Below are 115,343 nucleotides of genomic sequence, written 5' to 3' on the forward strand. Positions count from 1 at the left end.
CCATCGGCAGCAAGGCCGACAGCTTCGCCACGCCCACCACCACAACACCGCTCAGAATTCAGCGACGCTGCTCACTCAAGGCGGACCGGTGGATCGAGGTTTAGTCACGGGACCCCCATCTTGCGCCCGTTTCCTTTGATGGCGTTATGGATCGACCCGAGCCCTCTTCTTCATCGGCAGCAATTCGTGAGATGCGCGAGAAGCCGACCTCACTTCAAAGCGCTCGTCCCGTAGGGCGTTCGGCCTTCGGGCCGCCCCGCAACGGATTCGCCAAACGGCGACGGCCCCGATCGATCAGCAGGCAAGGTAGCCAAGTTGGCAAATCTGGCGCATCTGGCGCATCTGGCGCATCTGGCGCATAATGAGGGTATGAGTACAGATACCGAACTTTCTGTGAGCCAGGCGCGAGATCACTTTTCCGATGCTGTGAATCGGGCCGCGTTCGGTGGGGAGATCACCTACGTGACGCGTGGGAGGGGTCAGAAGCGGGCTGCCGCGATTGTGCCGGTCGAGCTCGTCGAGCGCTACGAGGCGATGATTGACATCGAGGATGGTCGGATCGCGTTGGAGCGACTGGCCGATCTCGACGCCGGTCGTACCATTGCCGTCCCGGCGGATGAGGTGGCTCGGACGCTCGGGCTGTGAGCGCTGCTGGACCGTTCGCCATCGAATATGATCCGAAGGCGCTCAAGGAGTTGATCAAGCTCGACAAACCAGTCGCTCGCCGCGTCATCAAAGCCGTCGACGCGTTGAGCACCGAACCGCGACCGAGCGGCACCCGGCCCCTCGTCGGTTATCCAAATCTGTGGCGGATCCGGGTCGGCGAGTACCGCGTCGTCTACACGATCAAGGACGCCGAACTCGTGGTTCTAGCATTGCGGGTAGCCCACCGAAGCAGCGTCTATCGCAGTCTCTGACGGTGACCGAGTGCAGGCACACATCGTTCATGCGAACTCCGCCTCGACGATCCCAAGTGAGGCGCCGCTCAATCCTTCTGGGGACGACGACCAGGCATCGCATCCGCCCGTTAGCGGTTCCGCTTACAGCCTTTCGGTTGGAAGGATGGATGAAGAGGTGTTAGCCGGGGGAAACTCGAGCACGATCGTGCGCGTAGGCGACACGGTTCACCGCCCAGCAGGACCATGGACTCCCGCGGTGCATCAACTCCTGACCACACTCCGCGCGGCGGGAGTGACGGAAGTACCCGAGCCCTTCGGCCTGGACGAGCAGGGCCGCGAAGTGCTCTCCTACATCCCTGGAATCGTCGGCAACTACCCAATGCCAAGCTGGATCTGGTCGCCGACGATCCTGCACGAGGCTGGATCTTTGCTCCGACGGGTACATGACGCAGACGCGCCACTCGCACACCGGTCCGCAGCGTGGCAGCTGCCGGCGCACGAGCCAATCGAGGTGGTGCGCCTGAACGACGTCGCTCCCTACAACATGGTCTTCCAAGACGGGCACAGCACGGGACTTATCGACGTCGAGATGGTTTCTCCGGGTCCTCGGATTTGGGATCTTGCTCGACGAGTGCGACCCTGAACCGGCAGCTCTTGGCCCTGCTCGGCACCTGCCCTTCGTGGGCCGGCAGCAGAACGTCGTCTTCCAATGGTTCACCGGGTCGGGGAAGTCGTATCTGGGTGGCGCGCTGCCCAGGGCGGATAGGACGGCGAGGCTGGGCTCGGGCATCGCGTGGAGGCGCGGCAGGAAGTAGAGGGCGGTGCCACTGACCCCCGAAGCTGAACATTGGGCTATACCACAGCAGCCCGCGAAGCGCAGTCCCCTCATGAGCCGACGTGTGATCATCTGCGGCAAGTCGTACCTTTCAATTGCACCTGTGTTGAACGCTCAATATGGGCAAAGTCATTGGTGACTACTTGGCAATCCACTACCCACAAGGAAAAGGATTTTTCATGCTTAAAAGATTTTCGGAACAGATGCGTCTCAAGCTCTTCACCGCAGCGGCTGCCTCGTCGGCGATCCTGATCGGCATGACCGGACTGGCCCTTAGCACGCCCGCTTCGGCCGCTCCCGCCCCACAAGCCAACGGTACCGCTGCTGCCGAAGTCCCCGGCGAGCTCGTCGTCGGCTACGTGGCCGGCGCCTCCGCCGACCAGCGCGAGCGTGCTCGCGGGCACGCCTCGGCACGGTTCGCCGAGCGCATCGTCGCCGCGGCCGCCGACCGCACCGAGGTCGAGCTCGTCCGTCTGCCGCAGGGCAAGAACCTGGACGAGGCGATCGCGCAGCTGAAGAGTGACCCCGCCGTCGCCTACGCCGAGCCGAACTACGTCCTGACCCACCAGGCCACCGCCACAGACCCCATCTTCACCAGCACCAATACCTCCCAAGACCTCTGGGGCATGTACGGCGACGCCTCGACCCCCGCCAACGCCTACGGCAGCCAGGCCGCCGAGGCCTGGACCGCCGGCCACACGGGGTCGAAGAGCGTCTACGTCGGCATCATCGACGAGGGCATCCAGTACACCCACCCCGAGCTCAACGGGCAGGTCTGGACCAACCCCTACGAGATCGCGGGGGACGGCATCGACAACGACGGCAACGGCTACGTCGACGACGTCAACGGCTGGGACTTCGCCAACAGCGACAACACCATCTATGACGGTGGCTCCAGAGGCTCGCTCGACAACCACGGCACGCACGTGTCCGGGACCATCGGCGCCAAGGCCAACAACGGGCAAGGCGTAGCCGGCATGAACTGGGACGTGACCCTGATCAGCGGCAAGTTCCTCGGCCGCCAGGGCGGATCCCTGGCCGACGCGGTCAAGTCGGTCGACTACTTCACCGACCTCAAGACCCGCCACGGCATGAACATCGTGGCGACCAACAACAGCTGGGGCGGCGGCGCCTTCTCCCAGACCCTGCTCGACGCCATCACGCGCGCCAACGCCGCGAACATCCTGTTCGTCGCGGCCGCCGGTAACAGCGGCACGAACAACGACACGACGGCGTCCTACCCGTCCAACTACGACGTCGCCAACGTCATCGCAGTCGCCGCCATCGACCGCAATGGGGCGCTGGCGTCCTTCAGCCAGTACGGCGCCACGACCGTCGACCTCGGCGCCCCCGGAGTCGGTGTCTGGTCGACGACCGCCTTCAACACCTACTCGTCCTACAACGGCACCTCAATGGCCACGCCACACGTCACGGGCGCGGCCGCCCTCTACGCCTCCACGCACCCCGGTGCGACAGCGGCGCAGATCAAGAGCGCGATCCTGGGCTCGGTCGTCCCGACGGCCTCCCTCAGCGGCAAGACGGTCACCGGCGGACGGCTCAACGTCAGCGGCTTCTGACCTAGAAGACGGTCAGCGGGTGTGGTCGGGGCGAGAGCCCGGACCACACCCGCTTCTCGTTGCCGAGCGCCGTCTCCAAGACTGACTGACAGTTCACGACGCCACGCTCAACAACGGGCTCGTCGTACACCACGTCCGTGGACTCAACTAGCCGTCATTGCGGCTCTTCTCAGTTTGGTGTTCGGCGCCACAGCGGCGAGTGATCTGGACAGTGCGATCCTCATCCTCGGCGAAAACGTCGGCCGAGTGCTTGCTTAGGGCTGATGATCACCGAGTCGTGGTGCGAAGGTCATTGATCAGTGTCATGTGATCATCGTGGTCGGAATGCATTCGGAAGTACAGACACTACCGGCGCTGCGCATCAGTCATGATCGCTCTGGACCAGCCGCAGTCATCCAGCGACAGTAACTGCTGATAGGACATGGATACCCATGACGAAGTATTGAGCGGAATCTCTGATCGAGGTCCGACCATGGTCATTTGCGGCACTTGCCCACTGCTTCCCCACAATCGTGGGGCAATCATGATCGCTATTGTGAGTGAAAACGACTCTTGATCGGCTATTCGCCGTCGGGAGGACGACTGGAAAAGGTCCGTGGTTCGCCCTCCGGAGGCAGGGGCGGCAGTTCGAATCTGCCTGGGGCACACTCTGAAAGCCCCGGTCACGCCAGTTGCAGCAATTGTTCGTTGCGTTCAGGCCGCAACTATCTGGGCCGATACACATCGGCGCGGCGATCCACCTGCACGACGATGATCACCAGCCGTTCCTCGACGATGTCGTAAATAATGCGATAGGGGCCCCGGCGCGCGCTCCACAGACCTTCGAGTTCGCGTTGCAAAGGGTTACCAACTCGCCGCGGGTATCAGGCGAGGTCTCCGTAGACGAACTCAATTATCGCTGGCACAATCCGGGGCGGTACTCCTTGTAATTCTCGGCGGGCCGAACCAGCGAATTCGACCGCGTCGCTCTTCTCGTCGTCCGAGCTCACTTCGACGATCGACGGGGAACGTTGAACTCGGCGCGTATCTCGTCCTCGCCAATCGTGCGACCGTCGACCAGCTCCTGGCGCGCTTCGGCGACGGCAGCGAGAGTCCCGGGCCGAGAAAGCCAAAAGAGCGTCTCCTGCAACGAATCCCATTCATCGGCTCCGATCAAAACCGCCACCGGAAATCCATTTTTCGTGATCGTCACCTGCTCGTGAGTGAGCGACACCGCATCGACGAACTCACTCAGCCAGTCCTTGACCTTAGAAATCGGTAGCGTCTGCATGCCACCACCGTAGGCCCGAATCCTGGCCATGAAGAGGCCCATATAGTGGCTCTTCTTGGCGATCGTTGTCTTGCGGTGAGCGAACGGATCAGTCTGCCGCGCTCTGTCGCGTGTCGTCGCGACCTTTGCGCCCCGGTCATCGGCCGGCCCACAACTCAGCGATTGGGATCTCCCGGTTCAGCACGTTCGATGCGGCGCGGTGGCCGGAGCAGAGCGCCGCGGTGACCGTGGCAGGGTCATCCGTCCAGGTCGCCTCTCCGGCGATGTGGAGCACCCCGCCGACGGGTGTCGCGAGGTCGTCGTGGTCGGCCGTGGTAGCGCCGCGCGTCATGTACGCGTAGGAACCACGAGCAAAGGGATCGTCCTGCCACGCGGTAATGTCAACCCGGGTTGGAAACTCCACCTTGTCGCCGTACAGCCTCCGCAGCTGCGCCAGAACCGAGTCAACAACCTGCAGGTCAGACCAGTTACGGATCTCGCGGGCCGCAGGCCCGGCGGCGAAAGTCAGCAGGGTAGGCGTTCCGTGCAGGGCCGTCAGGTCGTACCAGGAGTGCCACGCGCGACCCTCGGGTCCTTGTTGCCGGATTGCATAGACTCCGTCGTCCCAAAATTTCGTCGGAAACCGCAGGAAAATCTTCTCGAATGCGTTCATGCTCAGGCGCCCCAGGGCGCCCACGTTTGGTTCCGGGAGCGGCGGTTCGATGGTGAAGTCCGGTGACTGGAGAACCCCGACGGGCACCGTCACGACGGCCGTGTCCGCCGTCAAAGCGCCATGGTCTGTCGTGACCGTGACGTCCGTTGAGGACCATCGCACGTGGGTGACGACGTGCTCCAGGCGGATGTCGAGTCCGGTCGCGAGGTGCGTGGCCAGTCGATCATAGCCGTCGGGAAAAACCACCTCGTCACCCTCTATGACATCGTCGTCGAGTCCGTGGGCGGCAAGATCATCGATCCAAACCCCGTACTGCTCTTCGCTGCGGTGCTGCAAAAACTCCCGCACACGTTCGGCCCGAGCCGGGTACCAGCCCTGGCCAGCGAGCGCTGTCTCGGTCACGTCGCGGTAGGAGGCATCCGCTTCTGACGCAGCGACCGCCTTGACGAGCGCGGCATCAACCGAGCGGATGTCGTCGGTGAAGGCCCGCGCGGCATCATCGGGCAGTCGCTCGCCGCTCGGACCGTAGTACGCGATCGGGCGGCTGTCCGGTTGGTATCCGCCGACCGTGAACTCCACGGTTGGCATCCCAAATGCCGCGGCCGCTGCTGCGACGGGGTTGTCGGTGATGCCGTGGATCCAGGATGCGCCGCGGTCGGTGACGAACCCGTCAGTGCGATCCGTGCAGACCCGGCCGCCCACACGGTCGCGGGCCTCGAGCACCACGACGCTGCGGCCGGCGTTCGCCAGCAGTCGAGCAGCGGCCAGCCCCGCCACCCCGGCGCCAACCACGATCGCATCGAAATGTTCCATGCCTAACCTTCTCCTACGGGGGCGAGCAGCGCTGCCAAAGTCGGCTGACATTCAGCTGTGAGCCCACTCTCCCATGCTCGTCCTCGATGACGGCGGCAGGGGTCGCTGAGCGTTTGATCTTGACCGTACGGGGATGCGCATGTCTGGTTGATACCGCAAACGCTGGCCGATTCCCACGGCCACCGACATTGCATTCGCTCTCGGAATCCTCGCGGTGTTCGGCAAGGGCATTCCCTCCCCGTCGGGCGGCACACCACCGCCACCTGCGCACCCGCGAACAGACGGAGCTCCAGACCAGTAGCTAGACTGATTTACCTGATCGGGGAGGTTGTGGATGGCTGGAAAGAACAGCGTCAGGCCGGCCAAGCCGCAGCCGTGATCGAGGCGCTGTGAATCGGCATCGCCTCGCCGGAATCGGCGCGATCACCGTCACGTCCATTCTGTGGGGCACCACCGGAACCGCCGCGACTCTCGCGCCCGGCGTTGGGCCGCTCGCGATCGGCTCAGCGGCTCTCGGCATTGGGGGAATTCTGCAGGCCGTCATCGCCATCCCCGCGCTTCGGGCCGCCCTGCCCGCCGTGCGCGGCAATTTGCGGCTGATCGTTCTCGGCGCGGTGGCGGTCATGATCTACCCCCTCGCCTTCTACGGTTCCATGCACTTCGCGGGCGTCGCGATCGGATCGGTCGTGTCACTCGCCTCCGCGCCCCTCGCCTCCGGCCTCCTCGAATTCCTGCTCGAACACAAACGACTCAGCCGGTGGTGGGCCCTGGCGGCGGGCCTGGGAATCATCGGCAGCACGCTGCTGTGCCTGTCCAAGATGACGGATGCCGCAGAGTCGGCCGGTCAGACCGTGGCCGGCATCTCCCTCGGACTCCTCGCCGGGGCAACCTATGCCACCTATTCCTGGGCAGCACACCGCCTCATGAACCGAGGCATCAGCCGCGCAGCATCGATGGGCTTCGTGTTCGGGCTCGGCGGCACGCTCCTGCTGCCCGTGCTCATTGTCACCGGCGCCCCGCTGCTCGCATCCACCCAGGCCTTCAGCGTTGCCGCGTACATGGCGATCATTCCGATGTTCCTCGGCTACCTTCTGTTCGGCTACGGCCTGACCCGCGTCTCGGCCAGCACCGCCACAACGATCACGCTCACCGAACCGGCAATAGCGGCCATCCTCGCTGTGCTCATCGTCGGCGAACGCCTCACGACGCTCGGCTGGGTCGGCCTCGCGGTCATCGCCGGCGTCCTGGCCATCCTGGCGATTGCCCCGACCAACGAAGTCGAGCGCAAGACCGCGACCTCAACGCAGAGAATACCCGCCGCGACCCGGTGACCGGGTCGGCGCATCCGCTCGTCAGAGGCTGTCTCGTCAACGGCTGTTCGGGCACACGAAGAGGCCTCAGTCTTTCGACTGAGGCCTCTTCGTTACTCCAATTTGACTTAGTGGCTACTCAACGCCGGTTCCTCGAACTGGTTGCTCGTGTTGTTCACGCCGCCAGCCTTCAGCGCGGCTTCGCCGGCGAAGTACTCCTTGTGGTTGTCACCCAGGTCGGAGCCCGACATGTTCTGGTGCTTGACCGTGGCGATTCCCTCACGGATTTCGCGACGCTGCACGCCCTTGACGTAGGCGAGCATGCCCTGGTCGGCGAAGTAGCCCTTGGCCAGGTCATCCGTCGAGAGTGCGGCCGTGTGGTAGGTCGGCAGGGTGATGAGGTGGTGGAAGATGCCAGCCTCTTTCGAGCTGTCGCGCTGGAAGGTGCGGATCTTCTCGTCGGCGTTCACGGCCAGTTCGGTCTCGTCGTAGTCGACGCTCATGAGCTTGGCACGGTCGTAAGCGAAGACGTCCTTACCCTCGGCGAGGAGTGCGTCGTAGGCCTGCTGACGGAAGTTCAAGGTCCAGTTGAACGACGGGCTGTTGTTGTAGACCAGCTTGGCGTTCGGAATGACCTTGCGCACCTCGTTCATCATGCCCGCGATCTGGCCGATGTGCGGCTTCTCGGTTTCGATCCAGAGCAGGTCGGCACCGTTCTGCAGCGACGTGATGCTGTCGAGCACGCAACGCGCCTCGCCGGTTCCGGCGCGGAACTGGAACAGGTTGCTGGCCAGGCGCTTCGGGCGAAGCAGCTTGCCATCGCGCTTGATGACGACGTCGCCGTTGCCGAGGTCGGCTTCGGTGATCTCGTCAACGTCGAGGAAGGAGTTGTACTGGTCGCCCAGGTCGCCGGGCGTGTACGTCACGGCGAGCTTCTGCGTGAGGCCGGCACCGAGCGAGTCGGTGCGCGAGACGATGATGCCGTTCTCGATACCGAGCTCGAGGAACGCATAGCGAACCGCGTTCAGCTTGGCGATGAAGTCTTCGTGAGGAACGGTGACCTTGCCGTCCTGGTGGCCACACTGCTTCTCGTCCGACACCTGGTTCTCGATCTGAATGGCGCAGGCGCCAGCCTCGATCATTTTCTTGGCCAGAAGGTAGGTGGCTTCGGGGTTACCGAAGCCGGCATCGATGTCGGCGATGATCGGCACAACATGGGTCTCGAAGTTGTCAATCTGCACCTGGATCGCAGCTGCCTTGGCGTCGTCGCCAACGATGCGGGCGTTGTCGAGGCCGGTGAAGAGCAGGTCGAGCTCGCGGGCATCGGCCTGGCGGAGGAAGGTGTAGATCTCCTCGACGAGAGCGGGAACCGTCGTCTTCTCGTGCATGGACTGGTCGGGGAGCGGACCGAATTCGCTGCGCAGCGCCGCAACCATCCAGCCGGACAGGTACAGGTAGCGCTTGTTGGTGGTCTTGAGGTGCTTCTTGATCGAGATCATCTTCTGCTGGCCGATGAAGCCGTGCCACACACCGAGCGACTGGGTGTAGATGGAGGAATCTCCGTCGTACTCCCCCATGTCCTTACGCATGATGTCGGCCGTGTACTGCGCGATCTCCAGGCCGGTCTTGAAACGGTTCTGGGCACGCATGCGGGCGACAGACTCCGGGTTGATGGCGTCCCAGCTGCTTCCAACCTGCTGTTTGAGGGCTTCGATGGCCGCGATGTCTTTCCGGTAGACAGTCATGTTAATTCCTTCGACGTGTGAGTTGGGCTGAGCCGGAACTTCTGACTCAACGAGCCGCTATCGGCTGATAAACCCAGATTGGCGCAAGAACAGTGAGTCTTTCCCAAGAAAGTCGAGAGAATAAATGCGATTCTTCTGCAATTGAAAAGTTATTCGCGGAGTTGGGTGTTCTCGGGGGCATCTCCGGGCACGACGATGACCAGCCGGCACCTGGGGCACCGATGGCACTCTTCCAGACCATCAGCGGTGTCGACGCCGTCCGGGATCATCTCGGTGCCGCAGGCCGGGCAAGCGGGACCGTCGTCGTCAAAGTCCTTCATCACACGGGCGATTTCAGGCCGGCGCCGCACAGCGGCACGACCACGGACTCGGCCGTGAGCAGGCTCGCGGCCACCGCCCAGGTGGGGCTGGCTTTGTCGAACGTCGAGTCAACGGCGGCGCGCACGGCAGCGAAGCAGACAGCCGAGGTCGGCTCGACGAAGAGTCCCTCGTCGGCCAGTTCCTGGCGCGCGCCCGCGGTTTGCCGGTCACTGACGGAAACGATCGTGCCACCGGTGGCACGCACAGCGGACAGAATCTGCCGGCCCCGGGGAGGCGCCGCGATGGCGATACCCTCGGCGATCGTGGTGCCGCCGTCAACCGCCGCGGGCATCGCGAAGCCCTGCGCCATGGCCTGTTCCAGCGGCGAACAAGCGGATGCCTGCACCGCGACAATCCGCGGCATCCGCTCGGCGAGACCAGCGGCGACCAGCTCGCTGAAAGCGAGGTAACAGCCGAGCACCAGCGTGCCGTTGCCGACCGGAACCACCACCGTCTCGGGCAACGAGCGCCCGCGCTGCTCCCAGATCTCATAACCGTAGGTCTTCACGCCGTGCAGAAAGTACGGGTGATAGACGTGGCTCGCGTACATGACGCCGGGTCGGCCCGCTGCCCGCAGAGCGGCCGCCGAGGTATCCGCGCGCGAGCCGGGTACCAGCTCGACCGTGGCGCCGTGCGCCCGCATCTGCGCGAGCTTGCCGGGCGAGGTGGACTCGGGAACGTAGACCGTGCAGCCGATGCCGGCCCGCCCGAAATAGGCGGCCATCGCCGTGCCGGCGTTTCCGCTGCTGTCGACCATGGCGTTGGTGACACCGAGCCGTTGGGCGAGGGTCGCGAGCAAGACCGCGCCGCGGTCTTTGAACGAGAGCGTCGGCAGCAGAAAGTCGAGTTTGAGCTGTACGTGGGCCAGAGCGCGGGACGGCACGAGGGGCGAAAAGCCCTCTCCCAGGGTGATCGACGGGTCGACGGCGATCGGCAGCGCCTCGGCATAGCGCCAGAGCGAGGGGGCGCGACCGGGCAGCGCCTGGGCATCCACTTTAATGTCGAATTCGGCGACGTCGAGTAGGCCGCCGCAGGTGCAGCGCCAGACCAGGCTCTCGACCGGATAGACGGCGGCGCACTCGGAGCAGACAAGGTCAGGCATCCCTCGATGCTAGCTGCCCCGCCGTCAGCTGCCGGTGGTGAACCTCCAGATGCTCGTCGAGACGGGGTTGCCGGCCAGATCACGCACGGCACTGCTGCCGCCGGTGACCGTGACGGTGAAGTTGGTGGTGGCTGCCAAGGTGCTGCTCGGGTTCAGAATCCACTGATTCGTTGTGCCGCTGCGGGAGACGACGGCGGCGATCGCAGCGCCGGTCGCGGTGTTCTTCAGCCTGAAAGTGGATGCCGCCACACCCGCCATTCCCTCGCTGAACGTCACCGAGACACTCGCGGTGCGGCTGGCACCCGTCGCCCCGCTGGCGGGAGTGCGCGTGGTGATCGTCGGCGCCGGGCCGGTCGTGAAGCTCCAGCCGGTTGACACCAGCGGCGTGCCCGTCGCGTCACGGATTGCTGCGGCTCCGCCGGTGAGGCTGACGCTGTATTTGGTGTCCGGCGCGAGGGTCGCGGTCGGATTGAGCGTCGCGACCCGGGTGGTCGCGTTGTAGCTGACCGCAGCGGAGAGAACCGTGCCGGCCGGATTCTTCACCCGCATCGTTGTCGTCGATACCCCTTGTACGGCTTCGCTGAAGGTTGCGGTCGCGTTGGCGGACTGCGCGACCCGGGTGGCCAGGCTGACCGGTGATTTCGCCGTGACGGTCGGCGGAACTGCTGCCGCCACGATCGGGCTCAGAAAACCGCTCCTGGCGGTGTTCCAGTGGGTGGCCAGGTAGTTCGACGCGGGCGGCGTGCCCGGGAAATAGTAGTCCTCGTCGTGACAGTCGATGGCCCAGTCGGTGCCCGGGCAGGTGAAAGTCAGGGTGCCGCCCGCGGCGAAGTGCGGCCCGCCGTCGTCGTAACACATGAGGTCGGCCTCGTCGTAGCAGTGGCCGGCCTGGCTGGAATGCGGCGCCGAGTACTGCACCGCCCCGATATTGTGGCCGATTTCGTGGGCGATCACGAGCAGGTCCAGGTAGGCCGACATCGAATAGCGCGGCCGAGTGTCGTTGTTGGCGTTCAGCGCGGGATTCGGCTGGTCGTCGATCGAGAGCTCACCCTGACCCCCGTAGGGATAGACATCCTGAATCTGATCGATATAGGTGATGTACAGACGATCATTGGCGATGAAGTCGACCGGTCCCAGCCCGAATGCGACCTGATTTTGCAGGCTCCAGATGTAATCGTTGAAGTCGTAGGTGGCGTCGGATCCGACCGGCAGCAGGGTCACGTTGCGCACCGTGACGTCGACGCCGTTGGTGCACAGAAAGCGGTAGTTCTGACTGGTGGCGGCATCCGCTGCCTCGAGATTGTTGTTCACTTGCCGCATCACGTCACGCAGGGGGGCCAACATTGTTGCGTACCGGTTGGTGCGATCCTGCGGAACCCCGTAGATCACCTCGATGCGCTTGCCACTCACACCGCCGGCGCTGCACAGCGCGGTCAGCTCAGAGGCCGGTACGGCGGAAACGCTCTCTTCTGCCGCTGCGGATGTCTGTTTCAGCCTGGCCGCGCCGCCGAACGCCTCGACCGGGTCGGGTCCGTGGCTGCACAGTCTGGTTCTGGCGAGCGTCAGCTTCAACCGGTCACACAGCTTGGACAGGTCGGGGGCGGTCTGCGCTGTGGTCGGCGCTGCTATCGGCGCTGTGACGGCGTCGGCGGCATTGGCTGGCAGCGGTGCAACCGCGGTGACGAAAATGGCACTCAACGCGAGCACGGCGAGGCTACGGCGAATAATGCGGGACGGCTTCGGAGCGCGAACAAATGTCATTTTCGTGTCCTTCCGGTGCTGGCCACGATTCGACCCCAACGATAATGCGGTTCGCCCACCCCTTCAAGGGCCGGCGCGCCATAGTGTGGGAGCCATGATGGTTTACCGCTACTGGCGCATCGCGCTGGTTGCGCCCGTGATCGGGTTCCTCCTCGGTGCCGCCGTGGTGGGAGTGATGTCCTTGGGCAGTAACCCCCAGGCGCGAGCCGGCCAGACGATCGAAGGCGTCGTGCGGGCGATTCTGGGCTTCGGTGCCGTCGGCCTGGTCGTCAGCATCGCCGCGCTGGTCGGCGGCGTCGTTCTGGTTGGCTGCCTCGACCGGCACCTCGCAAAATCGTCGGGTGTGCGCACCGCCCTGGCCGCCCTCGGTGCGGCCGGTGGCGTGCTGGTTCTCGGAATCGTGTTCGCCACCGTGCAGGGAATAATCGGAGCGGGCTGGGCGTACCTCATCATCACCTTCACGGTGGCGCTCGCTACCGCGGCGGGGATCGCGGCAGCGTTTCTGGTGCACCGGGCCGAGCGACGAAGCGAGCGCACCCGGCCAAAGCGGGTGGAGCATCCGCTGCCCAGCGCCTGGGTCGATTTCTAGAATGCCGGTGCGACCCGTCGCAACGTAGGGTGGGCACATGATAGTTCGGCGCTACTGGCGCATCGCGGTGTTCGCACCGATCGTGGGGTTTCTGATCGCGGCCTGCGTCGCAGTCGTCATGACCGACGCCGGCAGCGGTGAAACCGAGTTTCGGTTCTGGTTTGTCGTGCGTTCCATGGCGAATTATGGCGTGATCGGCCTCGTTATCGGCGCGGTCGCTTTGCTGGGCGGTCTCGTGGCGGTGGCGATTGCTGATCGAAAGCTCACTAAATCGCGGCGCCTGCGCACGACAGCGGCCGCATTGGGCGCAATGGGCGGTGTGGTGTTGCTGTCCCTGACGATCGCCGCAGTCTTGACGATGCTGGACGACGGCCTGTATGCGGGCATCACCATCGCCTTCGGCCTGGCCTTCGGCGCGGCGGCAAGCGTGGTGGCGGCCGTGATGGTGCTCTACGCGGAACGTCACACCCGCTAAGCCGCAGCAAACCGCTTCTGCGAGCGCGCTTTGGCTTTCTCGGCCTCGATTTCCCGGTTTTTCGGCGGTGCGGAGCTCACCAGATCTTCGAGCAGGTGCCGAGAGATGCGCGCTATCTCGTGCACGGCGAGCTCAAAGGCTTCTTCGTTCGCCTTAGACGGATGCGTGCGCTGGGCCGAGTTCTGCAGCCGGCACATTCTGGTCGACGCGGGCGTGTTCGTGCCGCGTCGCCGAACCGAGTGCCTGGTCGAGCAGACCCTGGCGTTGTGCCCACCCGAGGCAGTCATCGTCGATCTCTGCTGCGGATGCGGCAGCGAACGGGTGGAGAGCTGATCGCGTTCCCCGGGCAGGTCGACGACCCTCTCTCGCTGCACGATGGTGGGCGTCGACGACAGCACAATGACGCGCTCGGCCAGGTACACGGCCTCGTCGATGTCGTGCGTGACGAACAGGGTCGTGATCTTCACGTCGCGCAGTGCTTCGAAGCTGGTGCCGCGACAGTCCAACCGCGGCGGCAAACTCAGGGCCGAGCGAAGCGTAGTTCTGGATGATCTCCCGAACAGCGTCTTCATGAGCGGATGCATACGCAAACGATTCCGCGAGCGCCGCCCGGAAACTCGTGACGAGGTGAGGGTTGGTCGGGGTGCAACAAACGCTGAGCTCCTCCGACATGGTCGGGGAGGTTACTGAATCAGGTAGTGGCTGACAACGACGCATAGGCGTTCAAAATGAAACTTTATTGTCAATCTATGAAAAGTAACGACCAAAGCCAAACAATGTCAAGGTCTCGTCAGATGGCAATGATCACGTTACGTGAGCGAAACATCCGCTCCACCGGGTGATTGTGCACCCATTGCGAGCACCGGACCGGCGTTCAACCGCCAGTGATGACTGAATTCTCTTGTCATCTAATGAAATAGGTGTTTTACTAAATGCAATTGTGAGCGGCATGGAAACACGAGGACCTTGACATGAGCGCAGTACCCGGCAAACCAGACACGACCACGCGAACGGCCGAGCGTGCCCTCGCTCTGCTCAGCGTTGTCTGCGAGCAAGGCTCACTCACCCTCGGTGAAGCCGCGAAAGCGGTCGACCTCTCCGCCAGCACAGCACTTCGCCTCTTGCGCACCCTCGAGGCAGCCACCTTTATTCGCCGTGACGACGAGGGCTCCTACCGCCCAGGAGTGGCGATCGTGCAGCTCGGCGTACTCGCCCTGAGTCAGGAATCACTCGTGGCGCTCTGTCGCGATCCGATGACGCGAATTGTCGAACAAACCGGAGAATCCGCGTATCTGAGCATCCCGGCCCCGGGACGACAGGGCCTCTACGTGGCCATTGTCGAGGGAACCCACTCCGTTCGGCACTCGAATTGGGTGGGCCGCAAGTTTCCCCTGGATTCGAGCGCCTCGGGGAAAGCCCTGCAGGGCGGCACCGGTGACACCGGCTACTGCGTCGTGAGTGACGGTGTGGAGCGTGACGTCACGGCAATAGCGGTACCGATCAGCGTCGGCGACCGCATCGCGGGCGCCCTCAGTGTGGTCGTTCCGAGCTACCGCATCACCACGTCAAGCATCGAACGTATCGGCCAGCTCTTGCTCGGCGAAGCGCGCCAGCTCTACGCCCGCTGATCACCCTGAAACATTCCCGCACCATCCACTGCCCCGCCGGAACAAGGGAACCCCACCTATGACTCACACCTCGTCGCACCCGACCACCCACACCGCACGCCCCGTTCGCGCCGCCCGCGGCACCGAACTGACCGCGAAGAGCTGGCAGACCGAGGGCCCGCTGCGCATGCTCATGAACAACCTCGACCCCGAGGTTGCCGAGCGCCCCGACGACCTCGTCGTCTACGGCGGAACCGGCAAGGCCGCGCGCAACTGGGAGTGCTACGACGCGATCGTGCGCACCCTCGAAACGCTGGAAAAGGACGAAACCCTGCTGGTGCAGTCGGGCAAGCCGGTCGGCGTGTTTCGCACCCACGAGTGGGCGCCACGGGTGCTCATCGCCAACTCCAACCTCGTCGGAGACTGGGCGACCTGGCCCGAGTTTCGTCGCCTCGAGCACCTCGGGCTCACAATGTACGGGCAGATGACCGCCGGATCGTGGATCTACATCGGTACCCAGGGCATCCTGCAGGGCACCTACGAGACCTTCGGCGCCGTGGCCACCAAGAAGTTCAACGGCACCCTGGCGGGCACGCTGACCCTCACCGGCGGGGCCGGCGGCATGGGCGGCGCGCAGCCGCTCGCCGTCACCATGAACGACGGCGTCGTGCTGATCGTCGACGTCGACCCGGCGCGGTTGCAGCGCCGCGTCGATCACGGTTACCTCGACGAAATGACCGCCGATCTCGACGACGCCATCGCCCGGGTGCTCGCGGCCAAGGCGCAACTCCGCGCTCTGTCGGTGGGTCTGGTCGGCAATGCCGCGACCGTGTTCGCCGAATTGCTCGCTCGCAAAGTGCCGATCGATATCGTGACCGACCAGACCAGCGCGCACGACCCGCTCTCCTACCTGCCCGAGGGCGTGACGGTTGAAGAATGGCACGCCTACGCGGCCGAGAGCCCCGAAGAGTTCACAGTGCGCGCCCGAGCTGCAATGGCCAAGCAGGTCAAAGCGATGGTCGAATTTCAGGATGCCGGTGCCGAGGTCTTCGATTACGGCAACTCGATTCGGGCCGAGGCGAAGCTCGGCGGCTACGAGCGGGCGTTCGAGTTTCCGGGGTTCGTGCCCGCCTACATTCGACCGCTGTTCGCCGAGGGCAAAGGCCCGTTCCGCTGGGTGGCGCTCTCCGGCGACCCGGCCGACATCGCCGCCACCGACAAGGCCATTCTGGAGCTGTTTCCGAACGACGCCGGGCTGCACCGCTGGATCACCAAGGCCGAAGAAAAGGTGGAGTTTGAGGGCCTACCGGCCCGCATCTGCTGGCTCGGCTATCAGGAACGCCACCTGGCCGGGCTCAAATTCAACGAGATGGTCGCCTCCGGCGAGCTGCGCGCCCCGATCGTGATCGGCCGCGACCACCTCGACTCCGGCTCGGTCGCCTCGCCCTACCGTGAGACCGAGGGTATGTTGGACGGCTCCGACGCGATCGCCGACTGGCCGCTGCTGAACGCGCTGCTGAACACCGCCTCCGGCGCGACCTGGGTCTCCATCCACCACGGCGGCGGGGTCGGAATCGGCCGCAGCATCCACGCCGGGCAGGTCATCGTCGCCGACGGCACCCCGCTGGCCGCGGAGAAGATCGCGCGCGTGCTCACCAACGACCCCGGCACCGGAGTGATGCGGCACGTCGACGCCGGCTACGAACGGGCCGAGGAAGTAGCCCACGACCGCGGCCTGCGCGTACCCATGTGGGAGGACTGAGCATGCTCGCCGGTCTCGCCGAAATCGCCGAGGTCGGCCGCGACCACCGGCGCGGCGGGTACTCCCGCCATCTCTGGCAGGCGGCCGACCTCGAGCTGCGCACCTGGTTCGTCGAGCGCGCCGAACGGCTCGGCCTGCAGGTCGAAACGGACCGCAACGGCAACCTCTGGGCCTGGTGGGGTCAGCCGGGACCGGATGCGGTCGTCACCGGCAGCCACCTCGACTCCGTTCCCGGCGGCGGCGCCTACGACGGGCCGCTCGGCGTGGTCTCCTCGCTCGAGGCCATCGGCCGGCTACAGGCGAGCGGGTTCGTGCCGACCCGGCCGTGCGCGGTGCTGATGTTCGCCGAGGAAGAGGGCTCCCGTTTCGGCATCGCCTGCCTCGGCTCGAGGCTGCTCAGCGGCGCGATCGACGCCGATCAGGCCCGTTCCCTTACCGACAGCGATGGTGTGACGCTGGCCGAGGCCGCGCACCAGTTCGGCCTGAACCCGGCGCACCTCGGCGCCGACCTCGTTGCACTAGAACGCATCGGACTGTTCATCGAGCTGCACGTCGAGCAGGGCCGCGGCCTGATCGACCTCGACCAGCCGGTGGCCGTAGCATCATCGATTCTGGCCCACGGTCGCTGGCGCCTCACCGTCACCGGCCAGGGTAATCATGCCGGCGCGACCACCATGATCGAGCGCCGCGACCCGATGGTCGCCACTGCCCAGGCCATCGTGGGTGTGCAGGCCGCCGCTCTGGGTCGCCCGGGAAGCCGGGCGACGATCGGCCGCATCGAAGCGATCCCCGGCGGAACCAACGTTATCGCCAGTTCGGTGCACGCCTGGCTCGACGCCCGCGCCGAGACCGACGAAGAAACCCGTCTGCTCGTGGCCGACATTGCAGCCCGCGCCCAGCAGGCCGCCCAGCAGAACGGATGCTCCGCCACCCTCACCGAGGAATCCTGGGCCGGCGCCGTGCAGTTCACCCCCGGCTTGCGCGAGCGGTTCGCGCAAGCGCTCGGCCAGGTGCCGCAACTGTCGACCGGAGCCGGCCACGATGCCGGCGTGCTCGCCGCCCACGTGCCGAGCGCAATGCTGTTCGTGCGTAACCCGACCGGAATCTCCCACGCGCCGGAGGAATTCGCCGAAGCCGCGGACTGCGTGGCCGGCATCGACGCGCTAGAACTGCTGCTGAGGGATCTGCTATGAGCAACTTTTGGTGCGAAACCCTGCTGATCGACGGGGTCGCCGTGACCGGGGTGAGGGTCGAGGTCGACGACCACGGTCGCATCTCTCGGGTTCAGATTCACGGGGCGGAGGCCGCGGACATCCGTTTGGGAACGGTGTTGCCGGGGTTCGGTAATGCGCACTCGCACGCGTTTCACCGGGCCTTGCGCGGTCAGACCCACACCGAGGGTGGCGATTTTTGGATTTGGCGCGAGCGGATGTACCGGGTCGCCGCGCAGCTCGACCCCCTGAAGTACCAGGCGCTGGCGACGGCGGTGTTCGCCGAGATGCTCGTGAGCGGCTACACCGTCGTCGGTGAGTTTCACTACGTGCATCACCGCGCGAATGGCGAACCGTATGAGACGGAGCACGCCATGGAACTGGCGCTTGCGGCGGCGGCGCGGGCCGTCGGCATCCGTTTGGTGCTGCTCGACACGGTGTATCTGCAGGGCGGAATCGGGCAGGAGTTGGCACCCGAACAGCGGGCGTTCGGCGACTTTGACGCCGCGGGCTGGCTGGCCCGATGGCACTCGCTGCGCGCAGCACTGGGGAACGACGACCTCGTGACGCTCGGCGCCGCGCTGCACTCGGTGCGTGCCGTCACGCCCGAGGCGATGCGTGAAGTGCTCGCCGGATTACCGGCGGACGTTCCGCTGCACGTGCACCTGTCGGAGCAGTCGCAGGAGAACGCGGATTGCCTCGCGGCGTATGGCCTGACCCCGACCGGTGTGCTCGATTCGCTCGGTGCCCTCGCACCGCGACTGAGTGTGGTGCACGCGACGCATCTGAGCGACGCGGACCGCGCGCTGCTCGGCGACGCCGGCGTGACCGTCGTAATGTGCCCGACCACCGAGGCCGATCTCGGCGACGGAATCGGTCCGGCGCTGGCCCTGGCCGAGGCGGGCTGCCCGATTGCCCTCGGCTCCGATCAGAACGCCGTCATCGACCCGTTTTTGGAGATGCGCGGATTGGAAATGGGCGAGCGGCTGGCCTCGCGACAGCGCGGACGCTTTGCCCCGACCGCCCTGCTCACCGCGGCCACGAGCGCCGGCTATGCCTCGCTCGGGCTCGGCCGTCTCACGATGCGCGAGGGCGACCCGTGCGATCTAGTCGAGATCAGCACCGCCGGCATGCGCACGGTCGGATCGTCTGTCGAGCAGCTTCCGCTGACCGCGACCGCCTCCGATGTGCTGCGGGTCATCGTGGGCGGGCAGGTCGTGGCCGATGGCGGTCGACTGGTCGGCGGCGCGCGGCCGTCGGAGCTGATGGCCGACGCGCTTGGAAGGCTCGGCGAATGAGCGGCACCGAGCTCATCACCGGAATCGGCGAACTGACCACGCACGATGAGTCCGGCGAGCGCCGGCACGACGCGGCACTCGTCATCGGCGACGGCCGCATCCTCTGGATCGGTGCGGCCGCCTCGGCCCCCGCTGCCGATCATCGAACGGATGTCGATGGCCGCGCCGTTCTGCCCGGCTGGGTCGACTCGCACACCCACCTCGTATTCGGCGGCGACCGTTCGGCAGAGTTCGAAGCCCGCATGGCCGGCCAGAAGTATGCCGCCGGCGGCATCAACACCACCGTCGCCGCAACCCGCGCGGCGTCCGAGGAGCAGCTTGTAGCCACAGCGCTGGGCCTGCGCCACGAAGCCGAAACGCAGGGCACCACCTTTCTCGAGACCAAAACCGGGTATGGGCTCGACGTGGACAGTGAAGCGCGGTCGGCCCAGGCCGCCGCCCGCGTCGCCGACGTCGTCAGCTATCTCGGCGCCCACATCGTGCCGAATGGGCTGGATCGTCGCGACTACCTCGACCTCGTCACCGGGCCGATGCTCGCCGCGGTGCTGCCCTACGTGCAGTTCATCGACGCGTTCTGTGAGGTGGGCGCGTTCGACGTGGAGGAGACCCGGGAGGTACTGTTGGCCGGCCGGGCCGCCGGCCTCGGGCTGCGCGTGCACGGCAACCAGCTCGGCTTCAGTGGCGGCGTGCGGCTGGCCGCTGAACTCGGCGCGCACAGCGTTGACCACTGCAACTACCTGGAGCCATTCGATATCGACGCGTTGGCGGCGTCGGCCACGGTCGCCACGCTGCTGCCGGCCTGCGATCTGTCCACCCGGCAACCGTTTCCGCCGGCCCGCCAGCTGCTCGACGCCGGTGTGACCATCGCCCTGGCGACCAATTGCAATCCGGGCACCTCGTACACCACGTCGATGCCGTTCTGCGTGGCGACCGCCGTGCTGCAGATGGGGCTGACCGTGACCGAGGCGGTCTGGGCGGCGACCCGTGGTGCAGCGGCGTCGCTCGGCCGCGATCAGGGAACGGATGCCGTCGGCTCGCTGTGGGTCGGCGGCCTGGCCGACCTGCAGGTTCTGAACGCCCCGTCGATCTCGCACCTGGCCTACCGCCCCGGCGTGCCGCTGACCGCAAGCGTCTGGAGACGGGGAGTGCGGGTGGCCTGAACCGCGAAAGCGAGAAAATAGCTGCTTCAGCACACCCGAAGCAACCTTTTTCCCGCTCTGGCGAGACGCGGCAAACTACGCTGGGGGGATGACCTCTGGCCCGATCACCCCTCCCCTGGCAACCAAGAAGCCGCAACGCCGCGAGCACCACAACGACGTCTACGTCGACGATTACGAGTGGTTGCGCGACAAGGACAGCCGCGAGGTCATCGCCCACCTCGAGGCCGAGAACAGCTACACCGAGGCCCGCACCGCCACCCAGGAACCACTCCGGCAGCAGATTTTCACCGAGATCAAGAACCGCACCCAGGAGACCGACCTGAGCGTTCCGGTGCGTCGCGGCGCCTTCTGGTACTACACCCGCACGGTCGAGGGCCAGGAATACGGCATCCACTGTCGTGCACCGATCAGCGGCCCGGATGACTGGGCGGCGCCCGTGCTCGGCACCAACCAGAGCGTGCCCGGCGAGCAGATCCTGCTCGACGACAACGTCGAAGCGGCCGGCCACGAGTTCTTCTCGCTCGGCAGCTTCGACCTCAGCGACGACGGCACGCAGCTGCTTTACGCCGTCGACGTGGAGGGCGACGAACGCTACACGATTCGGGTGCGCACCATCGCGACCGGCGAGAACCTGCCAGACACGATCGAAAACACGAGCGCCGGCGCCCTGTTCGACCCGAGCGGACGCTACCTCTTCTACACCACCGTCGACGACGCCTGGCGCCCGGACACCGTGTGGCGGCACGAAATCGGCGCCGCTGAAGTCGCTGACGCCAGCATCTTTCACGAGCCCGACGAACGATTCTGGGTGGGCGTCGGCATCACCCGCAGCCGCAAATTCCTCATGATCGAGGCCGGGTCCAGCGTCACGACCGAATCGTGGGTGCTCGACGCCAGCAACCCCACCGGCGACTTCGCCGTGGTCTGGCCGCGCCAGGACAACGTGGAATACGATGTCGAGCACGCCGTGATCGCCGGGGAAGACCGCCTGCTGATCGTGCACAACGGCGGCGCGGCCGTCAATTTCGAACTGGTCAGCGTCGCAGCCGCAGACCCGCAAGGCGAGAAGCGGATGCTGCTGCCGCACGACCCGCAGATCCGGCTGGAAAGCGTCGATGCCTTCGCCGACTTTCTCGTCGTGGAGTACCGCCGCGACGGCCTCACCCGCCTCGCCATCGACCGACACGACGCGAGCGGCCTGACCGAGCTCGACTTCGACGAACCGTTGTTTGCCGTCGGTTCAGCTGGCAACCCGGAGTGGACCCAGCCGACCCTGCGGTTCGGCTTCACGAGCTTCATCACCCCGTCAACGGTCTACGACCTCGTCGTCGCGACCGGCGAACGACGTCTGCTCAAGCAGCAGCCCGTGCTCGGCGGCTACGATCCGGCGCTCTATGAGCAGCGCCGCGAGTGGGCGACCGCCGAGGACGGTACCCGGGTGCCGATCTCGCTGGTCTACCGCCGCGACCTCGTCACGCCCGGAACCCCGGCGCCGACCCTGCTCTACGGCTACGGATCCTACGAGCACAGCATCGACCCCGGCTTCGGCATCGCCCGGCTCAGCCTGCTCGACCGCGGCATGATCTTCGCCATCGCGCACGTGCGCGGCGGCGGCGAACTCGGCCGCACCTGGTATGAAACCGGTAAAACCACGACCAAGCGCAATACCTTCACCGACTTCGTGAGCTGCGCCCGGCACCTCATCGACGCAGGCTTCACCACCCCGGCCCGGCTGGTCGCCGAGGGCGGCAGCGCCGGCGGACTGCTCATGGGCGCCGTCGCCAACCTCGCGCCCGAGCTGTTCGCCGGCATCCTCGCCGAGGTGCCGTTCGTCGATGCGTTGACCTCGATTCTCGACCCGTCCCTGCCGCTGACCGTGATCGAGTGGGATGAATGGGGTGACCCGTTGCACGACGCCGCGGTGTACGCCTACATGAAGTCCTACTCCCCCGTCGAGAATGTGCGGAACGTCGCCTATCCGGCGATTCTCGCCGTGACCAGCCTGAACGATACCCGGGTGCTCTATGTGGAGCCGGCCAAATGGGTGGCCAAGCTGCGCGAGGTGGGAGCGGATGCCCTGCTCAAGACCGAAATGTCGGCCGGCCATGGAGGAGTCTCCGGTCGGTACAGTGCCTGGCACGAACGCGCGTTCAACTACGCCTGGGTGCTCGACACCGCCGGCCTGAACGTGCCCGAGAGCTAGAAATGTCAGAGGGCACCCCAGCCTGGAAGCGGCTGGTGCTGCCGGGGGAACCGCCGGCATCTGCTGGCCCGCGGATCGGTAATTTTGGGCAGCCGAGACCGCTGGCCACGGGACCGAAAGTGCCGATGGGGCTGCAGTTCGAGCTGCGCGAGCAGACTCCGCGCACCAACGACCGCTGGCGCGGGCCGACCGCTAAACCGGTGAAGGCGCTCGTGGCCGGGCACGGCGACTATCGGCTCGGCGTTCGCCCGGTCATCCACAATGCGCAGGGCAACTGGGTGCGCAGCAACGTCACCTGGAGCCACCTCACTTTTCAGCTCAACCGGTTCAACCTCGACCCCGAACACCACCGCTGGATCTCCCAGTTCGCGGCCCTGTACAAGGCCGTGCGCGAGGTTTACACGAGCCAGGAAACCGACTGGATCTACCTCGACAACTTCACCAGCCCGCTGCTGTGGCCGCTGCTGCGCGAGGCCGAGCAGCTCGGCATCGGCTTCGTCGGCAACAAAAAAGACGTCGTCGTGCGCATCGGTTCGCTCGCCGAGATCAGTCTCGACGCCTCGCAAACGGATGCTGCCGGCCCGCTGCTCCTGCAGTCCCGCCTGCAGATCGACGGCGTCGACCATCCGCTCGAGGCCGCCGGAGTCATCGCCGGCCACGGTATCTACAGCGTGCGCTTCGGCACGCCGACCGTGTTCACGCTCGCTCCGGCCGCCGGCCCGCTGAGCGGCGAACAGCGTCACCTGGTCGGGCAGGTCGAGGCGGCGAGCGTTCCCGCCGAAGACACGGTCGAGTTCCTCGGCGAAATCTACCCCGCTCTGCAGCGCACGGTCGCGGTCACCAGCTTGGATTCCTCGGTGCGCTTTCCCGAGGTGCTGCCCGACGACTTTGAGCGCACCGAAACGCCCCACCTCGTGATCACGACGGTCGAGACCGACCAGCGCGACTGGTTCGACCTCGGCGTGATCGTCACGGTCGGCGCGATCACGGTGCCGTTCGGCCCACTGTTCAAAGCCCTCGCGAAGGGGCAGACCCGCCTGAAACTGGTCGACAACAGCTATCTCTCGCTGCAGAGCCCCGAGTTCGAGCAGCTGCACGAGCTCATCAACGAGGCCCGCGCGCTGCACGAATGGGAGACCGGCCTGCGCATCAGCCGCTATCAGGCCAGCCTGTGGAGCGATTTTGAGGATCTCGCCGATGAGACCGTTCCGGCCGTGTCGTGGCGAGCGGCCGCCGCCGGTCTGAAAGATCTGACCGGGATCGACCCGGTCGACCTCCCCGCTGGCGTGCACGCGACCCTCCGCCCCTACCAGCAGGAGGGGTTCACCTGGCTCGCCTTCCTCTGGAAGCACCAGCTCGGCGGGGTGCTCGCCGACGACATGGGGCTCGGCAAGACCCTGCAGACCCTCGCGCTGCTGGTGCACGCGCGCGACTCGAGGCCGTTTCTGGTGGTGGCGCCGACATCCGTTGTCATGAACTGGCTGAACGAAGCCACCCGGTTCGCTCCCGGGCTGCGGATACGCACGGTGACGGCGACCGAGGCCAAAAGCCGCACGCAGCTAGCGGATGCCGCCGCCGACGTCGACGTGCTCGTCACCTCCTACGCTCTGTTCCGTCTCGACTTCGACGCCTACCAAGCCCTGAATTGGGCTGGCCTCATCCTCGACGAGGCGCAGTTCGTGAAGAACCGCACCAGCCGCGCTTACGCCTGCGCGAAAGAGCTGAACACACCGTTCAAACTGGCGATCACGGGTACTCCGCTGGAGAATAACCTGATGGACCTGTGGTCGCTGTTCAGCATCGTCGCACCCGGACTGTTCGCGTCCGCGCGCAAATTCACCGAGGACTACGTGCGACCGGTGACCCGTGGATCGAGCCCGGAGCGCCTCGCCAAGCTGCGCCGGCGCATCCGCCCGCTGATTTTGCGCCGCACCAAAGAGGTCGTCGCCCGCGATTTGCCGCCGAAACAGGAACAGGAACTGCAGATCGCGCTGAACCCGGCGCACCAGAAGCTCTACGACACGTTCCTGCAGCGCGAACGGCAGAAACTGTATGGGCTGATCGAGGACCTCGACAAGAACCGCTTCATTATTTTTCGCTCACTCACCCTGCTGCGACTGCTGAGCCTCGACGCCTCGCTGGTCGATAAGAAATATGCCGGCGTGCGCTCCAGCAAGCTCGACGCCTTGTTCGAGCAGCTCGATGACGTCATCGCCGAGGGGCACAAGGCTCTGATTTTCAGCCAGTTCACGTCGTTTCTGAAGCTCGCCGCCGCCCGGCTGGACGCTCTGGGCGTTCCGTACTGCTACCTCGACGGGTCGACGCTACGGCGCAGCGAGGTGATCGACCGGTTCAAGAGCGGCGCGGCCCCGGTGTTTCTGATCAGCCTGAAAGCCGGTGGATTCGGCCTCAACCTCACCGAAGCCGACTATGTTTTTCTGCTCGACCCCTGGTGGAATCCGGCGACCGAGGCGCAGGCCGTTGACCGCACCCACCGCATCGGCCAGACCCGCAACGTCATGGTCTACCGGATGGTTGCGACCGGCACGATCGAGGAGAAGGTGATGGCGCTCAAGGCCCAGAAGGCGCAGCTGTTCAGCGCGGTGCTCGACGACGACGCCCTGTTCAGCACCGCGCTGACCGCCGACGACATTCGCGGCCTGCTCGAGCCCTGACCGCCGCCCCTGGTCAGACACTTCCAGTGGGTAATTCAGGAACTCACCCGATGAACTAGCCAGCCAGACCCGCAAATACGGGCCGGGCTGGCGCGATCCCGCGGATTTCCTGAATTAGCCACGTGGCCGGCCCGGAACAGAGCCGGCGGGAGGGGCTAGACGTCGCTTGAGGCTGCCCACAGGTTGATGCCGTTGTCGACGGCGTGCACGTCGATCGCGGTCAACTCCGCAGCGCTGAACTCGAGGTTCTGCAGAGCGCCCACGTTCGTTTCGAGCTGGGCGACCGATGATGCGCCGACGAGCGCGCTGGTCACTTCGGAATTGCGCAGGACCCAGGCCAGGGCCATCTGGGCGAGCGACTGACCGCGCTCGACGGCGATCTCGGTCAACGCCCGGATGTGCACGAGCGCCTCGGTGCTCACCATGGACTTCTTGGCCGAACCCTCCCGCGCGACGCGGGAGTCCGAAGGGATTCCCCCGAGGTAGCGGTCGGTGAGCAGGCCCTGCGCCAGCGGCGAGAACGCAATGCAACCGGCTCCGATGTCTTCGAGGGTATCGAGCAGATCGCCCTCAACCCACCGGTTGAACATGGAGTACGAGGGCTGGTGAATCAGCAACGGTGTGCCGAGGTCGGCCAAAATCGCCGCGGCCTGGCGGGTGCGCTCCGGCGAGTACGAGGAGATCCCGGCATACAGGGCGCGGCCACTCGTGACGGCGGTGTGCAGCGCGCCCATCGTCTCTTCGAGCGGGGTGTCTGGATCGGCGCGGTGGGAGTAGAAGATGTCAACGTAGTCGACGCCCATGCGGCCGAGCGACTGGTCGAGGCTCGACAGCAGGTACTTGCGGCTGCCGAAGTTTCCGTAGGGGCCCGGCCACATGTCGTAGCCGGCCTTGGTCGAGAGCACGACCTCGTCACGGTGGGCGGCGAAGTCTTCGCGGAACAACTGACCGAAGTTCGTTTCGGCTGAGCCGTACGGGGGGCCATAGTTGTTGGCGAGGTCGAAGTGGGTGATGCCGAGGTCGAAGGCCCGGCGCAAAATGGCCCGCTGCGTTGCGAGCGGCTTGTCATCGCCGAAATTCTGCCACAGTCCGAGGGAGATGGCGGGAAGTTTGAGGCCGCTGCGTCCGACGCGACGGTAGGGCATGGACTCATATCGAGAGTCATTGGGAAGATAAGTCATTCGATTATTCTTCCACTTTCAGGCCACGCCACGCCAGAGGCTTGTACGAAAGCTGGCCTGCGAATCAGTGCGCCGCTTCGGTGTCAGCCCAATCGGGGTTGATGTGTTCGCGCAGGTACTCGGCGAATCCCGCCGGGGCTCGGCCGACGCGTCGCCCCGAGGTCAGCACCGGAATCAACGCCGTGCGTGCCTCGGCGACCCCCAGTTCACGCAGGGCTGCCACGAGAAGCCTGTCTTCATCGCGATCGACCGGAGCAAATTCGCCGGCGGCCAGGTATCGATCAGCCCGCACGCCCAGATTGGCGCCGTGAACGTGCGGATGCCCCTCACCGATCGTGTGCAGGGATTCCCAGTTCACCAGCTCGTGGGCGGCCAGGTCGTTGTCGGGATGCACCGTTCCGAGCACCAGATCGACACCGTTGCGGGCAAACGCCAACTGGGTGATCAGCCAGTTCGGCGGCACGGCCGAGTCCGCGTCGGTGCTGGCGATCCAGATTCGCTCGGCTTGGCCATCACCCACAGCGGATGCCGCCGCACCCGACGCCGAGACCGCTTCCAGCCGGCGCAGCGCGCGCTGCACACCGAACCGACGCGCCACGCCGACGGCGCCGGCCTCAATTTCAACTCGGTCGAAGTCGGGCCAGAGTGCGGCGACTCGGGCCGACAAATCGGTGCACTGGTCCAGGACCAGCAGCACCGACACCGCTGGGCGGTCCGGCTGAGGCAGCACGGTGAGCGCGTCGATCGCCACGGCGAGTGCTGTCAGGGCGCGCGGCAGCAGGACCTCCTCGTTGCGCACCGGCACCACGATGGTGACGAATTCGGGGCTCGACCGACTTGGTTGTACGCTCACGGCACGAGGCCGTCGCGCTGCGCGACCGAGAGTGCAGGCCGGGGTTCATACACCTCGAGCACGAAGTCGCGTTCGAGGTGATGCACGGTGCGCTGCAGCCCGACCACGTGGGTGAGCTGCGTGTGCACAGCATCGCCGGTGAGGGGACACTCCGCTACCGGGTGTCGCCAATGGCAGGCCACCAGAACCCCGTCGGGGGCGAGGCTAGCCCGGCAGCGTTCGAGCAGTCGCCGCAGGTCGGCACTGGAACAGTAATATCCGACCTCGGACAGCACAATCAGGTCGAACTCCCCCTCCGGCCAGTCCGCCGGAACCGTTCGCCGCTCAAAGCTCACGCCGGGCTGGCCGGCGAGTCGCGCTCGTGCAATGCTGAGCGGCTGTTCGATCAGATCAATGCCGAGCACGGTGTCACACCGTTCGGCGAGCTCGGCCGTGAGCACACCGTTCGAGCAGCCGAGTTCGAGGGCTGCGCCGAAGCGCTGCCGGGGCAGCGCCGCGATCAGGACGGCTCGTTTGCGCTTCTCATACCAGCGGGTCTCGAACCCCCACGGATCCGGACCCGAGGAATAGATCGAGTCAAAGTACCCGGTCGTGAGCGTGTGATTCGGGTCGGCGGGTGCGGGGGCATCCGTTTGCGGGCGCGCTGGCGCACCTCCGGATTTTTTCACGGTCACCTCGATGAGGGTCTCGAAGGTGCGCATGAAATGTTCCTGAAAACCGGCCGGTAGGATCGCTTCGTCGCCGAACGAATCCGACAACGGGCCGACCTGACTGCGATGCAGCGCCAGAGCGCGCGCCTTGGCCTTGCGCTCGGTCGGCAGCAGATCAAAGATGCGCACGGTGGAGTCCGACCAGACGGGGGCATCCGGGTTTGACCAGTGCCAGGCCCAAATCGGGTACTCGAACAGGCGGGCGCTGCGTTCTCGTGCGGCTCGGTCGGCGGCCGCGCTGGCTGCCGCATGATCCGGATGCCCATCGGCTCGCCACGGTGCCACCACCCAGGTCGACGCGTCCACGTCGCCGATCGCCTCGATGATCGCCCCGGCGGCCAGGTCGATGTGCTCGGCGAGTTTGCCGTCGGGGAGCTCGAGCAGGTGCACCTGCGCGTTCGGTGCCAGGTGTGCGAGAGCATCCGTCACTTCGATGCGGCGGATCTGGGCGAGTCTGGCCTGGTCGTGGGTCGGGGAGTTCGGGTGAGACGCCTCGCCGTTGCTGAGTACGATGACCACGATCGGCACGTCGAGCCCCGCAACGTGCGCGATCAATCCGCCAACGCCGAGGCTTTCGTCGTCCGGATGCGCTGCGATCACGACGAGACGGCCGAGCCCGTCCGTGCTCAGCGTGGCGAACCGGTCTGGCCAGTTCGCTGCCTCCCAGATCTTCTCGGGTGTTCCGCCACCGAGGTTGCTGAATGTCACCACGGTGCACTCCCCTTCGTTACGAGCATGCGTCCCAACGCAGCGTCATCGTGCTCGGCATGGTGCTGGCGTACGTACAGCTGCAGATCGGCGACCCGCTGCGCGTGCCGATCGTTCAGGGCCAGCGGCGCCGGTCCGAGGGCATGCCCGATATGGAATATGACGTCTTCGGCCGCGCGGGCGACGATCCCGCGCACCCGGGCGGCCAGGAGGGAACCGGCCGGTCCGTCGGCCTCGCCGGCATCGATCGCGGCAGCGGCCGCGGCCAGCGCCGTCGCCGCAGTGGTCACGGCCACGTCGACAGCGCCGAGATGGGCGAGCGCAATCTGGTCGGGGGCGCGCCCCTGGGTCGAGTCGTAGAGGGTGCGCGCCAAGCCGACGGCACCGCCGCACCACACGGCGGCGACTCCGATACCGCCCCACGCGAACCCAGGCCGGCGCAGGTACCAGCCCTCATCACCAACGGCATCGGCCCCAACACCGTCGAAATCGACCGGGCCGCTCTTCACCTGCGGCAGGCCGCGGGCGATCCACAGCTCGTCATGTACCGTAATGCCGGCCTGCCGCAGGTCGACGGCGAACAAGCGTCTGCCGTGGTCGCCGACGTGGGCGGTGACCAGCGCGTGAGTCAGCAGTCCCGCGAGGGAGCACCACGGCTTGGTGCCGTCGAGCCGCCAGCGGTCGCCCTCTCGCGTCGCTGTGAGCACGGTGCCGGCGGTCTCCGCGGCGAACACGCCCCAGGTGTGATCGGGCTGGGCGTCCTGGCCGGCCTGGGCGAGAATCGCCCGCGCATCAAGGTGCGCCTCGGCCACTCGTGCTGCCGTGAGGTCGGCCGACGCGAGCGTGCACAGTGTGTCGAACAGAACGGCCGTTTTTCCCTCCCCCGGGCGGGGAACGGATGCGAGACTGCTCGCCAGTGCAATCGCCCGCTGCGCGTCACCGTTGACCTCCATTGCAGCGGCGCTGAGCGGGGCCGGTGGAAGCTGCGATTCAAGCCTCATTACTCCCCCTCGACCCACGCGGCATCAACCGATGTGTTACGACGCCCGCGAGGCGGATTTCAGTGCTGCGCGCTTGCGCGGTTTACGGTTCTCCGCGCTGACCATCCAGGAATACTGCTCGAGCTTCTCGATGAACGCGTGCAGAATATCCGCGCTCGTGGGGTCTTCCTCATCGACCTCATCGTGCACCTTGCGAATATTGTCGACGGTGGCATCGAGTCGTTCGGTGATGAGCGTCACCGTCTCCGCCGTGTCGACTTCGCCATCGGGAAACTTGGGCAGATGGGTGGTTTTGGTGACCGTCTCGCTGCGGCCATCGGGCATGGCGTCAAGGGCGCGCATCCGCTCGGCTACTTCGTCGGAGAATTCGCGCGCATCGAGAATGATCTCGTCGAGTTGCAGGTGCAGGTCGCGAAAGTTCTTTCCAACGACGCTCCAGTGCGCCTGTTTTCCCTGCACGTGCAGCTCGATCAGGTCGACCAGAACGGACTGCAGGTTATTACTGAGTGTTTCTGAGGCTTTCATGGTGTCCTCTCAATTGGGGGGAATTTGACTCGAGACTATATCAACGGAGGCGAATCTGGTCCAGAATTCCACCACCCCCATTGGGCGACCGCTGACGCGACGTGTGGCCCCCGGTTTTCGGGCGTGCTGATGGCTGCCTGCCCCTCAGTCGCCTCGCGGCGGGCGCGGCTTGCTGTACTTCTTGTGTGCGGTCTGCGGAGCGGTGCCGAGAATTCGTGCAATGTCGGCCCAGGAGCATCCACCGTCGCGCATGGCGTTGACCGCCGCGGTCACCCGGAGGTTGACCTCCACCCGATCGCGTACCGCCCGTTCCAGTTCGCGTTCGAGAGCTCGGTACGGACGCGCAATGTGCGGCGCGACGTCTTCCGCGCGCGGAAAAACGGACGCGGATTCGTTGGGCTGGTCGTTATTGGCGGGCGCAACACTGGTCATTGAGAAACCTTTCCATTGATGCAATGTAGGCCTCGGGCGGTGCCGCGTCAACGGGTTTACACAGACACGGTGACGTATCCGGTTACAGGGCTGCTGGCATGCCTTCGAACGCGCGTGCGCCTGTGGCAGAATCGTCTGCATGAGACACGACAAGCGCCCCGGCACGGTCGTTTCGGTCAGCCGAGACGACCTGCACCGGTTCAGCAAGCCGGCGGTGGGCAGCATCCGTTTGCTGGCTGGAATCGGAGTCGAGGGCGATTCCCACGCCGGAGTCACCGTGCAGCACCGCTACGCGAAGAAGCGCAACCCCTTGGCACCGAACCTCTGCCAGGTGCACTTTATGGCCGCCGAGCTGTTCGACGACCTCGTGCCGACCGGGTATACCGTGACACCGGGCGAGCTCGGCGAGAACGTGACCACCGCCGGAATCGACCTGATGACCCTACCGCTCGGCACCCGGCTGCATCTCGGCGCCGAGGCCGTGGTCTCGATCACCGGCATGCGCAGCCCGTGCTCGCTCATCAACGGCTACCAAAAAGGCCTGATGAAGCAACTCATCACAACGGATGCCGTCGGCACAGTGCACCGCCGCGGCGGCATCATGGGCGTCGTCGTCACCGGCGGGGTCGTGAACCCGGGCGACGGCATTCGGGTGGAGCTACCCGCCGGCGAACACGTGCCCCTCGGGGTCGTGTAGCAGAACCCATAGCCGGGCCATCCCGCGACCGGGCCCACGCCCACATCCGGGCCCGGGCCCACCTTAGGGAACGGGGCCCACGATAGAGCATGGGCCCCGTTTCCGGGCCCGGGCCCGGGCAGAATTGGAGCCACGATTGCGTTCCTGACCGTCCGCGAACCTAGCGAAGCACACCGGATCACAATCACGGTCGGACCCACGCACGCATCCGCCCCCGCATCCGCATCCGCATCCGCATCCGCATCCGGGCCCACCTTAGGGAACGGGGCCCACGATAGAACATGGGCCCCGTTTCCGGGCCCGGGCCCGGGACAGAAAAGGGTCGGACTACTCGGCGTCGGCCGAGCTGTGGAACCACGGCGGGTAGACCGCGACCTTGGGCTTGAACGCGCTCGCCTTCAGGATGCCCCGAACCGTCTCGCGCACATTGTCGTTGCAGACGCCGATGAGCGTCACCAGCTCCATCGGGACAGCATCGGGCACGAGCAGCTCGGCTTCGAGAATCATCGCGCCGTCGACTTCGGCGCGGAGCGTCTGCAGCATGCGCTCGGCCGTGGCCGGTGTGGCACCGAATCGGGTGAGCGATCCGGCCGCATCACCGTTGGTGACGGCGACCAGGCTGGGAACGAGGGGGGTCTCGTCGTCGGTGGTGGAAGCAGCCGTTACAGCGGCGAGCCCGTCGTTGATCTTCTTCACGGTGCTCACGAGCATGACGAAGGCGAAGGCTTCGGAGCCGTGGGCGTCGAGGGCCAGGCGCGGGTCGGTGGACTCGGCACGAATGCTCTCCCACACGGTGGCATTCGGCGACAGGAAGAACGGCACGTACTCGGCGACACTACGGTCAGTTCCAGCGACGAGGGCGTCGCGACGCGATTCGCGCGTGGCGGGCGCCGAGATGTCTACGGCAGGTCGGGTGGTGAGCGCAGCGTTGGCGAACAGGCATCCGTCGCGCAGAATGGCGGCGAGGTTGCTGATGTGGGTGAGGTGGTACACGCGCTGCTCGTCGACGTTGTCGGTCGAGACCTTCTCGGCGCGCACCGGGCGGGGAGCGCCGGCCACGCGAACCGGGCGAGCCGCGCGGGCGGGCGGTGTAGCCGCCGTGGGCAGCGGGTCGCGCAGGGACGACAACTTGGGAGCGCGGGTCTTCTTCACCGGCACCAAGGGCTCAGTAACGACTTTGGGATAACACAGGGCGCACAATTTGCCCTCAAGTCCGTGGATGCATTCGTCGTCCAAGTGCCAAAACCTTTCTCTTCGCGTACTCGCGCCACCCGGAAAAGCCGAACGTGCATACCGCCTATCAACGTTACGTTCATTTGGGCCCGGGCGGTGACCGTTCTTAGCTTTTCGGTGACTCCACGTGAACGATCAAACCGTCAGGCGTGACCTCAATGCGCAGAGAGTCGAGCCCGGGCACGACCAGATCGGCGTCGAGCTCGGCGGCTGGGTAGGTTCCGGCGACGGCGATCGTGGTGCAGCCGGCGGCGCGACCGGCCCGTAAACCGGCGGGTGCGTCCTCGATCACCAGGCAGCGGCTCGGGTCTACGCCAAGCCGCGCCGCCCCCTCCAAAAACGGGTCGGGCTCGGGCTTGCCGTTCGGAGTGTCATCGATGGTCACGATCACCGCGGGTGCCGGAAAAGCGGATGCTGCCAGCCTCGCTTCGGCCAACGGCCGGGCGCAGGACGTGACGATCGCGCGCCGGGCTTCGGGCAGGCTCGTCATGAGCGCGGCGGCGCCGGGCAGCACGGTGATATCGTTCGTGTCGGCTGTTTCGAGCGCGAGGACGCGGGCAATGGCTTCGTCTACCCGGTCGGCCGGTACCAGTTCCTCGATAATGTCGCGCGCCGGACGGCCGTGGGCGGTGTCGTCCTTCGCCACGCCCCATTCCCGCGCCCAGGCAGCCCAGGAGCGGTCGACCGCCGGCGTGGAGTCGATGAGGGTGCCATCCATATCGAACAGCACGGCATCGAAGGTGCGCCCCTGCAGAACGTTCTCGGTGGGCAAGCTCGCGTGGGGCATCCACTGTCCTTTCGTCGATTTGTCGGGTGACTGCCGTGCGGCGGCCCCGCATTAACGGTAGCCCACGCGTCCGCGACGTCGGTTGGTGTGGTCTGGGCCGGTATCGTTGGGTGCAACAACCGAGCTGGGAGACCGTACCGTGTGGACGACCGTTCTGGTGATTGCGGCCGTGCTGATCGGCTCGAGCATGCAGCGCATCACCGGCATGGGGTTCGCCCTGGTTGCTGCGCCCTTTCTGGTGCTGCTGTTGGGGCCGATTGACGGCGTCATCGTCGTCAACGTCTGCGGGGCGCTTACCGCCGGCGTGATCCTGACGCGCGTGTTTCGAGACGTGGACTGGCGGCGCTACGGAATTCTGGCGGTCTGCGCCGTGATCGGCATCGTGCCGGGCTCCTACGTTTTGCAGTTCGTACCGGTGGCCTGGCTTGAGATCTCGATCGGTGTACTCGTGGCCGCCGGGCTGACCGTATCGGTGAATCTCGGCCGGGTTGTCGTGCGGGACCGGCTGAGTTTTCGCGTGATGGCCGGCATGACCAGCGGGGTCATGAACACGACGGCCGGCGTCGGCGGCCCGGCGGTGAGCATCTACGCGATCGCCACAGGCTGGCCGCAGCGGTCCTTCGCCGCGACCATGCAGCCGTACTTTCTGACCATCGGGCTGGCCTCGCTGTCGTCCAAATTCGCCCTCGGATCCGCCGGCGTGCCGGAGCTGCCCGTGCTGGTGTGGATTCTGATTGGGTGTGCCTGCATCATCGGGCTCATCATCGGCGACCTGCTGTCGCGGGTGATCGAGCCGCACGTAGCCCGCCGCCTGCTCGTGATCGTGGCGTATCTCGGGTCGTTTGCGACGATCGTGCGCGGCGTGCTCGAACTGCTCGCCTGACCGCGCGAGACGCCGCGGGGCTAGATCGTGAAGTCGGCGCCTTCGACCGTGACGGACTCACCGGTAGCGGGATGGGCCAGGTGATGCGCGGCATCCGTTTGCATCGGTTGTTTATCGGGGTAGGTGGCCGTCACCAGAATGGGCATGTGATCTGAGGTGCCCTGCGGAAGGGTCTCCACGTTGGTGATCGCCAGGCCCATCGAGGTTGCGAGGTCGAAGTGTCCGCGAAAGAACTTGTACCGGGTGTAGGTGCGGGTGTCGCTGAGGGTCAGGTCGTAACCGGACTGGTTGACCTTGTTGCCGAGCTTGCCCTGGAAGATCGGGTAGTTGTAGTCGCCGACCATCAGGGTCGGCAGACCGGGGCCGAGCAGACTGAGCTCTTCGTGGGCGGTGCGAATCTGGTTGCGGCGCAGGGAGTTGAGCGCGGTCAGCGGCGCTGCGTGAAAGGATGCGACGACGAGCTCACGCTGGGCGACGTTGTCGATCAGGCGGGTGGCGATCAGGCGCTCGTGTGCCGGCGCCGCCAGGTGATCATGCAGGGATTTCTTCAGCGCGAAGGCCTGCGTCTTGATCGCCGTGTAGCGGTCCCGGTTGTAGTAGATGGCCAGGCCCAGCCGGTTGCGCCGGGTCGCGTCGGCGAGGTGCAGAGTGCCGACCTCGGCCGGCAGGTCGATGGTGTTGCATTCCTGCAGGCAGAGAATGTTGGGACTGTAACGCTCGGACAGCGCGACCAGTTCGCCGCTGGCACGATTCTTGCGGAGGTTGTAACTAATGACCCTCATGGCACCCGTCTCAGACTTGATGGCTTTGAGACAAGCCTACGGCTCTCTCCCGCGTTGAAATTGAACTTCTATCGCAAATTGGGATATGCGCAGGCGGCATCCAGTCTGCGCCGGGTTAGCCGGCACCGACTATGAACATCGTCGCGATGAAGACCAGGCCGGCCGCCAGAAAGGTGATCGTGGTGTAACCAAGAATGTCGCGCATTTTCAGCCCGGCGATCGCCAGAAGCGGAAGCGCCCAGAACGGCTGAATCATGTTGGTCCACTGGTCGCCGTAGGAGACGGCCATGATGGCGACGGAGGGGTCAACGCCGAGCCGTTCGGCCGCGTCGAGCATGATCGGGCCCTGCACGGCGAATTGGCCGCCGCCGGAGGGCACGAAGAAGTTCACCAGTCCGGCCGCCAGCAACGCCATCACGCCAAACGTCGCCGGAGTCGACACGTTCACGAAGAAGTCGGAGAATACCCCGATCAGCCCGGATCCGACCATCATGCCGAGGATGCCGGCGTACAGCGGAAACTGCAGCAGGATATCGCCGACGTTGGAGGCGGCATCCTTGGTCAGCCGAATCAGCTCGAACGGGTTGCGCACCAGCAGGAATATGAGCGCGAGGAATGTCCAGTTGACGATATCGAGCGTGAGGGTTCCTCCCTCGACGAAGTGAACGACCAGGTAGGCGACGAGGGCAAGCCCCACGATCAGGGTCATTATGCGGCTGGCATCGAGGCGGTCAGCGGGCGTCACGACCGGTTCCTCGGCGACCTGCTTATCGCGGGCATCGACCTCAAGCACGAAGATCGGGGCGTTACGTCGCGGGGCGACGAGGGCCAGCGCCAGCGCGACCACCACGATGGTGGCGACGGCCGCCAAAATATTCCACAGCGAGAATGTGGTGTCGTTGAGCGAAATGGTGCGACCCAGTTGCTCGGCCAGGAAGGAGCCCTCGGTGGCGGCGGTGAGCGGTCCCGACCCGGAATATCCCATGTGCCAGATCACAAAGCCGGAGTAGCCGGCGGCGACCAGGAGCGGGAAGTGCACCGGAACGCCCTTCGCGCGCAGCTGAAAAGCCACCTCCTTGGCGAGCAGCCCCCCGACCACGAGGCCGAGGCCCCAGGTGATCAGGCACGCCACCGCGGCGACGGTGAAGACGAAAACGTAGGCCTGAAGCGCCGTGCGTGGCACAGCACCCAGACGAACCAGCAGCCGGTGCACCGGGGTCGTGTTGGCCAGAATGTGCCCGAGCAGCAGCACGAGGGCCATCTGGGTCATGAAGGCGAGCAGCCCCGCGAGACCGTCGCCCCAGCTCCGCACGACATCGATCGGGCCGGAATCGGTGAGCACCAGGGCCAGAATCGCCACGATCACGGTCAGCACGATCACGAATACGAGCGCGCTCGGAATGAATCGTTCGACGAGCGAATTTATCGGGCGCATGAACGCAGCGGCTGGGCCGCTGGCGCGCTTCTCGGTGGCAGTTGACACGATGGTTCCCCCTGAATTGCTACAACATTGTCGCTCAGGGCGCCTGCACTGGCGTATTAAACGTAGCAGGCGGGTCGTTCGCTCCCCCGTCGGGGCACCTGTGGCTGGGTCGAAACGTAGACTTGACCTGCCGCACAGCGGCAACCGCGAGGGAGCAGCATGACCCAGAACGACATCGTTCTTATTCGCCACGGGCAGACGGAATGGAGCATTTCCGGCCAGCACACCGGGCGCACCGACGTTCCACTGACCGATTTCGGCCGTCAACAAGCGGATGCCCTCGGCGAGATGCTGGACGGCCAGCATTTCGATCGGGTCTACTCCAGCCCGCTCGTGCGCGCTTGGGAGACCATGGAGCGGGCCGGGTACTCCAGCCAGGGTGTGGCGAGCGACGACGTGCTCGAATGGGACTACGGGGTCTATGAGGGCCGCCGCACCGTGGACATCCGCTCTGAGATACCCGGCTGGACCGTGTGGGGTAACCCAATTGTGGGCGGTGAGACCGTCGATGAGGTGGGGGCGCGAGCCGACCTCGCGATCGAGGAATGCCTCACCGCAGAGGGCCGCGTCGCCGTCTTCGCCCACGGGCATTTTCTGCGCATCATGACCGCGCGCTGGATGGGGCTACCGGCAATCGCCGGCAAGAACCTCAGCCTCGGCACTGCGACCGTCTCCACCCTCGGCTGGGAACGCGAGAACCGGGTGCTGCAGATGTGGAACGACGCCTGCCACCTGAGCTCGATGGATCCGGTCGTCTGACGCTGCACGGACCAATAGCCCTAGTCTGGGGTTAGACAGATTCTATGCGTTGGAACCGTTGTCGTCGGTGCGTGCGAACAAACATACGAGTAGCATGCCCGGAGGGATCGATCGCGGGGGTTCGGGGGGCGCCTTCTACCCGCGAGCCCGATCAACCAGAGAAACCCGATGTACAGCATCGGTGGCCACGCCAGCGCGTGGCCCTGCCCCGGCCCGCACCGTGCGGGTCCTTCGAGAGGGAAATCACATGAGCACGTTCACACAGCTTTCACCGTCGCGCAAGCGACTTCTCGGCGCCCTGCTCGCCGTTGCTATAGTCGGCGTCGGCAGCATCGGAGTCGGCGGAGCCGTCGCCGTCGCCGCCGAGACTGCACCACGAGCCGCCGTCGACCTCGGCGAGGCCGGGACTTTTGCCGTCCTGTCGAAGTCCGGAATTACGGATGTCTACGCCTCGACCGTCAGCGGAAACGTCGGTTCCAGCCCCATCACCGGTGCCGCTATCCACCTCACCTGCCCCGAGGTACTCACCGGAACGATCTACTCCGTGGACGCCGAAGGCCCCTCGTGCAAGGTGACCGACGACACCTATCTCACCACGGCCGTTAGCGACGTCGAACTCGCGTACACCGATGCCGCCGGCCGAACGACCCCCGACTTCATCAACCTGGGCGCCGGCGAAATTGGTGGTCTGACTCTCACTCCCGGTCTGTACAAGTGGGGCACGGATGTGAACATCTCCACCGATGTCACACTGACCGGATCCTCGACCGACGTGTTCATCTTCCAGATCTCCAAGGACCTGCAGCAAGCCTCAGCCCAGAACGTGATTCTGGCCGGCGATGCGCAGGCGAAGAACGTGTTCTGGCAGGTGGCCGGGTCCGTCGCGATCGGTACGACCGCACACTTCGAAGGCACCATTCTCAGCCAAACGATGATCGCTCTGAAGACCGGAGCGAGCATCAACGGTCGACTGCTGGCTCAGACGGCCGTCACGCTGCAGAGCAACACGGTCACTGCGCCCGTCGAGTAACGAGCAGGTGCAGGCGTGGGTGACGTATCGTCCCCACGCCCTCACCGGTTCAGCGCAACGGCACCCAGGTACCCTTCACACGCTCGGTGACCAGGGACGCCCGCAACTCGGCGACGACGCGCAGGTCCGCCACCACGTGGGCGCCGATCCGCAGGGCCGACGCCGCGTCATCCGCTGTGAAACGCACGATGACCCTGGCCGCACCGGCGACGATGGTGAGGTCGGAGGCCTCCACCGTGGTGAATTCGGCCGCCGCCGCTGCGGCCCGCGGCACGACCGAGGCGGGCTCCGTTCCCGGGTGCAGGGAGTCGATACTCATGGTGACGCGATAAGAAGGCATGGTTTCAGGGTACGGGTACTGCTTTACTGATTGGGTCCCTCATCCCCAAGTTCGGAGACCCATGACTTTCACGGCCACGATCGTTGCCCAGGTTCAGCGCACCAAGCCCGATGCCCTCTGGGCCATCGCGACCGCACTCAGCCGAGAGGTCAGTGGTACATCGGCCGCGGACGCGTTCATCGCACTGCCGGACGGCGGTCGGGTCGAGGTGGAGATTGCCAAGTTCGGCGAAAGCCTGCCGTTGGCGATCGACGTCGTCGATACGCGCGGCGCGGCCGAGGCGCGGGCATCCGCTCAGAATATTCTGGACCTGCTGGAGCAGTCCACCGGCTGGCAGGTTGACCACCTGCACGACTGAAACGGATGTCCACCCGCGGCACACAGGCGCGCCGCCTAGGATCGTTGGCATGACTGAAACCCCTGCCCCCGCTGCTCGCATCACGATGTATGGAGCCCAGTGGTGCGGTGACTGCCGTCGTTCCAAGTCACTGCTCGACCGCCTCGAGGTGGACTACGACTATGTCGACCTGCTGCTCGTCGAGGATGGCGCCGACCGCGCCCGCGCCATCAGCGGCCGCACCAACATTCCGGTCATTGTGTTTCCCGACGACACGCACATGGTGGAGCCGAGCGACGCCGAGGTGCGCACGAAGCTCGTGGCGCTCGGCCGCATCAGCTGAGGGGTCTCACCCGCGTGCTACTGTCATAAATCGCAGTTACCAATGGGGGTCGCACCATGCACGCATCCATCATCCAGCCGACTCGCCGCCTTCCGCTCTCGCTGTGGGTGAGCATCGTGTTGTTTGTGCTGTACGGCGCGCTCGGTGTCGCCGTCTGCGCATCGCTTTCAGCCGACCCTCGCTTGATTTTTGCACTGCTCACCGTGTCACCGCTGTTGTTCATCGGCATGGTCATCTCCGCGGTCGATATCGCGCGCACGCGCAAACGCGGCAACGCCGACCAGCCGTACACCCGACTGCAGTGGGTGGGCCTGATCCTGCTGGTCGTAGCCATGCCGCTGTGGATGGCCATCGCCCTTCTGATCTACGCGCTGGCCTAGAAGCCGACCTAGCTGGCGATCGAGTCGTTCTGTTGGTCAGCGTCTGCCGAACGGTGAGAAACGAAGTTTTTTCGTCCCATTAACACAAGAACCTGACTATATGTCAGCTTTGCGCGTAGCGTTGAGCTGTCACCCCGGACCCCGGTGGCGATTTCGATCGCACTGAGTGAGGGGTTTTCGATGTTCCACACATTTCTACACCCGATAAGCGACTTTTCCGGCGGGGCGTCCGCTGCCGTGGGGATAGATCTTCCACCAATCGCCGTGATCGCCTTGACGGCCGTCGATGTCGATCAGCAATCCGCACCGCGCACGCTAGAACCGCCGAGACCCAGTCCCTTCCGTACCGACAATACGACGCGTGCCCTCGGCGACTGGCTGGACAATCTGCCGGCGCGCGGCTGGGATTTCTAGTAGCCTCGGCCCCGTGCTGGAGCACCCTCGAACGGATGCTCCAGCGCTTCAGCGGGCTAGTCGGTCAGCGGCGCACGATGGAGCGCAGCAGCCGCACGGCGACCGACAGGGACGCCATGTCGTCCTGCGCGAGGGAGTTGACCTCCTCGAACACGCTGCGCGCCCGGCCGAGCTGTTCGGCGTTGAGTGCTTCCCAGGCGAGGAGGCGCTCGTCGGGGGCGCCGGCATCCGTTTCATCGAGCACGGACCTGGCCATGTCGGCGACCGTGGAGTACAAGTCGTCGCGCAGGGCAGCACGGGCGAGGGCCTGCCAACGGTCCTTGCGGGGCAGCTTGGTGATGCGCTCCAGCAGGTTGTCGACACCGAACCGGTTGTACACCGCATAGTAGATGGCCGCGACTTCGGTGACCGGAAGGTTGGACCGGGCGGCGACCTTGGCCACGTCCAGCAGCGCGTACGCCTCGAAGAGTTCCGACCAGCGGCGGCCGAGATCGTCGGGCAGGCCCCATTCCCTGGCCTGCTCCTGCTGGGTTTCGAGGCGTTTGAGGTCGGCGCCCTGCAGGTACTCCCCGAGGTGCTCGCGCATCAGCGCGACCTGCGGCTGGTACTTTGCGATCACACCGGCGACGGGCATATTGCCCCCGTGGTTAACCTGCCAACGCACCGCACGGTCGAGCAGCCGACGAATGTCGAGGTGAATCGCCGTCCACTTCTCGGTCGGGAACGATGACGGCAACGCGTTGAGCTCGTCGACCATCTCGTCCAACTCGAAAATCTCCCGGAGGGCCACAAAGGCCCGCGCGATCGTCGCCTGGTTCGCCGACGTCTCCTCCATCGTGCGGAACGCGAAGGTGATGCCGCCCAGGTTGATCATGTCGTTCGCTACGACCGTCGCGATGATCTCCCGGCGAAGCGGATGCGTATCCAACTCGGCATCGAAACGTTCAGACAGGTGCGTCGGGAAATACCGGCGCAGGGTGCTGCCGAACCACGGGTCATCGGCCAGATCGCTGTCGCGCAGCGCGTTGGCCAGTTCGATCTTGGCGTAGGCCGCCAGCACGCTCAGCTCGGGGCTGGTCAGCCCCTGACCCTGGTCGAGGCGCTCGCGCAGCGTGGCCGTCGTCGGCAGTGCCTCGAGCTCACGCTGCAGGTCGCCGGATGCTTCGAGCCAGTTCATCAGGCGCTCGTAGCTCGGGCTCCAGTTGTTGACGAGGACCCGGTCGTTGAGCAGCAGAATGTTCTGATCGACGTTATCGACCAGAACCAGGCGGCCGACCTCGTCGGTCATCTCGGCCAGAAACTCGGCCCGTTCGGCGGGGTCGAGCTTGCCGGCGGCGACCATACGGTCCACGAAAATCTTGATATTGACTTCGTGGTCGGAGCAGTCCACTCCGGCCGAGTTGTCGATCGCGTCCGTGTTGAGAATGACACCCTTGAGGGCAGCTTCGATGCGCCCGAGCTGGGTGAAGCCGAGGTTTCCGCCCTCACCGACGACCTTGACTCGCAGGTCCTTGCCGTCGACACGAATGGCATCGTTGGCCTTATCGCCAACCTGCGCTGCGGTCTCGGTGCTGGCCTTCACGTAGGTGCCGATTCCGCCGTTGTAGAGCAGATCGGTCGGGGCCAGCAGAATTGCGCGCAGCAGCTCCGGCGGGCTCAGGTGCGTCGTGCCCTCGGGCAAACCGAGCACGACCTGTACCTCGGCCGAGATCGGAACAACCTTGGACTGGCGCGGAAAGACGCCGCCGCCGGCGCTGATCAGGTCGGTCGCGTAGTCGGCCCAGGAGGAACGCGGCAGTTCGAACAACCGCTTGCGCTCGGCAAAGGAAAGCGCCGGGTCGGGGGTCGGGTCCAGGAAGATGTGGCGATGGTCGAAGGCCGCGACGAGCTTGGTGTGCTTGGAGAGCAGCATGCCATTGCCGAACACGTCGCCGGACATGTCGCCGACGCCGACCACGGTGAACTCCTCGGACTGGGCGTCGACGCCGAGCTCGCTGAAGTGGCGTTTGACCGACTCCCAGGCGCCCTTGGCCGTGATGCCCATCTCCTTGTGGTCGTATCCGACCGAACCGCCAGAGGCGAAGGCGTCGCCGAGCCAGAAACCGTACTCTGCGGCGAGTTCGTTGGCGATATCCGAGAACGAGGCTGTTCCCTTGTCGGCCGCGACGACGAGGTAGGTGTCCGCGTCATCGTGGCTGACCACGCGGTTCGGCGGAACAACCCGTTCACCCTCGGGCGTTGCCACGAGGTTGTCAGTCAAATCGAGCAGCCCGCGCACGAAGGTTTGGTAGCTCGCGATGCCCTCGGCCATCCACGCCGCCCGGTCCAGTGCCGGATCTGGCAGCTTCTTGGCGAAGAATCCGCCCTTGGCACCGGTCGGCACAATGACGGCGTTCTTGACCGTCTGCGCTTTGACCAGCCCGAGCACCTCGGTGCGAAAGTCCTCGCGGCGGTCCGACCAGCGCAGGCCACCCCGGGCAACCTTGCCGAACCGCAGGTGCACGCCCTCGACCCGCGGCGAGTACACCCAGATTTCGTACATCGGTCGCGGTGAGGGCATCTGCTCGATCTGCGACGGATCGAGTTTAATGCTGAGATACGGCTTGTACTGGAAGAAGTTGGTGCGAAGCGACGCTTCGATCAGCGTGATCAGGGTGCGCAGCACCCGGTCGGCGTCGAGGGTCGCGACCTGCTCCATGGCCAGGGTGAGCTGGTCGCGCACGTCGGCGACGCGCAGCATCCGCTCATCGTCGGCGAGATCTGGGTCGAATCGGGCTTCGAATAGTGACACCAGGCCACGCGTAACGGCCGGGTTGGCGAGCAGGGCGTTGGCGACGAAACCGTAGGAGTTGGTGTTGCCGATCTGGCGCAGATATTTGGCGTAGCTGCGCAGGATGACGACGCGGTGCCACGGCAGGCCGTCCTGCAGAACCAGGCGATCGAGGCTGTCGGACTCGATGGCTCCGCTGATCGCAGCACCAAACGAGTCGGCCAGCAGAGTCCCGGTCGCGATCGGGTCGACTCCGGCCGGGTAGTGCAGGCCCAGGTCGTACAGGTAGAAGCGGCGCCCGTCAGCGGTTTCGATGTCGAACGGCACTTCGTCGAGGACCTCGATGCCAAGGTTCTGCAGAAACGGCAGAATCTGGCTGAGGCTCTTCGGTTCGGTCATGTACAGCTTGATGCGGGCGTCTTCGGCGGGGTCACCGACGCTGTGAGGCCGGTAGACGTGCAGTCCAGGGCGGGTGCGCGGGTCAACGGATGCTCTCACCGGCGCAGCGCAGGCCTCGAACCGCCCGATGTCTTCGAGGGCATCGGCAATTTCATAGTCAACCCGGTAGCTATCGGGAAAAGCTTCAGCCCAGACAGCGGCCAGGCGCTCGGCTTCCTCGACCGAGTGTGTCTCGCGGAGTTCGTCGCTGATCCCCTCGGGCCAGGACCGCACGGCCATGGCGAGACGGTGTTCCAGGGCGGCGGCATCGACCGTGTCGGCGGCGACATCCTTGGGCAAGCGGATGCGATAGAACAGTCTCGCGAGTGCCGATTCGGTCATGCGCGCTTCGAAGTCGAGGGCCTCCGAATGGAAGGTCTCCTGCAATTCCTTCTCAATGCGCAGCCGCACGGCAGTGTTGTAGCGGTCACGCGGCAGGTAGACCAGGGCCGACATGAACCGGCCGTAGATGTCGGGGCGCAGGAACAGCCGGGTGCGTCGGCGCTCCTGCAGACGTTGGATGGCGAGCGACGCGGTGATCAGGTCGGGGACTTCGATCTGGAACAATTCGTCACGCGGGTAGGTTTCCATAATGCCGAGCAGGTCTTTGCCGCTGTGCGACTCGAGCGGAAAACCGACCTCGGTCATGACGGCCTTGACCTTTTCGCGCAGCACCGGCACGGCCGTGACCGAGCTCGTGTAGGCGCTCGCGGCGAACAGGCCGATGAAGCGCTGTTCTCCCTTGACCTGTCCGGCGGCGTCGAAACTCTTGATGCCGATGTAGTCGAAGTAGGCGGGGCGATGCACGGTGGAGCGCGAGTTGGCCTTGGTGATCACCAGGGCGGTGCGCTCGCGCGCTTTCTGCCGGCCGGCATCCGTTAGATGCTGAATCTGGTGACGATCGTCGGCGGAACGCAGCAGGCCAAGGCCGCTGCCGTCGATCAGGGTGAGGACGTCTTCGCCGTCCTGCGTCTCGAGGTTGTATTCGCGGTAGCCGAGAAAGGTGAAGTTGCCCTCGTCGAGCCAGTGCAGCAGCTGCTGGGTTTGGGCGAGGTCCTTGACCTGATCGGCGCCGACGACCTTGTCGAGGGCGTTTGCGATCTGCATCGCCTTGGTGCGCATGAGCGGCCAGTCCGCGACGGCGGCGCGAACATCGCCGAGAACGGCTGTCACGCCCGCCACCAGCAGGGCCTGCTCCTCGTCGGTCGCGCTGTCGATCTCAATGGCGATCCACGATTCGAGGTGCGAGGCGTCATCGCCGGTGGCGATCAGGTGGGCAATATTGGGCATCGCCGAGGTATCACCGCTGGAGACGCCAACACCGGCCGGAATGCGGTTGATGTCGACGAGTTCATTGCTGGCCTTGCTGCGGGCCACGATGAGCAGCGGGTGCACGACGAGGTGGATGGCGGAGTGCTGGCGCACCAGCTCGGCGGTGACCGAATCCACCAGGAAGGGCATGTCGTCGGTGACGATATAGATGACGCTGCGTCCGGGCTCATTCTGAATCTCGACCGAGGCCGTTTTGGGCACCCGGTACTGCGCGACCTTCCAATGGGCTCGCGCTCGGGCTTGCAATACTGGCGGGGAATAGTGCGCCGCGTCTTCGTCCGTCAAATGCTCATAATAATCAGTTATGAACGACTCGAGTGTGGGGTCTACCGGGGCTAGACCCGTTGGGGTGAAACCAGACGACATCGAAAAAACGCCTCCATCAAATATCTGCGCGGGGCTCCTGCAACGGGTACTTCGGTGTACCCCGTCGGACTCAAACGTGGAGTTCCCTTACTTTCTCATCGTAGCGCTGGCTCCAGCGCCCCAGCCGTGCCGCCGCAGAACCTGCGGCGGCACGAAAGAACTGATGAGCGGCCCGATCTTGCCGGGATCGGGACGGTTCAGTACCAGCCGACGGACTGCGAGTGCGACCAGGCCGCACACGGCGTTTTATAGGAGGAGGCCTTGATATAGCCCAGGCCCCAGCTGATCTGCGTCGTGGCGTTGGTGGCCCAGTCGGTGCCGGCCGACGCCATCTTGCTGCCCGGCAGCGCCTGCGGAATGCCGGTCGCACCGCTGCTGGAGTTCAGGGCCGAGTAGGACCAGCCCGATTCCTTCTGCCACAGCCGGTCGAGGCAGCTGAACTGATCCTCGCCCCAGCCGTACTGGGAGGCGGCCATTGAACGCGCTGTGGCGCGGGCACCGTCGACGGTATTGCCGCCCGCGAGGGACTCCATTCGAGCGGCTTCAGCGGCGGCCGCCGCAGCGGCCTCGGCTGCAGCAACTTCAGCTGCGACCCGGTCGACTTCGGCGGTGGCCGCAGCAACTGCGACGGTCTGCGTCTTCGCCTGGGCCGTGAGGTCTTCGAGCTGGTCGATCGGCATGATCTCGTAGCTGGCGAGCGAGCTGGCTACCGAGGTGAGGGTGGAGGCATCCACTTTGCTCACGCTGGCGGCAATGACCAGGTTGGCTTGCGAGAGGGCAGCGGATGCGCTGTCGCGGCTGAGTGCCTCGCCGCGCTGGGCGTAATAGTCGAGTTGTTCGATCTGGCGGCCGGTGCTCTCGGCGAGTGCGGTCGTGGCTGCGATGCTGTCTTGCTTGGCATCAGCCGACTGGGCGGCGAATCCGCTGCCGGCGACGAGGCCGGTGACGACCAGCACGGCACTGGCGGCGAAGATAATCTGGTGCACGCGTTTTGGGGAATTGCGGACGGTACGAGCATGGGAAGTTTCGGAGTTTTTTTGGCGCATATCCTTCATCGGGAGCGAGAACTCGGCGCTAGGTACGCCGGCTCGCCGGGTTTCGGGCTCGCGCGCTTCGGGTCGGCGCGGGCAAGGTCGCTAGCTTGCACCGCTTTTTTGAACGAAACCTCACGATTTTCTCCGAATACCCTGACTTTCGGTCACGATCGCTCAGCCGTGACATACTTTGCGACCCGCGGGGTACCTAAGAGGGGTTCGCGGCGAGGGCGAGCAGCCGGGGCAATGCGTAGGTCCAGTCGATGCGTTCCTGCTCGAGGCGCACGTTTCCCTCCGAGCGGATGCGCCCAAGCGCGGTCTGCTCCCCCGCCGTCAGCGTCGAATACGTTCCGCCGGCCGCCTTCGGTTCCGGCACCCAGAGGTCGCGAAATTGCAGCAGGGTCGCCTCGTCCATGAGTGTGCTCGTGACGTCGTCGCAGCCCGAGCGGAGCGCATGCAAAATGGCAAATCCGTCGGAGTCGAGGTCGCCCCAGTAGATGACGCGGCCCGTGTTTATCCACGGGATGGCGCCGAGGCGAGGCGCCGCGTAGCCGCCGCCGTGCACGACGACGGCGCCCGCCAGATCGGGCATCGCAAACATGGTCTCGAGGTTTTCGAAGACGAACACCGTCATCGGCGTGACGGCAAGTTCGGCGAGTTCGGCGACCGGCGCGATCACGTCGCAGAGCCCTCCGGGTCGCAGCCGTGGGTCAAGAAAACGCACCCGAACGAGGTGGGGTGCGCCCTGCAACCCGAGCGAAAAGCGCCCGCTCACCGCGGCGTGCAGGCCCTCGACGATAGCGCGATGTCCCTCGAGCCATTTGGTGTCGATTCCGCGAATGGGCAGCTGCCGAATACGCCAACCGGATGCCGGATGCTCGGCCAACCACGCGACCACCTGCAGCAGGGTGGCAAAGTTGGTGTCGCTCAGGGCTTGCAGGGTGCGGGCGTGGGTGCGGATCGCGGCGGCGAGGAGGTCGACCTCACCGGTGCTGTCAGGCCCAGGGAAAGCCGCGCGAACCTCGGCCGCGCGATCGCGCAGGACTCGCCAGTCACGGGCGGTGGCCGTGCCGGCGAACGCGGCGATCGCATCCGCTCCCCGAAGGGTGCAGCGTTCGGGCACGGTTTGCGCGCCGACCCGAGACCAGTGGCGCTCGCCCCAGCGCACCTCGAGCGCAGACACGGTGTCGTCGGCCGTGCGCCACTCGCGCAGCCAGCCGATCGCGGCATCCTGGCCGACGAGCGCTTCCCGTTCGGTCGGCGGATGCAGCACGATCTCGAGCAGCGCCGTTTCGCCGCCGTACGCCGCCCAGTCGCGCTGGTCTTGCGTGACGCGCTTGCGGGCGCGTTCGCGCGCCTCGGCCACCGTGACCATGCCGCGGGGCACCTTCATTCGGCCTCGTCGTCGGGGCGAAAGACCACGCTGGCGGTGCGCGAGTCGTTGCGGGTGGTGTTGGTGATTGAAGTGATGCCGCCGACGTAGGGTTCAATCGTCTGCAGCAGCTTTTCGGGCGTGGCCAGGATCATATGAAAGCCGAACTCCACGAAAACGTCCATCGCCATGCGGGTGTAGCGACTGTCGGCCTTGTCGAAGGCCTCATCGAGAATGATCGTGGCATAAGTCGGCAGCTCGTCTTCGTCGGCGGCGAGCTGGTAGCGCAGGGCTGCGGCGAGGCAGAAGATCACGAGTTTCTGCCGTTGCCCGCCCGAGAGCCCAGCGCTCGAGTCGTGCACGTTCACCGTGCGGCCGGCCAGGTCGACCTCGTGCGCCATGAAGGTGACATGTTCGCGGGTGTCGAGGCAGCGACGGCGCCAGGCGACATCCGCGTTCTCGCTCGAAGCCAGCCGCGCCATGATTTGGTTGAGCACGACGAAGCGCTTTTCAGCAGCGGCGAGGTCGTCATCGTTCCAAGCGCCGTCGGCGACCGTCTTGAGGTCGGCCATGAACTGCAAAACCTCAGGGGCACGCCGGGTCTTCACCTCGATGCGCAGATAGCGCTCCACGTCGAAACGGGAACGCCCGAGCGAGGCGTTAACCGGGTCGATGCGGTCCACGACGAGTTTGGGCGCGTCACGAATATCCGACGCCAGGTGCCCGATCAGATCCCGTGATTTCTCCCGCAGCAGCTTGAGAAAGTTACCCTCGTGTTCGGGAAGCCCCCGGGCCACGATGCCCTCGAGCAGGGTGCGATAGCCGGCCCGGTCGTCGATCGAGGTGCTCAAATCAGCGGATGCCGCGGGCCAGCGAGTCTGAAAAGCTCCGGCCCCCAGCACGAACACTGATTGCGCCGTGCGAATCAGGTTCTGTGCGACGAGCGATTCCCGGTGCAGCACGTCGCTGACCTTGCGGCCCACCTCGCCAACGTTCTTACGATCGATCTTGCGCAGTACGGACCGGTACCGGGCCTCCAACAGGGCCGTATCCAAGTCAGACAGGGTTTTGTGGGATTCGCGGGCCTGCACGCGTCGACCGATGTCCTCGATGAGCACGGTGAGTTCGCGCAGAATCGCAGCGTCCTGGCTCACCGCGAGGGCACGGGCGCGAGCCGTGACTTCGGCAGCGTGCAGGCGGGCGCGGGCATCCGTTTCCGCAGCGATGGCTCCCTGCAGCTCGGTATTTCCGGTCGTGAGCGCCTCCAACTGGTGGCGGCGGGCCCGTACGAGTTCGTCGGCGGCGGTGCGATCGAGCTCGGACCAGTCCTGGCCGAGCACGCGTTCGAGCACGGCGCGACGGCGGGTGGCGGCGTCGCGCTTGAGCTGGGCCCGCTTGAGCCGGCTGTCCGCTTCACGGTGCCGTTGGTCGGCCTCGCGTCTGCGTTCCAGCAACAGGTCGATCTTGGCCTCGTTGTCGGCGCCGAGAATCCACTGGCTGCGGTCGTCGATGCGGTGGCGGTCGTTCTTCTCGTAGCGGCGGGCGTTCTTTTTCACCTGCCCGCCGATCGTGACGCCCTTCTCCACGTCATCGAGTTCGTCGGGATGATCGACGCAGGCGTAGTCGAATTCTTTGGCCGCGCGTGATTGCAGCCAGTCCCGGAACGGACCGTCGCTCACCCGAATGCGGTGCAGCAGGGACCGCGGGGTTCGGGCGGCCTTCGGCGGGTCGGCCAGGGTCGGAACGGCCTCGAACACCAGGCGGGCACCGAGGTTGCGGGGCTCCACCCTTCTCCGAACCTCGGGCAGGTACTCATCGCGAACCAGCAGGGCGCTGGCCAGCGGATACAGCACCCGCTCGATCGCGCCGCTCCACTTCGCGAACTCCGGCAGCACCTCGATCAACTCGCCGGCAAACGGGAGGGCAGCTTCGGTGACGCCGAGCTCGTCGGCCAGTCGTTTGCGGGCCAGCAGCAGGGCAGCGGGCAGGTTGCTCTTGCGGGTGCGCAGCTCGGTGAGCTCCCGGTCGACCCGCTGGAGCTCTTCGCGCGCCGCAAAATATTGCTCGTTGTCGTCGTGGTCGTGCGCGGCCTGGGGCGCGGATTCGTCGAGGGCGCGTCGGCTGGACTCCTGAAATTCAGCGAATTCGGCGTTGTTCTGCGGCGCGGCGGCCACTCCGACTCCGGCGAGGTCGTCGCTGAAGGACTTCCACCGTTTCGCGGTCGCTTCGGCTCCGGTGACCGCGTCGGCGACGCGGGCCTGCATCAGCGCGGCGTCGGATCCGCCCAGTTGGAGCGCCCGACGCTCGGCGGCGCGCAACAATTCTTCCGCGTCGTCGCGCGTGGCGTCGGCTGCATTCGATTCTTCTTCGGCGCGGGCATGCGCAGAGCGCAGGGCCCCACGTTCGTCGCCGGCCAGGCGCAGTGTGAGCTGATCCTGGAACGGGTCGATCAGGTCGACCAGACGTGCGGTTTCGGCGGCCGTGGCCGAGGCGGTTTCGTAGTCGACGATGGAGGTTTCAAGCTGCTGCAGGTGCTCGGCCTGGCGCCGCAGTTCGACGACGTGTTGGTGGGCTTGGTTGAGCTCACCAAACTGCTCGACGGCGGTCTTGGCCCGCTTGAAGGTCGGCGGCTCGTCGAGCATAAACGAGCGAAACAACTGGTCGAGGCTGCCGAGGTTCTTGGCTGATTGGGTTTTGTGCAGCAAGTGCAGGGCGTTCTCGTTCTTGATGCCGAGCACCCGGCCGAGGCGCGAGTAGAACCGGGCGTGACTGCCGGTGGTGGTGACAATCGCCTCCGGCCAGGCCTTCTGAATGCGCTTGGTTTCGATCCCCGAGGCGACGAATTCCTTGAAATCGAGCAGGGTCACCCGGCCGCGATCGATGAAGCAGACGTCTTTGAGGTCGGCTTTGTCGACGCTGGAACCGCGCAGGTGAAACAGCCGTGCGAGGGTGATCGGGGCATCCTGTTCATTCTCGAAACCGAGCAGAATTCCGCTCCAGGTGGGGCCCTTGCGCAGATAGGTACTGACAGCACGGTCGAGGTTTTCGTCGGCCTCCTTGCTCCACGCACCGCGGACGTAGCTGATCAGGCTGCGGTCGTCGTTGCGTGAGGTCGCGTCCTGAGCTGCGGCGTTGAATCGCAGCCACTTGTCGGGGGTGAGCACGGTGCCGATCGCGTCGAGCAGGGACGACTTGCCCGAGCCGGAGGCTCCGGTGAACAGGTGACCCTTGCGGGCGATGTCGATGGGGTGAAAGCCGTCGAAGGTGCCCCAGTTGAGCAATTCGACGCGGGTCAACCGCCACTGACCGACGTGAATCGGGCCGGTTACGGTCGTCTGCGCGAGGCTGTCTGGTGTGTCGTCGAAGCCGGGCATTTCGAGCAGTGTCATGCGGTCACGTCCTCGTCGGTGTCGTCGCTCGAATCTTCCTTGTCCACGTCGATCCCGCCGCCACCCTCGGCAATGCGCCGGTATTCGGCGCCGATCGCCTGAATCTGGTCGGCGTCGACGATCAGGCGCAGCACGGGTGAGATCTCGGCGCGATCGTCGGCGCCGGCCAGGTGAATCACGCGCAGCTTGTTCTTCATGTTCAGCCAGGACGAATTCATGCGCCGGGCAAAGTCGGCCTCGTCGCGGTCGGGCGTGCGGTAGACCCAGAGCTGTTCGAAGACTTCGTCCTGGCCCACGATGACGCGGCCTTCGCCCTCACCGGCAAGCAACATTTGGCGCAACACCAGCAGCATTGCGGTGTCGAGAAAAGTGAGGGCTGCGGTGCGCACTGTGTTCGGGGTTTTCAGTTCGGTGGTGCTGACGTTGCGCACGAAGGCGAATTCGCCGACCCGGTCGATGACGAGGTCGAGAAACAACTCGTGCAGCCGGGAGCGCAGGGCGGTTTCGTCGGCGAGCAGCGCCGACCAAAGGGCTGGCGCGTTCACGCCCGACAGGTAGGGGCCCTTGATCAGTTCGAGCAGCGCGCGGCGCGATTGTTCGCCGAGCACGCCGGTGTCCTGCGCCCACAGCGCGGTGGCGGAGGCGGCATCCGCTTCGGTGAAGTTTATGGTGTCGGTCACAGCAGTCTCCCGGTGAAGCGGTAGATCGGAATGTCGGCAGCGCGGGCGGCCTGATCGGTGCCGTGCCAACGCACGGTTTCGATGCCGCCGGGGACCGTGCCCTGATTGGCGGCGAGGGTGAGCAGGCCCACGACGCTCGCGACCCCCTGGCTGGCCGGGTGCCGCTCGAGGACCTCCCGCACGCTGCACTGGTCGAGGTCGGCAAGCACGGAGTTGACGTTGTCGATGAGTTCGGCGAAGTCGATCTCGGTCTCACGGGCCAGTGCGCGCAGAACTTCGAGGTCGGCGGTGCCAGCGACGTGTTCGACGATCGGTGCCGTCGCGTCGAGTTCGGCGGGGTCGTGCAGCCGCAGGGCGCCGACGCTGCGCAGCGCGACGGCCGAGAGCTCGAGGTGCAGCGTGGTCGGCTGGTACGGCTTGCTGTGAGCGGATGCCTCCACTCCGCTCGCGAGCGCACCCCGCAGCATACTGCGCAGCACACGGTCGCGTTGGTAGTCCTGCGACTGCACGTAGCGACGCAGGCCCCGGGCAAAAGCAGTGATCACCTCGTGAATTTCACCGCTGTGATCCTTCAGCGTGCCAATGAACCGGCGGAGGAATCGGCGCTGGGCTGTGGTGAGATCGGCCGCAAAATCGCCGGCCAGCACGCGGGCGACGTCGTCGTCGAAGGCACTCCCGACCGCCGGGTCGAGCACGAGGGCGGAGAATCCCGCGAAGCTGCGCCCCTCGTCGGATTCAGCAATGAGGTCGACACCGCGAAACACCTCGTCGAGTACAGTGCGCTGGGTTTCATCAGACTCGACGATACGCGCCCGCAGGTCGCGGTTGAGGTTCTCGAATTCGGCCCGAACCCGGGCGAAGTCGGAGGGGATCTCCTCGGCCTGGGCCAGAATATCCCGCACGCGTTCGAGGGCGCGCGCCGGGTCGAGGGTGTCAACGTCGCCCTGCTGGATGCGCTCGATCTGCGCGTCGATGCGGTCGCGCTGGGCGTGCAGCTGTTCGAGGCGGCGGGTGACGTCGGGGTCGGTGTCGATGGCCAGCTGGCTCAGCTGCACGCCGATGCTGGCCAGACGCGATTCGGTGACGGTCTGCCGGGGCGCGGCGAGTTGCTCCAGAATGCGGATGGCACCGAGCGCACCGGGGGCGAGCTCGAAGGTCTCACCACGGGTCTCTTCGTCGGCCCGGCGGGTGAGAAACCCGGATTTACGCCACTCCGCGCAGTAGCCCTGAGCATTTTGGGGCAGGTCGAAACCGTGCCCACGCAGGGCATCAAGGTCGTGATCGATTCGTTCGTACAGCTCAGCGGTGGGCAGGCGACGGCTTTCTCCCCCAAGATGTTCGCTCAGTATGGCCGCGATGACCGGGGCGTTGGCGGCGCGCAGAAGCCGCCAGGTGGCATCCGTTTCGATGAGTTGCCGCAGAGCATGCGTCTGAGTGAGTGCGGACACGCGGCATACCTCCTATGGCTAGCTTCAAGGGTACTGGTCGAGTGTTTTCATCGTGCCGCACACCACAGACATTCGCGACGGGCTCTTCTTGCCGCCGTAGGCATCCGGCTTGCTCGCTAGGGTCCGAGTAGGGCGGCCGGTACGACCGCGATCCCATCCCGGCGTCATTCCTGACCGCACCATTAGCAGGGGTTCTACTAGTCCATTAGCAGGCCTTATACCGCGGCTGCTGGCGGTGCGCGAGTTTCGGCGCGGCTGAAGTCCATCTCGCTTGGGAACCTATCGGATCGATCACATAGGAGGGTGCTTCAGCCGTCATTCGATTTTGGTCGAGGTGCGGTGTGGCGCGCGGCCCTGAAGCAGGTCGACCCGACGCTCCATCACGGTACCGATCGGCCAGAGACTACCGAGGCGAATGAGCTCGTCGACAACTTTGCTAAACGGGCGTACTCGACAGGCCGGGCAGGAATCAGCGTCGCCATGATTTTCATACAAGGCCCTTTGATATGCGCTCCGAGTGAGATTCGGAAGGTCCGTCACCAGCGCCGTCGTCGTCTCTTCATCGGAATACAACCCGCGAAAAGACCTGCCGCAGGGGCACTGTCCGTCGGGATTGCGCCGACTCTCGGGACACACTTCGAGCATCCAGACCAATTCGCCCTCGATGCAGTTTGCGAAATCGCTTCGGCGAGCGCCCTGCGTTGCATCTGTAGCTACCAGCACGTGCATTTCCTTCTCCATATTCTCGGCACGAGTGTCTGTGAGTAGTTACTGACGACGTTAGAGGCACCCACCGACATTGCTGAATGGCACCACGAATGCCGGCGAAGGTTCGGCGGCATAACTCCTGCAATTCCTGGCAGCGACAGAAAACTTCCGCATGTTCACGGGCATCCGTTTGCGATGCCTCACGAATTGCAGGAGTTATGCTGCGTCGACGGTCAGCGGGGCGAGTCGGTCCACGGGGTGATCAGATCAATGCCGAGATCTTGAAAGTCCTTGATGTTTTTGGTGGCGAGCGTCACTCCTTTGGACCGACAAATCGCCGCGATCATGCCGTCTTCCACACTGAGCGGATGCCCGCTCGCGCGTCGAGACTCCTGCATGAGTGCATAGAACCGTGCCGCGGTCTCGTCGTAGGGAAGAACTTGATCGGAATAGCTCGCGAGCGTGCGCTCGATTGCCGCCATCAGGTCGTCCCGACGATGACCGTCAGGAAGGAATCGAACCCCCGTGAGAATCTCACCGACGCTGACCGACGTGAGTGCCACGTCAACAGAGACTCGATCCAAACAGGCCAGCACGACAGGATGCGGGCTCGAACGAAGCGGCTCAGATACAACGTTGGTATCAAGCACGATCATGAGAGATCGAGTTCACGACCCGTCGTGCGCGCCGGCAGGTTCAGGTCGTCCCCGCGGAATTCCGCGGTCGCAGCGACCCATGCCCGAGCCAAGTCGCCGCCGATCAGCGCGGCGCTCAGAATGGCTCGGACTTCCGATTCCATGGACTGGTTGTTGGCGGCGGCATGCACCTTGAGTCGACGCTGCACCTCGTCATCAAGATTGCGAACGGTAATGGCGGCCATCATGACTCCCTTCCACGGAGTGCGATCAATGCTCGCACTGGCTCAGTACCGCGTCGCGAATTTCAGACACTCGTGCATCGCTCCCTCAGTTTGTGCTTATGATCCACAAACCTCTTGCGCTCACCCCGATGGGTGACTTAGCCTGCCGATGAGAGAATCGAAACGTTTAGACGATGGAGTCCTGCATGGCAAACATTCACGACGTGGCACGTGCCGCCGGAGTGTCCATCAGCACGGTTTCCTACGCCCTTAGCGGAAAGCGCTCCATCGCCGACTCGACCAAACGCCGGATCGAAGACGCCGTGCGCACCCTCGAATACCGCCCGAACGCTGGTGCCCGCATGCTCAAGGGATCCCGCACGCATATTCTCGCCCTCAGCGCGCCGATGCACGCCGGCACTCACGCCCCCGCGCACATGACTTTCGCTTTGGCTGTCGCCACGGCCGCTCGCCGCTTTGACTACGACGTACTGCTGCTCACCCAGGACGAAGCCACTAGCGGCCTGACCAGGGTTGTCCACAGCTCACTGGTAGACGGCATCGTGCTCCTCGATGTCTCGCGGGACGATCCTCGCACCACCCTCGTGCGAGAACTTGGCCTACCCGCCACCGTCATCGGCATTCCGCGCGACACCGCGGGACTTACCTGCGTCGACCTCGACTTTGAAGCGGCGGCACGCCTCGCGGTACGCCGCCTCATCGATCTGGGCCATCGCCGGATCGGTCTGCTCGGCCAGGCGCCGACGGTATACGACCGCGGGTCGAACTTTCCCCTGCGGTTCCGCGACGCCTTTCTCGCCGAGGCCACGCGACACTGTGCCACGGTCTCATTCGCTCCCAGCGCCGAAGACTCCGTCAGCGTACGCGCCACCTTCGACGGCATCGTGGCCGAGCTGCCAGACATGAGCGCCCTTGTCTTGCACTGCAACGAACCGGTGCAATCCATGGTGCTCGAGCTACTCAACCAGCGTGGCACGTCTGTGCCCGGCGACCTGTCGGTTATCTCCGCGTGCTCAAGCTTTTCCACCGACCACCTCAATCCTCCCCTCGATGTCATCCCCCTGCCAGCCGACCTGTCCTGCACCCGAGCGATCGAGCTCACCATGGCGCAACTGGCCGGTCACGTCGAACCGCACGTCGAGCTCATCGAGCCGACCTACGTCGACCTGGGATCAACCAGCCCCCTCACACGCAGCTAACAGCCACGAAAGGAACGCCAAACAAACAGCACTATCGAAACGTTTCGATAGCATAGCCCGCAGCTCCTGCACGAGATGCGCACTACAAGGAAGTAGATCAGTGAACAAGTCAACCAGAACCATCTCCGGAATCGCCCTACTGGGCGTGAGCGCCCTCTTGCTCTCAGGATGCTCCAGCAACGCCGGCAGCGACAGCAGCGACAGCAGCACCCTCAAGCTCTGGCACTTCGAGAGCGAAACGAGCGCGATGGGCATTGCCTGGGACCAGGCCATCAAGATTTTTGAGGAAGAGACCGGCGCAACGGTCGAGTTCGAAGAGAAGAGCTTCGAGCAGATTCGCTCAACCGCCAGCCAGGTGCTCAACTCGAACGAAGCTCCAGACATTCTCGAGTACAACAAGGGCAATGCCACCGCAGGCCTGCTCGCCAGCCAGGGACTACTGACGGACCTCGACGACGCGGTCGCCCAGCACGGCTGGGATGACGCCCTCGCTCCGTCGCTTCAAACGACCGCCCGGTACGACGAGAACGGCATCATGGGCTCCGGCCCCTGGTACGGAGTACCCAATTACGGCGAGTTCGTCGAGGTCTACTACAACAAGGACATGTTCGCGGCGAATGGGCTCGAGGTTCCCACAACCGTGGCTGAACTTGAGACTGTCATGCAGGCCTTCGTCGATAAAGGCATCACCCCGCTCGCCGAATCGGCCGCCGAATACCCCCTCGGACAGCTCTGGTATCAGCTCGCCCTCACCAAGGCCGACCGCAGCTTCATCGACGATTACCAGCTCTACACCGGCAACGTGGATTGGTCTGGCCCCGAGCTCAGCTATGCCACCGAGACTGTGAAGGACTGGACGAACGCCGGCTACATCAGCCAGGACTCGACCGGCTTCAAGGCAGAGGATGCCGGTACCGCCTTCATAAACGGCACCTACCCGATCTTCTACTCCGGTTCGTGGTGGCACAACCGGTTCACCACCGAGGTCACCGGCTTCGACTGGGGCACGTTCCTCTTTCCCGAGGCTCAGTTCTCCCCAGGATCGGCCGGCAACATGTGGGTCGTTCCCGAGAAGGCAGCCAACAAGGATCTCGCCTACCAGTTCATCGATATCACGATGCGCCCCGAGATTCAGGCCCTCATCGGCAACAACGGTGGCATCCCAGTCGCCGCGAACGCCGCTGATATCACCGACCCGAAAAGCCAAGAACTGATCGGCAACTTCAACACCCTCACCGACCAGGACGGCATCGCGTTCTACCCGGACTGGCCCACCGCCACGTTCTACGACGAGCTGAACGCGGGCCTGCAGGAACTCATCAACGGCACCAAGTCGTCCTCCGAAGTGCTCGAGCAGCTCGGAGGGCAGTACCAGTCCGGCGTCGACGACATCGTCGGCTAGGGCAACCACAGCACCACACACCGGTCGGGGGCCGCCCAGCCCCCGACCGTCCACACCGCACGTCGTTCAGATTTACGCCAAAGAAGGTATTCGCATGACGACAGCATCCGTTTCAGATGCTCCCGTTGACGCTCGTCGGGGTTCACAGCAACACGCCCGGCAGAGCCTCATTCCGGGCAGCAACCCGAACAAATTCTGGATCTTCCTGGTGCCAGGCCTGGCGCTGCTCACCCTAATCATCGTTGTGCCCCTGGTCTGGAATATCTACCTCACCTTCACGGACTACCGCGGCATCAAACCGCCCGAGTGGGTGGGTTTGGAAAACTGGGTCAAGCTCGCCGGCGACACAGTTTTTTGGACCTCGTTCGGTAATTCGATCGCCATGATCCTGGCCATGGTCGTCGTGCCAACCCTGCTCGGTCTGCTGCTCGCCGCGATGCTGTTCGACCTCATCGGCAAGAAGTTCGGCGGCAAGCTCGCCAGTTTCCTGCGCGCCACCTATTACCTGCCCCAGATTCTGCCCGGGGTCATCGCCGCCATCGTGATCGGCTGGATCCTGCGGCCGCAGAACGGTGCCCTTAACGACGTGCTCGAGGGTATGGGCCTCGGCGGCCTCGCTCACAACTGGCTCGGCAGCCCCGACACTGCCCTGCCGAGCATTATGCTCATCATGATCTGGGTGCAGCTCGGTTACCCGATCGTCATCTTCATGGCCGCCCTGCAGCGCGTCGACCCCGAACTTTACGAAGCTGCCGAGCTCGACGGCGCCAACTGGTTACAGCGTTTCACGGCCATCACGGTGAGCATCATCCGACCCGAGATCTTCGTGGTCACCCTCACCTGCACCATCGCTGCCCTCAAGGTGTTCGGCCCCATCTATACCCTCACCGGCGGCGGGCCGGGAACGTCCACAATTGTTCCCTCGTACTATGCGTACAGCGAATTCTTCCAATCCCAGCAAGTTGGTTATGGCGCCACCATCGCCACCGCGCTCACCATCGTGATCGCCGCCGTCTCCGTGGTGTTCCTGCTCGCGCAAACCCGCCTCGAGCGCAAGGAAGAGGCCATCTGATGACGACCCTCGAAGCTCCTCCTCAGACCAGCACGAGCCGGGCTTCGGCTCCGAAGCGGCGCAAGAGCGGTAGCACCTCCCGCAAGACCCTCGGCGACTGGGCAATCCTCGGCGTCGCGATTCTCATCGGTCTGCTCATCGCGGTGCCGTTCTTTCTCATCCTCATTAACTCGTTCAAGTCGCCGGCCGATTACAACAGCTCTGGACCGCTCTCGCTACCCACCGAGCTCTACTTCGACGGCATGATCAACTTCTGGGAGCGAGTCAATTTTCCGGAGAAACTCTGGAATAGCTTCTTCATCTCGAGCGTCGTCGCGGTGCTCGCCGTCGGTGTCTCCCTGCTCAATGCCTACGCGCTCGGCATCGGGCGGGTACGCGGCCGCACCTGGATCGTGTTGCTGATTCTTCTTGCCAACATGCTGCCGCAGGAGGTGCTGCTCTACCCGCTGTATTTCATGTTCAAGCTTGTCGGCCTCTATGACAATCAGTGGGCCGTGATCATCATCTTTGTGGTCGTCCAAAGCGCCTTCGGAACGTACCTGCTGGCATCCGTTTTGGGCACCTTTCCCAAGGAAATTCTCGAGGCCGCCTCGCTCGACGGCGCCAACCGCTGGACGATTTTGTGGAAGGTGGTCTACCCGATCACCAAGCCGACCCTCAGCGTGCTTCTGATCTTCTTCTTCATCTGGACCTGGAACGAGTTCCTCATTCCGCTCACCTTCCTCGTGAGCAACGCCGCCCAGACTGTGCCCGTCTCCATCGCTGTATTGCAGGGCGACCGGCTCATGGACGTGACCACGACGAGCGCCTCGGCGCTGCTCGGGTTGCTGCCAACGCTCATCTTCTTTCTAATTTTTCAACGCACCCTCACCAGGGGCATCACCGCAGGAGCAGTCAAGTAACAATGAAATTCACTGATGGTTTTTGGCACACCCGCCCCGGCGTCACTGCCCTGTATGCCCAGGAGGCATACGACATCGAAGAGGTCGGGCACACCCTGCGCGTGAGCGCACCCACGAAGGTCATCGAACGCCGCGGCGACACCCTCAACCGGGCGCTGCTCTCGGTCACCCTCTCCTCCCCGCTCGACGGCGTGATCCGGGTGCGGGTCGAGCAGCACCGCGGCGGCACTGCAAATCCCGGTTTCGAGCTCGTTGGCACGCAAACGGATGTCGGCAGCGTCGCCGTCGACACCGCCGGCGGCACACTCGTGGCCGGCCCACTGACCGCCCGCATCAGCTCTGGCGCCCCGTGGAACCTCGTGTTCGAGGCCGACGGCCACCCACTTACCGCGAGCGGCCCCAAATCCATCGGACAGATGAGTCTTGCACCCGGCGCGCCGATAACGGCTGAGCCGGCTGGGGTAGCCGGGGTGACTTCAACGGGACTCGCGCCGGCATCCGCGTATATGCACGCGCAGCTGTCGCTCGGCGTGGGCGAGCTGGTCTACGGACTCGGAGAACGATTCGGTCCGCTCGTGAAAAACGGGCAGACCGTGGACATCTGGAACGCCGACGGCGGTACCTCAAGCGAGCAGTCCTATAAGAACGTGCCGTTCTATCTCACCAACCGCGGCTACGGCGTACTGGTCAACCACCCGGAACACGTCTCCTACGAGGTTGGCACCGAGGCCGTCGAACGGGTGCAGTTCTCCGTGGCCGGTGACGCCATCGAATACCTGGTGATCTACGGACCGACACCGAAGCAGGTGCTCGAACGCTACACCGAACTGACCGGCCGCCCGGCCCGAGTGCCGGCCTGGTCCTACGGATTGTGGTTGTCGACCTCGTTCACCACGGAGTACGACGAAGCGACTGTCACGAGCTTCATCGACGGTATGGCCGAGCGCGATCTGCCGCTGAGTGTCTTTCACTTCGACTGCTTCTGGATGCGCGAGTTCAACTGGACCGACTTTGAATGGGACCCACGCGTATTCCCCGACCCTGAAGGCATGCTCGCGCGCCTGCACGAGAAGAATCTGCACGTGAGCGCCTGGATCAACCCCTATATCGGCCAGCGCGCTGCCCTGTTCGACGAAGCGAAGGCCGCCGGGTACCTGGTGAAACGCGCCGACGGATCCGTCTGGCAGTGGGACATGTGGCAGGCAGGCATGGCTCTGGTCGACTTCACAAATCCCGACGCCGTCGCCTGGTTTCAGGGCAAGCTGCGCCGACTATTCGTGCAGGGCGTTGACGCCATCAAGACCGACTTCGGCGAGCGCATTCCCACCGATGTCGTCTGGCACGACGGCTCTTCCCCTGAAGTCATGCACAACCTGTATAGCCAGCTCTACAATCAGGCCGTGTTCGAGGTGCTGCAGGAGCACCGCGGCGAGGGTGACGCCGTGCTCTTCGCCCGCTCCGCGACGGTCGGCGGGCAAATGCAGCCGGTGCACTGGGGTGGAGACAACTCCTCCAGCTTCGAGTCGATGGCCGAAACCCTACGCGGCGGGCTCTCGCTCGCCTTCAGCGGCTTCGGTTACTGGAGCCACGACATCGGCGGGTTCGAGGGCATGCCCGACGCTGCTGTCTTCAAGCGCTGGTTGGCGTTCGGGCTCATGTCGAGCCACTCGCGCCTGCACGGCTCGACGAACTACCGGGTGCCGTGGCTGTTCGACGATGGCACCGAAGCGCTCGGCCAGAGCGCGGTTGACGTGACGCGGCGTTTCACCACTCTGAAACTCGAGCTCATGCCTTACCTCTACCAGGTGGGGCTGGAGGCGCACCGCTCGGGAACGCCGTTCATGCGGCCGATGCAGCTCGAGTTTTCCGGCGACCCGGCAGTGGACTATCTCGACCGGCAGTACATGCTCGGCCCCGATCTGCTCGTGGCGCCGGTGTTCAGCGCCCGCGGTGACGTGCAGTATTACTTGCCAGCCGGCACCTGGACGAACTATCTGACCGGCGAGATCGCAGTCGGTCCGGTCTGGCGGCAGGAGACGCACGCCTTCGACAGCCTTCCGCTCTGGGTGCGCGGCGGCGCTGTGCTGGTCACCGGCTCTCGCAGCGATCGCCCCGACTACGACTACACGGATGCCCCGCTCGTCACCATCTACCCCGGCGGCACGGCTGAGACGCGAACGGTCGACATCACCAACCCACTCGACGGCACCGTCGTGACGCTGACCATCTCCACTGCTGATGGCGCCACCACGGTCAGCAGTTCAGCGGATTCCCCCTTCCTCGCTCGCCTCGCCGGCGGCGCGCCCATGGATTCCACCGACCGAAAGGCGTCCCTGTGACTCTCTCCGCGGACTACCGCGACTCCGGCCTTGTCTTTCCGAAAGATTTTCTGTTCGGCTCGGCGACCGCGAGCTACCAGGTAGAAGGGGCCACCTTCGAAGACGGTCGCGGGGCATCCATCTGGGACACCTTTAGCCATACCCCGGGCAAAATATGGAACGACGATACCGGCGACGTCGCGGCAGACCACTATCACCGACTCGAGGAAGATCTCGACCTCATGGTGGAGCTCGGCCTGCAGGCGTACCGGTTCTCCATCTCGTGGTCGCGCATTCAGCCGACCGGTCGCGGGCCGGCCAACGCCGCCGGACTCGCCTTCTACGCGCGCTTGATCGACGGACTGCTCGGTCGGGGTATCCGCCCGATTGTCACGATGTATCACTGGGATCTGCCGCAGGCGCTGCAGGACGAGGGCGGGTGGACCAATCGGGCCACCGCTTATGCCTTCGCCGACTACGCCCGCATTCTCGGTGACGCGTTCGGCGACCGGGTGGACACCTGGATCACGCTCAACGAGCCGTGGTGTTCGGCCTACCTCGGCTACGGCTCGGGCGCGCACGCCCCGGGCCACACCAGCGGGGAGGAAGCATTCCAGGCGGTGCACCATCTGAATCTGGCCCACGGACTGGCGATTCTGGCCCTCAAACCGCTCGTGACCAACGACCCCGATTTCTCCATCACGCTGAACCTGCACGTGCTGCGCGGCGAGGGCGAGACCGGGCCCGAGGCGGTACGTCAGATCGATGCCCTGGCTAACCGGGTGTTCCTCGACCCGCTGCTGCTTGGCACTTACTCGGCCGACGTATTCACGGACACCGCCGACATCACCGACTGGGCGTTCGTTTTGCCCGGGGATGCCGAGATTATCCACCAGCCACTCGACGTGCTCGGCGTCAACTACTACTCGACCACGCTCGTGCGCCTGTGGGATGGGATGTCGCCGCGGCAGAATTCCGACGGCCACAAGGACGTCGGCGGCTCCCCCTGGCCGGGCGCCGACCGGGTCGAGTTTCTCACGCAGCCTGGGCCATATACCGAGATGGGCTGGAACATTGAGCCCGCCGGACTCGAAGAGCTGCTGGTCTCCTTGCACGAGGAGTTTCCGCGCCAGCCGCTCATGGTCACTGAGAACGGTGCGGCCTTTGCAGACGAGGTGGTGCAGACACCCGATGGGCCCCGCGTGCACGACGCGCAGCGCGTCGACTACCTGCGCCGGCACTTCGCCGCCGCGCACCGAGCGATGGCCCGCGGCGTGAACCTGCGCGGGTACCAGGTCTGGTCGCTGATAGACAACTTCGAGTGGGGCTACGGCTATTCCAAGCGATTCGGCATTGTGCACGTCGACTACGACACCCTCGTGCGCACCCCCAAGGACAGCGCCCGTTGGTACAGCAGCCTGATCGCCACCGGGGTGCTTCCGTAGGTCTGCGACCGGTCCACGCCAAAATTCGACAACTCCGTTGGGGCGGCTCAGACTTGAACCACCCACCGCATTCAAAGGAGAAGCCGTGTCCGTACTCTCTGACGCCCGTGCACTTGCCGGCGACATCGCCGACCTCCGCCACCGCCTGCACCAGGAACCCGAAATCGGGCTGCAGCTGCCGCGCACCCAGGAGAAGGTGCTGGAGGCGTTCGACGGCCTGCCGTACGAGATCACCCTCGGTACCGACACCACCTCGGTGACGGCGGTGCTGCGTGGCACCGGCGCCGGCGCATCCGCTTCTCGGCCCGTAGTGTTACTGCGCGGCGATATGGATGCGCTCCCGATTCAGGAACGCACCGGGCTTTATTTCAGCTCGCGCATCGACGGCGCCATGCACGCCTGCGGGCACGACCTGCACACCTCCATGCTCGTGGGCGCGGCGACGCTGCTCGCCCACCACCGCGACCAGCTCGCCGGCGACGTCGTGCTCATGTTTCAGCCGGGCGAGGAAGGCTTCGACGGAGCCGGAGTGATGATTAGGGAGGGCGTGCTCGACGCCGCCGGGCGTCGAGCTGACGCCGCCTACGGCCTACACGTTCTCTCGGCCGGGGCCCCCAACGGGCAGTTCCTGAGCCGGTCCGGCACCCTCATGTCGGCCAGCGATGGCCTCACAGTCACGGTGCACGGGGCCGGCGGGCACGGTTCAGCGCCGCACAATGCGCAGGATCCGGTGACCGTCATCGCCGAAATGGTTACCGCCCTGCAGGTGATGGTCACGCGCCAGTTCGACATGTTCAACCCGGTGGTGATCTCGGTCGGCGTGCTGCAGGCTGGCACCAAGCGCAATATCATTCCCGAATCGGCGCGGCTGGAGGCGACCGTGCGCTCCTATACCGAGGAATCACGAGCCAAGTTGGCGCGCGTCGTGCCGCGGCTGCTCGAGGGAATCGCGGCGGCGCACGGCCTCGAAGTGTCCGTGGACTACGTCACCGAATACCCGCCGACCGTCACCGACGAGGGCGAAACCGCCCGGGCCGAACGGGTCGTCGGCGAACTCTTCGGCGGCGAGCGCTTCACCCGCATGGCCAACCCGCTCAGCGGCTCCGAAGACTTCTCGCGCGTGTTGCAGCAGGTACCGGGAACCTTCGTCTTTCTCTCGGCCGTTTCGAGACAAGCGGATGACGCCACCGCCGCCTTCAACCACTCCCCCGCGGCCACCTTCGACGACGATGTCCTGGCCGACGGCACCGCTCTGTACACCCAGCTGGCGTTGTCACGGGTGGCCGAGTTGGCGGGCTTGGAGTGACTACGAGACTCCAGCTGTGACTACCGCCGAGTTTCGCAGGAAGAGGAACGGAAAGCCTGGACAACCATTGGGCAAGCACCTATTAGGTGCGCCAGGGTGGTTCGGGGCTCGGGGTGTTGGCTCGGTGTGATTGGGCCGGGCGCCAGGTTTGCGTTGGGTCCCAGAGGAGTGGGCCGCGTACCTGGGGTCGGCCGTTGATCATGCGGATGGTCCAGCCGTTGGTGTCGATGGTGTGGTGGTGGAACCAGCACAACAGTGTTCCGTTGTCGACGTTGGTGGGTCCGCCTTTTGCGGCGGGGTGGACGTGGTGCACTTCGGTCCAGCGGGCGGGGATGGTGCAGCCGGGGATGATGCAGCCTCCGTCGCGCGCGGCGATCGCGGCGCGTTGTTTGGCGGTGAAGCACCGCACCTTGTCGCCGAGGTAGAGAATGGCGCCGTGGTCGTCGATGATGACGCTTTGGGAGCCACCGGTGCAGATGGTTTCTTTCACTCTGCGCATCGAGATAGGCGCGTCGATGCCATCGATCCAGCCAACACCGCGGTCGTTGTCGAGGTCGCTGGCGTTGATGTGGATCATAACGTTGGGGGCGGCGCCGCCCATAATGGGGGTTTTCGGGTCGCGTGCGGCCGCTTCGAACACAGTGCGGAGGATGTCGGCGCGTTTCTCACCCGCGGTGCGGTGGTCGCCGTCGAAGCGGGTATCGCCGGTGAACGGGTCGGCGTTGAAGCGCTCACCGTCGAGGCCGGCGTCCGCGTTCGGGTCGTCGACGTCCAGGCCGTTCAACGCGGTGACGGCACCGTCAGCCGGATCGGTGGGTTCAAACCGCGGCGTACGCGACCGAGCCGATAGATGAGTGTCGAAGAAGGTGTCCATGATGCCGCGCAGCTCGGGGGTGACGTCGGCCCGCAGCGGGTAGAGCCCGTTGCGCAGCTGCCCGAACGTGAGGGTGCTCTTCGCCTCCACCGCGTCGTCGTTGGGGGCGGTGCCGTCGGGGTCAAGCCGCCCTTGCCACTCCAAAGCTTGCGCCCGCAGCAGATCCGGCGCGAAACGAATGCCCGCCCCCGGCAGCCCGGCAGTCTCCGGAGTGATCGCCCCGGTCGCGGAGGCCACGAGGGCACGTTCGACGTGGTCGAGGTCGTCCTGCAGCACCTTCCCGTGCAGGGCGGTGAGGGTGGTCGCGATGATCTCGGCCGCCTCAATGCCGAGGTCGCCGCTACCCAGCGCGTCGGCGATGACCGGGTAGCGGGCGGGGACCGGCAGGCCCAGCGGCGTGCGTTCCACCGCTGTCTCGCCGAGTTTCAGGCGCCGCTTGGCCTCACGGCCGGAGATGCCGGCGAGCTGGGTGATGAGATCTACCTTGGTGCGGCATCCGTTTCGGTAGGCCAACGAACCGTTCCCGAGGTCGGTTTCGGCCCGCGCACCGATGTCGGCGGTCGACCGTAGTCTGGCCCCATCAACCTTGCGGCCGAGACCTTCGAGCGCCGCAAGCACCGCAACCGCTTCGGAGTCATCCAGATGACCGAACCGCACCCCGTCTAACGCTGCCGCCAGAATGGCAGCAGCCTGAGCAATCGCTGCGATCCGGGAACCCTCGAACTCCGGCAGTGCACCAGCTGCGGCCGGCGGGGCTGTAAGGGTCATGGCGACGGTGCCTCCTTCACCCACAATTATACCGCGAATCGCTCTTAAACACGAGAACATCTCATAAATATAGTGAGCAATTATAAGAATTACTTACGCCCCCGTGCTCGGCTTATCACAGGTGTTGTTACTCGTGGCCGCGTCGACCAGCGGGTTTTCCGGCCTGTTCCTGACGATTGGCTCGATCGGCGCCTTCACCTCCATCTATGTGTTGACCACCGGCCGACGCTCGTGGGCCGTCATTCCCACACGCAAGATTGCGAGTGTCGTTCTGGCCGGGGCGCTCGTCGCGGTCTTCGTCGGTTCCTCGCTGGCACCGGCATCCTTCGACGCGAACCTGGCCAGCACGAGTGCGCAACCGACCGCAACGGCCACCCCTTCCGCGACGCCGAGCCCGACTCCGAGCCCGACTCCGTTGGCATTCACCGTCGAAGCGCCAACCGATCCAGCCACGAGCACACCGGCACCGGATGCCGCGAGCATCGTTCTGGCCGACACGTCAGGGACCGACACCACAGCGGTGGCGTTGCTGGCGACCCTGCCGATCAAGGGAGCGCGCCCAAGACCGGCTACGACCGCAGCGGCAGCTTCGGCTCGGCCTGGCAAGACGTTGACCAAAACGGATGCGACACCCGTAACGACATCCTGGCCCGCGACCTGACCAACATCGCGAAGCAAGGCGGCTGCCGGGTCGTGACCGGCACGCTGACCGGCCCCTACACGGGAAAAACGATCAACTTTGTGCGCGGAACGGCGACATCGTCGCTCGTGCAAATCGACCATGTGGTGGCACTATCGAATGCTTGGCAGACCGGTGCCCAGCAACTGAGCCAGGCCCAGCGAGTGTCGCTCGCGAACGATCCGCTCAATCTGCTGGCCGTGGACGGACGCACGAACTCGAGCAAGGGTGACGGCGACACGGCCACCTGGTTGCCGCCGCTGAAACCGTACCGATGCGCTTACGTGGCACGGCAGATTTCAATGAAGGCGACCTACGGGCTATGGGTGACGCAGGCCGAGCACGACGCGATGACCCGCATTTTGACGGCTTGCCCCGACGAGCGGGCGACGGCATCCGTTTTCGCGCCGGCACCCGCTCCCGTTGTCGTCGTCCCCGTGCCGGTTGCCGGGCCTGCGCCCATGGTCGTGGTGCCCGTTCCGGTCGCCGTCGAGCCGGCGCCCGTGGCACCGGTTGCGCCGGCTCCCGCCAGCGCCTACAACAAGAACTGTGACGCGGCGCGTGCTGCTGGAGCAGCTCCGGTACACACGGGGGACGACGGGTATGGGCGTCACCTCGACCGGGACGGCGACGGCGTCGGCTGCGAAAGCTAGCTGACCAGACGGGCCGAACCAGCCGTCATGGCGTGCGCAATCCCCAACCATAGAGCGGATGCCGCCCCGCCGGTCTGCCCGGTCGCCTCCGCGTCGACGGCCACCGCGACCGCCCGCTCAGAACCCGCGTCCGCCGGCTCAGAACCCGCGTCCGCCGGCTTAGAACCCGCGACGCCCCGCGAACAGCGTGTGCAGCAGTGGGACGACCGACGCGATCATTAATACGGTGCCCAGCACCGCGTCATCCGCTCGCAGCAGCACGCCGGCGATGAGCAGGGCGCCGAACAGGAGCGCCGACACGGCTTGCCGCAGGGTGCGCTCGAGGCGGGCGACGCGCTTCTCGAGGCCCGGGCTGGCAACCGCAACGGAGCCGTCTTCGATCCGGGTGATCAATCCGTCGAGGCGCTTGGGCAGGCGAACGGCGATGCCGACCGTCTCCGTCGCCTGCTTCGCGATGTCCTGCACGAAGTTGCCGCTCTCGTCGCGCAGCAGCTGCGCCGCGTAGGGCTCGACCGAATCCCAGAGGTTGAACGCGGGATTGAGCGCGCTGGCCACGCCGGAGGTGAGCGACATGGCTCGGATGATGAGCAGAAAGTTCTCGGGCAGCTGGAACGGCAGCGAGCGCACCACGTCGCCGAACTGCACCGCGAATTCGCGGAACTCTCGCGGATCCACCTCGCGCAACTCGGCGAAACCCATGCCACCAAACCGGGCGAACAGAGTGGTCATGGCCCGTTCGAGCTCGGTCGTCTCGGCCGAGGGAAGGAGCACGCCGACATCGTTCATGGCATTGACCAGGCCGCGCCCATCGCGTGAGGCTGCTGCAATGAGCATTTTGCGCAGCCCGGTGCGCGTACTGGTGGGCACCTCGCCCATCATGCCGAAGTCAATGAAGGTGAGTTTCCAGCCGCGCTCGCTGTCGGCGTCCGGGGTGACGAAGATGTTGCCGGGGTGCGGATCGGCGTGAAAGAAGCCCATCGTGAACATCTGGTCGAACATGACCTCGGCGAAGACCGGAGCCACCTCAGCCGGGTCGATGCCGGCCTTGATCAGGGCGTCGACGTCGGTGATCTTGATCGCCGTGACATCTTCGAGAGTGAGCACCTTGCGGGTGGTTCGTTCCCAGACGACACCGGGAACGCCGACTCGGTCGTCATCGGGAAAGGCCGCTGCGAAACGTTCGGAGCTGCTCGCCTCGTGCAGGTAGTCGATCTCTTCGAGGCTCGTCTGTGCGAACTCTTCGACCAGCGCCGGCATGTCGACCCGGTTGGAGACGAGTTTCACATGGCTGAGCCAGCCGCCCACTTTGCGCAGGGCGGCAAGGTCGACGTCGATGATTTCGTCGATTCCCGGGCGCTGCACCTTGATAATGACCCCGTCGAGCCCCGTGTCAGCAGCATCGAGCGCGGTGAGTCGGGCTCGATGCGCTTGCCCGAGGGATGCAGCCGCCACCGGCGTCTCGTCGACCGACGTAAAGGCCCGTTCGAGTGGCATGCCCAACTCCGCCTCGACAGCAGCGCGAATGGCCCCAAACGATACCGGCGCGACTTCATCCTGCAGCCCCTCGAGCTCTTTAGTGATCTCGGGCGGCAGCACGTCAAGGCGCGATGACATGAACTGCCCGACCTTGATCATGAGACCGCCGAGGTCGGCCGCGAGCACGTGAAAACCCTTCGCGAAGCGCTGCATCCGCTTGGAGCGTGTGCGCTCGGCGATCTTCACCAGCCCGATGCGAGGCAGGAACAACTCGAACCACCACGTTATGGCGAGATACCAGCTGGCAAAACGCAGAATGCGGCGGTATCGGGCGCGCATGTTGCCCGCGCCCGAATTCGAATCGTAGCTACCTCGACGAGCCAGCGGCACCCGTCAGTCCTGGGCGAGGATCGAGTAGAGCTTGCGACGGGCGTCGTCGAGCACGGTTACAGCCTCTTTGATCTGTTCCGGCGATCCGGTGCGACCCACCTGAGCAGCAGCCTGGGCGAGTTCGATGCCCGCCTTCGGCAGCGCCGTGTGGCCGTGTGACCCGGTGGAGCTCGTCGCCGCCCACGGGGCGCTCGTGTCGGCGTCAGCGACTGCCGCGCGACCCTCATCGGTGAGCGAGTAGATCTTGCGACCGTTGTTCTCTTCGGCGCTGATCAGGCCCTCATCAGCCAGCAGCTGCAGCGTGGGGTAGACCGAGCCGGCGCTGGGCTTCCAGGTGCCTCCGCTGCGCTCTTCGATTTCGTGGATGATCTGGTAGCCGTGCATCGGCTGCTCCGCCAGCAGGGCGAGCACCGCCGTGCGCACCTCGCCGCGGCCGGCTCGGGTGGCTGTGCCTGCCTGCTTCTCGAAGCGGGAGCGGAACTGTTCCATGGCCTGCCAGATGCCGTCCATGTTGGCGGCGTTGAACCCGCCGGTGGGGAATGTGTTGCCCATGATTGCCTCCTCGGTATGACGTGCGAACGATATACAGCGATAGGTTCAACGATACCCAGCGATGGCCTCGAGCGTTACCCCAGAACGGATGCTCAGGGCTGGCTCCCAGACACCGCCGACCGATCATGGCAACTCTGTGTCAGGCGCCGTTTGCGTGCCGCAGCGCCAGCATCCGCTTGGAGCGTGCGCGTTGGAACAGCAGGAGAAATGCGACGAGGGCCGCGGCACCGACCGCGCTGGCCACCCACACGTACCAAGCCTGCCCGGCTATCGCGAACAACACCAGGCCGACCGTGATCACCAGCGACATTATGGCCAGGGTGAGGTAGCGTCCGTCGGCCTTCTCAAACGGATTCCGCAGCTCGAGTGGCGGCTGGGTCAGCGGTTCCCAGACAACAATAAAGAACGTGGCCACCGGCCCGAGAAACAGCGAGAGAACGAACCAGTTCCAGCGGGAACGGTTCTTCTGTTCGGCCAGGCCCGCATTCACCAGGGCCAACACCAACCACCCGCCACCGTTCAGCCACCAGTTGTTTTGCTGCACAGCCTGGGTGACGATCTCGCTTACGAAGTTGGGCATGCGTCATGCTCCCACGAATGGCGTCCCACTCGCCACGGCCAGGCCCGAACATGTTGCGCCCCATGATGTAGGCGCCCGCGGTCGCTATGGCGGCGATCTCGGCGGCGTTCTCATCGGGCCGCTCGAAACGCCAGCGGGCCAGTCGTTCGCCGCCCTCTCCCAGCGGATGCTGCAGGCTCTGATTCACGCCGGCCGCGTAGCCGTCCTCCGAGACCATCATGTCGCAGGTCACTGTCATATCGTGCGCTCCTCTCTGTGTGGTGCGGAACGCTTATCGCGGCGTTCGCAACCGAATTGCACCCTTGGCGGTTGACGGGTCGACCACGACGCCGCCCTGGGTGATCTGTAATTCGCCGCGGGCGACCATGCGTCGTGCGGCTCGTCGGGCCGGCTCCATCAGGTCGCGCCACTCCTCGCCGCCGATGGCGCGCGCCGCGTCCGACGGACAGATCGTGGCATCCCGTGCGCTTTTGTGCAGCAATGACACGATGGTCGTTTCGAGCTGCAGGTCTGTCGTGTTGACCCCGTGTGAGCGGCAGGCTGCCGAGCAGTACTTCACCGAGTCCCAATTGTTGGCCCACTTCGCACGCCACTCGATGCGTCGCCCACACGACGCGCAGGTCTTATCCGCCCGGTCGGTTACGGGGTCAGCATCGGAACGGTGCCGTTGACGGTGGGCCATGGCCTCTATCTTGCCCGGAGTCCTGCAATCGTGCCACGCGTGTCTCCCGCACCCTGCCCGGCACGGGCGACCTGCGAGAATGGAACCACCATGAAGACCCTTCTCAACATCATCTGGCTCGTGCTGTCAGGCTTCTGGCTGTTTCTCGGCTACATGCTGGCAGCCGCAATCATGTGCATTCTCATCGTGACGATCCCCTGGGGAATCGCCGCGGCACGCATCGGCGTCTACGCGCTCTGGCCGTTCGGCAAGACCGTGGTCGACGCCCCGGGCGCCGGCGCCGCGTCACTGTTCGGCAATGTCGTCTGGGTGATTCTGGCCGGCTGGTGGATCGCCCTCGAGCACCTGCTCTCCGGCATCGCCCTCTGCGTGACGATCATCGGCATCCCGTTCGGCATCGCCAACTTCAAGCTGATTCCGGTCGCGCTCATGCCGCTCGGCAAGCAGATCGTCGACACGCCCTAACAAAGCGGATGCCGCCTGCTCCGTCGCCAAATCACGCCGGAGCCGGCGAACAACCGGAAGTCAGCGCAGCGGAAACGCACCCGCCAGTCGGGCCAGAGCGGCCTCCCCCACGATCGGAATTCCGTAGTCGCGGGCTTTGCGCGCCTTGCCCGAGAGCGAGTCCGGGTCGGCGGCCACGAGCAGTGTGACCTTTTTGGTCACGGCAGTCTTCGGCGCGAAGCCGCGGGCCAGCAACTCCGACTCCCAGTCGCTTTACTGCCCAGCGCCTAGAACCGCGCTAGTCCCTTGTGTCGAAACGACTCGATCACAGCGTCAGCGTATTGTCACGCTATACGCATAGCAAGACCGTACAGAAGCGATCCAGCCTGTCAGTCCAGGAGATCAGCGCACTGCGATTCGCTCCCCCACTTTGGGCTCCCGCTCTGCACTATCGGCCTGCTGGTGCAAACGCCCCGGACATCAGGTCAATCTCGCCCTCGGCGATGCCCAGACGGCGCGCTTCGGCTGCCCACCCCGAGACCGCGTGGGCTACGTCCGCGAGTATGGTCTTGGGGCTCTGGACTCGAAAATACGGTGCTACTTCAAGAAGAGTGTCGGTGTTCGCGGCGTATGTGTCAAAGTCGATGGCTGTCGACAAATGTTTCGGTCCCGGCGTTGGGTTGGGATTGAGATCGAAAACCGGCGACAAATTCCAACTGCCTTGGGAGTCGGAGCGCAAAAATCCATGATTGCGCAGATGGTCGTCGGTGTTCGAAATAAGGATGGAGAATGCAATCCTCCGCCAGAGTTCAATGAGCTCAGCCGTGGCCGACGATGATGACCGCTCGATGACTTCTGCGATTTCCAGATAGCTGCGCCGTTCACCGTCGACCGCTTCGAGCATGGTCATGGCGCTCGCGTACCCGATTCGGCGTGAGCCCTGCCGATCGAACCGGTTGAGGAGAAGGACATTGCGACCGGCCACCGTCATCAACTCGTTGGACGGTGTGCTGATACCGGCGCGGGAGGCGAGCGTGAGGGATAGGTGCTCCCAAGCCATGACATCCCATTCGTCACTGCCCACACGCGGAAATTTTGCTATCAACAGCTCGCCTCGACCATTTACCACGGCTGCCTTGGGGCGTGCACCTCCGATCGAGCTCCCGGCTCCCACCAGCAAGCGCAGTGCTTCGTCATCTGGATTTTCGCTTTCCACGGATTCGACGGCACGAAGGAGCTGCGACAGGTCAACGAGGTGCGGCACACTTTCGGCCGCTTCTGCCTGCCACTCATCGATGCCAGGAATGCGGAACCGAATAGCTCCTTGGCGTAGGTCATCCCTGACTCCGAGGGTGAAGTCGAGTTCGCCGAAGCTGCGCTCGCTAACACCACTTCGGGAAGCGCGACGGCGTTCAGACCGTTCGAGGAGTCTGCGTCCCCACCGGTCAGGGGCGCAATCGGTGAATGCGCCGAACAGGTGGTGGCCATCCGCTGTATTGAACGCGCCGGAAGACAGTGGAAGGGCAGGGTCCACAGCGTAGGCAGCAGGCCGCGCCAGATACTCAGGCTCGTAGGTAAACGTGGCGCTCTCGGAGCCACGCCGACGATGGGAATAGACGGTTCCGGCGCGCACGTCTGCGCCGCCCAGCTGCACCCAGACTTCGGCGTCAGGCATCCGACACGGACTTCGGCGTGCTCTGCCGCACTCGCTGCGGCAGAATCTCTTCGGACCGGAGCCGGCCCACATCGCTGCGGTAAGGGTCGGCGCTGTTGACGACTGTGTCCATGATTCCGAGGGCTCGGAACACGCGCAGCGCGGTCTCGAGGCTGACGCCGCCGGTACCGGACTCCAATTTTGCGAGGGTGCTGCGGCTTATGTCGGCGCGATCTGCGACTTGCTCCATGGTCAATCCCAAAAGCTTGCGCCAGGTTTGAGTGTCTTTTCCGAGTTCGCGGATGGCTCGCCGAACAGGAATCGGTGTCATTCGTTTTTCAGCCATAACAGTCATCCCCTCATATGACCAGTATTCTACACATTGGGAACGATAATGTAGGGAATACGAGTCATTAAGTGGTCAGAATCATCGATGGTCACACTATGCAACCTCCTCACCCGGGCCTGCGCTTTGAGAACCAGCTCGGGAGGTGAGTCTGGCCGAGACCGCACGGCGCTTTATAGTGCCCCCGCGGTCAGCAGATTCCAGTCAGCGATCAGCGCAGCGGAAACGCACCCGCCAGCCGGGCCAGAGCGGCCTCCCCCACGATCGGAATGCCGTAGTCGCGGGCCTTGCGCGCCTTGCCCGACAGTGAGTCCGGGTCGGCGGCCACGAGCAGCGTCACCTTTTTGGTCACCGCACTTTTCGGCGCGAAGCCGCGGGCCAGCAACTCCGACTCCCAGTCGCTGCGGGGCCGGGTCATCTCGCCGGTCAGCACCACGAGGTCGCCGAGGTGCAGTTCGAAGTGTGTACTCGTCACGGTGACGACTGCCGTTTCCGGCTGGTCGAGCGCGGCGTCGAGGGCATCCGCTGAGATGTCGAGCAGGTTGGCGACGTCGACGAGGTCGGCCATCTCATCCGTTGAGAGCACGCCATCGGCCCAGGCGATGCGGGCGAGCGCGGCGAAATACTCCCCGTGCAACAGCTCGCAGCGGTGACGGCTGAGGCCGAGCTCCTCGGCGAGCTGCACGAGCGCCTGCGCTTCGTGCGCCGAGAGCTGCCGGTCCAGCAGGCAGCGGTCCAGCAAGGCGAGGTAGTCCTGGTGTTCGGCCGGCCCGGTGATCTCGGGCAGTCGCAGGCTGATGCGTTCCAGAAAAGCGGATGCCGTCTGCTCTGTCGCGAAATCCGGCCGCGGGTACCACGGGCGCTCCGGCAACGACAGGGTCGGCCAACGGTAGGCGGCGGCACGGTGAAGGGCGTCGGCCCACAGGATCGGATCGGCAGCACCAATGATGTAGTTACTGAGTAATTGCGCGGTGGCGTAGGTATCAACCGAGGCTCGGTGGGCACCGGTGAGATCGATGTCGTAGGCGGCGCAGCAGTCGGCGAGCGACCGGCCGGTGCCGGGTAGAAAGTCGCGGGCGAGCTGCATGGTGCACAGGCTGATCACCGGTTCGAAAATCGGGTAGCCGGCGCGGGCGAGTTCGGCGAGTAGAAAGCGGGTGTCGAAGGCGGCGTTGTGGGCCACGATGACGCGGCCGTCCAGCAGCGCCACGAGCTGTGGAGCAATCTCGTCGAAGCTAGGTGCGTTCATGACATCGGCGGCGCGCACGCGGTGGATATCCTGACGCCCGAGGTCCCGCCCGGGGTTGATGAGCGTCTCCCACTGCCCTTCGATCTGTCCGTCAGCGCTGACATGCGCGACGGCGACCTCGATGGCACGATCGTGGCCACCCGCGAAGAGTCCGGTGGTCTCGAAGTCGATGACGGCGAAACCGGGCATGGTACTCCTGAGCTGAGGGTGGTGGTTCCTTGACTGTAGCGAGGAGGCAGGCGCAACCGCGGCCCACAGACGAGGGGCGTCAGCGGTTGCGGCGGTGAAGCCGTTTAGCCCAGGCTCGCTCGGTGGGCCGCCGCATCGAACTCCGCGGTGAGCTGCGGAAGTTGCAGCGCCTTCAGTGACGCGGCGAAGGCTCGTTCAAACGCGGCAGCATCCTTCGAGCGGATGCCGTAGAACCGACTCACCCACTCCCCCACGTGCAGCTCGATCCGGCTCCAGAGCAGGCCGCGGGTGACGGTGACGATCTCGACATCCTCGACTGCGGTCACGATAGGGACGCCGCCCAGGGTGACCGTGACGGTGCCGCCGTGGAGTTCGATTTTCCAGTCGCCGGAGCTGGTGAGAGCCTTGCCCCAGGCGGATGGCTGCCAGGTTGGCGGCATGCTGGCTGTCCTCTCGCTAGCTCGACGCGTTCGATCCGGTTGCAGGACGCGGCTGAATGGCCGTGCATTCCAACAATGGTCCTGACTACGCGAGGCGGGCTTCAACCCGCACTTCGAACTCTAGTTGACACGTAGCCGGCCCGCGGCCCTCGGACAGGGCCGATTTGGGAGGGGTTCTGGCGAATCAGAGCGCCTCGGCTTCGTGGGTGGAGAGCTGCCGGTCGAGTAGCACCACGCGCTACTGGTACACGTCCCGACGATGGCCGACGGTGACCACGACCACCACCAGAATGTCGTTGCGAATGGTGTAGATAATCCGATAGCTGCCCACCCGCACCCGATAGCCGTCACGTCCTTGCAAGGCTCGCGCCCCGGGCGGGCGAGGGTCTTCACCCAGCAAGGCAATGGCACCCTGCACCCGACCGCGGTCCTGCGGATCAATTCGTCGCAAGGATTCAACCGCTGCCGGGCGCAATTCATTGCGGAACTTGCTCACACCCAGCCGAGATCCGCTTTGACCTGCTCCCAGGGAATGTTGTCGCCCTCGTCGGCCATCGCCACATCGAACGCCGCGATATCCTCAGCATCGTCAAGCGCTTCTTGCATGCGCGCGTACTGCTCAGGGCTCACCAGCACAGCAGCGACTTTTCCGCGACGCTCCAAGAAGACGGCCTCTGAGCTGGCCTGGGCAATCAACTCGGGTAGGCGCGCCCTGGCGTCGGTGACGCTTGACTTCGACATGCCTCAAATGTACATCCGCGTGATGGGGATGTACATGTGCACGGGCGGTTTGCAGCTGACCGCCGTTCAACCGATTGCGGGAACACCCATCGCGGATGCGCGGCGCTGATCCGCGCTGCCCCGGCCCGCCGCTTTCCCCGATTCCTGTGTGCCTTTGCTCGACATGAGTAGCTCCCGACGTCGCCGTCTCCACTTTCCCGCACTCTTGTAGACACCTAGATATGCCTGCACGGCAAGGGGCGAGTGCCGGCCGTTATGATGTGGCTCGGCAGAAGACCAACGTCGAGTCAACGGTGCGAACGGGGCGTGGCAGCGAATGCCTCTCCCGGCGCGTGGCACGGCTCCCTGGGGAGGCAAACTGCGGTCGAAAGGTTCAGGTGTCCGTTGGCCGATGTCGACGGGACAACGGGTGGTCGCGCGACCGGCGATGATGCCGCCGGGTCGCACGATCCCACGATTCGGTCAGTGTCAGCGGGATCCGATAGGTTCGGAACAGGTTCACGAGTGGCAGCGTTCAGTACTTGGCTGGCTGCACGGCAACCCCGTCCATCGACCGGGGTGCCCCAGGGGAAGAACCGGCCCGCCGCAACCGTTGCGGGCAAAGCGATGGAGGCACCGCCTCCGCGAAGGAGCACGCTCATGCCGTCCCCGTACTTTCGCATCACCGACCTGTCGGTCAGTTCTCCGGTCATTCTGCATGCCCCGCACGGCGGCCGGCTGATTCCGGCCGAACACCTCGGCGCGTACCTCGTCTCCGCCGCCGAACTAGAGGCAGAGAAGAACATCATGACCGACCATTTCACCGATGAGCTCGTCGGCGGCATCACCGGCGCGAGCTCAGTGACCAACGAACTGTCCCGGTTCGCCGTCGACGTGGAACGGTTCCCCGACGAGACCGAGGAGATGAACGCCGTCGGTATGGGCGTGCTCTACACGAACGGTTCCCGCGGGCAGCAGATCCGCGACCTGCGCCGCGCCGACCGGCCCAGGCTCATGGGGCACTTCGAGGCGTACTCCGCCGCGTTCACCGACCTGGTCGACGCCACCCTGCGCCGCCACGGGCGGGCCGTGATCATCGACGTGCACTCCTACCCAGAACACGCGCTGGCCTACGAGTTGCATGCAGAGCAGCCCCGCCCAGAGCTGTGCCTCGGCTACGAGGACTTCCACGCCCCGACCGACCTCGTGCGCACCGTGACGGATGCCTTCGCCCAGCTTGAGATCCTCCCGAACGGACCGTTCGCCGGCGCCTACGTTCCGCTGGAGCACTACGGGACGGATGCCCGCGTGCAGTCGGTGATGCTCGAGATCCGTCGAGACGTGTACCTGCACGACAGTCTTGAGCTGAAGTCTGGGCCGTTCCAGGGGCTGCAGGCATCCCTGCAGCGGCTGGTGAACTCGGTGGTCGGCGAGATTTAGGCGGATAAGCCGTCGACTGCCGCCCGAGCGAGTGGCCACTGACTGCGGGGACTCTACCCGAGTCCGATGACGTCGCTCTCGACCAAAGCATCTGTCGTTGCATCTGTCGAACAGTTGGGCGACGCTCGCCGGGCCTGATGTCGGAGGCAGGCAATAGGCTGCAGGGGTACGTGGGGTGAGAACGAAAACGGGGGAAGAATGAACGTGGAACAGCCATCGGTGGGCGAATCGTTTGACGCGCTCGTGGGGCTGGTCGCTGCGGTGAAAGCGGCCTCGCCCTTCGCCCCGGTGACCGTTCTCGTTCCGTCCCATGCCAGTGCGCTCGATGTGTATCGGCTGCTCGCCCGCCGGGTCAACGGCGGCAAGGGGCTCGTCGCGGTCACCTGTCTCACGCCAGGCGACCTGGCGCAGCGGGTGTTCGACCGGGCGGGGCTGGCGGCCGGGCGGTCCCCGGTCACGACCATCGTGCGCGAAGGGGCTGTTCTCAATGAGCTGAGCAAGAATGCCGGAATCTTCGACCAGGTCGCCGACCAGCCCGCCACGGCTCTCGCCTTGGCGCGCGCCTCGGCCGAGCTCGACGACGTCACGCTCACCGACGACAAGCTGCCCAAGCTGGTGGCCGACGTGGTGCGCGTTCATCAGAACGTCACCAGGGCGCTCGGCCCCGGATGGCATACCCAGCACGACGTGGTGGCTGCGGCGATCACCCAGTTGCCCAGCCATGCCGCCGGTTTCGGCACCGTCATCAGCTTTCTGCTGCCCACGGAGTGCAGCGACGCCGATCGAAAGCTGCTTGAGGCACTCGCGGCCGCCGTGCCCGTCACCACTATCGCCCGCACCCCTGCGGCCGACAGCGTGCCGACCGACACCCGCGTGCTCAGCATTACGGATGCCGACGACGAAGCCCGCACCGTCTCCCGCCTCGTCGTCGAGCAGCTGAAGAAGCAGATACCGGGCCACCGCATCGGCGTGTTCTGGGGCGCCGCCGACCCCTACCGGGTGCTGCTGCACCGCCACCTCGCCGACGCCGGCGTGGAGGTTAACGGCCCGGCCGCCCGCCAGTACACCGATATGGCCTACGTGCGGGGCTTTCTGACCCTGTTGGGCCTCGACCGGGCCGATATCGATCGCCGCCAGGTGCTCGACGTGCTGGCCGAGGGTGTTCTGCGCTGGAGCGAAGAGAAGCTGCCCAGCAGCGCTCGGTGCGAGCGCCTCTACACGACCGAGGCGGTCGAAGAACCCGAGCCCCGGCCCACGGTGAGGTTCGTCGAAACCCCCGAAGAACCCGCTGACCCCACCACGGCGGGCGTGCTCGAATACCGGCGTAAACAGTCCGCTGAGCGCGCCACCTTCGACAACTACATCCTCGCCCTGAGCCTGAGTCTCACCACTCTGGCGAACGCCCAGACTTGGCCGGAGGCGGCGCTCAGCCTCGAGGCGATGTTCAACGAACATTTCGACCCGATCACCTTCTACGACGCCGAGCTCACGGAGTGCCGCGAGGCGGTCACCGACGCGATCCGCGCTCTGGGCAGCCTCGAGGGTGTCGCTCCGCGACCCACCCTCCGCTCGGTTCGAGCTGCCCTCGCCTCTCAGCTCGCCACCCTGACTCGGCGCCACGGAACGTTCGGCACCGGCGTCACCCTCGGTTCGCTGGCCAGCGGCGCGGCCCGCGACCTCGATGTCGTCATCGTCGTCGGTCTCGCCGAGGGCCTCACTCCCACACGCCTGCGTGATGACGCCCTGCTGCCCGATTCCGTGCGCGTCCTGTGGCACGGCGTTCTGCCCCTGCTGGCCGAACGCGCAGCGAAGCAGCACCGGGAGTTTCTAGACACCCTGGCCTCCGCGGCTCGGGTGCGCATCGTCACGTTCCCTCGGGGCAACCTGCGCGGCGGCGGCGAGCGCGGAGCATCCCGTTGGCTTACGACCCACATCGCTTCGAGCGCGGCGCGTGGGTCAGAGCCGGTGGAGATCATCGGCTCTTATCACGACGGTATTCTCAGCGGCGTCCCCATCGTCGACAGCGCCCCGGTGACCGCGCAAACCTGGCGGTTGCGCGCCCTGATGAGTGGCGCCGACGGCAACGGCACACCGCGCGACACCGTGCTCGAGCTCGCGCAGGCCATGCGCGCCGACCGCGCGTCGGGCGTGTTCAGCCGGTTCAACGGCAATCTCAGCAGCCAGGCCCATCTGCTGCGCGTGCTCGACCGCCCCCTCACGGCGACGAGCCTGGAGGACTGGATCGCCAGCCCGCTCTCGTACTTTCTGCACCGGGTGCTCGACCAGCGCATCTTCACCGATGTGCAGCTCGACGTCGAGATCGACGCGCTCACGCGCGGGTCGATGCTGCACGAGATTCTCGAAGACCACGTGGCCGCGCAGATCAGCGGCACGCCCGATGCGGGATCCCTCGAGGCGCTGCAAGCCATCAGCGAGCAGGCCTTCGAGAGTTGGCGGGTCGACAGTTGGATCGACCACCTGTGGCAGCGCGACATGAACGTCATGCGTCGCGATCTCAAGACGTGGTGGGGCCTGCAGGCCGAAACCGCTTCAAACGGATGGCTCCCCCAGCACGCCGAGGCCGCTTTCGGCTTGGCCGATCCCGCCGCCTACGACGCGCTACTGTTCACGCTCGACGACGGCAGCACCATCCGCTTTTCCGGCAAGGTCGACCGCATCGACTATCACCCCGACGGCAGCATCCGCGTGGTGGACTACAAAGCCGGTACGAGTGACCGGTTCAGCAAGCTGAGCTCCGATTCCCCCACCGCCGGCAGCAGCAAACTCCAACTCCCGGTCTACGGGTTGTTCGCCCAGGCGCAGGGCCAGGGCAACGGCCAAACGGGCACCGTTCTGGCCGAGTACGACTTCATCACGCAGCGCGGCGGGCACACGACCATCGGCTACCCGGTCACCGACCACGTCGTCGACCAATTGCGCAGTGATGTCAGCGCGATCGTGGCTGCCATTCGGCTCGGAGTGTTCCCGCCGCGTCCGGCATCAGGGTCGTTTCAATCGATCACCCAGATGATCGGAACCGCCGCGCTGAACGCCCTCTGGGGCCGCCTCTCGCCCCATCTCGACCACGACCTGGTAGCCCGTTTCTGGCCGGAAGAAGACGACAAATGAGCATCACCCTCACCGACCAGTCGGGGCGCACCCAGATCGAGACCGAGCTCGACGCGCAACTGTTCGTGCAGGCCGGCGCTGGGAGTGGCAAGACCCACGCCCTGGTGTCGCGCATCTGCGCCCTGGTGCGCCGCGGCGAATCACTCTCCGGCATCGCGGCGATCACCTTCACCGAGAAGGCCGCCGCCGAACTGCGGGAACGAGTGCGGGCCACGCTGGAAAACCCGGCGACCGAACTCCACCCCGATTTGCGGGAACGTGCCCTCAACGAACTCGACACGGCACCGATCGGAACCATCCACTCGTTCGCCACCCGGATCCTCAGCGAAAACCCCATCGACGCGGGGCTGCCGCCCCTGATCGAAGTGGCCGATGCCCTGCGCTCCCGCATCGCCTTCGGCCGGCGCTGGGCGAGTGCGCGGGCCGCTCTGTTTGCCGATGAGCAGGCATCCGCTGCCCTGCAGGTGTTGCTGGCGCTGGGGGCGACGATAACCCAGATCGAAGCGGTCGCGCTGGGTTTGGATTCGGCCTGGGACCGGCTCGACCCGACACCGTTGGCGGAGCAGGACCTGCCGGTGATGCCCGAGCTCGATCTGGTTCCGGTGCTCAACACCCTCACGCACGTTCTGGAACAGGCCGAGTTCTGCACCAACCCGAGCGAAGACAAGCTGTATCCCAAAATGGCCGAATTGCGCGCCTGGCGACAGGCGCTGGTTCAGGCGAAGGATGCCGACGATCTCGCTGCCCAGTTCGACCTGCTCACGAAGCCGCCGTTCAAGAACATTCACGTGGGCACGGCGAAGAATTGGAGTATCGACCTCGCCGCGTTGAAAGCCGAGCTCAAGACCCTCAAAGACGAAACGGTGCCGCAGACGGTGAGCCGCGTGGTCGCCCCGGCGATCCGGCGGGTGACCGCTGTGCTCGGCGCCGTCTTGGTGGCGGAAGCCCGTGCCCGGCAAAATAGCGGCCAGCTGGAGTTCCACGACCTGCTGGTGCACTGCCGCGATCTGCTTGCCGGCGTGCACGAAGACGATGTGAAGGCGCGCATCCACGCGAAGTATCCGCGCATCATGCTCGACGAGTTTCAAGACACCGACCCGCTGCAGGCCGAGATCGCACTGCGCATCGCGACCGAACGGGCGCAGCGGCAGACCGGGTCCCGAAGTGAACTCGCCCAGCCGGGCGGCAGCCTGTTCATGGTGGGCGACCCGAAGCAGTCGATCTATCGTTTTCGCCGGGCCGACATCGCCACGTACTTGAAGCAGCAGCAGCGGTCGCTGGCGGCCAACGCTGAGTCGGTCGTCTCGCTCACGACCAACTTTCGCTCCACCCAGCCGGTGCTCGACTGGATCAACCACGTTTTCGCCGCTCTCATCGTGGAACAGCTTGATGTGCAGCCGTTCTACCAAGCCCTCGATGTCGACCCGGCTCGCCCGGCCTGGCAGGAATCATACGGACCGGCCGTCACCGTGCTCGGCGCCGGCGAGGCCGGCCTCGCGGCCGCCGCCGAGATGAACGCCGCCGAGAAACGCGAGCGCGAGTCGGCCGATATCGCTGCCATCATTCAAGCGGCGACCGCCACCGACGGCACCGGCTGGACCAAGCAGGCGGGCAACCGGGACGATTTCGCTCTCGCCCCGGTTGAGCTGCAGGACATCTGCATCCTCATCCCCACCCGCACCTCGCTGCCAGCGCTGGAGAGTGCGCTCGACCGTGCGGGCATCGAGTACCTGGCCGAGGCATCCGCTCTGGTGTATTCAACCCAGGAGGTGCACGACCTCGTGCTCGTGCTGCGGGCGATCGCGAACACCGCCGATGAAGCGGCCCTGGTGCTGGCGTTGCGCACGCCACTGTTCGGGGTCGGCGATGACGACCTGCTGGTCTGGAAACATGCGGAGGGGCGGTGGTCACTCTGGGTAGACACTCCCGAGTCGCTCTCGCGCGCGGGCGAGCCCGCCCACCCGGTGAGCCTCGCGCTGACCTACCTGCACAACCTTCACCGCGACTTGGCCACGTCGTCGCCGGCCGATCTGCTGACCCGGCTGATCATGGATCGCCGCGTTCTGGAGGCCACGACCGACGGGCCGCGCTACCGCGATATCTGGCGACGCCTACGTTTCGTCGTGGATCAAGCCGAAGCCTGGAGCGAAGCCACCCAGGGGAGCCTGCGCGATTATGTGGTCTGGGCCGACAGCCAGCAGGTCGACAACGCCCGGGTGAACGAGAGCGTTGTTCCCGAGACCGGGGTCAACGCCGTGCGCATCACCACCGTGCACGCCTCGAAGGGTCGGGAGTTTCCGGTGGTGATTCTGGCCGGGTCGAGTGGCGGCAGCAACAACGGCTCCGACAACGTGCTCTTCACGCCCGATGGCCAGGCCGAAGTGCGCTTTGTCACCGGGCTCGAGACCGCCGGATTCGCCGCGTTGAACACCAGTGAAAAGCAGTTCATCGAGGCCGAGCGGCTGCGCTTGCTCTACGTGGCGTGCACCCGCGCCGAGAGCCACCTGGTGGTCTCGCTCTATCAGGGCAACAAGTCGAGCGCCGGCGCTCTGCTCGCCGGAGCGCACGATCCACTCATGTCGACGGGTTTCGAGGCGGCCGAGGCTCTGCCCACGGCGGCTGGGCACCGCGCCGCCACCGTCGGCCCGGTGCCCGACTGGCCCGCCTGGTTGCTCGACCGCGCGCACTGGCAGGCAACTTCCCGGCACCCCGCCTCGGTGTCGGTGTCGAGTCTGGCCAAGGCTGGCACGGATGCCCCGCAGCTGCCGCCGTTCACGCTGCGGTTCGTACAGCCCGACCCGACCACCCCCGCCCTGCCGACCTTTGCCGGTGCTGGCGCCGAGCACGGCACCCGGCTCGGCAGCGCCGTGCACAAGCTGCTCGAGCTGAGTGACATCACCGTCGGCCCCGATTTCTCCGCCCTGGCCGTTGATATCGCGCACGAGTTCGACCTCGCTGACTCCAGCACCCTGGAGGCGCTGGCCCGATCGGCCATCGACGCCGAGCCCGTGGCCCGCGCGGCCGGCCGCGAGCACTGGCTGGAGCTGCCGTTCGCGGCCGCCCTGGACGCCCGGCAAGCGCAGGGCACCGTGTTTGAAAGCATCGCCGACCTGGTCTACCGCGAAGACGACGACAGCCTGGTGATCGTTGATTTCAAGACGAATATCGGCCTCAGCGCCGAACAGATGGATGCCTACTGGCACCAGCTCGCCAGCTACGCCGACTTCATTCACCGTGCCACCGGGCAGACCGTGAGCGAAGTCGTGCTCGTCTTCTGTCGCTCCGACCCTGCGCAGGTGTTTCGGCGGGCGGCCGTGTGAGCCGTCCGGCTGTTGCGCCGTGACGGCAATCGTGGTCGTGCGGCGACGACGCGATCAGCCCTAGCGGCTAGGGCTCCTCGTAGCGGAGGCCCCTAGCAGCTAGGGCTGCCGAGCGTTGCTAGGGCTTCTCGACCGTCTTGCCCCTCGGCTGCTTCGGCGACGTCGCGGCCGGTTGCACAGTTGCCTCCGGTTCCGGCATCATCGCGCTGTACCGCTCCGCGTCGTCGAACATGCGCTTGCTCTTGCCGCGCACGTCTTTCACATAACGCCCCATCGAGGCGCTCATGTTCGACACCGCGTCGGTACTCGCCATGAATGTCATCGAACTGCCGGCGTCAAAGCCCAGGCGCTCCCCCGACAGCACGGCGTCTTGGTTGGCCCCGAGAAACATGAAGTCCCAGTTGTACTGCTCTTTCTGACGCGTAACCAGAGTGCGCACGGCTTCCAGGCCGAACTCCCGGCTGGAGTTCTCATCGCCGTCGGTGACGACGACGACCTGCACGGTTTCAGGGCGGGCGTGCTCGGGAAGCGCAGCCAGAACCCGGCCAAAGCCGGTGACCGACTGACCGATGGCGTCGAAGAGCGCCGTGGCGCCGCGCGGCTCAAGCGAGATCGTGACGTTCTTCGGGTCGGCCAAGGAACACTGCGTCTCAATCTCGGTGTCGAACGTGACGATATCAACGGTGAGCAGACCCGGCTCGGCCGCCTGCTCGGCGAGCATCGTGGTGAGGCCGCCCACCATGTCATCACGGATGCCCGCCATCGAGCCGCTGCGATCGATGACCAGCAGCATGGCGGTGTAGTTCGGATCAGTCATGGTGTTCCCCTTCAACAGTTGCTCCCGGCGGGAACAAGTTGAGTGTCTCAGGAGCCACCGACATTGCTTCGAGCACGGCAGCGGCGGCGCCTGTGCAGGGGGCTCAGGCTGCACCAGCAGAAAGAGAAATCCCGGATGAGATCCGGTCCAAGAACACCGCCGTGTCGATGACGACTGCCCGCTACTTCGCGGGCGGATTCCATCCCTGCTCGCGCGCTGATCGATAGGGTGTGTCCAGGGGGAAATGACATGAGCAGATTCTTTGGCACACCGGCGGGGGTCAAGGTTGGCCAGTTCTTCATCGACCGCCGTGAACTTCACGAAGCTTTCGTTCATCGCCCAACGCAAGCCGGCATTAGCGGCACGAAGTTGGAAGGTTCCGACTCGATCGTCATTTCAGGAGGCTATGTCGACGACGAAGACCATGGCGACTACATCATCTACTCCGGACACGGCGGCAAAGACCCCAACAGCCCGCGTCAAATCATGGATCAGTCTCGGGATGCTTCGGGTAATGCAGGTCTCATCACGAGCCACGCCGCGGCTCTGCCCGTTCGTGTCGTCCGAGGAAAACACAAGGGTTCTCCGTTTGCCCCACCCGCGGGCTACATCTACTCCGGGCTTTATTTGGTCACCCAGTGGTGGATGGAGCTGGGTCGGGATGGTTTTCAGATCATTCGCTTCCGACTCGAACGGATCGATGAACAAGTCCCACTTGAACCGCAAGCTTTGAACGTGCCCGACCCAGAATTCGCCACGACAATCGTGTCCCGTCGAATTCGGGACTCACAGCTGGCACGTGAGGTGAAGAAGCTCTACGACTACGAGTGTCAGGTCTGCGAGCAGTCAATCCCCACGTCGAGCAATGCCTCCTACGCCGAAGGCGCTCACGTCAGGCCTTTGGGTCGACCTCACCTTGGCCATGATGCCCTGAGCAACATCCTGTGCCTTTGCCCGAATCACCACACTCAGTTTGATCTAGGCGGGCTCATTCTGACGGACGAGATGGAGGCCATTGAAACGCGCACAATGACTCCGATTGCCAGCCTGGCCTTCCGCAAACATCACGTCGTCGCACTCTCGAACGCCGGATACCATCGAGCCCTTTGGCTGGGAGCACGTGGCTTGTCGAGCGATATGCGTCTTCTGCAGCCGTCTGCCTAGGGCCAACGAAGATCGTAGCCACGCCCGGAGGCGTGGCTACGACATTGCGGTTGGGAACCCTGCGGCAGCTGTGGTGAGCTGCGCCAGCGCGTACTTCCAGGCGACCCGCTCCTGCTCCAACCGTACGTTCCCCTCGGAACGGATGCGCTCCAGCACCCGCTGCTCCCCCGCCGTCAGCGTCGTATAGGTGCCGGTAGCCGGCTTGGGCTCGGGCACCCAGAGATCGCGGTAGGCCACCAGGGTCTCCTCGTCCATGAGCACGCTCGTGACATTGGTGCAGCCCGAGCGCAGCGCGTGCAGGATAGCGAAACCGTCCGAGTCGAGGTCGCCCCAGTAAATGATGCGGCCCGCTTGGATCCATGGGATGCCACTGAGGCGCGGGGCCGCATAGCCGCCCCCGTGCACGACGACGGCTCCAGGCAGCTCCGGCATCGCGAACACGGTTTCTAAGTTCTCGAAGACGAACACAACGCTCGGCTCAACATCGAGCGCGGCGAGCTCCTCCACCGGGGCAATCACGTCGCATAGTCCCCCGGGGCGCAGCGCCGGGTCGAGGAACCGCACGCGAACCAAGGATGGCGCGTCGAGCAGCCCGAGGGACACGCGACCACTAACCGCGGCGTGCAGACTTTCGACGACCGCCCGGTGCCCCTCGAGCCATTTCGTGTCGATTCCGCGAATCGGCAGTTGCCGAATACGCGATCCCGATGCCGGATGTTCCGCCAACCACGCCACGACCAGCAACAGGGTGGCGAAGTCCGCCGCCGCTAGGAGCTGCAGCGTGCGCCCGTGGGTACGGATGGCCGCGGCCAGCCCGTCGGCGGACGCGGCCCGCTCGACGAACGCACCACGAACCAGTGCCGCGCGGTCACGGAGAACCCGCCAGTCTCGGCCGGGCGCGGATCCGGCGAACGCCGCGATCGCATCCGCTCCCCGGAGCAGGCACCGCTCGGGCACGGTTTGCGCACCGACACGCGACCACTGGCGCCCGCCCCAGGTCACCTCAAGCGTCGCGTCGGCGGTATCCGCTGCCTGCCAGGCCTGCACCCAGGTAATCGCGGCCCCCTGGTCGTCAAGTGCCACCCGCTCGGTGGGCGGGTGCAGCACGATCTCTAGCTGGGCATCCTCACCGCCGAAGGCTGCCCAGTCGCGCTGGTCGGACAGAACCTTTTTCAGCGCACGTGCCCGAGCAGCGGCGACGGACACCATGCCGCGCGAAGCGGCCATCAGGCATCCTTGTCGTCGCGGTAGACGACAGCGGCAGTGCGCGAATCCCGACGGGAGGCGTTCGTGATCGAGGTGATGCCGCCCACATAGGGTTCGATCGTCTGCAGCAGCTTCTCCGGAGTGGCCAGGATCATGTGAAAGCCGAACTCCACGAACACGTCCATCGCCATCCGCGTGTAGCGACTGTCGGCTTTGTCGAAGGCCTCATCGAGGATTATCGTGGCGTACGAGGGCAGTTCGTCTTCGTCGGCGGCGAGCTGATAGCGCAGGGCGGCGGCCAGGCAGAAGATCACCAGTTTCTGGCGCTGCCCGCCGGAGAGTCCGGCGCTCGAATCGTGCACGTTCACGACCCGGCCGGCCAGGTCGATCTCGCTCGCCATGAAGGTCACGTGCTGGCGGGTATCCAGGCACCTGCGGCCCCAGGCCAAATCAGCGTGGTCGCTGGAGGCGAGGCGCTGCATCAAGCCGTTCAGCACGGCGAAGCGCTGTTCGGCGGCGGCAAGAGTGTCCTCACCCCAGGCCCCGTCGACAATCGTCTTGAGATCGGCCATGAACTGCAGCACCTCGGGCGTGCGCCGGGTCTTAACATCAATGCGGAGGTAACGCTCGTCGTCGAAGCGCGAGCGCCCCAGTGAAAAATTGACGGGTTCGATGCGATCCGCGACTAGTTTCGGGGCGTCACGGATGTCCGAAGCCAGGAGACCGATCAGGTCCCGGGACTTGTCTCGCAGCAATTTGAGGAAGTTGGCCTCATGCTCGGGCAGCCCGCGCTCGACGATGCCCGCTAGAAGCGAACGATAGCCGGCGCGGTCATCAATGGAGGTGGTCAGGTCGCCTGAGGCTGCGGACCATTTGCTTCTAAAGACACTGGCGCTCTCTACGAAGTCGGACTCCGCGCGTCGAAGCAACGCCAGAGCGGCGCTGGCCTCTTTGTGCAGCGCCTCGCTGACTTTACGGCCAATTTCGCCGATTGTGCGGCGGTCAATCTTGCGCTGCACCGAGCGGTAACGCACCTCGAGCGCGGCGATGTCGACATCGCTGAGAGGAGCATCCTGCGCCCGCACGCCGAGCTCGAGGATGAGCTGGTTCACCTCGTGCATAACCGCAGCGACCTGGCTGAGCTCAAGGGCCTTTGCCCGAGCCTCTTTCTCGGAAGCCTGAAAGCCTGCGCGGGCCTGCGTCTCAGCTTCGAGAGCGTCTTGCAGCTCTAGGTTGTCTGTCGTCAGCACCTGCAGCTGGCGGTGGCGCACCCGTACCAGTTCGTCGGCGGCGGACCGGTCAAACTCGGACCAGTCCCGGTCCAGAACCTGCGCGAACACGATACGCCGCTTGGTCGCGGCGTCGCGATCGGTCTGCGCCCGCGTAAGCCTGCCACCGAACTCTTGCTGACGCCGCTCGGCGTCTCGCCGACGCTCGAGCAGGAGCTCGATCTTGGCCTCGTTGTCCGCTCCGAGGATCCAGTGCGAGCGATCGTCAATGCGATGACGGTCATTCTTCTCATAGCGGCGGGCCGACTTCTTGATCTGCCCACCGATAGTCACCCCTCGGTCGACCCGGTCAAGTTCATCGGGGTGGTCGACGCATGCAAAATCGAACTCAGCAGCTGTGCGCGCGAGCAGCCAATCGTGGAATGGCCCGTCGCTGACTCGGATGCGGTGCAGCAGCGACGTGGCGGTGCGGGCTGCGCGAGGCGCATCGGCGATCGCCGGAACAGCCTCGAAGACGAGTCGGGCTTCAAGGTCGCGGGCATCTACGCGCCGACGCACCTCCGGCAGGTAGTCGTCGCGCACCAGGAGCGCGCTGGCGAGCGAATATAACACCCGCTCGATCGCGCCGCTCCACTCGGCGAATTGGGGCAGCACCTCGATCAGCTCACCGGCGAAGGGTAATGCCGCCTCGGTCACTCCGAGCTCCGTGGCCAGCATCCTGCGGGCGCGAAGAAGCTCGGCCGGCAGGTTGCTCTTGCGATTGCTCAGCTCTTTCAGTTCACCGTCGATCGCCTTGAGCTCACGACGCGCCGCGGAATACTGCTCGTTGTCACTGTGCTTGTGGGCAGCCTCCGGAGGTGACTCCTCCAGCACGCGCCGAGACGACTCCTGGAATTCAGCGAACTCCTCGCCGTTCTGCGGCGCCGGGTCAACGCCCGCACCCTTCAACTCCCCCGCGAACCGGGCCCATTGCCGCGCCGTGTTGCCGGCGGCCGCAGTGGCCTCGTTCACACGCTCTTGGGCCTGCGCTGCTTCATCACCGCCGAGCTGCAGGGATCGCCGCTCGGCAGCCCTCAGCATGTCCGCGACGGCGTCTCGCGCCGCATCCGCTCGCCGGGATTCCTCGGTGGCACGCGCCTGCTGCGCCCGCAACGTCCCGCGCTCATCCTCGGCCAGTCGCAGCGTTAGCTGGGCCTGGAATGGATCGATCAGCGCACCGAGCCGTTCGGCCTTCGCGGCCGTCGCCGCCGCCGATTCGTACGCAGCAATCGACTTCTCGAGACCGATGAGGTGATCGGCCTGGCGGCGCAGTTCCACCACATGCTGGTGGGCCTGGTTGAGTTCGCCGAACTGTTCCACGGCGCTCTTGGCCCGGGCGAAGGTGGCCGGTTCGTCGAGCATGAAATCCCGGAACAGCTGATCGAGGCTTCCGAGGTTCTTTGCCGACTGGGTCTTGTGCAGCAGGTGCAGCGCGTTCAGGCTCGTGATACCGAGCAGGCGCCGCAGTTTCGCATAGAAGGGAGCATGCGACCCTGTGGTGGTGACGACCGCGGCCGGCCAGGCGCTCTTGATGCGCCGGGCTTCGATTCCGGATGCGACGTGCTCGCGAAAATCAAGCAAGCTCACGTCGACTCGGTCGATGAAACAGGCATCCTTCAGATCGGCCTTGTCGACGCTGGACCCGCGCAGGTGGAACAGTCGGGCCAGGGTGACCGGGGCATCCCTTTCGTTCTCGAACCGCAGCAGGATGCCGCTCCAGGTGGCGGTCTTGCGCAGGTAGGTGCTCACCGCACGGTCGAGGGTCTCGTCAGCTTCCTTGCTCCAGGCCCCGCGCACGTAACTGACCAGGGTTCGGTCGTCGTTGCGACTGGTGGAGTCCTGCGCGGCAGCATTGAAGCGCAGCCACTTGTCGGGGGTGATCACGGTGCCGATCGCGTCGAGCAACGAGGACTTGCCGGAACCGGATGCCCCGGTGAACAGGTGCCCCTTGCGTGCGACATCGATGCGGTGGTGCCCATCGAAGGTGCCCCAGTTGAGCAGCTCGACTCGGGCCAGGCGCCACTGCCCCACGTGGATCGGTCCGGTCGCAGTCGGCTTCCCGGCGGTGCCCGGTTCGTCGTCGAGGCCGGTCATCTCGAGCATTGTCATGAGATCATCTCCTCGGTATGGTCGTCGACCTCAGAATCGTCGATACCACCGACATTCGTGTCGGCATCCGCATCGACAAGAGCAACCGCCGCGCCGCCCTCCGCGATCCGCCGGTACTCACCGCTGATCGCCGCGATCTGCTCGGCATCCACGATCAGCCGCAGAACAGGCGAGATCTCAGCCCGGTCCTCGGTACCGGCTTGGTGAATCACCCGCAGCGTGTTCTTCATCTTGAGCCAGGAGGAATTCAGCCGCTTGTTGAAGTCACTCTCGTCGCGGTCGACGGTGCGGTACACGCGCAGCTGCTCAAAGACATCCTCTTGCCCCACGATGACCCGCCCCTCACCTTCGCCCGAGAGCAACATCTGGCGCAGCACGAGCAACATGGCCGTGTCGAGAAACGTGAGCGCGGAAGTGCGCACGGTGCTCGGCACCGTCAGTTCGGTAGTGCTCACGTTGCGCACGAACGCAAATTCGCCGACCCGGTCAACGACCAGGTCCAGGAATAGCTCGTGCAGTCGCGACCGGATGACAACCTCATTGGCGAGAAGCGCTGACCACAGCATGGGGGCCTTCACACCCGAGAGGTAGGGCCCCTTGATCAGCTCGAGAAGCGCCCGACGCGACTGCTCCCCGATCACGCCGGTGTCTCCCGACCAGAGTGCTGTGGTGAGGTCCGCAATCATGTCAGTGCTGGCAATAATCTCGGTGCCGAAGTCGTCGTTCAAAGCAGTCTCCCCGTAAAGCAGTAGATCGGAATATCAGCGGTGCGGGCGACCTTGTCGGCCCCTTGCCAGCGGACCGTCTCGATACCCGCGACGGTAGCGCCCTGGTTCGCGGCGAGGGTAAGTAGGCCGACAATGCTTGCCACACCCTGGCTGGCCGGATACCGCTCGAGTACCTCGCGCACGGTGCACTGGTCGACCTCAGACAACACCGCGTTCACGTTATCGGTGAGCTCACCGAAGTCGATCTCGGTGGCACGGGCGAGGGCGCGCAGCGCTTCGAGGTCGGCGACGCCGGCTACATGCTCCACGACCGGAGCGCTGGCATCGAGGTCGGCCGGGTCGTGCAGGCGAATGGCGCCCACACTACCGAGCGCTACCGCGGAGAGCTCGAGGTGCAGTGTCGTGGGCTGGTAGGGCTTGGCGTGCACCGATGCCTCGACCCCGGCGGCCAGGGCCGTACGCAATATGCCGCGCAGAACACGGTCGCGCTGGTAGTCCTGGGACTGCACGTAGCGGCGCAGCCCGCGAGCAAACGCGGTAATGACCTCGTGGATTTCGCCGCTGTGGTCCTTCAAGGTGCCGATGAACCGGCGCAGGTAGCGGCGCTGCGCTGGGGTGAGTTCGCCGGCGAAGTCGCGGTCGAGGACTCGAGCGATATCGTCGTCGAACGCGCTTCCGACGGCGGGGTCCAGCACGAGTGCGCTGAATCCGGCGAAACTGCGGCCCTCGTCGGACTCGCCAATAAGGTCTACGCCGCGGAACACCTCGTCGAGCACGGTGCGCTGGGTGTCGTCGGATTCGACGTTTCTGGCCCGCAGATCACGGTTAAGCGTCTCGAACTCAGCGCGCACGCGAGCGAAATCAGAGGGAATCTCCTCGGCTTGGGAGAGGATATCGCGCACGCGTTCCAGCGCGCGAGCTGTGTCGAGCGTGTCCAGGTCCCCGGCGTGGATGCGTTCGATTTGCGCGTCGAGACGGTCACGCTGCGCGTGCAGTTGTTCGAGTCGCCGGGTGGCATCCGGGTCGGTCTCGATCGCCAGCTGCCCCAGCTGCACGCCGATGCTGGCCAGGCGTGATTCCGTGACGGTCTGCCGCGGAACCGAAAGCTGCTCCAGGAAACGGATGGCTCCAAGAGCCCCTGGTGCCAGCTCAAACGTTTCGCCGCGCGCTTCCTCGGCGGGGCGCCGAGTAAGGAAGCCAGATTTGCGCCACTCGGCGCAGTACCCTTGGGCGCTCTGCGGCAGCTCGAACCCGTGTGCGCGCAGCGCCTCGAGATCGTGGTCGAGGCGCTCATAGAGTTCCTCAGTGGGGAGGCGCCGGCTTTCGCCACCGAGATGCTCGCTGAGCAAGGCCGCGATCACAGGTGCGTTGTCGGCCCGCAGAAGCCGCCAGGTGGCATCCGTTTCGACGAGCTGTTTGAGCGCGTGGGTCTGGCTTAGAGCCAATACCGTTCAGTTAAGCACTTGAATGGTGATTTCTGGCTCGCGAGCGGGTTGTGGCCAGTGGGCGTGGTGGAAGCGTTTGGCGGGCCATTTCGAGACCTTGCGTTTGATGACGCGAGGGTTTGATCGTCGTCGTCGCGCGGGATTCAGCCTTCGGACGAGGGCACGGACGGCATGACGCCAGACTGCTTGGGCGTGGTCAGGGTGCGGAGGGGGAAAAATCGCCCTGTGCCACTGAGCGGCGGGCGATGCGGAGTGCGGCGATGAAGGAGACCCGGTCAGGGTCGCGGTGAGCGTGCTGGGCGGCCTCGACCATGAGGGTGCGGATCGCGTAGTGGCAGCACAGGTGGCCCCAGATTTCCTGCTTGACCAGGTCCGGAGATTTGGACCGCAGCACCATGCGCGGGCCGCGTTGGTGGGTTTTCAACTCGTCAAACACCGTCTCAATCTCCCACCGTTCCGAGTACACGGTCGCGAGTTCTTCGGCCGAGGCCTCGGCCGGATCCAGGATCGTGGTCAGCAACCGGTAGGAATCAGGATTTTCGCGTCCGTCGTCGATCGTGTAGTCCACGACGCGAACCGTCAACGGTGTCGTCGACTGCCGCCCCGTGCCGGAGGTCGGGATGATCGTTGCCAGCCAGGACCCGTCAGCGACGGTCTCCTGGAACCGGGGACGGAGGTTCGTCTTGACCCGCCAGAGCAGATCAGCGCCCGTCGCTGCTGCCTGTGCCCACAAGCGGAAACCGTAGAAGCCGCGGTCGGCCAGGACCAGCATGCCCGGCTTGAAGCGGCCGGCCAGCTCACGCGAGAGTTCAATTTCCGACGTCGTGCACGGGCCCATCACCGCGTCCAGAACGGCATGCGTTCCGCACTCAGCCAACGCCACCAACCGTGCCTGCGGGAAAGCGGATTGCTCCCCGCGACTGACGGGCGGGCGGCCAAAGAACTCAGCATTCACGACGCTGTCGGCCAGATCCAGGATCGTTCCGTCGATGGACATCAAACGCCGTCCAGCCAACCAGGACCCCGGCGTGTCAGGCCCTGCCAGCGGCTGTGCGACGCGGGCAAACAAGTCCCGCACCGGTTCGAACCCCAGCCGTCGACGCGCCTGAAAGATGGCCGACTTTGACGGCGGCGCAAACGCCTCGGACCAGCCAGTTGACCACGACAGCCCATCCGTCAGCTGAGCAAACACATCCTCGTAGGACGCTTCGGCATACAGGCCCATCCCGATTGAAAAATACGCCATCACCCGTGCCGGCAACGCCCGGTTACGCTGCTCAGTCCGCCCCGCGACCTGAACCACCTCGTCGATGACATCAGCAGGGAACACACGGGTCAACAAACCGACCGACACCAAATCCGACAACCGACGGTCAGAGACCGGCTTCACCCACCCTGTACGCGCCATACCCACAACGTAACACGGAGATGCTTAACTGAACGGTATTGGGCTTAGAGCAGACACTCGTCAGGCCTCCTTCGTCACTAGCAGCGAATGGGCGCAGGAAGAAAGCCCCCGCGCTAATCATGGCGCATTCGGAGACGGTTTCGAGTGAATTCTCCAGCTCCGCGGCGCTCTTGGATTGGAGTTGAAAGGACGCGGGGCTAAGCACCCGGCAAGATCATCCCCGCCACGATAAGTAGAGCCAGGGACGCGATTAGCGCAACGCCAGCCCCGAGGAGCCAGACCCGACGGCGTTTGCCCGTCGGAGATCTCATCACTGCAAGGATCGCAGCGAAGACGAGTCCGGCAGCCACCGGGAGGAAGGCGAACTGTCTCGGCAAAGTATCCAACGGCAGTAGCCGGTCGGCTCCATAAAGCGCCAAAACGAGCGCCGGAATTCCCAAGCCAAAAGATGCCACAGCAGCCAACGTGTTGAAATTAGTCTGCGCGTCGGCCTCGCGCGAGCTCGACACCGCAGCGGCCGCGGCAAGAAGCGCATGCACGGAAATGCACTCAGCGTCGAGCTGACCACGCAGCTCGGTACATTGACGAATCGCTGCGTCGTGTAGTTTCATCCACGTTCTCGAAAACTCGGTCGCCGGCACAGCATTGTTAATGATGCCCGGGTCTTGAAGAACACGGTACGAGTGATAGGCGCTCGAGTCTGTGAGGAAGACCCAGAGCCCTTCGCGGACCGCCTCCCGAGCGTTATCAGCGCCCCGGCCAAGAATGATCCCAAGCTGCAGTAACGCAGAGACAATGGAGCGTTGAGATCCTTCTACGCTCGACTTTGCGCTCGTTTCAGCGAGATGAAGCTCGAGACCATAACGGATTTCTCTCACTTCCGTGATTGCATTTCGTGAGTCCTCAGCAACGCCCTTTGAGACAAAGGCCACGTGGAACTCGTTGCTGGTGACCGAATTATTCGACTGAGCACTGGCTGACTCGACTAGCAGGCCTTCCAATGCCGACGTTGAACGATCGAGTTCATCCACACCCGCCGGCGATTCCCGATTCAAAGGGAAGAAATTATCCCTCGCGGTTTCCTCTTTCCAGATTCCGTCCAGGAAGACTTCGAAGGCGACTTGCTGGACTCCGCTGACGACGATGCGAACATTGCCCACGGCAATAAAGCGCGACTGGGCGATCGTGAATACCCGTAGAAGGGGAACGACTCTGATGACGCTCGGCGATTCACTTTCACCAAGGCAGTCCAGAAAGGTTCGTGACTCCATCTCTGCAAAGAGGAATCGCTTCATTCCGTGCTGGATTCTCACGATTGGCGCGCCGTCTTTGTTGATTTGTCGAGTGTCGATAGGCGAGGGCATGCCCCTAATCTATTGCCGATTACGCAAACCAGAACGACGCACGATTCCGGCTGCGGCCCCAGCCTACGTCCGTGGCGCGTGAGAACAGAGCTTGATGAGCGCGGCAGCGGTGCGCGCCGTTGAACTCCGCGCTAACGGCGGCCAGCTGTCATGCCGCCGCGGCCCCATGCCAGTTACGGACCCTAAAGTCCGTCGTAGTAACGCCGAACGTATGCCGCCATGAGCGTGCGCCGGGAAGTAAGAAATTCCTGATAACTCTCAGTCGTGACGGTGCGGATAAAATCAGGGACCGCATTGGCGGCGAAGTTTGCGGCCAATTGAGCAGCATCCGTAATCTCGCCCAGGCGAAGCGTGCCATCGACGATCTGAGCGTCGACTGATCCCATGTAATCGCCAGGCGCTCGATCCTTGATAGCGATGTTGATCGGCGTCTCAGTGAGGGCGTAGTTTGCGATCTGGTTGTAGTCGGCCCGATTGCTGATGCCATTCTTCACAAGGTAGTTTTTCGGAACTATATGGTGGATATCACCCACTTCTTCGACCATGTTGCCAACGGTTATGTTCTTCGACAAGAAGCCGCGGGCGTTCGAGTGCACCTGTGCCGCGAGAAAGACGAGAAAGTACGGACTGCGAACACTCGAGGACTCCATGTCCATCGGCAAGGAGACCTGCCAAAAAGTATCCGATAGCGAGGATCGTTCGATGTTGTCGAGCACGGCTGGGGCGCCAATTTCACCCACGCGCCGAATATCAGCTTCGAAGGCGGTCTCAAAGGAACCGGTATAGCGGCCGGTGAGAAGCGACATGACAAACCACTTGCGCACGATCCGCTTGATTTCACCCTCATTGAGCTCGTTATCACTGCGAAGCTGCAGGTAGAGGGCATAGGCGAAGTTCAGGGCGTTCTTTGAGCTGATCAACCGCGGGGCGATGAACCCAGCAGATTTGATGGTCATGGTGAATTGTTGGAAGCTGTACTGGTTCACAATCTCCAGCAGAACTTTCTCGAGTCGCGCGAACGATTCCACCGCGATCTCCTCATCAAAGGTTCGCGTCTCGAAATCGCGACCCGAGAGCACGCTCACCAGCGCAGCCAGCCGGCCGCGTTTGAATTCCTTGATTCCAGCGACGCGGATAACATCCGTGTACGTGGGGTCATACAAGTCTGATGAATCGTTACGAAGCCAGGCGATTTTCTCCATGTACCCGGACAACGCGAAGGCATCATCGTTCTCGGCAATGTCGTTGTAGACATGAGGCGCGACAGCGAGGTGACAGAAGTAGTCAATCAGCTTTCTCAGGTTCGATCCGAGGAGCCCGTGGCTCGCAATTTTGCTCATTGCAAAGTCTGCACTGCTCAGGGCTACACCCTTGGAGTTGATCCGGATGAAGATTTCGGTGACCGTTTCAATATCAAGATCTTCGTCAAGCGTGATGATACCGACCTGGGCATTCCTAACAGCCGACAGCCTGTTCAAAGATTCCTCAATGTGCGACTGGTCAAGTACGTCGTTCGCCTCGAGGTATTTCTTTGTTGCGCCGAACGTTGATGTCGCATTGAGAAAGAGAGCCACATCCGAGATCCACGCTACGTCTCGTTCGATGACGGGTGTCTGGGTCGCGAACTCCTCCGTGATGGGGTTGAAGGCGATCTTGATGCGCTTCAGTTTGTATGATTTGTCGACCACGGGCTGCCCAAGCAAAGCCGCTGTCATTGCGGTAATCCGCTGTTGGCCGTCGATCAGGATCTGGCGGTAGCTGGATTTGCTTCCGTCCTTGAGACCTACGTCGGCACTTTGCCAGGTGATGAGGTACCCAACGGGAAATCCTTTGTAGAGAGAATCAAGGAGGTCTCGAACCTTCGTGGAATCCCAAACAAAAGGGCGCTGCATTTCCGGGATAGCCACTTGGCCACTCTTCACCCAGGTAAGAAGCGTCTCAACGGGTTGCTGCTGCACGGTGTACTTCGCCACGTTAGTTGGCTCCTAGAGGCTGTGATTCTGGCGCGGTCGATTGTTCAAGCAATGGCGAGGCCTTCCCCGCCCACGAAATCACCAGCTCGTCACGAGCGCGACTGGCTGCCACGTAGAGCAAGGAACGTTCGCGCAACATGGCGTCGTCGAGCTCTTCGGGGGCCACGCCCTTCAATGCCCACGTGTTGGGGATCGAACCTTCCGACACGTTGAAGAGCAGCACACGCGAGAACTCCATACCCTTCGCCTTGTGCATTGTGAGGACCACCGGATGCCCCGCACCAGCATCACCGGGCTCTGCGACGGCTGCGATGACACCACGATCGGCGAGCTGGTCCTTGAGTTTGAGTCCTTGGTTGCGAGAACGCGTGAGCACAGCCACAGTCTCGGGCGATATCTCATCGTCAGCCAGCCAACCCTTGATCACCTCGGCGACATTGTCGTATTGTCCACTCTCGCTGGTCGCTGAGACCACACGTGGTAGCGGACCAGACCGTGCCGAACGATACCCATGCTCGTTCTCTTCATTGCCGTCGCTATCAACAAAGTCGGCGCCTTCGAGCACCCCAAGCGCGAATCGCAGATTTTGCTGGGTGGTGCGGTAATTGAGCGTAAGACGACGCGAACGTCCGGTGATCTTGATTCCGTAGCGGGAAAGCACCACCGGATGGCCATAAATGCGCTGGTGCGTGTCCTCAGCGATAAAGAGATCGTTCTTGTGCTCGCCAGCCAACGCGCGCAAAAGCTGCCAGTGCAGCGGGGTGAGGTCCTGGCCTTCATCGACGAGCACATGATCGGCGAGCCCTCCCTCCACGGAATGCTCGAGATAAGCAGACGCGATGGCAGAAACTTCAGAGAAACTCAGCGAACCCATGTGGCGAGCACTCTGCCGATACTGCTCGACCACGGCCCAGACTGCCACCCGCTTGCGCCGATCAAGTGCGATCCCCCGTCCGGGCCTGCGCACCTTGAAGTAGGCCTCTTGGCTTGTCACGCGATTCGGCAGAATCACCTGCAGATACTCGCCTTCGAAGAACGACGGGCTCTGCAGCGGCTCGGGCAGGTCAACGTCTGCGTCATCGATGGCCTCGCGCCATCCAATGTCATTGCCGACGAGACTGCCACGGGGTTCAATCGGTGTCCCGAATACGTGTTCGGCAGCCTGCCCAAACTGCGCGCCGGCCGTGTCACGAACGGCTACCGCAAGAGCGTCGATACCGCGCACGAGCACCCCCGGCTTCCCGAGCCCCTTTGCCCAAGGGATGGCCGGGTCCAGCCTCTCAAGATCTCGCTCCAGCGCCGACGACAGAGCCTTCGTGAATGTCGTGAGCACAATTCGAGCGGATGTGCTCTCCCGCGCCAGGCGACGCGCTCGGTGCAGCAGCACCACCGTCTTTCCTGTACCGGCGCCGCCAGACATCCGAAAGGCACCGTTGAAGTCCTTCTCAGCGTACTTCCGCTGTTCGGGGTGCAGGAAGACGCGCCACGCGCCAAAGTCGCCGCCCTCGATTACTCGCTGCAGCTCCTCGTCATTCTCGATGAAGGTGAACTGCATGCGTGCTGCCGGATGCTGGAGGCCTTTGGCGAGTCGGTCGTCTTCCGTCTCTTCGGCGAGGGGCTCGGGACCAACACCCGGCTCGACGGGTCCGGCACCGAACCCGAGGCTTTCGCGGATCTTCTCGACGGTGTCGCCCACGGCAAGCCCCAGCAGCGCATCGATCTGCCACTGATTAGCCAGGCTCTCAGACATCTGCAGAAGCTCGTCTTCGCTGGTGGCGGCAAAGATTCGCTGCGCGACGAGGGCGTCGAATCCGAGCGCATCCGTGAGATCAGTGAGCACATAACCGTGCGTTGCCAGGAAAGACTCGGCCGGTTTGTTCGGCTTCTGAATGACGGGCGGGTAATCGGGCAACAGCTCACCGGCCGGTGGCATCCCCTGCTCAATGATCTCGGTGATCCCATTGATCGGGTTGAAGTGCAGCACACGGGTTCGTGCACGCTCGATCGCCTCGTCGTGCGGCCACGTGCCGTCGTAAACGTAGATCGACTCGCCGTTCTTCTGGTCGAGTTTGAACAGCACCGCACGCCAGTACTGATCTACTCGGCCGGTACGGGCACGTGCGTCGGCGGCCTTTTGCATCGGCTCGATGTGCAGACCTGGTGACGTGTCGTCGGCAGCCAGCTTCTGAAGAAAGGCGAAGGACTTCGATTGCACCGTCTTGTCGAGCTTCTGTCCTTTGAGTTTAGACATCACAATCTGTGGCATACCGCGCTACTTTCCTGTTCCGAGTGCTGCTACAACTGCGGTGACGTTCGGTTCGACAATGACCCAGCCCGCTTTCTCAAGGTCCGTGCGGTCGCCGTCGTCAAGCCCAAACGATACGGCGATCTGCTCGAGTTCCCACGCGATTCCCACCGGGATACCGTCGGCAACCTCGACACCAATGGTCGGCACGACCATGTCGGGCCACTCGGCGAGTTGTGAGAGCAGTTCCCGCTCGTCGCCGTCGGCGAATTCGAGTGCAGCTGCCCACTCCACTGACACCGTGCCGCCTGCAATCACGTCGACCGCGCCCAGCTGCGGTGCGTAGTCGAATACCTCGGACATCGCCATGATCTCGCCGCGCCGGGTCACATCGGCCGCGCCGAGCAGGTTAGACAGCCGCAGCCACAGTCGCCAGGCATCGGCAAAGTTCGTGTCTGCCACCGCGCTCGCTCGGTCATCGATCATAAGCACGACCTCGGTCGCGTCCCCGGTGCCGCTATAGCGCGAGGCCATGACAACCGACGTGCGCTCGAGATGCCAGGCAAATGGCTGGCTCGAGGCCGCGGGTAGCGCCCCCTGCAACACGTCGGCGGCGCGTTCGATCAGCGCCTCGCGCGAGGCAACGGCATCGACGAACTTGCCCGGCTGAAGGGTGAGCATGGGAAGCCCGTGTGCGACGCGCTTCCATCGGTCCTCGGCCGCCGAAGGGTCTTGGAGCCAGTCCATCAGTTGCGTGATCGGGTTAGCGGTGACGTGGTCAAGAGCGCTCGGCGACAGGCCGAATTGGTTCACCATGGATGCCGCAAAATCGCGGTCGAACCACGGTGTCGCGGGCTCGGCCGTGGCGGTGTCTGCGCGCTTGATGTCATCCCAGGTGATGGCGAGCACGCCATACCCCTGTGCTCGCAAATACCGTCGTTTACCAGCATCATCGGCGATCCGGTTGTGGGCTGTCGTGGCATGGTACGCGCGACCGTCGGTATAGATCGCAAGCGGAGGTGCACCACCCCCGATGGCTTCCAACACGAAGTCAGGCCGAGTCTTGCCGATGAAGGGCTGCGGTGTCAGCGCCCACTGGTGTTTACTTCCCGGTAGCGTCAGGCGAATCGTGTTGCCCCAAGCGCCGGGGATCTCTTTAATCGTGGCGCCGAGAGCGCGAGCCCGGTCCATAAACACCTTGCGGAACCACTGCTCGAGGATCGACTCGGGGTCTTGCGCCCCTGGGTCGATTTCCGTCACTATCCAAGGAGCACCCTCGCCCTGCTCATCGAGGCCAAGGATCGTGCGCAGGCTCCGCTCGGCGCTGGCCCGCGAGACCAGAGAAAGATCGCCACCGGGCGCAAAAGGCAGCAAGCATCGGTGGCAGGCGCTTCTGCCCTCGTGCCGGCAGGGGCATACAGCCACGATGCGCCACGCGCGCTCGAGAATATCGCGGATATTGCCCTGGTCTGCGAGATCCGCGAGGTACCCCGTTCCGCCGGGTACGGCATCGTGAATCAGGAGGGCCACGTTGTTGACCTCATCACCAAGCACGGGTTCCACGATCGTGACGAGGCGCAGGTGGTCGGGGTCACCGCCGATGACCTCTCGGAGTCCGAGCTGTACGGCTGCGGAGAGGCTGGGTAGGCCGAGTCCGTCACCGACCGTGACGGCACTCGGCAGTCGGAGCACGAGTCCTTGCGTTGTGAGCGTGCGGCTCAGGGCCAGCTGTCGCGCGTGCTCTTGCTTAGACGTGCGGTATCGGCACCAGGGGCGGTGCTCTCGGGCGCTGTTGACATCGCCCTTCTGGTCGAGCTTGCCGCAGGCTCCGCAGACACGGAACAGGGGTGGCGAAAGTTCCTCGCCCGCGAGCATTCGCGGCGTACCTGCGCCGGTGACTTTGCCAAGGTTAATCCAGCGGATGGTGAGTTCGCGCAGATACTTCACCCCGAAGGTCGTTCCTTCAACGAACCACTGACGCGCAACGTTTGCCGGGTCAATATCGGCCGCGATCTGAACGGAGAAACGTTCGCGCTGCCGCTCGTCTCGGCGATCGCTGATGGTCGATTCGTCACGGCGAACCTCGGCCGAGACCTGTTCGAGTTCGGCAACGTCGAACTTCTGGTTGGCGTCGGCGATGCCTCTGCCCCCGCAGCGCGGGCAGCTCGCCGGCCCCTTGGCCGCGTCGCCATCCGTCGGCACCATGACATCCCGGGCGTAGCCGCAATCGGGACAGAACACCCAGGTTTGAACTCGGGAGCCTTCGCTGCCGAGGTCAACGGCGTCAATAAAAATCTCGACACCTTGGGCATAGAAGGTTGCCCCCGGTGCGAGTTCGTTGATCGCGATTCCGGCGCCGCGCTCGTAGGTGATGGCGTCGTGTTGGAATTCCTGGCTGTCGGGGTCGATCCAGCTGAGGGCCACATCAAGCCGCACGCTGTCATCGAGCAAGGTGTAGTTCGGCAGAACACCAAAGCGCTCAAGCGCTCCGACCCAATGCTCGTCGTAGAGGTCGCTCGATTGACGGATAACCATGCCGAGTGATGCTTTGGCCGCTCTGAACGCAATCTTGTCGTCTTCGCTCGCGGCCGGGTGGCCCGCAGCGGTCTCCAGCTCGGGAAGCGATTCGACGATTGCTTTCTTGCGCAGACGGAGGTTTTCGATTTCCCCCTTCCAGCGCGCGCTGGACGCGATGAGCGTGGTGGCGATTCCGCTCATTCGTGGTTCGACGCCGGGCAGAGACCAACTTCGCAGCGTCTCGGTTGCCCAGTCGCTGAGGTGGTCGAACGTCGCGAGGAAGGCCTCAAGTCGTTCTTCCGCGTGAGCTTCGGCATCGTCGATGACGATGGCCAGGAAGGAGGTGCCCTCGGTCTTGGCGAGCACGTCACGGGCATGCGTGATGCCCAGTATCTTTCCCGCTGCGGCGAGGCGGTCCACGATGGAGGCTGTGTACTGCCGCCGCAGGATCTCCTCGGCATTCAGGTACGTGGCCGGCGGGCGCACTTCCCCATTGATCACGGAGAGTGGGTCGCCGAGCTTGGGCAGCTGTTCGCCGCGTCCCACGACGAAAGCCATCGTGAGGGCGTTGCCGGTCACGCGGCCGGCCCGCCCCACGCGCTGCAGGTAGGACGCCACCGATCGAGGGAGTCCGGCCAGGAACACCGTGGATAGGTCTCCGATGTCGATACCCATTTCCAGCGTGGGTGTGGCTACGAGCACGTTGGGCGCATCGGGACTCGCAATTGCAGCCTTGAAGCCGTTTTCGTACTCGAGGCGCACCTCATCTTTGAGCATGCTGGTGTGCTCTCGGGCAACGACCCGACGAATCTCCCCTTCGTCGTACTGACGGCGGTAGTAGTTTGCCGTGCCGGCCATGGGCCGAAGAGTGCCGCGACAACGGGCCACCATGCAGGGCCCGCCGCCGAGCTGTTCGACCACCGTGGCGGTTCCGGGTACGGGGGTCTGGCAGGTGTCGCACTCGAGCAGATTGCGTGCGGCTTCCAGATCGGCAAGCTCGATGGGCGCCACGAGGATTCGGCTGGGGCTCAGCTGATAGGCGGTCGCTCCGCTGGCGCCAACGGGCGTGCCGAGGATGATTCCGCCCTTCTCCAATTCGGTGAAGAGCAGTTTTGTGAGCTTGGCTCCGTCGGAGGCGGTGACGCCGAGCACCTTGCGCGCCCAGATCGCGTACCAGCCCCGCGACGAGGTCGCCTGGTCGAGGTGGGACTCGCGGGCACCCTTCATGGCTGCCGTCGAGCCGACGCGCGGGTAGGCCGGTGCTTCGCGATCCTTGGGGAATGCCGGCATTCCCTCGCCGCGGGGCCGGCCGCCCCAGACGTGCCAGCGTTCGCCGTTGTTTTCGATGTACTTGCGGAACCATTCGTGCTCGATGGATCCGCGTTCGCGCATGCGTTCGAGTACGCCGCGAACCCAGCGCACGATCTCTGAGGTTGCTACTTCGCCGTCGCTGTCGTCGTCCACGAATCCGGCGGTCTCGAAGTCGCGCACGGCTGCGCGGCCCAGCGCCTCGAGGCGCGCTTCCGGGCCCGCATCGACCTCGGCGGCGACCGACCCGGTCAGCTCGAGGGTGCGACCCACCCGGGACTGCAGCCCGAACTCCATGGCGAGGTCAAACTTGAGACGTTTGCGTACCAGCCTGATGGTTCTGGCGGGCACGCGGCGAGCGGTGTCTTCTCGCCAGAACGGCGAGAACGTGTCTCGGTCAACGACGTCGGGTGCCAGGAGGCGGTAACGCAGAAACTTGTCGTCGCCCGCGCGCCGCAGGAGTTCTTCGGCGACATCGTCGAGGGTCGAAGACCCTTCACCGATGGCGTCTCGGATGGCGTTGCGTAGGCTAAAAACGTGCGAACGACTCTGCACGAATCCGGCTCGATGGGCGGCGTCCTGCACGCTGTCGGTGAAGACCAGAGCTTTCTTCTCGTTGGCATCGAGGTGACGATCACCGAAAATAGTGTTGATGCTCACCGAGAGCAGCGTTGAAATCGCACTTCCTAGAAAGCGGATGCCGTCGGCCTTCTGGCAGTTGGGGCAGACGTCTTTGTTCGAGGCTTCGTCGGCTTCGTCTCCGGTGAGTGTGAGCACGGGGAGCACGTCGGTGACGGCCTGCGCGTACTCCTCATCGCGCGGCGGCTCGAGGCTGAGGTTGCGTTGCTGCACGTCGAACCAGAAGAGGCCTTCCGTCCTCGACTCATCCGCTGGCGCCTGCTCCTGCTGGTCGGCTTCCCGCGGCGCATAGATGAGCGCTCGGAATCGCGCCGAGTGGTTGGCGTGGTTGCGGCGAATGTTGATGTCGCTGTGATCAAGGTCAAACCCAACAGGTCCGAGCTGCACGCCCCACCCGCTACGCCCGCAGTGCCGACAGAAAATGGCCGGAAACTTCGCGCGTCCTTCCACACTGAACGGGTCGTCGTTTTCGCGCTCTTCGATGCCGCCGTCGTCGGACCAGTCGTATCCGACGGTGGGGCCGGCGTATCGGTCGAGCCGGGTGAGCGCCCGCACCCACAGGTGCAGATCCACCGAGGCTGCTGAGCGGCCAGCGACGGCTCGCACATGGCTCAGCGCAGCGATGACTGCAATCAAAAAGCTTCCGCGGGCAGCATCTCGTTGCTCGATGCTCTCAGTGGTTCTGAGCCCGGCGGGGAACAACGCCACGGCCAGAGTGTCGATCGACACCGCATCGATCGCGGCCTCGCAGAGCTCGCGGTTGAACGGATGCCCCTGAGCGGCAGCGAGCAGCAGCTCCGGGGTAGCGTCGGCGAACGCCTCTGCCGCATTCTGTGAAGTTCCGTCTGAGTACAGGGTGGCAAAGACGGTCGCGGTGAGGGTCTCGGCGTCGCGGTGTAGTTCGCCTAGGGCGGCGACGGCGTCGGTCAGTTCGGTGACGAGGGCAGCGTCGACAGACCGATGCTGGAGACCACGGCCGGCGAGGCTTTCGTGAGCCCCCGCTGACCAGTCTTCGAGGGTCAGGCGGGTTTCGGTGATAATGCTGTCGTCATCGAAGTCGTCGCCGAAGACGGTGTTGGCGAAGTCGACCATGAGCGTGGGATCGCCCTTGTCGCCGAGAGTGGCGGACGTGGCGATGGGGGTGATGAGCCCGAGCGGACGAGCCCGAGCCGCGTCATCGATGTCTTGATGAGCTTCGGGCCAGTTGCGCTTGAGGGCGAGGCCCAGCCGGCGCAGCAACATGGCGACGTCGGTGCCCTGAGCTCCATCGTAGGTATGGAACTCGTCGAGCACGAGATAGCGCAGGCTGGTTGCGCTCTGCTTCCAGAGGGCCTGGTCGGCGGGACGCAGCAGCAGCTGGTCGAGCATCTTGTAGTTGCTGAGCAAGATGTCGGGGGCCTCGGCGTGCATCGCCGTGCGGTCGGTGATGAGCCCGTCGGCGGTGACGGTACTGCGAGTGGGTCCGCTCTGCCCGGTGTACAGGGCGGCGCGTACCCCGCCCAGCGCAGGGCTGGTCGTGATGAGCTCGGTCAGGCGGCGGGCTTGGTCGTTGGCGAGGGCGTTCATCGGGTAGAGAATAAGCGCCTTGATTCCCTCGACGCCCTCGCGCTTGGCGCGCAACACGTGGTCAAGGATCGGGTGGAGGAAGGCCTCCGTCTTACCGGAGCCAGTTCCGGTGGTGACGAGCGTCGGCAGCGGGCGAGGTTTTTCAGCGCTCAGGTTCGCGCTGCTGAGCCGTGCAAAGGCCGCGGCCTGGTGCCCGTAGGGCGGGAAGCCTTCGTACCAGTCGAGTGTCGAACGCCATCCGTCCTCGGCGGGCTTGAACGGTAGGCGCAGCCGCACGTAGGGGCCCTTGAAGATTCCCCGCTCCGAATGCCGCAGGAAGCGGTCGAGCGCGACGCGTGCGTCTTCGTCGGCGAGGGCAAAAGTGGTGGAGAGGTAGTCGACCAGACCGTCCCGCACATCCTCCGCTTGGAGTGTGGGGAGGAGCTCACTCACGAGCGCTCCTCGAGGATCTTCTCAAAGTGCGCGTATGCCTGCCGCATGTCCGCCTCACGGTCGAGTGTGACGAAGGGGAGCTCGTAGGTGTACATATTGCCCGCGCTACTCGTCGTGCGCTCGTCCTCGGTAGTCTGATCCCCCCGTGAGCGCCATATACGAAGCACAGAATTCGGCACAAGTCGGCCATTTACATCATAGAAATAACTATTGCGGTCATAGCCATACAAAACGGGAAATTGTGTGCGATAGATCGTGCACAGCTCGTCGGCGGTGAGGCCCAGCGCAATTGAGACTAGAGCATCAATCTCTACGAGCGCCTGACGACGGTCACTGGCAATACGGAGTGGAGAATCCCGCGTCCAGTGACTCTCGATTTCACCCAACCCTTTCCGATTCGGGTAATCAATCCCAGCAACCCAATTCTGAGACTTGAACTCAGTCTCAAAGACGCTCGACCAGAGCTCTGAGTAGGCATCTGTTAGACAGTTCAACCGAAGCGTCCGAAGCACTAAATGTGGCATAAGCGGGGACGTTGAAACTATAGGTAACCGCTCAATCGTCTTTCGACGGAGCGCAGACTTCGGGGCCACGCGGACGGCGAAATCTGAAACTAGAGACGCTAAAAATCCAGCGACCCAGACGACTTCGACCCCGGCCACGGTGCCGCTCTTTGCAAGCGAGTTCACACCGTCCACGTGGGCGGCACCCGGTGGAATTATTGTTGCCAAGAGCGTCCGCTCATTGTTATTCCCCGCCATTGCTCGCCAAGCGACACGATAGTACCTGCGAGCGGCAGTGGGCTCCGCCTCGGGCCAGTTCGTGAAATCAGCTTCGTAGTCGTCCCAATTCCCAGTGGGTTTGTAAGCGGTCACGGGTAAAGCATCGGCCGCCAGGCTCTCGAGATCACAACTCGACCAGTCAGTCTTATGCAACATTGTGCTGTTTGGCGACTTGTAAAAGGGGTCTGCGACGAACATGTGTGGCCCTTGAAGGATTGCTTTCGACCAAGCGTCGGCTACCCCCCATCTTTTCTCAAACCGACCCTTCTTGAAGTCTGCTCCCTCATCCCAACCTAGAGAGAACGACAATCCTAGGGATGCAATCCGACCGTTTTTCGTGACCTTCCCTAAAGCACTCGCAATAGCCGTGCTCACTGTGTAGACCATTCGAGTTCGCAGAACCGGCACTTGCTGGTCCTCCAGTACGGAATGCCAGGCCTTGAGAACGTCCTGCGTGACAGTCAGAATGCGATTTCGGTGAGGTCTAAGGTCCCATTCTCCGAGAGTGTTCTTTATCCCCGGCTCAGCACCCGAACCATCGTGCACAAGTGACCGATTCACAGTGTCGGGATGGTAAATCGAAGCAGCCATCAGGAACCGCACGTCCTCACGAAGCTCCGAGTAGATGTGCACTCCAAAGTTCACTTCAGCATGAACTTCAAAAAGCCGAAGGCTGTTTAGGAATTGCCAGTGTCGGCGTAGATGACGATACGTTGACGATCTGAGTAGCCCGGCCTTCTCGTCGGTGAAGTGGCTTTCAGGGTGAATCAGACCGACAATTCCCGTCGAAGACATATTGCGCCAAGATTGTTCCATAAAACACCTGTAGAGGTCAGGACGGAGCCCCTCTAGAAGCGGGAAACGAGTGACGTGAGACACCGACTGCCGCACCGCCGTGTTCGAGGAGAGTTCCTCTAGGTAATATCTCTTCGCGCCTGGCAGAGTATGGGTCGCCGATCGTCGCGCCTCGACTTCCCACTGCGGAGGCTTGTGCGCGAGCGCCCACCACGAGTCATGCTCCGCAAGCGCAGCGGCCTCATCGAAATCGGGACGCACCCACGGCGGGTTCCCAATCTGAAGGTCGAATCCTCCGCGTGCAAAGACTGTCGTGAAGTCGAGTTCCCAGTGGAAAAACCCCTGCTGTTGCCCGATACGCTCCGACACGACCAGCCATGGGTGGGCTTCAAGGGCCTCATTCACGGGAGTCACCATCGCAAACGCGAGTTCGTTCTCTTCGATTGCGCCGAGCTCGGACCACTCGTTGGAAAGGCCAAGCGTTGTCTGACCCTGCGCCGCGAGCTTGGCTTTGACCTCGAAGTGCGTGCCGAGCAGGGCAGTCAGACCGGCGATCCACTGGTCTGTCGTTGGTGGTTGAATGCCCTGCGTGAGAGTATCCGTGAGCGGCCAGAACCAGAGAGAGTTCCACGCGTCCATAACCCGGCGAAGCCGCTGATATGCGCCGTTGGCATCGGCGAGTTTGCGCTCGATTTCTTCACGAGTCACGTGAGGTGTGGGCTCGACAAACTCGATCGCAGTGGGGGTAGCTCCCCAGAGGGGGATTTGGCGTCGAATCTCGCGCTCGGCAATCTCGAGCCGGCGGAGGGCGAATTGCCAGAGCGTCTCCACTCGATACGAGAGGTTCACGAGCTGGTCGAGCTGCTTTTTCGTTGGTTTGGCCGTGATCTGACGACGCCAGCCCTTGAGGGCAGCAAGCGCCTCGGGGGCAAGTTCTTTCGCTTCCTTGGCGTCGACTGCGCTGCCCCAGCCTTCCGCCGGAAGGAGGAAATGGTGGATTGATCCAGAGACTCCTGAAGCGATCTTGCCCTCACGAAGGTCGGTAGCGAGATCTGACACGTGAACATCTCGAGGCACGGTTTTGAGCCACGACTTTGAGTTCACCTGATCGCGACTGTAGACCGCACGTCGGGAACCGATAAGAGAGTTACCACGCTTGAGGTGCAGGCCGAACCACGGGGCTTGGAGGTCCTCGGACATTGTGTCGAGCCAGAGTGAGATCTCGGCGAGCTCCACTGCGGTGCCATTGAGGTCGACGCCGTACACCTGGTGCAGTGCGATCGAGGCCTTCGCCTTCTGCAGTTCCCGCGGGTAGGCATCCGGATCGATCTTTTCGCCCAGTTCGGATTGTCGACGGCGAAGGTACTGGTCGGCCAGCTGGCGCACTGCCTCGAGCGCGAATGCACCGGAGCCGAGCGCGGGCTCACAAACAGTTAGTTCGAGAATCTCGGCGGCTGTCGTAGTTGTGTCGTCCTGGTCCAGTAGTTCCTCGAGCGCCTGAGAGACCGTGAACCGGGTGAGCACCTCGGGTGTGTAGTAGGACGCTGACTGCTGGCGCTCTCGGCCGGCCAGCCGGAAGACGAAGCTTCCGACAGGGTGAATTCGAGCACGGGTCTCACCGGTAATCGGGTGCGCTTCCTGAACAAAATCCTTAGAGGAAATGCCTTGAGAGCGCTCGACAGGCACGACCCAGGAGCCCTTGGCGGCATTACCGTCTTTGGCTACCTCATAAAGCTCGGTTTCGGCAAAGAAACCCGTGTACGACATGAGGCCCTCGTATACGGCGCCGAGCTGGTTGATGCCCAGGTCTGCGTAGCTAATGAAGCCAATGTCTTGGCCGTTCTTTACTTTGCTCAACAGCAGGTGCGCGAGCACCTCCTGCAGCTTGGTGTCGCTCAGCTTCACCTCATCGATGTGGGCGGTCGCCTTGGGGAGGAAGAGGTCGGCGCGCAGGCTGTTGAAGACCAGGCCGTCGCGGAGGTCGAAGGCTTCGGAGGGGGTCTCGCCAGACTCGACGGGCGGCGCTGGGGTTGTGACACCGTGGCCTCGGTCAACCAGGCGAAAGAGCACAGCCAGCGACTCATAGAGGTGGGTGCCGTTCTCGCCCTGTTCGGTCGCGAGCTTCACGAGAGTCAGCTCGCGCAGACGGTCGAGGCTGTAGCCTTCCTCATATTCACTCGCACCCACGGGCAGCACGTTGAGTTCTGGCGAGGCTTCGGCGTAAAGCAGGAAAAGAATTCGGTATAGGAACCGCAGCGACTGCTTTGCGAGCGTCTGGGCCTCGCTGCCGGGCAGCGGCTCCATTCCCTTCCGGCGCCGACGGGCAACCACATCATTGGCGATGATCTCTATGGACAGCCGCACGCCCTCGCGCAGGTCCTGGGAGACACCAACCGTGTGCTTGATCGATTCGTCGAGCACCTGGGACCACCAGATGTCGCCCTCAGCATCCGGAGCCAGCGACTCGGCCGACACACAGGTGAGCGCACGATCAATCTCGCCGCCTTTTTTTGCGTCGTTGCGGGCGACTACGAGTTGCAGGTCAACAGCGAGGTAGCGTCCCTCTGCCCATCGCTCCCGCTCGGCGACGAGAAGCCACTTTCCGGCGAGCACCAGCGCGAAGATTGGCCCGTCGTCCTCGACAAAAAGGGTGGAGAGCAGCCTCCCGACCGAGGAGATCGCGTGTTTGTCATTGTCGTCGACCTCGAAGGGAACCAGCAAGGTGTCGGCATCCCGAGCGAGCAGGTCTTCGAGCGTGTCGACGGGGCGGGCCTCGACGATCACCAAAGGTGAACCCTCGACGAGGCCGGGCTGGGTTACGCGCAGCAGCGGTCCGTTCTGGTCGAGGTGATAGCCGCCGCCGGTGAATCCGAGCACTGTACGCAGGGGGCCGTAGATTTCGTCACGAATGCCCAGGTCGTCAACGCCCGGCTCGAGTGCGGCAAGGCGTGTTTCGAGCTGGGCGCGCACTGCGGTGAAACGGGCCCGCGCCGACGGGGTACCGTCGGCATCCTGCTCATCCCATTCCTTGCGCCTGGCCACGGCCCGGGCGTGAAACGACTGGGATTTCGCATCGGTGGTGAAGAAGTGGTCGCTCAGCCAACCCTCACCAATGATGATCGCTTCGTCTGACATGCGCTACTCCCCCGTGCCGTTCTCATTCATGAAATCCTGTGGAACCACCACGAGCAATGGGCGCACCAACTGCTGGTGTGGCTTCATCGACTCGGCCATCAACCGCTCTTGCTCCACGGTTACGCGGCGCAACTTCAAGTCCTTGATCTGGATGAGGGCGTTGGCTTCTTCTTCCCACAGGTCAACCCGAGTTGACCAGCGGTCGATGCGCTGCTCGATGGTGGTCGCCGAAGCGTCAGAGAACTGGTCCGCGAGAGCTCGAGCGGCGCGCACGGCCGGTGCGATGAGCCCTTGCAGGTGATCGACCGTGACCGCACCATAGTTGATTGCCGTTGCACCGGTGAATCCGATGGTTTCAAGAGCCTCGTGGGCCGTACCGTGGGCGGTCGGCAGCACGAACTCCGGGTCTGCGGGGTCGGGAATCTGCGCCGTAATGTACGAACTGGCGACTACCTGACCGCGACGGTTCGTGAGCGTGGCGAACAGCAGCACAGTGGGCACGTCAACCTCGCCACGCACGGCGAAGACCTGGTTGCGGCCGAGGTTGGAGAGGGCGCGGTCGCTGGCCCATTCCAATACCGGATGCAACGGGCCGAGGTAGTGCGCCTCCGGCCACAGCGACGTGCTGGCCTTGTTATCTCGAGCGTCTTGCAGCAGCGCTTTTCCGCGCTGGGGGGAGACGACGAGCTTGAGCTCGTCAAGCACGTTGCGGTCCCTCAGGTAGGTCTGCGGCAGCACCTCGAGGCGCTGCGCGAGATCACGGGTGGGCGAGAGCGATACCAGGCCGTGGTTCGGGTATTCGTGCCAGTTCACGCCGTTGTCGGAGACCGAGGCTGCGGGGGTGGCGAACGTCGCCTGGAGCGCTTCACGGAGGAACGCCGTGTCATCGGCGAAGAGGCCGCTGCCGGTATCCGTTGCTCCGGCCGTCGTCACTTTCGCCGGTGAGCTTTGAGCGGCAGCAAGTCGTGCCATGAGCGCGCCAATGCTGTCACCGTTGTCGATCACGTGATCGGTTGTGGGGACGGCCTCGTCGAGATTCTTCTTTCCGGCCAGGACTTTGCGAATATCGTCTTCTTCGAGCTTCGCGTCGTAGTGACCCATGAGCGACGCGGCATCGCCGAGCGCGCCATGAGCTTCGTTCTCTCGGTCGAGCACGCGCTTCAAGACGCGAATGTCGCCGGCGAAGTTGGCATTCGCCGGGTCGAGCAGCAGCGTGCTGATCTGCGGGCGGTGCTTCTGGCCGTAGCGGTCGATGCGGCCATTGCGCTGTTCGATGCGGATGAGGCTCCACGGAATGTCGAAGTGGATCAGCTCATGGCACTGGGAGTGCAGGTTGACACCCTCGGAAGCGACGTCGCCGGTGATGAGCACGCGGATCGGCGAGGAGGATTGCTTGAAGCTCTCCACGATTTCCTGCTGCTCAACGTCGTTCAGCCCGCCGTGGAGCACCCGAACCTGTTCGTCTTTGAGCTTGAGGTCGGTGAGAAGTTTGGCGCGCAGCCAGTGCAGGGTGGCGACGCGTTCTGAGAACACGACGGCGCGTTCCGTTCCCGTGCGGCTGACGCCGATCGACTTGAGGTACTCGACGAGCTTCGTGTACTTGGCTGAGGGCTGCACCAGAGCGGCATCTGACAACTCGCCGAGGTACTCGAGCGCCTCGCGCTCCCGGGCCTGGCTCTCGTCGGCAGAGGGCGTGACCTTCTTCAACCGCTCCTTGACCGATTCCTTGAGCGCCGCCGGGGACGAGAGGAACGCCTTCGCGAGCGTCCAGGGGAAGAGGCCGCCATTGTCGCTCGAGTATGGCGAAGACCCGTTCTCGGGGTGAAGCCAGACGTCTGCAAGCTCGTTGGCCACGGCGTTCTCGGCCGGTGACGCCTGTACGAGGAAGTGCTGGGGCGGCATCCGCTCGGCCCAGTCGGCGCCCACCTCGCGGGCGACCTCTTCGCTGTGGCGGTGGCGGCGGATGATCAGTCGCTTCACCTCAGACTCGATAATCTCGCCGTCGGGGGTGACCGCAGTGGGTTCGAGCAAGCGAATGAGCTCCGCGAAAGATTCCTTCTTGCCGTTGTGCGGGGTAGCACTTGCGAGAATCAAGGCCTCGGTGTTCGGCGCGAGGATTCGGGCAAGGCGGTTGTTGAGAGTGGCGCCGGTGATGTTGTGAGACTCGTCGATCACCACGGCATCCCACTTGTGCTTCGCGAGGTGCGAGCGGTACTTTTCCTGCTTGAGCGTGTCGATGGAGATAATGGCGCGCTTGTACAGGCTGAACGGGTTACGAGTGGCGGGGAGTTTTTGGCGTACCCGCTGGATGCCGACGGAGTCGAGTCGCACGAATGGGAGCGCGAATCGCGTCCACATCTCGTGCTGCATCTGCTCGAGCACGTGGCGCGGTGTGACGATCAGGATGCGTTCACCGCGACCGCGCCGAACGAGCTCGGAGAGGATCATACCGATCTCGAGGGTCTTGCCGAGGCCTACCGCATCAGCAATGAGGATGCGCGGGCGCAGATTCTCGGGATCAAGCGCCTTGCGTACAGCCGCCTGCTGGTACGCCAACGGGTCGGCAAGCATGCGAGTGGAGACCGTGAGCTCGGGCGCGTTGAGCGGAATGGGTGATTTGCGGAGAGTGGCCTCGAGCCAGAGCTTCGCAGTGCGGTAGCCAGCTGACTCGTCACCGACGACGACGGCCTGCTCGGGGTCGAGCGGCACGATGTCATCGATGTCGCTGTAGAACGCTGCCGTCGAGTCGCGGACGAGCTCAGAGAGGCCCTGAACGCGAATCAGCGTTCCGGAGGTTGTCGCTTCCGTGCTCGTGACCAGCCATTCTGCATCTCGAACCACAACAATCGAGCCCGGGGCGACTGCAAGATCGCGATGCCCTTCCTGGATCGTGGTGCTTGCTTCTGACTGCCCCAGCATTGACTGTGTCACCCCTGACATCTCCATTCCGGCGCCCCCGCCGTTCGCGCGCAAGAACCTGCGGTTCCTGGCGTTGATTGTTAGCTTATCTACGACCTGGAGTGTGACTGGCCAGGTCGAGGCCTAACGTTGATTAGTCTCCGTTCGCACTACTAGACGCAATCCTTTATGGCCTCGGCCGTCAAAACTGCAGTCTCCGCGGAGTGCGAAGGCCCGTCCGCGTGAAAAACCTGCCACCCTTGCGCGCGCAGCCATTCATCCCGATGCATTTCGACGTCAATTGAGAACGCCACCTTTGCGTCAGGCCATGCATACTCAACCTGCCATTCATTCTTATGGCCGATATCTGCCCCGATTATGGGCAGGGGAAGTCCCTCCCTCTCGAAGACGACCAAGGCGACCCTTCCAATTTCATCGCTGAGTTGATGGAGAGGAACCCACGGTGATGGCACGATGACGCTGCTATCGACCTTAGTTTCGGTCTCATAGTCATCGGGCGCCGAGCGGCTTTGACGCCCCAGCGCGTGATTGAGGAAATCCAGGGCGTCCCCGCGCACCATCTGTTCATGGTTCCGCTGGTTGAAATACGATCGGAGACAGCTGTAACAACTTGTTTCTATGCCGCACTCGCAGGACGAAACCCTCTCCCAGGCACCGTCGAGAACCTGCTGGAGGTTGTCGGCAATCTTTCGTGCGTAACCGGCACCAGCCGGTACCGTGTCCATGATGATGAACACCGGATTACCGTTCATATCTGTGATGAAGGTGCCATCAATGTTGTCCCGAGCAATGTGGAGTGCCTCGGACGCGCCCTCGAGGAGGGCCGAGAGAACTGACATCCGTTTTTCATCCGAAGCCAGAAATGTGGAGCCCAGAACCTTCAGTTCTAGGACGTCGGTTTCGAAGACGTGAGCCAGATTTAGAGCGCGCATTGGACCGCCGCAGGGCCTTTCTGACCGAGGGTCCTCATGTTTGCTCTTCTTCTTGGGCCCGTAGGCAAGCGCAGCGGGCATGCCAAAGCCGCACCACTCACATATCGCGAAGCCTGAGCCTCTGTAGCCCAGATTCATGCGGTTCATCTTGGTCTTCTCTGATACTCGAGCTTCCAGCGCGACCTCTCCAAAATTCTGCGTGACCGAAGAAATCTGTTTACCCGCACCCACCAAGTAAATCTCGCTTGTGCGTGCCGTTCGGGGCATGGCCTCCCCGGGTCTGCGATCTCCTCCGTGGCCAATGAAACCAAACCGCGGCTGCACATATCGTTTCGGATTTCCCGCAAAGGGAGTTTCGCAGTTAGGGCAGACCGCGGGCAGCTTATCGAGCGATTCAAGATAGGCGTTGCATTTCGTGCACGCTGCGAAATACGGCTCAGGTAGGTCCTTATCCTTCAATTTGAAGAGGCCCCGCGACTCCCACAGATAACCACCCGCAACTACTTCAGAACCTGGCGCGTATTCGAAGATCGCTTGAGACAGGTCGCGGCTGAGCTCCAACCCGAATGCGGCCGCTTGGCCCGTGCGGGTCTTCATCTCCACAGTGTCTACAGGAAAGCCATACTTGGGCAAAATGTTCGCATTCGCCAGAACTCCCAGGAGGTATCTCTTCTCGAGCGTTCGAACGGTGCGCTCCAGTTTTGCCGCCACCGTGTAACGTTTGGCGGCGGCGTGTTCGGCGATCTTGGATTCATAGAACTCA

Annotated in this window: 88 protein-coding genes, 2 pseudogenes and 1 riboswitch (1 of these 91 running past the window's edge); of the genes and pseudogenes, 37 read left to right on the forward strand and 53 right to left on the reverse strand. The window is 64.4% G+C overall.

Annotated features, from left to right (window positions below):
- Nucleotides 1-315: 315 nt before the first annotated feature.
- The 4 genes from E3T43_RS16570 (at nucleotide 316) to E3T43_RS16590 (ending at nucleotide 3,311) form a co-directional block, all read left to right on the forward strand.
- On the forward strand, nucleotides 316-645 hold the full coding sequence (locus E3T43_RS16570) for a type II toxin-antitoxin system Phd/YefM family antitoxin (RefSeq protein ID WP_198414387.1): 330 nt from the start codon (nucleotides 316-318) through the stop codon (nucleotides 643-645).
- On the forward strand, nucleotides 642-917 hold the full coding sequence (locus tag E3T43_RS16575; RefSeq protein WP_134473209.1) for a type II toxin-antitoxin system RelE/ParE family toxin: 276 nt from the start codon (nucleotides 642-644) through the stop codon (nucleotides 915-917). Before E3T43_RS16570 ends, E3T43_RS16575 begins: the two co-directional genes overlap by 4 nt.
- A gap of 238 nt (nucleotides 918-1,155) precedes the next feature.
- A complete protein-coding gene (locus tag E3T43_RS16580) occupies nucleotides 1,156-1,542 on the forward strand; it encodes a phosphotransferase (RefSeq protein ID WP_241979050.1) in 387 nt (128 codons plus the stop codon).
- A gap of 371 nt (nucleotides 1,543-1,913) precedes the next feature.
- Nucleotides 1,914-3,311: a S8 family peptidase gene (locus tag E3T43_RS16590; RefSeq protein WP_198414388.1), complete on the forward strand. Its 1,398-nt coding sequence runs from the start codon at nucleotides 1,914-1,916 to the stop codon at nucleotides 3,309-3,311.
- A 704-nt stretch (nucleotides 3,312-4,015) separates the two neighbouring features.
- Here the strand turns inward: E3T43_RS16590 and E3T43_RS19380 are convergent.
- The 3 genes from E3T43_RS19380 to E3T43_RS16610 form a co-directional block, all read right to left on the reverse strand.
- Nucleotides 4,016-4,150, reverse strand: a complete 135-nt coding sequence (locus tag E3T43_RS19380; RefSeq protein ID WP_241979051.1) for a type II toxin-antitoxin system RelE/ParE family toxin — start codon at nucleotides 4,148-4,150, stop codon at nucleotides 4,016-4,018.
- A 146-nt stretch (nucleotides 4,151-4,296) separates the two neighbouring features.
- Entirely contained in the window at nucleotides 4,297-4,581 is a 285-nt protein-coding gene (locus tag E3T43_RS16605; RefSeq protein ID WP_134473211.1) for a type II toxin-antitoxin system Phd/YefM family antitoxin, read from the reverse strand.
- A gap of 136 nt (nucleotides 4,582-4,717) precedes the next feature.
- Nucleotides 4,718-6,046 (reverse strand): NAD(P)/FAD-dependent oxidoreductase, encoded by a 1,329-nt coding sequence (locus tag E3T43_RS16610; RefSeq protein WP_134473212.1) that lies wholly within the window; start codon nucleotides 6,044-6,046, stop codon nucleotides 4,718-4,720.
- 163 nt (nucleotides 6,047-6,209) lie between these two features.
- Between E3T43_RS16610 and E3T43_RS16615 the strand changes: the two are divergent.
- Together E3T43_RS16615 and E3T43_RS16620 are read left to right on the forward strand one after the other, a co-directional pair.
- A pseudogene (locus E3T43_RS16615) lies at nucleotides 6,210-6,284 on the forward strand (Na+/H+ antiporter NhaA); the annotation flags it as partial.
- 151 nt (nucleotides 6,285-6,435) lie between these two features.
- The gene (locus E3T43_RS16620; RefSeq protein WP_134443638.1) at nucleotides 6,436-7,377 is read left to right on the forward strand and encodes a DMT family transporter; all 942 of its coding nucleotides are present in this window, start codon (nucleotides 6,436-6,438) and stop codon (nucleotides 7,375-7,377) included.
- A gap of 107 nt (nucleotides 7,378-7,484) precedes the next feature.
- Here the strand turns inward: E3T43_RS16620 and E3T43_RS16625 are convergent, their stop codons facing one another.
- The 4 genes from E3T43_RS16625 to E3T43_RS16635 all read right to left on the reverse strand — a co-directional run bounded on the left by E3T43_RS16625 (nucleotide 7,485) and on the right by E3T43_RS16635 (nucleotide 12,324).
- On the reverse strand, nucleotides 7,485-9,101 hold the full coding sequence (locus tag E3T43_RS16625; protein WP_134473213.1) for an isocitrate lyase: 1,617 nt from the start codon (nucleotides 9,099-9,101) through the stop codon (nucleotides 7,485-7,487).
- Between the two features lie 149 nt (nucleotides 9,102-9,250).
- Complete coding sequence (locus E3T43_RS18870) at nucleotides 9,251-9,421, reverse strand: hypothetical protein (RefSeq protein WP_166791360.1); 171 nt, start codon at nucleotides 9,419-9,421, stop codon at nucleotides 9,251-9,253.
- Nucleotides 9,421-10,563, reverse strand: a complete 1,143-nt coding sequence (locus E3T43_RS16630; RefSeq protein WP_134473214.1) for a threonine synthase — start codon at nucleotides 10,561-10,563, stop codon at nucleotides 9,421-9,423. The genes E3T43_RS18870 and E3T43_RS16630 overlap by 1 nt, the downstream gene beginning before the upstream one ends.
- A 24-nt stretch (nucleotides 10,564-10,587) precedes the next feature.
- Nucleotides 10,588-12,324, reverse strand: a complete 1,737-nt coding sequence (locus E3T43_RS16635) for an Ig-like domain-containing protein (RefSeq protein ID WP_134473215.1) — start codon at nucleotides 12,322-12,324, stop codon at nucleotides 10,588-10,590.
- A 94-nt stretch (nucleotides 12,325-12,418) separates the two neighbouring features.
- On the opposite strand from E3T43_RS16635, the gene E3T43_RS16640 reads away from it, so the two are divergent.
- A complete protein-coding gene (locus E3T43_RS16640) occupies nucleotides 12,419-12,913 on the forward strand; it encodes a hypothetical protein (RefSeq protein WP_134473216.1) in 495 nt (164 codons plus the stop codon).
- 37 nt (nucleotides 12,914-12,950) lie between these two features.
- Nucleotides 12,951-13,388 (forward strand): hypothetical protein, encoded by a 438-nt coding sequence (locus E3T43_RS16645; protein ID WP_134473217.1) that lies wholly within the window; start codon nucleotides 12,951-12,953, stop codon nucleotides 13,386-13,388.
- Here the strand turns inward: E3T43_RS16645 and E3T43_RS16650 are convergent.
- Nucleotides 13,385-13,555: pseudogene (locus E3T43_RS16650) on the reverse strand (DUF2277 domain-containing protein); the annotation flags it as partial. The gene E3T43_RS16645 and the pseudogene E3T43_RS16650 sit on opposite strands and share 4 nt — an antisense overlap.
- Before the next feature lie 804 nt (nucleotides 13,556-14,359).
- Here E3T43_RS16650 and E3T43_RS16660 point away from each other — a divergent pair.
- From E3T43_RS16660 to E3T43_RS16690, 7 genes are all read left to right on the forward strand, one after another.
- Entirely contained in the window at nucleotides 14,360-15,016 is a 657-nt protein-coding gene (locus E3T43_RS16660) for an IclR family transcriptional regulator (RefSeq protein WP_134473218.1), read from the forward strand.
- A 58-nt stretch (nucleotides 15,017-15,074) separates the two neighbouring features.
- Nucleotides 15,075-16,757, forward strand: coding sequence for a urocanate hydratase (gene hutU / locus E3T43_RS16665; RefSeq protein WP_134473219.1), 1,683 nt, complete (start codon nucleotides 15,075-15,077; stop codon nucleotides 16,755-16,757).
- Between the two features lie 2 nt (nucleotides 16,758-16,759).
- On the forward strand, nucleotides 16,760-17,950 hold the full coding sequence (locus E3T43_RS16670; RefSeq protein WP_134473220.1) for an allantoate amidohydrolase: 1,191 nt from the start codon (nucleotides 16,760-16,762) through the stop codon (nucleotides 17,948-17,950).
- The gene (locus tag E3T43_RS16675; RefSeq protein ID WP_134473221.1) at nucleotides 17,947-19,266 is read left to right on the forward strand and encodes a formimidoylglutamate deiminase; all 1,320 of its coding nucleotides are present in this window, start codon (nucleotides 17,947-17,949) and stop codon (nucleotides 19,264-19,266) included. Before E3T43_RS16670 ends, E3T43_RS16675 begins: the two co-directional genes overlap by 4 nt.
- Nucleotides 19,263-20,426: an imidazolonepropionase gene (gene hutI / locus E3T43_RS16680; protein WP_134473222.1), complete on the forward strand. Its 1,164-nt coding sequence runs from the start codon at nucleotides 19,263-19,265 to the stop codon at nucleotides 20,424-20,426. The genes E3T43_RS16675 and hutI overlap by 4 nt, the downstream gene beginning before the upstream one ends.
- An 88-nt stretch (nucleotides 20,427-20,514) precedes the next feature.
- On the forward strand, nucleotides 20,515-22,629 hold the full coding sequence (locus E3T43_RS16685; protein ID WP_134473223.1) for a S9 family peptidase: 2,115 nt from the start codon (nucleotides 20,515-20,517) through the stop codon (nucleotides 22,627-22,629).
- A gap of 2 nt (nucleotides 22,630-22,631) precedes the next feature.
- Nucleotides 22,632-25,304 (forward strand): DEAD/DEAH box helicase, encoded by a 2,673-nt coding sequence (locus tag E3T43_RS16690; RefSeq protein WP_134473224.1) that lies wholly within the window; start codon nucleotides 22,632-22,634, stop codon nucleotides 25,302-25,304.
- 155 nt (nucleotides 25,305-25,459) lie between these two features.
- On the opposite strand, the gene mgrA is transcribed toward E3T43_RS16690, so the two are convergent.
- From mgrA to E3T43_RS16720, 6 genes are all read right to left on the reverse strand, one after another.
- On the reverse strand, nucleotides 25,460-26,485 hold the full coding sequence (gene mgrA, locus E3T43_RS16695; RefSeq protein WP_134443627.1) for an L-glyceraldehyde 3-phosphate reductase: 1,026 nt from the start codon (nucleotides 26,483-26,485) through the stop codon (nucleotides 25,460-25,462).
- 64 nt (nucleotides 26,486-26,549) lie between these two features.
- Nucleotides 26,550-27,338, reverse strand: a complete 789-nt coding sequence (locus E3T43_RS16700; protein WP_134473225.1) for a glycosyltransferase family 2 protein — start codon at nucleotides 27,336-27,338, stop codon at nucleotides 26,550-26,552.
- A complete protein-coding gene (locus E3T43_RS16705; protein ID WP_134473226.1) occupies nucleotides 27,335-28,759 on the reverse strand; it encodes a PIG-L family deacetylase in 1,425 nt (474 codons plus the stop codon). The genes E3T43_RS16700 and E3T43_RS16705 overlap by 4 nt, the downstream gene beginning before the upstream one ends.
- Nucleotides 28,753-29,757, reverse strand: coding sequence for an acyl-CoA dehydrogenase family protein (locus E3T43_RS16710; RefSeq protein WP_134473227.1), 1,005 nt, complete (start codon nucleotides 29,755-29,757; stop codon nucleotides 28,753-28,755). Before E3T43_RS16710 ends, E3T43_RS16705 begins: the two co-directional genes overlap by 7 nt.
- 36 nt (nucleotides 29,758-29,793) lie before the next feature.
- On the reverse strand, nucleotides 29,794-30,282 hold the full coding sequence (locus E3T43_RS16715; protein ID WP_134473228.1) for a Dps family protein: 489 nt from the start codon (nucleotides 30,280-30,282) through the stop codon (nucleotides 29,794-29,796).
- A gap of 144 nt (nucleotides 30,283-30,426) precedes the next feature.
- Nucleotides 30,427-30,714, reverse strand: coding sequence for a hypothetical protein (locus E3T43_RS16720; protein WP_092448804.1), 288 nt, complete (start codon nucleotides 30,712-30,714; stop codon nucleotides 30,427-30,429).
- Between the two features lie 139 nt (nucleotides 30,715-30,853).
- Here E3T43_RS16720 and E3T43_RS16725 point away from each other — a divergent pair, with 139 nt between their 5' ends.
- Nucleotides 30,854-31,411 (forward strand): MOSC domain-containing protein, encoded by a 558-nt coding sequence (locus tag E3T43_RS16725; RefSeq protein WP_134473229.1) that lies wholly within the window; start codon nucleotides 30,854-30,856, stop codon nucleotides 31,409-31,411.
- A 327-nt stretch (nucleotides 31,412-31,738) separates the two neighbouring features.
- Here E3T43_RS16725 and E3T43_RS16730 read toward each other — a convergent pair whose 3' ends face one another.
- Nucleotides 31,739-32,563 carry a DarT ssDNA thymidine ADP-ribosyltransferase family protein gene (locus E3T43_RS16730; RefSeq protein ID WP_166791361.1) on the reverse strand — a complete coding sequence of 275 codons (825 nt, stop codon included), beginning with the start codon at nucleotides 32,561-32,563 and terminating at the stop codon, nucleotides 31,739-31,741.
- 187 nt (nucleotides 32,564-32,750) lie between these two features.
- On the reverse strand, nucleotides 32,751-33,431 hold the full coding sequence (locus E3T43_RS16735) for an HAD-IA family hydrolase (RefSeq protein WP_134473231.1): 681 nt from the start codon (nucleotides 33,429-33,431) through the stop codon (nucleotides 32,751-32,753).
- 139 nt (nucleotides 33,432-33,570) lie between these two features.
- On the opposite strand from E3T43_RS16735, the gene E3T43_RS16740 reads away from it, so the two are divergent.
- On the forward strand, nucleotides 33,571-34,314 hold the full coding sequence (locus E3T43_RS16740; protein WP_134473232.1) for a sulfite exporter TauE/SafE family protein: 744 nt from the start codon (nucleotides 33,571-33,573) through the stop codon (nucleotides 34,312-34,314).
- A 20-nt stretch (nucleotides 34,315-34,334) separates the two neighbouring features.
- Here the strand turns inward: E3T43_RS16740 and E3T43_RS16745 are convergent, their stop codons facing one another.
- Together E3T43_RS16745 and E3T43_RS16750 are read right to left on the reverse strand one after the other, a co-directional pair.
- Complete coding sequence (locus E3T43_RS16745; RefSeq protein ID WP_241979052.1) at nucleotides 34,335-35,096, reverse strand: endonuclease/exonuclease/phosphatase family protein; 762 nt, start codon at nucleotides 35,094-35,096, stop codon at nucleotides 34,335-34,337.
- 115 nt (nucleotides 35,097-35,211) lie between these two features.
- A complete protein-coding gene (locus E3T43_RS16750; protein WP_134473357.1) occupies nucleotides 35,212-36,531 on the reverse strand; it encodes a short-chain fatty acid transporter in 1,320 nt (439 codons plus the stop codon).
- A 207-nt stretch (nucleotides 36,532-36,738) separates the two neighbouring features.
- On the opposite strand from E3T43_RS16750, the gene E3T43_RS16755 reads away from it, so the two are divergent.
- Together E3T43_RS16755 and E3T43_RS16760 are read left to right on the forward strand one after the other, a co-directional pair.
- Nucleotides 36,739-37,338: a histidine phosphatase family protein gene (locus E3T43_RS16755; RefSeq protein WP_134473233.1), complete on the forward strand. Its 600-nt coding sequence runs from the start codon at nucleotides 36,739-36,741 to the stop codon at nucleotides 37,336-37,338.
- Between the two features lie 247 nt (nucleotides 37,339-37,585).
- Nucleotides 37,586-38,368, forward strand: a complete 783-nt coding sequence (locus E3T43_RS16760) for an ice-binding family protein (protein WP_134473234.1) — start codon at nucleotides 37,586-37,588, stop codon at nucleotides 38,366-38,368.
- Between the two features lie 49 nt (nucleotides 38,369-38,417).
- Here E3T43_RS16760 and E3T43_RS16765 read toward each other — a convergent pair whose 3' ends face one another.
- On the reverse strand, nucleotides 38,418-38,708 hold the full coding sequence (locus E3T43_RS16765) for a hypothetical protein (RefSeq protein ID WP_134473235.1): 291 nt from the start codon (nucleotides 38,706-38,708) through the stop codon (nucleotides 38,418-38,420).
- 61 nt (nucleotides 38,709-38,769) lie between these two features.
- On the opposite strand from E3T43_RS16765, the gene E3T43_RS16770 reads away from it, so the two are divergent.
- The 4 genes from E3T43_RS16770 to E3T43_RS16785 all read left to right on the forward strand — a co-directional run bounded on the left by E3T43_RS16770 (nucleotide 38,770) and on the right by E3T43_RS16785 (nucleotide 40,182).
- Nucleotides 38,770-39,066 (forward strand): hypothetical protein, encoded by a 297-nt coding sequence (locus tag E3T43_RS16770; RefSeq protein WP_134443615.1) that lies wholly within the window; start codon nucleotides 38,770-38,772, stop codon nucleotides 39,064-39,066.
- Between the two features lie 49 nt (nucleotides 39,067-39,115).
- On the forward strand, nucleotides 39,116-39,388 hold the full coding sequence (locus E3T43_RS16775; RefSeq protein ID WP_134473236.1) for a glutaredoxin domain-containing protein: 273 nt from the start codon (nucleotides 39,116-39,118) through the stop codon (nucleotides 39,386-39,388).
- A gap of 56 nt (nucleotides 39,389-39,444) precedes the next feature.
- Nucleotides 39,445-39,768 carry a hypothetical protein gene (locus tag E3T43_RS16780; protein WP_134473237.1) on the forward strand — a complete coding sequence of 108 codons (324 nt, stop codon included), beginning with the start codon at nucleotides 39,445-39,447 and terminating at the stop codon, nucleotides 39,766-39,768.
- Nucleotides 39,769-39,912: 144 nt separating this feature from the next.
- A complete protein-coding gene (locus E3T43_RS16785) occupies nucleotides 39,913-40,182 on the forward strand; it encodes a hypothetical protein (protein ID WP_134473238.1) in 270 nt (89 codons plus the stop codon).
- Nucleotides 40,183-40,246: 64 nt separating this feature from the next.
- Here E3T43_RS16785 and E3T43_RS16790 read toward each other — a convergent pair whose 3' ends face one another.
- From E3T43_RS16790 to E3T43_RS16830, 9 genes are all read right to left on the reverse strand, one after another.
- A complete protein-coding gene (locus E3T43_RS16790) occupies nucleotides 40,247-45,088 on the reverse strand; it encodes an NAD-glutamate dehydrogenase (RefSeq protein ID WP_134473239.1) in 4,842 nt (1,613 codons plus the stop codon).
- Nucleotides 45,089-45,285: 197 nt separating this feature from the next.
- Nucleotides 45,286-46,074 carry a hypothetical protein gene (locus E3T43_RS16795; RefSeq protein WP_241979053.1) on the reverse strand — a complete coding sequence of 263 codons (789 nt, stop codon included), beginning with the start codon at nucleotides 46,072-46,074 and terminating at the stop codon, nucleotides 45,286-45,288.
- 256 nt (nucleotides 46,075-46,330) lie between these two features.
- Complete coding sequence (locus E3T43_RS16800; protein ID WP_134473241.1) at nucleotides 46,331-47,515, reverse strand: Wadjet anti-phage system protein JetD domain-containing protein; 1,185 nt, start codon at nucleotides 47,513-47,515, stop codon at nucleotides 46,331-46,333.
- The gene (locus tag E3T43_RS16805; RefSeq protein WP_134473242.1) at nucleotides 47,512-50,883 is read right to left on the reverse strand and encodes an ATP-binding protein; all 3,372 of its coding nucleotides are present in this window, start codon (nucleotides 50,881-50,883) and stop codon (nucleotides 47,512-47,514) included. Before E3T43_RS16805 ends, E3T43_RS16800 begins: the two co-directional genes overlap by 4 nt.
- The gene (locus E3T43_RS16810; RefSeq protein WP_241979054.1) at nucleotides 50,880-51,563 is read right to left on the reverse strand and encodes a DUF4194 domain-containing protein; all 684 of its coding nucleotides are present in this window, start codon (nucleotides 51,561-51,563) and stop codon (nucleotides 50,880-50,882) included. The genes E3T43_RS16805 and E3T43_RS16810 overlap by 4 nt, the downstream gene beginning before the upstream one ends.
- Nucleotides 51,560-53,011: a DUF3375 domain-containing protein gene (locus tag E3T43_RS16815; RefSeq protein ID WP_134473243.1), complete on the reverse strand. Its 1,452-nt coding sequence runs from the start codon at nucleotides 53,009-53,011 to the stop codon at nucleotides 51,560-51,562. The genes E3T43_RS16810 and E3T43_RS16815 overlap by 4 nt, the downstream gene beginning before the upstream one ends.
- Nucleotides 53,012-53,326: 315 nt before the next feature.
- The gene (locus E3T43_RS16820; protein WP_134473244.1) at nucleotides 53,327-53,740 is read right to left on the reverse strand and encodes a hypothetical protein; all 414 of its coding nucleotides are present in this window, start codon (nucleotides 53,738-53,740) and stop codon (nucleotides 53,327-53,329) included.
- A gap of 212 nt (nucleotides 53,741-53,952) precedes the next feature.
- Complete coding sequence (locus E3T43_RS16825) at nucleotides 53,953-54,375, reverse strand: type II toxin-antitoxin system VapC family toxin (protein WP_134473245.1); 423 nt, start codon at nucleotides 54,373-54,375, stop codon at nucleotides 53,953-53,955.
- The gene (locus tag E3T43_RS16830; protein WP_198414389.1) at nucleotides 54,372-54,602 is read right to left on the reverse strand and encodes a hypothetical protein; all 231 of its coding nucleotides are present in this window, start codon (nucleotides 54,600-54,602) and stop codon (nucleotides 54,372-54,374) included. The genes E3T43_RS16825 and E3T43_RS16830 overlap by 4 nt, the downstream gene beginning before the upstream one ends.
- Nucleotides 54,603-54,784: 182 nt before the next feature.
- Between E3T43_RS16830 and E3T43_RS16835 the strand changes: the two genes are divergently transcribed.
- From E3T43_RS16835 to E3T43_RS16865, 7 genes are all read left to right on the forward strand, one after another.
- Entirely contained in the window at nucleotides 54,785-55,798 is a 1,014-nt protein-coding gene (locus tag E3T43_RS16835; RefSeq protein WP_134473246.1) for a LacI family DNA-binding transcriptional regulator, read from the forward strand.
- Nucleotides 55,799-55,898: 100 nt separating this feature from the next.
- Complete coding sequence (locus tag E3T43_RS16840) at nucleotides 55,899-57,200, forward strand: ABC transporter substrate-binding protein (RefSeq protein WP_134473247.1); 1,302 nt, start codon at nucleotides 55,899-55,901, stop codon at nucleotides 57,198-57,200.
- 94 nt (nucleotides 57,201-57,294) lie between these two features.
- Nucleotides 57,295-58,272, forward strand: a complete 978-nt coding sequence (locus tag E3T43_RS16845; RefSeq protein WP_134473248.1) for a carbohydrate ABC transporter permease — start codon at nucleotides 57,295-57,297, stop codon at nucleotides 58,270-58,272.
- Nucleotides 58,272-59,174 (forward strand): carbohydrate ABC transporter permease, encoded by a 903-nt coding sequence (locus E3T43_RS16850; protein WP_134473249.1) that lies wholly within the window; start codon nucleotides 58,272-58,274, stop codon nucleotides 59,172-59,174. The genes E3T43_RS16845 and E3T43_RS16850 overlap by 1 nt, the downstream gene beginning before the upstream one ends.
- Before the next feature lie 2 nt (nucleotides 59,175-59,176).
- Complete coding sequence (gene yicI / locus E3T43_RS16855; RefSeq protein ID WP_134473250.1) at nucleotides 59,177-61,513, forward strand: alpha-xylosidase; 2,337 nt, start codon at nucleotides 59,177-59,179, stop codon at nucleotides 61,511-61,513.
- Nucleotides 61,510-62,937 carry a GH1 family beta-glucosidase gene (locus E3T43_RS16860; protein ID WP_134473251.1) on the forward strand — a complete coding sequence of 476 codons (1,428 nt, stop codon included), beginning with the start codon at nucleotides 61,510-61,512 and terminating at the stop codon, nucleotides 62,935-62,937. The genes yicI and E3T43_RS16860 overlap by 4 nt, the downstream gene beginning before the upstream one ends.
- 85 nt (nucleotides 62,938-63,022) lie before the next feature.
- Complete coding sequence (locus tag E3T43_RS16865) at nucleotides 63,023-64,243, forward strand: M20 family metallopeptidase (protein ID WP_134473252.1); 1,221 nt, start codon at nucleotides 63,023-63,025, stop codon at nucleotides 64,241-64,243.
- Nucleotides 64,244-64,325: 82 nt separating this feature from the next.
- On the opposite strand, the gene E3T43_RS16870 is transcribed toward E3T43_RS16865, so the two are convergent.
- Nucleotides 64,326-65,885, reverse strand: a complete 1,560-nt coding sequence (locus E3T43_RS16870) for an HNH endonuclease signature motif containing protein (RefSeq protein WP_166791362.1) — start codon at nucleotides 65,883-65,885, stop codon at nucleotides 64,326-64,328.
- Between the two features lie 121 nt (nucleotides 65,886-66,006).
- On the opposite strand from E3T43_RS16870, the gene E3T43_RS19385 reads away from it, so the two are divergent.
- Nucleotides 66,007-66,546 carry a hypothetical protein gene (locus tag E3T43_RS19385; protein WP_241979055.1) on the forward strand — a complete coding sequence of 180 codons (540 nt, stop codon included), beginning with the start codon at nucleotides 66,007-66,009 and terminating at the stop codon, nucleotides 66,544-66,546.
- Between the two features lie 5 nt (nucleotides 66,547-66,551).
- Nucleotides 66,552-67,217: a DUF1524 domain-containing protein gene (locus tag E3T43_RS19390; RefSeq protein WP_370450002.1), complete on the forward strand. Its 666-nt coding sequence runs from the start codon at nucleotides 66,552-66,554 to the stop codon at nucleotides 67,215-67,217.
- A 159-nt stretch (nucleotides 67,218-67,376) separates the two neighbouring features.
- Here E3T43_RS19390 and E3T43_RS16880 read toward each other — a convergent pair whose 3' ends face one another.
- The 4 genes from E3T43_RS16880 to E3T43_RS16895 all read right to left on the reverse strand — a co-directional run bounded on the left by E3T43_RS16880 (nucleotide 67,377) and on the right by E3T43_RS16895 (nucleotide 70,897).
- Nucleotides 67,377-69,032: an AarF/ABC1/UbiB kinase family protein gene (locus E3T43_RS16880; RefSeq protein WP_134473254.1), complete on the reverse strand. Its 1,656-nt coding sequence runs from the start codon at nucleotides 69,030-69,032 to the stop codon at nucleotides 67,377-67,379.
- A 54-nt stretch (nucleotides 69,033-69,086) separates the two neighbouring features.
- Nucleotides 69,087-69,635, reverse strand: a complete 549-nt coding sequence (locus E3T43_RS16885) for a PadR family transcriptional regulator (RefSeq protein WP_134473255.1) — start codon at nucleotides 69,633-69,635, stop codon at nucleotides 69,087-69,089.
- A 139-nt stretch (nucleotides 69,636-69,774) separates the two neighbouring features.
- A complete protein-coding gene (locus E3T43_RS19065) occupies nucleotides 69,775-70,215 on the reverse strand; it encodes a hypothetical protein (protein WP_198414390.1) in 441 nt (146 codons plus the stop codon).
- A 271-nt stretch (nucleotides 70,216-70,486) separates the two neighbouring features.
- Complete coding sequence (locus tag E3T43_RS16895) at nucleotides 70,487-70,897, reverse strand: DUF2256 and DUF3253 domain-containing protein (RefSeq protein WP_134473256.1); 411 nt, start codon at nucleotides 70,895-70,897, stop codon at nucleotides 70,487-70,489.
- A gap of 90 nt (nucleotides 70,898-70,987) precedes the next feature.
- Here E3T43_RS16895 and E3T43_RS16900 point away from each other — a divergent pair, with 90 nt between their 5' ends.
- A complete protein-coding gene (locus E3T43_RS16900; protein ID WP_104133257.1) occupies nucleotides 70,988-71,362 on the forward strand; it encodes a YccF domain-containing protein in 375 nt (124 codons plus the stop codon).
- 60 nt (nucleotides 71,363-71,422) lie between these two features.
- Here the strand turns inward: E3T43_RS16900 and E3T43_RS16905 are convergent, their stop codons facing one another.
- The 7 genes from E3T43_RS16905 to E3T43_RS16935 all read right to left on the reverse strand — a co-directional run bounded on the left by E3T43_RS16905 (nucleotide 71,423) and on the right by E3T43_RS16935 (nucleotide 75,960).
- The gene (locus E3T43_RS16905) at nucleotides 71,423-71,563 is read right to left on the reverse strand and encodes a hypothetical protein (RefSeq protein WP_241979057.1); all 141 of its coding nucleotides are present in this window, start codon (nucleotides 71,561-71,563) and stop codon (nucleotides 71,423-71,425) included.
- 226 nt (nucleotides 71,564-71,789) lie between these two features.
- Nucleotides 71,790-72,974, reverse strand: a complete 1,185-nt coding sequence (locus E3T43_RS16910) for a type II toxin-antitoxin system HipA family toxin (protein ID WP_241979058.1) — start codon at nucleotides 72,972-72,974, stop codon at nucleotides 71,790-71,792.
- Between the two features lie 34 nt (nucleotides 72,975-73,008).
- Nucleotides 73,009-73,326 (reverse strand): helix-turn-helix transcriptional regulator, encoded by a 318-nt coding sequence (locus tag E3T43_RS16915; protein ID WP_198414393.1) that lies wholly within the window; start codon nucleotides 73,324-73,326, stop codon nucleotides 73,009-73,011.
- 226 nt (nucleotides 73,327-73,552) lie between these two features.
- The gene (locus E3T43_RS16920; RefSeq protein ID WP_134473258.1) at nucleotides 73,553-74,779 is read right to left on the reverse strand and encodes an exonuclease domain-containing protein; all 1,227 of its coding nucleotides are present in this window, start codon (nucleotides 74,777-74,779) and stop codon (nucleotides 73,553-73,555) included.
- Nucleotides 74,780-74,883: 104 nt separating this feature from the next.
- Nucleotides 74,884-75,219 (reverse strand): hypothetical protein, encoded by a 336-nt coding sequence (locus E3T43_RS16925; protein ID WP_134473259.1) that lies wholly within the window; start codon nucleotides 75,217-75,219, stop codon nucleotides 74,884-74,886.
- 238 nt (nucleotides 75,220-75,457) lie between these two features.
- On the reverse strand, nucleotides 75,458-75,715 hold the full coding sequence (locus E3T43_RS16930) for a type II toxin-antitoxin system RelE/ParE family toxin (RefSeq protein WP_134473260.1): 258 nt from the start codon (nucleotides 75,713-75,715) through the stop codon (nucleotides 75,458-75,460).
- Entirely contained in the window at nucleotides 75,712-75,960 is a 249-nt protein-coding gene (locus E3T43_RS16935) for a type II toxin-antitoxin system Phd/YefM family antitoxin (protein ID WP_134443597.1), read from the reverse strand. The genes E3T43_RS16930 and E3T43_RS16935 overlap by 4 nt, the downstream gene beginning before the upstream one ends.
- Before the next feature lie 496 nt (nucleotides 75,961-76,456).
- A riboswitch (SAM riboswitch) is annotated at nucleotides 76,457-76,572 on the forward strand.
- Between the two features lie 27 nt (nucleotides 76,573-76,599).
- Between E3T43_RS16935 and E3T43_RS16940 the strand changes: the two genes are divergently transcribed.
- The 3 genes from E3T43_RS16940 (at nucleotide 76,600) to E3T43_RS16950 (ending at nucleotide 83,828) form a co-directional block, all read left to right on the forward strand.
- Nucleotides 76,600-77,379 carry an N-formylglutamate amidohydrolase gene (locus E3T43_RS16940; protein WP_166791363.1) on the forward strand — a complete coding sequence of 260 codons (780 nt, stop codon included), beginning with the start codon at nucleotides 76,600-76,602 and terminating at the stop codon, nucleotides 77,377-77,379.
- Nucleotides 77,380-77,583: 204 nt separating this feature from the next.
- Nucleotides 77,584-80,508: a PD-(D/E)XK nuclease family protein gene (locus E3T43_RS16945; protein ID WP_166791364.1), complete on the forward strand. Its 2,925-nt coding sequence runs from the start codon at nucleotides 77,584-77,586 to the stop codon at nucleotides 80,506-80,508.
- The gene (locus E3T43_RS16950; protein ID WP_134473263.1) at nucleotides 80,505-83,828 is read left to right on the forward strand and encodes an exodeoxyribonuclease V subunit beta; all 3,324 of its coding nucleotides are present in this window, start codon (nucleotides 80,505-80,507) and stop codon (nucleotides 83,826-83,828) included. The genes E3T43_RS16945 and E3T43_RS16950 overlap by 4 nt, the downstream gene beginning before the upstream one ends.
- Nucleotides 83,829-83,946: 118 nt before the next feature.
- Here the strand turns inward: E3T43_RS16950 and E3T43_RS16955 are convergent, their stop codons facing one another.
- Complete coding sequence (locus tag E3T43_RS16955) at nucleotides 83,947-84,645, reverse strand: vWA domain-containing protein (protein WP_134473264.1); 699 nt, start codon at nucleotides 84,643-84,645, stop codon at nucleotides 83,947-83,949.
- 249 nt (nucleotides 84,646-84,894) lie between these two features.
- Between E3T43_RS16955 and E3T43_RS16960 the strand changes: the two genes are divergently transcribed.
- Nucleotides 84,895-85,809 (forward strand): YDG/SRA domain-containing protein, encoded by a 915-nt coding sequence (locus E3T43_RS16960; RefSeq protein ID WP_134473265.1) that lies wholly within the window; start codon nucleotides 84,895-84,897, stop codon nucleotides 85,807-85,809.
- A 36-nt stretch (nucleotides 85,810-85,845) separates the two neighbouring features.
- Here the strand turns inward: E3T43_RS16960 and E3T43_RS16965 are convergent, their stop codons facing one another.
- From E3T43_RS16965 to E3T43_RS17025, 12 genes are all read right to left on the reverse strand, one after another.
- The gene (locus E3T43_RS16965; RefSeq protein ID WP_134473266.1) at nucleotides 85,846-87,036 is read right to left on the reverse strand and encodes a Wadjet anti-phage system protein JetD domain-containing protein; all 1,191 of its coding nucleotides are present in this window, start codon (nucleotides 87,034-87,036) and stop codon (nucleotides 85,846-85,848) included.
- A complete protein-coding gene (locus tag E3T43_RS16970) occupies nucleotides 87,036-90,392 on the reverse strand; it encodes an ATP-binding protein (protein ID WP_134473267.1) in 3,357 nt (1,118 codons plus the stop codon). The genes E3T43_RS16965 and E3T43_RS16970 overlap by 1 nt, the downstream gene beginning before the upstream one ends.
- The gene (locus tag E3T43_RS16975) at nucleotides 90,389-91,120 is read right to left on the reverse strand and encodes a DUF4194 domain-containing protein (RefSeq protein ID WP_241979060.1); all 732 of its coding nucleotides are present in this window, start codon (nucleotides 91,118-91,120) and stop codon (nucleotides 90,389-90,391) included. The genes E3T43_RS16970 and E3T43_RS16975 overlap by 4 nt, the downstream gene beginning before the upstream one ends.
- Nucleotides 91,117-92,565, reverse strand: a complete 1,449-nt coding sequence (locus E3T43_RS16980) for a DUF3375 domain-containing protein (RefSeq protein WP_134473268.1) — start codon at nucleotides 92,563-92,565, stop codon at nucleotides 91,117-91,119. The genes E3T43_RS16975 and E3T43_RS16980 overlap by 4 nt, the downstream gene beginning before the upstream one ends.
- A gap of 196 nt (nucleotides 92,566-92,761) precedes the next feature.
- On the reverse strand, nucleotides 92,762-93,973 hold the full coding sequence (locus E3T43_RS16990) for an IS4 family transposase (protein WP_134473269.1): 1,212 nt from the start codon (nucleotides 93,971-93,973) through the stop codon (nucleotides 92,762-92,764).
- Nucleotides 93,974-94,170: 197 nt separating this feature from the next.
- Nucleotides 94,171-95,337, reverse strand: coding sequence for a hypothetical protein (locus E3T43_RS16995; protein WP_134473270.1), 1,167 nt, complete (start codon nucleotides 95,335-95,337; stop codon nucleotides 94,171-94,173).
- Between the two features lie 182 nt (nucleotides 95,338-95,519).
- A complete protein-coding gene (locus E3T43_RS17000; RefSeq protein WP_134473271.1) occupies nucleotides 95,520-97,310 on the reverse strand; it encodes a DUF262 domain-containing protein in 1,791 nt (596 codons plus the stop codon).
- A 1-nt stretch (nucleotide 97,311) separates the two neighbouring features.
- Nucleotides 97,312-99,576, reverse strand: a complete 2,265-nt coding sequence (locus tag E3T43_RS17005; RefSeq protein ID WP_134473272.1) for a 3'-5' exonuclease — start codon at nucleotides 99,574-99,576, stop codon at nucleotides 97,312-97,314.
- A gap of 6 nt (nucleotides 99,577-99,582) precedes the next feature.
- A complete protein-coding gene (locus tag E3T43_RS17010; RefSeq protein WP_134473273.1) occupies nucleotides 99,583-106,017 on the reverse strand; it encodes a DEAD/DEAH box helicase in 6,435 nt (2,144 codons plus the stop codon).
- Complete coding sequence (locus tag E3T43_RS17015) at nucleotides 106,014-110,729, reverse strand: DNA methyltransferase (RefSeq protein WP_134473274.1); 4,716 nt, start codon at nucleotides 110,727-110,729, stop codon at nucleotides 106,014-106,016. Before E3T43_RS17015 ends, E3T43_RS17010 begins: the two co-directional genes overlap by 4 nt.
- A 3-nt stretch (nucleotides 110,730-110,732) precedes the next feature.
- Complete coding sequence (locus E3T43_RS17020; protein ID WP_241979061.1) at nucleotides 110,733-113,669, reverse strand: helicase-related protein; 2,937 nt, start codon at nucleotides 113,667-113,669, stop codon at nucleotides 110,733-110,735.
- Between the two features lie 131 nt (nucleotides 113,670-113,800).
- Nucleotides 113,801-115,343 carry the 3' portion of a DEAD/DEAH box helicase gene (locus E3T43_RS17025; RefSeq protein WP_166791365.1) on the reverse strand. 3,500 nt of this gene lie beyond the right edge of the window, so 1,543 of the gene's 5,043 nt are visible here — the last part of the coding sequence; its start codon lies beyond the right edge, outside the window; the stop codon is at nucleotides 113,801-113,803.

The organism is Cryobacterium sp. Hh7 (assembly GCF_004403155.1).
Classification (GTDB): Bacteria; Actinomycetota; Actinomycetes; order Actinomycetales; family Microbacteriaceae; genus Cryobacterium; species Cryobacterium levicorallinum.

What these genes read in the sequence shown, in the direction of transcription:
- mgrA (WP_134443627.1), bottom strand. Translation starts at nt 26,485, where the DNA reads ATGACTTATCTTCCCAATGACTCTCGATATGAGTCCATGCCCTACCGT.
- E3T43_RS16685 (WP_134473223.1), top strand. Translation starts at nt 20,515, where the DNA reads ATGACCTCTGGCCCGATCACCCCTCCCCTGGCAACCAAGAAGCCGCAA.
- E3T43_RS16845 (WP_134473248.1), top strand. Translation starts at nt 57,295, where the DNA reads ATGACGACAGCATCCGTTTCAGATGCTCCCGTTGACGCTCGTCGGGGT.
- E3T43_RS16755 (WP_134473233.1), top strand. Translation starts at nt 36,739, where the DNA reads ATGACCCAGAACGACATCGTTCTTATTCGCCACGGGCAGACGGAATGG.
- E3T43_RS16645 (WP_134473217.1), top strand. Translation starts at nt 12,951, where the DNA reads ATGATAGTTCGGCGCTACTGGCGCATCGCGGTGTTCGCACCGATCGTG.
- E3T43_RS16820 (WP_134473244.1), bottom strand. Translation starts at nt 53,740, where the DNA reads ATGCACGTGCTGGTAGCTACAGATGCAACGCAGGGCGCTCGCCGAAGC.
- E3T43_RS16835 (WP_134473246.1), top strand. Translation starts at nt 54,785, where the DNA reads ATGGCAAACATTCACGACGTGGCACGTGCCGCCGGAGTGTCCATCAGC.
- E3T43_RS16710 (WP_134473227.1), bottom strand. Translation starts at nt 29,757, where the DNA reads ATGAGGCTTGAATCGCAGCTTCCACCGGCCCCGCTCAGCGCCGCTGCA.
- E3T43_RS16625 (WP_134473213.1), bottom strand. Translation starts at nt 9,101, where the DNA reads ATGACTGTCTACCGGAAAGACATCGCGGCCATCGAAGCCCTCAAACAG.
- E3T43_RS16880 (WP_134473254.1), bottom strand. Translation starts at nt 69,032, where the DNA reads ATGCGCGCCCGATACCGCCGCATTCTGCGTTTTGCCAGCTGGTATCTC.
- E3T43_RS16735 (WP_134473231.1), bottom strand. Translation starts at nt 33,431, where the DNA reads ATGCCCCACGCGAGCTTGCCCACCGAGAACGTTCTGCAGGGGCGCACC.
- E3T43_RS16690 (WP_134473224.1), top strand. Translation starts at nt 22,632, where the DNA reads ATGTCAGAGGGCACCCCAGCCTGGAAGCGGCTGGTGCTGCCGGGGGAA.
- E3T43_RS16590 (WP_198414388.1), top strand. Translation starts at nt 1,914, where the DNA reads ATGCTTAAAAGATTTTCGGAACAGATGCGTCTCAAGCTCTTCACCGCA.
- E3T43_RS16970 (WP_134473267.1), bottom strand. Translation starts at nt 90,392, where the DNA reads ATGACAATGCTCGAGATGACCGGCCTCGACGACGAACCGGGCACCGCC.
- E3T43_RS16955 (WP_134473264.1), bottom strand. Translation starts at nt 84,645, where the DNA reads ATGACTGATCCGAACTACACCGCCATGCTGCTGGTCATCGATCGCAGC.
- E3T43_RS17015 (WP_134473274.1), bottom strand. Translation starts at nt 110,729, where the DNA reads ATGTCAGACGAAGCGATCATCATTGGTGAGGGTTGGCTGAGCGACCAC.
- E3T43_RS16715 (WP_134473228.1), bottom strand. Translation starts at nt 30,282, where the DNA reads ATGAAAGCCTCAGAAACACTCAGTAATAACCTGCAGTCCGTTCTGGTC.
- E3T43_RS16770 (WP_134443615.1), top strand. Translation starts at nt 38,770, where the DNA reads ATGACTTTCACGGCCACGATCGTTGCCCAGGTTCAGCGCACCAAGCCC.
- E3T43_RS16640 (WP_134473216.1), top strand. Translation starts at nt 12,419, where the DNA reads ATGATGGTTTACCGCTACTGGCGCATCGCGCTGGTTGCGCCCGTGATC.
- E3T43_RS16675 (WP_134473221.1), top strand. Translation starts at nt 17,947, where the DNA reads ATGAGCAACTTTTGGTGCGAAACCCTGCTGATCGACGGGGTCGCCGTG.
- E3T43_RS16825 (WP_134473245.1), bottom strand. Translation starts at nt 54,375, where the DNA reads ATGATCGTGCTTGATACCAACGTTGTATCTGAGCCGCTTCGTTCGAGC.
- E3T43_RS16800 (WP_134473241.1), bottom strand. Translation starts at nt 47,515, where the DNA reads ATGAAGGTGCCCCGCGGCATGGTCACGGTGGCCGAGGCGCGCGAACGC.
- E3T43_RS16885 (WP_134473255.1), bottom strand. Translation starts at nt 69,635, where the DNA reads ATGGGCAACACATTCCCCACCGGCGGGTTCAACGCCGCCAACATGGAC.
- E3T43_RS16900 (WP_104133257.1), top strand. Translation starts at nt 70,988, where the DNA reads ATGAAGACCCTTCTCAACATCATCTGGCTCGTGCTGTCAGGCTTCTGG.
- E3T43_RS17020 (WP_241979061.1), bottom strand. Translation starts at nt 113,669, where the DNA reads ATGTCAGGGGTGACACAGTCAATGCTGGGGCAGTCAGAAGCAAGCACC.
- E3T43_RS16950 (WP_134473263.1), top strand. Translation starts at nt 80,505, where the DNA reads ATGAGCATCACCCTCACCGACCAGTCGGGGCGCACCCAGATCGAGACC.
- E3T43_RS16870 (WP_166791362.1), bottom strand. Translation starts at nt 65,885, where the DNA reads ATGACCCTTACAGCCCCGCCGGCCGCAGCTGGTGCACTGCCGGAGTTC.
- E3T43_RS16935 (WP_134443597.1), bottom strand. Translation starts at nt 75,960, where the DNA reads ATGTCGAAGTCAAGCGTCACCGACGCCAGGGCGCGCCTACCCGAGTTG.
- E3T43_RS16605 (WP_134473211.1), bottom strand. Translation starts at nt 4,581, where the DNA reads ATGCAGACGCTACCGATTTCTAAGGTCAAGGACTGGCTGAGTGAGTTC.
- hutU (WP_134473219.1), top strand. Translation starts at nt 15,075, where the DNA reads ATGACTCACACCTCGTCGCACCCGACCACCCACACCGCACGCCCCGTT.
- E3T43_RS16750 (WP_134473357.1), bottom strand. Translation starts at nt 36,531, where the DNA reads ATGCGCCCGATAAATTCGCTCGTCGAACGATTCATTCCGAGCGCGCTC.
- E3T43_RS16760 (WP_134473234.1), top strand. Translation starts at nt 37,586, where the DNA reads ATGAGCACGTTCACACAGCTTTCACCGTCGCGCAAGCGACTTCTCGGC.
- E3T43_RS16610 (WP_134473212.1), bottom strand. Translation starts at nt 6,046, where the DNA reads ATGGAACATTTCGATGCGATCGTGGTTGGCGCCGGGGTGGCGGGGCTG.
- E3T43_RS16670 (WP_134473220.1), top strand. Translation starts at nt 16,760, where the DNA reads ATGCTCGCCGGTCTCGCCGAAATCGCCGAGGTCGGCCGCGACCACCGG.
- E3T43_RS16940 (WP_166791363.1), top strand. Translation starts at nt 76,600, where the DNA reads ATGCCGTCCCCGTACTTTCGCATCACCGACCTGTCGGTCAGTTCTCCG.
- E3T43_RS16765 (WP_134473235.1), bottom strand. Translation starts at nt 38,708, where the DNA reads ATGCCTTCTTATCGCGTCACCATGAGTATCGACTCCCTGCACCCGGGA.
- E3T43_RS16895 (WP_134473256.1), bottom strand. Translation starts at nt 70,897, where the DNA reads ATGGCCCACCGTCAACGGCACCGTTCCGATGCTGACCCCGTAACCGAC.
- E3T43_RS16850 (WP_134473249.1), top strand. Translation starts at nt 58,272, where the DNA reads ATGACGACCCTCGAAGCTCCTCCTCAGACCAGCACGAGCCGGGCTTCG.
- E3T43_RS16995 (WP_134473270.1), bottom strand. Translation starts at nt 95,337, where the DNA reads ATGCCCTCGCCTATCGACACTCGACAAATCAACAAAGACGGCGCGCCA.
- E3T43_RS17005 (WP_134473272.1), bottom strand. Translation starts at nt 99,576, where the DNA reads ATGCCACAGATTGTGATGTCTAAACTCAAAGGACAGAAGCTCGACAAG.
- yicI (WP_134473250.1), top strand. Translation starts at nt 59,177, where the DNA reads ATGAAATTCACTGATGGTTTTTGGCACACCCGCCCCGGCGTCACTGCC.
- E3T43_RS16775 (WP_134473236.1), top strand. Translation starts at nt 39,116, where the DNA reads ATGACTGAAACCCCTGCCCCCGCTGCTCGCATCACGATGTATGGAGCC.
- E3T43_RS16915 (WP_198414393.1), bottom strand. Translation starts at nt 73,326, where the DNA reads ATGACACCGATTCCTGTTCGGCGAGCCATCCGCGAACTCGGAAAAGAC.
- E3T43_RS16920 (WP_134473258.1), bottom strand. Translation starts at nt 74,779, where the DNA reads ATGCCCGGTTTCGCCGTCATCGACTTCGAGACCACCGGACTCTTCGCG.
- E3T43_RS16635 (WP_134473215.1), bottom strand. Translation starts at nt 12,324, where the DNA reads ATGACATTTGTTCGCGCTCCGAAGCCGTCCCGCATTATTCGCCGTAGC.
- E3T43_RS19065 (WP_198414390.1), bottom strand. Translation starts at nt 70,215, where the DNA reads ATGCCCAACTTCGTAAGCGAGATCGTCACCCAGGCTGTGCAGCAAAAC.
- E3T43_RS16830 (WP_198414389.1), bottom strand. Translation starts at nt 54,602, where the DNA reads ATGATGGCCGCCATTACCGTTCGCAATCTTGATGACGAGGTGCAGCGT.
- E3T43_RS18870 (WP_166791360.1), bottom strand. Translation starts at nt 9,421, where the DNA reads ATGAAGGACTTTGACGACGACGGTCCCGCTTGCCCGGCCTGCGGCACC.
- E3T43_RS16960 (WP_134473265.1), top strand. Translation starts at nt 84,895, where the DNA reads ATGAGCAGATTCTTTGGCACACCGGCGGGGGTCAAGGTTGGCCAGTTC.
- E3T43_RS16745 (WP_241979052.1), bottom strand. Translation starts at nt 35,096, where the DNA reads ATGAGGGTCATTAGTTACAACCTCCGCAAGAATCGTGCCAGCGGCGAA.
- E3T43_RS16965 (WP_134473266.1), bottom strand. Translation starts at nt 87,036, where the DNA reads ATGGCCGCTTCGCGCGGCATGGTGTCCGTCGCCGCTGCTCGGGCACGT.
- E3T43_RS16990 (WP_134473269.1), bottom strand. Translation starts at nt 93,973, where the DNA reads ATGGCGCGTACAGGGTGGGTGAAGCCGGTCTCTGACCGTCGGTTGTCG.
- E3T43_RS16630 (WP_134473214.1), bottom strand. Translation starts at nt 10,563, where the DNA reads ATGCCTGACCTTGTCTGCTCCGAGTGCGCCGCCGTCTATCCGGTCGAG.
- E3T43_RS16725 (WP_134473229.1), top strand. Translation starts at nt 30,854, where the DNA reads ATGAGACACGACAAGCGCCCCGGCACGGTCGTTTCGGTCAGCCGAGAC.
- E3T43_RS16790 (WP_134473239.1), bottom strand. Translation starts at nt 45,088, where the DNA reads ATGTCGTCTGGTTTCACCCCAACGGGTCTAGCCCCGGTAGACCCCACA.
- E3T43_RS16660 (WP_134473218.1), top strand. Translation starts at nt 14,360, where the DNA reads ATGAGCGCAGTACCCGGCAAACCAGACACGACCACGCGAACGGCCGAG.
- hutI (WP_134473222.1), top strand. Translation starts at nt 19,263, where the DNA reads ATGAGCGGCACCGAGCTCATCACCGGAATCGGCGAACTGACCACGCAC.
- E3T43_RS16925 (WP_134473259.1), bottom strand. Translation starts at nt 75,219, where the DNA reads ATGCCGCCAACCTGGCAGCCATCCGCCTGGGGCAAGGCTCTCACCAGC.
- E3T43_RS16780 (WP_134473237.1), top strand. Translation starts at nt 39,445, where the DNA reads ATGCACGCATCCATCATCCAGCCGACTCGCCGCCTTCCGCTCTCGCTG.
- E3T43_RS16720 (WP_092448804.1), bottom strand. Translation starts at nt 30,714, where the DNA reads ATGACCAGTGTTGCGCCCGCCAATAACGACCAGCCCAACGAATCCGCG.
- E3T43_RS16805 (WP_134473242.1), bottom strand. Translation starts at nt 50,883, where the DNA reads ATGACACTGCTCGAAATGCCCGGCTTCGACGACACACCAGACAGCCTC.